The organism is Streptomyces roseolilacinus (assembly GCF_014649335.1).
GTDB lineage: Bacteria > Actinomycetota > Actinomycetes > Streptomycetales > Streptomycetaceae > Streptomyces > Streptomyces roseolilacinus.
This window is the reverse complement of the sequence record NZ_BMSV01000015.1, coordinates 1-98,943: the sequence shown is the minus strand read 5'-3', so window position 1 is coordinate 98,943 and position 98,943 is coordinate 1. Positions and strand designations below refer to the sequence as shown.

Below are 98,943 nucleotides of genomic sequence, written 5' to 3'. Positions count from 1 at the left end.
GCCGACCCCTTCTCGTCGTACTTGCCGCGCACCACGTCGACGGCGAGCTTGAACTTGCGGACCTGGACGAGCCCGAACCAGGCCGAGAAGACCAGGCCGGCCACGACGAGCCAGGCGACGATGAGCGGGAGCTCCGTCCCCGCGACGGGGACGGAGTAGAAGACGACCTCACCGAGCCAGGCCGCTATGGGCTCGAAGAACCCACTGACGGCTTCGTCGATCGATGTGGTGATGGAATCCAGGGACATTCTGACTACCTCAGGATGCAGGGGACCTGCTGGGCGGCACGGCACAGCAGCAGAGGGGCACGAGGTCGAGCGGGCGCCGCCGTCCGGTCCGGCGGCCTACCACCCCGTCGGCCGCGGACCCTGACGACAGGGGTCGCACATGTCGTACGTGAGTGGCTGGATCGGTCCACCTCCCGCGGTCAACGGAGTGGGCCACCACGGGAGTTGCGAAGTTCTACCATGTGCTTGTCCGACTGGCGCGTGACCCGGGTCACACACTGGCGGCCCGAACCGGACAGGGGAAGAGAAGCGCAGGACCGTTGACGCGATCGTTATGTGGAAGCCCGCGTTCGACGACCGGACGGCGGCCCCGGCCGGAAACACCCGGCGGGAGACGGCCGTGGCCTGCGGTCCTCACCGCGCGTCAGAGCGACCCGGGGCCGGATCGCCACCGTGCCGGCGGTCCCTAGGCCATCAGCGTCTCGACGAGCGTCTCCTGGAGGGCGCCCAGCCACAGGTAGGCCATCACCATCGGCTTGCGCGGATCGGAGTCCGGCAGCCGGTACAGGTCGGCGTTCTCGTCCTCGTCGGTGACCTCCAGGCGGGCCCCGATGGTGAGGCGGAGGTCGTTGAGCGCGCCGAGCCAGCGGCGGCACTCCTCGGGCGAGAGCTCCAGGCGGCCGCCGCCGGACCCGTCGCCGGCGGAGGCCAGGGCGTCGAGGCTGCGGACGACGGCGAGGGCGTCCTCGCGCTTGCGGGTGCGCAGGTCGTTCTCGGTGAACCGGCGGAACTCGGCGGACGCCTCGCGCAGCCGCTCGTCGCCGTCCCCGTACGCGTCGGGGAAGAGGCGGGCCAGGGCCGGGTCGGACGGCTTCTCGCTGGGGCCCTCCTGGAAGAGCGCGGCGAGCGGGTCCTCGCCCTGGGCGGGCTCGTCACCGGGGCCGATCAGTTCCAGCATCTGGACGGCGAGCGAGCGCAGGATGGAGACCTCGACCTCGTCCAGCGGCACGGCCGCGCCGCCGTCGGGCAGCGCCTCGAAGTGGCCGCTCATCAGCCGCGGTCCTGGGAGAGGGTGGCCCACAGCCCGTACCCGTGCATCGCCTGCACGTCGCGCTCCATCTCCTCGCGGGTGCCGCTGGAGACCACGGCCCGGCCCTTGTGGTGCACGTCGAGCATCAGCTTGTGCGCCTTGTCCTTGGAGTAGCCGAAGTACGTCTGGAAGACGTACGTCACGTAGCTCATGAGGTTGACCGGGTCGTTGTGGACGATCGTCACCCACGGCACGTCGGGTTCGGTGACGGCGTGGCCCTCTTCCGCCGGGGCCGTGCGTTCGATCTCTACGGGAGCAACACTCACTCGGCCAATGCTGCCACTGCCCGTGCGCCACCGCACAAACGGACTCCTGCCTTCCGTTACGACGCCCGGTCCGGCCGCCGCCCGCGGGCCCCGGAAGGACCCCGGAGGGGCCCCCGGAACGTCCTCGAACGAGAAATCGTCACTCTGACGAGTATTCGGGGTACGATCCTGGCATGAACGCTGCGGACCTAGGGCTTCCGGTGGCTGTGCCGTCCACCGCGCTCTTCACCGACCAGTACGAGCTGACCATGCTCCAGGCGGCCCTGCGGGGCGGCACCGCCGACCGGCGCTCGGTCTTCGAGGTCTTCACCCGGCGCCTCCCCGAAGGCCGCCGGTACGGCGTCGTGGCCGGCACCGGCCGCGTCCTGGACGCCGTGGAGAACTTCCGCTTCGACGACGCCATGCTCGCCTTCCTGCGCGAACGGGGCATCGTCGACGAGCCGACGCTCGCCTGGCTCGCGGAGTACCGCTTCGGCGGCGACGTCTGGGGCTACCCCGAGGGCGAGGTGTACTTCCCCGGCTCGCCGATCCTCCGCGTCGAGGGCTCCTTCGCCGAATGCGTGCTGCTGGAGACGGTGATCCTCTCCATCCTCAACCACGACTCCGCCATCGCCGCCGCCGCGTCCCGGATGTCCGCCGCCGCCGGCGGGCGCGCACTGATCGAGATGGGCGCCCGGCGCACCCACGAACTGGCCGCGGTCGCCGCGTCGCGCGCCGCGTACGTGGGCGGCTTCGGCTCCACCTCCGACCTGGCCGCCGGATTCCGGTACGGCATCCCGACCGTCGGCACCTCCGCGCACGCCTTCACCCTGCTGCACGACACCGAGCGCGACGCGTTCCGGGTGCAGGTGGAGGCGCTGGGGCGGGGCACGACGCTGCTCGTCGACACGTACGACGTCGGCGAGGCCGTGCGCACCGCCGTGGAAGTGGCCGGACCGGGCCTCGGCGCCGTACGCATCGACTCCGGCGACCTGCTGCTGGTGGCGCACCGGGTGCGCCACCAGCTGGACGAGCTGGGAGCCCGCGACACGCGGATCGTCGTCACCTCCGACCTCGACGAGTACGCCATCGCCTCGCTGGCCGCCGCACCCGTGGACGCGTACGGCGTCGGCACCCAGCTGGTCACCGGCAGCGGACACCCGACCTGCTCGATGGTCTACAAACTGGTCGCCCGCGCCGACTCCGCGGACCCCGCCGCCCCCCTGCGGCCCGTCGCGAAGCGCTCCCTGGGCGGCAAGACGTCGCTGGGCGGCCGCAAGTGGGCGGCCCGGCGGCTGGACACCGAGGGGGTCGCCGAGGCGGAGGTCGTCGGCACCGGCCCGGTACCCGGGGAACTGGCCGGGCGGCAGCTCCAGCGCCTGCTGGTCAAGGCCGGGGAGGTCGTCGCCCGGGAGCCGCTGGAGGCGGCACGGGAACGGCACATCGCCGCCCGCGCGGGGCTGCCGCTGTCGGCCGTCCAGCTGTCACGCGGCGAGCCGGTGCTGCCCACCGAGTACGTGGAGGGGTGATCGCAGGGGGTGGGCGTGCAGGGGTCGGAGGCGGGCGAGCCGTCGGTTTGCCCGCCGGGCGTCCCGTCTCGGGGGCCGGGGTGTCCGGCCGTGGTAGACGTGTTCCCCCGCCCCGCGCCGGACGGCCCCCGTCCACCCCCTCCCCTCGGGGAGGGGAAGTCTCTAGGCTCGAATCATCCCCTCGCAGCGACCACCGACCGCCCCCCACCGTAAGGACACCCGCCATGCACCGCGCATTGATCGTCGTCGACGTTCAGAACGACTTCTGCGAGGGCGGCAGCCTCGCGGTGGCGGGGGGCGCGGACGTCGCCGCCGCCATCACGGACCTCGTCGGCCAGACCGCGGGGGTCGGCTACCGGCACGTCGTCGCGACCCGCGACCACCACGTCGACCCGGGCGACCACTTCGCCGAGCGCCCCGACTTCGTCCGCTCCTGGCCGGCGCACTGCGTGGCGGGCACCGAGGGCGTCGGGTTCCACCCGAACTTCGCGCCCGCCGTCGCCTCCGGCGCGATCGAGGCCGTGTTCGACAAGGGCGCGTACGCGGCCGCGTACAGCGGCTTCGAGGGCAGCGACGAGAACGGCGTCTCCCTCGCCGACTGGCTGCGGGCCCACGACGTGACGGAGGTCGACGTCGTGGGCATCGCGACCGACCACTGCGTGCGGGCCACCGCCCTGGACGCGGTCGCGGAGGGCTTCCGCACGCACGTGCTGCTCGACCTCACCGCGGGCGTCGCCGAGGGGACCACGCGCAGGGCCCTGGAGGAGCTCCGCGCGGCCGGGGTGGAGCTGAGCGGCAAGCCGGTCGTCTGACACGGCCGGGACCGCCGGACGGCTCGGGAGGCCGGGAGGCGCGTAGGGGTGTGGAGGGTTCTCCGGGGGGCCGGGAAGGCGCTCTAGGCGCGCTCGGGGGCGCTCAGGGGCCTCAGCAGGGCGCGTATCGGGCGCCACAGCTCCTGCTCGCGGCTCGGCGTCGTCCGCCACAGCAGCCCGTCCGGGTGGTGCAGCACGGCCGTGATCTCGTCGGGCGTCGGCGGGTGGGTGTTCCCCCGCAGGTAGGCGCGCAGGCCGAGGTTGCGCAGGCGGGTCAGCGCGCGCGGCCGGTTCACCGCGTGGACCAGGATGCGCACCTCGCCCTCGCCGCCCGGATTGGGCAGGCTCAGCGCGACCACCATCCTGCCGCCGGGCAACTTGCAGAAACCACCACCGGGCATGCCGAACGCTCCCCCGCCGAAAGGTGTGTCAATAGGAAATCGGTCAGCTGCACCTAAACACGATCGGCCGCCGCCCGCTAGGGGGCGACGGCCGATCACGCTGTGACCTGCGGTTCCTTAGATCACTTGGTCGACGGACCCACCTGGACGGTGATCGTCTGGCCGCTGCGCGGCTGGTCGACGATCGCGATCCGGGTGTTGGTGTCAGTTACCTTGACGCCGGCCCGCGGGTTGCTCTCGAACCAGTAGACGCCCTTGCGGTCGTCGAAGACCGGGTTGCCGGACAGGCCGCCGATCCCCTGCGGGACGTCCGCCTTGTGCAGCGTGATGCGGTCGGTGCGGAAGCGGCTGAACGGCGCGTCGTGGGACTGGACGCGGTTGCGCATCAGCGTGCCGTCGGCCCAGGTCAGCGGCTTGGCGTGGGCGTCGATGGGGAGGACGAGGCCCTCACCGGGGTGGACGGCCGTGTTGTTGTCCGCCTGCGAGGTGTCCCACTTCCAGACCAGCAGACCGGTCTGGTACGGGTAGTGCTCGACCCAGCTGGCCTTGTCGCCGCCGAACCCGAAGTTGTACGGGCCGACCTTCAGCGTCGCGTCGTAGGAGACGTACTGGCGGTTCTCCGCGATGTAGTACTGCGCGTACTCGTCGGTGATCGCCTCGCCGATGCGGGAGAAGCCCTTCGACGTCCAGCCGGCGGCCTCGGTCTCGGCGTCGTCCGCGAAGAGCGGGGCGCCGTCGGCCGTGACGACGATGTTGTCCGCCGCGAAGCCCTTCTGGGCCACGCCGCCGTCCGTCTGGTAGCGGAAGCGGACGTCGATCTTCTTGCCGGCGTACGCGTCGAGCGGGTACACGAGCTTCTTGAACGACTCGGAGACACCGGTCAGGCCGGTGGCGCCGCTGGCGTCCTTGGTGAGCGGCGTGCCGTTCGCGGTGCCGTCGAGGGCGGTCCACTGCGCGCCGCCGTCAGTGGAGACCTCGGCGTACAGGTAGTCGTACTCGGCCTCGATGTCCCACCAGCCGTCGAGCGACAGCTGGGCCGTGGACTTGCCCGTCAGGTCGACGGAGCGGGTGAGGGTGTTCTTGAGGTCGTCACCCATGTTGCTCCACCACTGGGTGGCGCCCTGGACCGGCTTGACGATCGGGTTGGTGACCTTCTTCTTCGGCAGCTCGACGATGAGCGCCTGCGGGTTCTTGGTGTTGTACTCCGCGACACCCAGCTTGTGCTTGGACTTCGTGGCGGCCTTGGCCTTCTCGTAGTCCAGCCAACCCAGCTGCAGCTTGTCCCAGGCCGTCATGTCGCCCGGCATGTCGCCGATGGAGTCCTTGCCGGTGCCCAGCCAGGAACCGGAGGACATCAGCGACCAGAAGCCCGTGGAGTTCTCGGCGCCCGCGCGGCCGGAGGTGTCGTACAGGTCCGGCAGGCCGAGGTCGTGGCCGTACTCGTGGGCGAAGACGCCGAGGCCGCCGTTCTCCGGCTGCATCGTGTAGTCGCCGACCCAGATGCCGGTGTCGCCGATCTGCGTGCCGCCGGCCTTGTTGCCGGCCGGGCCGGTCTTGCCGGCGTCGGTGCCGTACGCGTACCAGCGGTGGGCCCACAGGGCGTCGGTGCCCTCCGCACCGCCGCCCGCCGACTCGTCCTCGCCCGCGTGCACGAGCTGGAAGTGGTCGATGTAGCCGTCGGTCTCGTTGAAGTTGCCGTCGCCGTCGAAGTCGTAGCGGTCCCACTGGTCGTACTCGGCCAGCATCGCCTTGATCTCGGCGTCGGTCTTGCCCTTGGCCTTCTGGTCCGCGGTCCACGCGGTGACACCGTCGCGGACGGCGTCCCAGACGTTGGAGCAGTTGGTCTGGCCGCAGTAGTTGGAGCCGTAGCGGGCCTCGTTGTACTCGACCTTGACCCAGTCCGAGACCGTGCCGTCGACCGAGTAGCGGCCGGACGAGGTGCGCTCGTAGTAGGTCTTCAGCGAGTGCTTCTGCTTGCCCTGCTCGTCCTTGCCGGTACCGAAGTACAGGTCCTGGAAGTGCTCCCGGTCGTAGTCGGCCTGCCAGGCGGTCGAGTTGTCCTTCGACCGGTCCGGCTCGGCTATCCGGTTGTGCAGGGGGCCGGGCTTGCCGCCGAACTTGGGCTTCAGCTCGTCGGTGTCGTCGTCCTTGCGGTCGACGAGCGTCTCGTTGTCGACCTTGTCACCGAACTCGACGAGGATGGTGAAGATCTTGTCGGTCTTCTCCCGGCCGAGCTCGACGTACTTCTTGGCGTCGAGCTTGACGACCTGGGAGGCGCCGCGGCGCTCCACCTTGGACTCGCCGGCGAGGACCTGCTCCAGCGCCGCCTCGCGCTGCTTCTCCTGCTGCTCGGTGAACGGGCCCTCGAGGTCGTGGTCGACCCCTGCGGCCTTGTCGTGGGCGTGGCCGTGGTGGCCCGCGCCCGGCGCCGGATCGTGGCGCTCGATGCCCGTCTCCGGGCGGTTGTCGGCGTGGGCCGTGGTGAGGGCCCCGGCGGTCGCGGCGGTCGCGGCCAGGGCCACGAACACCGCGGACGTGCGGAACGCCCGTCGTCTGCTGGTCACTTGTATGTTTCCTCCCCTGCGAACCGCCAACGCGGATGGGGGGTCACGTGAATATCCGCGTGCGGTGTCGCGCCACAAGTGACGACATTCGACCGGACTTACGCGAAAAAAGACAGTCTTGACTTGCACAGGCCAAGTGCCCTATGTGAACACCCCGATCCGTATAACGGACGGGCAAATCCCTCCCCGCAGGGTGTGCGTGACCCCGTGCGCCCTTGACGCACCGGCACTGCGCGTGAGGCGGCGCTTACCGCCGGCTCCCTCCGGGCATCCAGCGTCGTAGGGTCGTCAGTCCGTACGACCGCGTCGCGAGAGACCCACCACGAGGACGGAAACCGTCATGCCGCGTCCGACCGCCGCACAGCTCGCCCTGGGCTCGGCCACCGTCGTCTGCTCGACCGTCGCCCTGCTCCTGCTGTCCGGCGCGACCACCGACGCCGGTATCGCGCTGGCCGCACTGGTCTCCCTGGTGCTCGGCCTCGGCGTGACGCTGGCCGCGGCGCGCGGCACCGGCGCGCACGCGGGCGCTCGGGGGAACACACCGTCGGACCACTCGCCGGGCCGGACCGCCCCGGGGGACGAGGAGGCCCCGATGAGCCGCTCGCGGAACTGAAGGGGCGCGCGACTGTCGGGGAGGGGGACGGTGCGCTCCTGTAGCGCTCGTGGAGCCGAAGGGGCACGCGGACGCGGATGTCGGGCCGATGGGGGCATGCTTCGTGCGGGGCCGCACCCGTGCCAGGGAGGGGGAGGGCGTCCCCCTGTACCGCTCGTGGAGCCGAAGGGGCGCGCGGACGTGGGTGTCGGGCCGACGGGGGCATGCTTCGTGCGGGGCCGCACCCGTGCCAGGGAGGGGGAGGGCGTCCCCCTGTACCGCTCGTGGAGCCGAAGGGGCGCGCGGGTGTCGAGGCGGTGATCGCGCGCAGCGCCCCGAGGTACGAGGGGCCGAGCACGTTCACCGCCTCGACACCCGCTCACAGCGCCCCGGAGGCGGAACGAGCCCAAAAAAGGAGAGCATCACGCCGCTGACACCACGACGGTTCTCGCCGCCTTGTCGTGGAGGCCCTGCCGGTACGGTTTGTCCACCAGGATCAGCACGAGCAGCAGCAGCGGCCACAGGCAGGCGCAGCAGATCAGCGTGGGCACCCACAGAACGAGTGCCCGCGTCAGTGCGGCGCTCGTCGGCGGGGTGCTCCCGTCGTTGAGCATCGCGACCCGCAGGCCGGTCATCCGTTTGCCGAGCGTCTGGCCGTTCCTCTTCGTCGTCATGAGGGTGTCGTAGACGACGTACGCCGCGATCGAGACGAGCTGGAACACCCACTGGCCGCCGCCGCCACCCGACGTCCACACGTCGCCGAGGTCGCCGGTCTCGTCGTTCACGCGGGAGTAGACGCCGAAGGGGATGCCGAGGAGCCCCAGGGGCACGGCGATGACGAGCCAGTCGACGACGCGCGCGAGGACCCGCTTGCCGGTGTCGGCGAGCGGCGGCATCCCGCCGAGCGGGTCGGTCCCGCCGTACGGGCCGCCCCCGTAGGGACCGCCACCGTACGGGCCGCCGCCGTAGGGCCCCCCGCCGTACGGGCCGCCGCCGGGAGGCCCCCCGCCGGGGGGTCCGCCGTAGGGGCCGCCGCCGTAGGGGCCCTCCCCGCCGGGCGGCGGAGGGGGCGGGGCGCCGCCCTCCGGGGGCTGGGGCGGCTCCTGCGGGCGCTTGCGGAACGGATCGTCCTCGGGAGGCGGGCCGGGCGTCGGCGGTTCGTTGCTCATGGGGGCAGTGCATCCCGCCCCGCCGACGCCCGCATCCGGTCATGTGCCGTTCGGGGGACGGCGTCAGCGGCCCGCCACGAACGTGCCGGCCGCCTTGTCCTGCCAGCACTGCCGCCACGGCCGGTCGAACAGGCACCACAGCACGTTGAGCACGCCGATCCCGGTCAGGCCCAGCACCCCGTACACCAGCCAGCGGCGCAGTGCCTGCCCGAACGTCGGCGGCTCGTGCGACTCGATGCCCCGGACCTCCGTCCCGCACAGCTTCTTGCCGAGCGTCCGGCCCCACTTGGCGGTCGGCAGCGCCTCGTACAGCACGCCGAGCACCAGCAGGATGCCGAGCGCGATCCCGAACTGGACGGAGGTGGTGCCGTCCACGAGCCACACGGTGACCGTCTCGCCGGACCGTTCCGCCTGTTCGATCTTGCCGCGGATGTGGTCGACGGCGTTCAGCACGAACGGCGTGCCCGCCGCCCCGGCGAGCGCGCCGAGCACGAGGCTGTCGACGAGGCGGGCGGCGAACCTCCGGCCGAGCCCGGCCGGCCGCGCGGCGGCCCGCTCCTGGGCGGCCCGCAGGAACGGGTCGCTGACCGGCAGCTTCCACGGGACGACGGGTTGCTGGGCGGCGTCCGCCCCCGGCAGGGCGGGGCCGGGCTGCGCCTGCGGCGGCACGGGGGCGGGCTGCGGCTGGGCCAGTTGGTGGACCTGCTGCGCCCAGGAGGCGGCGGCGCCTCCCGGGCCGGTGGTGACGGGGGCCGCGGGGGCGGCCGCCTGCGGGGGGACCTGGTACGCGGGGGACGGCTGCGGCTGGACGGGCGCGTGCGGTTGCGGCTGGGCGGCCGGGGCCGGGGCGTGCACCTGGGGGCCCTGGCCCTGTGTCTGCGGGCCCTGGGAGTGGGCGCCCTGGGAGTGCGGGTCCTGTGTCTGCGGGCCCTGGGGCTGGGACTGCGGGCCGTGCGGGGCCGGGACGTCCGGTGTGCGGGGCGCTTCCCGCCGGGGTGCCCGCATGGTCATCGTGCCCTCGGGGTTGGGCCGCGCCTCCGGTTCGGGCTCCACCCGCCGTGCCCCGGGCAGCGCGCCGCCCGCCGGGTCGGCGGCGGCCGGCACCCGGGGGTCCGGCCGGCCGGCCGCGCCCCACGCGACGTCCCGCCCGCCGTCGAGGCCGTGCTGGCGGGAGAGGTCGGCCTGCCACGCGGACGCCGGCTCGGGACCCGCCTCCCGCTCCGGCTCGGGGCCGGGGCCGGACTCGGACGCCATGCCGGGGTCCTCGTCCAGGAAGACCGGTCCGGTCTCCTCGACGGCCGGGACCACCGCGGGCGCCGACGCCTGGGCCGGGACCCGGGAGGGCGCGCCGGAGGCGGGCGGCGCCGGGACGGCCTCGCCCTCCCCGGGCGCCGGGCGGCTCGTACCGGGCACCCAGGCGGCACCGTTCCAGTACCGGATGTAGCCGGGAATGGAGGGGTCCGGGTAGTACCCGGCTTCGGGGCTGCCGTCGCCGGTTGCCGGGGTTGGGGCGCTCATCACCGTGGTCCCGTATCTCCTCGAGGGCCTCAATTCAAGGCACCACATCTATCAGACCGCCGGACGCCCCCGGGCCGCTCCGCGGGAGAGGACCCCCATCCGGTCACTGCAACGTCACGCAAAGTAACAGAAATTCGTCGGCGGAAGTCGCGTAATGACGACACGGGAACCGGCTCTCTCCTTCCGGACGGGCCCGCGGTGGGCCCGCGCGGACCGGCGAGAGAGAGGAAGCGGCCATGGAGCAGTCCACGGTGGAGCGGGAGTTGGAGATGAAGCTGGTGCTGTCCTCGGACCACAGCGTGCCCGTACCGGCCCGGATGACGTACCGGACGAGCGACCCGTACGCCGTCCACGTCGCCTTCCACATCGGCTCCGAGAACCCGGTGCACTGGACGTTCGCCCGCGAGCTGCTGGTGGAGGGCGTGTTCCGGCCGTGCGGCCGCGGGGACGTGCGGATCCGGCCGTCGAAGGCGGACGGGCGCGGCGTCGTGCTGATGGCGCTGTCGTCCCCGAACGGCGACGCGCTGCTGGAGGCGCCGTCGGCGCAGGTGTCGGCGTGGCTGGAGCGCACGCTGCGGGTGGTCGCGCCGGGGACGGAGGCGGAGCGGCTCGGCATCGACGACGGGCTGGCCGCGCTGCTCTCGGCGGAGGCGTGAGGAGGGCGTGCGGGGGGCGTGCGGGGCCGCGGCGGGGACGGGCCCGCCCCGGCGGGGTGGGCGGTCAGAAGAGCTTGCCGGGGTTGAGGATGCCCAGCGGGTCGAAGGTCCGCTTGATGCCGCGTTGCAGTTCGAGCCCCACGGGGCCGAGTTCGCGGGCGAGCCACTCCTTCTTGAGTACGCCGACGCCGTGTTCGCCGGTGATGGTGCCGCCCAGCTCCAGGCCGAGGGCCATGATGGCGTCGAACGACGCGCGGGCGCGCCGGGACTCGTCCGGGTCGGTGTGGTCGAAGCACACGACGGGGTGGGTGTTGCCGTCGCCGGCGTGCGCGCAGACGCCGATGGTCAGGTCGTGCGCGTCGGCGATGGCGGCCGTGCCGTCGAGCATCTCGGCGAGCCGGGAGCGGGGCACGCACACGTCGTCGATCATGGTGGCGGTGGAGACGGCCTCCAGGGCGGGCAGGGACATCCTGCGGGCCTGGAGGAGCAGTTCGGACTCGGCGGGGTCGTCGGCGGGGACGACCCCGGTGGCCCCGGCGGCGGTGCACAGCTCCCCCACGGCGGCCAGGTCGGCCGCGGGGTCCGGGGTGTCGAACGCGGCCAGCAGCAGCGCGGCGGTGGTGTCGGGCAGGCCCATGCGGCCGAGCCGGTTGACCGCCCGGACGGTGGTGCTGTCCATCAGTTCGAGCAGGGACGGCGTGTGGCCCCGCTCCATGATCGCGCAGACGGCGGCGCACGCGTCCGCGGTGGACGCGAACTCGGCGGCCAGCGCGAGTTGCGCGGGCGGCTTCGGCCGCAGGGCGAGCACGGCGCGGACGACGATGCCGAGGCTGCCCTCGGAGCCGACGAACAGCCGGGTCAGGTCGTACCCGGCGACGCCCTTGGCGGTGCGGCGGCCGGTGGACAGCAGCCGCCCGTCGGCGAGGACGACGTCCAGGCCGAGGACGTACTCGGCGGTGACCCCGTACTTGACGCAGCACAGGCCCCCGGACGCGGTCCCGATGTTGCCGCCGATGGTGCAGGTCTCCCAGCTGGAGGGGTCGGGCGGGTAGGACAGGCCGTGCTCGGCGACGGCCCGGGACAGCACGGCGTTGACGACGCCCGGCTCGACGACGGCGATCCGGTCGACCGGGTCGATGTCCAGGATCCGGTCCATCCTGACCAGGGACAGCACGACGCAGCCGTCGGTGGCGTTGGCGGCGCCCGACAGGCCGGTGCGGGCGCCCTGCGGGACGACGGGGACGCGCAGCGCGGTGGCCGTGCGCATCACGTGCTGGACCTGCTCCACGGTCCGGGGCAGCACGACGACGGCGGGGGTGCCGGCGGGGCAGAAGCCCGCCATGTCGCGGGCGTAGGAGGGGGTCACGTCCGGGTCGGTGATCAGGGCCTCGGCGGGGAGTCCGGCGCGCAGCCGGCGCAGCAGATCGTCCATGATCCCAGCGTGGCACCCGGGGCCATCGGTGTGAACCGGGCGTGTACCGGCCGTGGGCGCCCCGGCCGGTCCGGTGGCCGCGCGCACAGTGGGCGGCATGAGGACGGAACGGGTCTCCCAGGTGGTGCTGCTCGCCTGGGCGGGGGTGGTGCTGGTGGGCGCGCTCGCGCTGTTCGCGGCGGAGGTCCTGGTGGGCCCCGGTGGCGTACGGGGTGATGGGGCGCGGCCCGCTCCGGGGGCGGTGGCGCGGGCCGGGGCGTCGGTGGAGGCGGGCGCCGGGGCGTCGGTGCCGGACCTGGAGGCGCTGATCGGCGACCGGGAGGCGTGGCTGCGCCGGTATCCGGGGGACGACGCGTCGTGGGCGGTGCTGGGCGCGGCGTACGCGGAGCGCGGCGTGCGGGCCGGTGACCCGGCGGCGTACCCGAGGGCGGAGCGGGCGCTGCGGCGCTCCCTGGCGATCCGCCCGGCCGCGCGGGGCAACGCGGACGCGGCGGTCGGCATGGGCGTCCTGGCGCAGGCGCGGGGCGACTTCGCGGCGGCGCGGCGCTGGGCGGAGGAGGCGCGCCGGCGGCAGCCGCGGGCGTGGCGGGCCGAGGCGCTGCTGGTCGACGCGTACCGGGGCCTGGGGGACGACGCGGCGGCCGGGAAGGCCCTGGAGCGGCTGCGGAAGCTGCGCCCGGCGGACGCGGCGGCGCTGTCGCGGGCGGTGGGGCTGTACCGGGACCGGGGCTGGCGGGAGGACGCGGAGGCCCTCGCGCACGACGCGGTGGCGCGGGCCCGGACGCCCGTCGAGCGGGCGGCGTGCCTGGCGCGGCTGGGCGACCTGCTGTGGGAGCGGGGCCTTCCCCGTGAGGCGCTCGCCCGGTACGCGGCCGCGCTGCGGGCGGTACCCGGTGACGCGCCGTCGCTGGCGGGCCGGGCGCGGGCGCTGGCGGCGCTGGGGCGTACGGACGAGGCGGTGGGGGCGTACGGGGCGGCGTGGGCGGCGCGCCCGCTGCCGGAGTACGCGCTGGAGGCCGGCGACCTGTACGCCGCGCTGGGCCGGGACGCGGAGGCGCGGGAGCGGTACGAGGCGGCGCTGGAGCGGGCGGCGGAGGCGGCCGGGCACGGCGTGGACCGGTCCCTCGTGCGCGCCCGGTACGAGGCGGAGCACGGCGAGCCGGACCGGGCGGTGGCGCGGCTGCGCGCGAGGTGGCGGCTGGGGCACCGGTCGGCCGACGTGGCGGACGCCCTGGGGTGGGCGCTGCTGCGGGCCGGCAGGGCGCGCGAGGCGCTGCCGTACGCGCGCGCGGCGACCGACCGGGGGGTGCGCAGCGCGCTGTTCGCGTACCACCGGGGCGAGGTGGAGCGGGCCCTGGGCAGGACCGGGCCGGCGCGGCGGCAGCTGGAGGAGGCGCTGCGGATCAACCCGTACTTCTCGCCGCTGCACGCCCCCGGGGCACGGCGCGCGCTGGCGGCGCTGGGCGAGCCGTCGGGCCCGCCGCCGGAACGCTAGGGTCTGTCTTTTGGACCGTCCCGGCGCCGGGGGGAGACGGCCTGTGGCCCCGCGGGTCAGGGTCCGCGGGGCCACAAGTACCGGGGGCGGCGGCCCTACAGGTTGCCGCGCTTGGCCTGCTCGCGCTCGATGGCCTCGAACAGGGCCTTGAAGTTGCCCTTGCCGAAGCCCATCGAACCGTGTCGTTCGATGAGTTCGAAGAAGACCGTCGGGCGGTCCTGGACGGGCTTGGTGAAGATCTGGAGCAGGTAGCCGTCCTCGTCGCGGTCGGCGAGGATCTTCAGCTCGCGCAGCGTCTCGATCGGGACGCGCGTGTCGCCGACCCACTCGCCGAGCGTGTCGTAGTACGAGTCGGGGGTGTCGAGGAACTGCACGCCGGCCGCGCGCATGGTGCGCACGGTGGCGACGATGTCGTTCGTGGCGAGCGCGATGTGCTGGACGCCGGCGCCGCCGTAGAACTCCAGGTACTCGTCGATCTGCGACTTCTTCTTCGCGATCGCCGGCTCGTTGATCGGGAACTTCACCTTGAGGGTGCCGTCCGCGACGACCTTCGACATGAGGGCGGAGTACTCGGTGGCGATGTCGTCGCCGACGAACTCCTTCATGTTGGTGAAGCCCATGACCTTGTTGTAGAAGGCCACCCACTCGTTCATTCGGCCGAGCTCGACGTTGCCGACGCAGTGGTCGATGGCCTGGAAGGTGCGCTTGGCCGGCGGCTCGACGATCGGGTTGGCGGCGACGAAGCCGGGCAGGTACGGGCCGGTGTAGCCGGAGCGGTCGACCAGGGTGTGGCGGGTCTTGCCGTACGTGGCGATCGCGGCGAGGACGACGGTGCCGTGCTCGTCCTTGATCTCGTACGGCTCCTCGACGCCGGTGGCGCCGTGCTCGATCGCGTACGCGTACGCCTTGCGGGCGTCGGGGACCTCGATGGCGAGGTCGATGACGCCGTCGCCGTGCTCCGCGACGTGCTCGGCCAGGAAGCGGCCACGGTCGGTGGACGGCTTGATGACGGAGGTCAGCACGAAGCGGGCGGCGCCGTTCGTCAGCACGTAACTGGCGGTCTCGCGGCTGCCGTTCTCCGGCCCGGAGTAGGCGACGAGCTTCATGCCGAAGGCCGTGGAGTAGTAGTGCGCGGCCTGCTTGGCGTTGCCGACGGCGAAGACGACCGCGTCCATTCCCTTCACCGGGAAGGGGTCGGCCTGCCGGGCGGTGCCGGGGGTGTCATGCAGGGTCTCAGTCATGGCGGCAGGTTCCCTCCGTTCCACAAGCTGCGCAATACTTTGCGTTTCCTCTGGTCAATGTGCACAGCGAGACACCACGATGATGGGGCGTTCTGTACAGGATGACCACTGGAAGGCGGCCATGGCGATCGATCATCTGGACGGCAGGCTCATCGCCCTGCTCGCGCGGGAGCCGAGGATCGGGGTGCTGGAGGCGTCGCGGCGGCTGGGGGTGGCGCGCGGCACGGTCCAGGCGCGCCTGGACCGGTTGCAGGCGAACGGCGTGATCCGGGGGTTCGGTCCGGAGGTGGATCCGGCGGCGCTGGGGTACCCGGTGACGGCGTTCGCGACGCTGGAGATCAAGCAGGGGCAGGGCGCGGACGTCCGGGAGCACCTGGCGGGCGTGCCGGAGGTGCTGGAGCTGCACACGACGACGGGCCACGGCGACATGCTGTGCCGCCTGGTGGCCCGTTCCAACGCGGACCTCCAGCGGGTGATCGACCGGGTGGTGGGCTTCGACGGGATCGTCCGCGCGTCGACGGCGATCGTGATGGAGAACCCGGTGCCGCTGCGGATCATCCCGCTGGTCGAGCAGGCCGCGACGGACGCCTACCTGCCGCCGGCCCGGCGCGGCTGACGCCATTGACAGCCGGCGCGGCTGACGGCCGGCGCGGGTGGGTGGCGCGGCGTGGGCCGGGCGGCCGGGCGGTCGACGCGGCTGACGGCTGACGGCCGGCAGCCGGCACGGTGGCGCCGCGCGGGCGGGGCCGGTCAGCGGGGTGCGGGCGCGTCCCCGGTGTCCGACAGTGCCGCGTCCACGGCCGCCCGGGCGTGGAGCCACGCGGTGGGGAAGACGGGGACGGGGCTGTCCTGCGGGCCGACGAGGAGTTCGATCTCCGTGCACCCCAGGATGACGCCCTCCGCGCCGGCGGCGACGAGGCCCCCGATGACCTCCCGGTACGCGGCGCGCGACTCCTCCCGTACGACGCCGAGGCAGAGCTCCTCGTAGATCACCCGGTGGACGACCGCGCGCGCGGCGGCGTCCGGGACGCGGACGTCGAGCCCGCCCGCTTCGAGGCGGTCGCGGAAGAAGTCCTGCTCCATGGTGAACGCCGTGCCCAGCAGCCCGACCCGGCGCAGGCCCGCCGCCCGTACGGCGTCCGCGGTGACGTCGGCCAGGTGCAACAGGGGCACGGACACCGCCGCCTCGACGGCGTCGGCGACCTTGTGCATGGTGTTCGTGCACAGGAGCACCATGTCGGCGCCGGCCGCCTCCAGGGACCGGGCGGCCCCGGCCAGGACCTCGCCCGCCTCCGCCCAGTGCCCCCGGACCTGCAGGGGCTCGATCTCCGCGAAGTCCACCGAGTGGAGCACGCACCGGGCCGAGTGCAGTCCGCCCAGCCGGTCGCGCGTGAACTCGTTCACCAGGCGGTAGTACTCCGCCGTCGACTCCCAGCTCATCCCGCCGATCAGCCCGATGGTCCTCATCGCCCCGCCCCTTCCCCTCGACTCCGGTCCGGGAGGCGTTCCCGCCCCCCGGCCAGTCTTCCATAAGCCGGATAAGCGACATGACGCGGTTTCATAAGGAAACCTTGGGGTGAGACACTGGAGACGGGCATCGCGCCCCGGCGAAGGGACCGCCCGGCCGTCACCGGCGGGGGTCCGCGGCGACCGGTGGCCGGGGTCGGCCGGCGGGTCAGCAGGAGGGGACGCGGGCACCGTCGTCGAGGGCCTTGAGGGACGCGACGGCGTCCTTCAGCGTCGCCACCGGGACCAGCCGCAGCCCGTCCGGCCGGGTCGCCAGGGCGTCGCCGCACTCGGCCCTCGGCACGAGGAACACCGTCGCCCCGTCCCGCGCGGCGGCCTGTGTCTTGAGCGACACGCCGCCGACCGCGCCGACCGTCCCGTCGGGGTCGATCGTCCCCGTGCCCGCGACGACCTCGCCACCGGTGAGGTCGCCGCCCTCGCCGTCGCCGACCAGCTTGTCGACGATGCCGAGGGAGAACAGCAGCCCGGCGCTGGGCCCGCCGACGTCGGCGAGGTGCAGCTTCACCTCGACGCCCTTCCCGCTCCTGCCGAGGTGGTTCAGCGCGGCGGCGACGGCGCTGTCCTGGGACATCCGCATCTGGCCGAGGTTGCGCTTCTCGATCTCCCGGTCGGACTTGCCCGCCGGGTAGACGGAGTCGTGCGGCAGCACGGCCCGGTCGCTGCGGAACCAGGCGTCGACGACGTCCCCGAGACCGACGTCGGAGCGCGGCGCGGTGGCCACGATCGTGGTCATCCGCAGCTGCCCACTGGTCTTCCGCACGGGCGCCCCGGAGATGGTGATCACGGGCCGCCCCTTGTCCACCCCGAGCACGTCCGCCGTCGACCCGGGCAGCGCGATCGTGAACGGCAGCGGCGCGAACGCGGTCACCGCGAACAGCGCGAGCACGGGCAGGGCGCACAGGAGCAGGGCACGGGGGCGCGAGAGACGGGAGAGCACGGATCCAATCTATCGGCCCGCCGCCCGCCCCGACCCGGCCCCGCCCTCCGGCGGCGGCCCGGCGTCCGGCGGCGGTGCGGCGGTCGGCCCCGGTCGCGGACGGCACGGGCGGGCGGCATGGGCGGGCGGCATGGGCGGGCGGTATGAGAGGGCGACACCGGCAGGCGGTACGGCCTGACGGACGGCACCGGCAGACGGCACGGGAGGACGACCGGACGGGCCCCACCGGACGGCACCGCCGCACCGCTCCCCCGGCCCCCGGCCGGACCGGCTCGGGACCCGGACCGGCTCGGGACCGGGACCGGGACCGGGACCGGGGGCGGGGGCTCAGCGCAGGGCGTCCGCCACCTCGCGGGCCGCGTCGACCACGCGGGGGCCGACCCGTTCCGGTACGGCGTCCGTCAGCATCACGACGCCGACGCTGCCCTCGATGCCCGTCACGCCCAGCAGCGGGGCCGCGGCGCCGCTCGCGCCCGCCTCCAGCTCACCGTGCGTGAGGGTGTAGCCGGGCTCGGGGGCGCCGCCGGCCTGGCGGGCGTGCAGGATCGCGCGCCCGGCGGCGCCCCGGTCGAGCGGGTGGCGGAACCCGGCCCGGTACGCCACGTGGTAGTCCGTCCAGGTCGGCTCGACGACGGCGACGGCCAGCGCCTCGGCGCCGTCGACGAGGGTGAGGTGCGCGGTGGCCCCGATGTCCTCGGCGAGCGAGCGCAGCGCGGGCAGCGCGGCCTCGCGCACGAGTGGGTGGACCTGGCGGCTCAGCCGCAGCACGCCGAGCCCGACCCGGGCCCGGCCGCCGAGGTCGCGGCGTACGAGCGCGTGCTGTTCGAGCGTGGCGAGCAGTCGGTAGACGACGGTGCGGTTGACGCCGAGCCGCTGGGACAGCTCGGTGACGGTCAGCCCGTGGTCGGTGTCGGCGAGCAGCTTGAGGACGCGCAGTCCCCGGTCGAGCGTCTGGGAGGTTTCCGCGGTCACGACGCCCCCTCCTTCGGAGTGAGTGACGGCGGACACTCTCAACGCGGAGGCGACACCCGTCCCGTGGGCATCGCACCGAGAGGCCGCCGGCAGGCCATGGCACACCGGCTGCGCTCCGCGGCGGCGCTGCCACGGGGCGTTTGCATGTGCCCGGACAGTAACCAGCGGATCCGCTCAGCGGAAGACCTCGTCCAGAATCCGGGCGCGGATGGGGAGTTGATCCCGGAATGCTCTCTTCCCCGCGACGGCGCCCCGAAGCGGTACCCGAAACCGGGCCGCCCGGGGCGCGCGTCGTGGGAGGAAAGGGGGCTCAGCGCATCCGCGTGGCCCACTCCTGGACCTTCTTGATCCGCTCCCGGATCTGCCCGGCCGTCGCCTCGGCGCTCGCCGGGCCGCCGCACACCCGGCGCAGCTCGGTGTGGATGACGCCGTGCGGCTTGCCGCTCTGGTGGACGTACGCGCCGACCATCGTGTTCAGCTGCTTGCGCAGCTCCATCAGCTCCTTGTGGGAGACCACCGGCCGCCGCTCGGCGGGAAGCTCGACGAGGTCGGCCTCCTCCGCGGGCTTCTGCCGGCTGTGCGCGATCTGCCGGGCCTGCCGCTTCTGCAGCAGCAGCTGCACCTGGTCGGGCTCCAGCAGGCCGGGGATGCCGAGGTAGTCCTGCTCCTCCTGGCTGCCGGGGTGGGCCTGCATGCCGAACTCGGCGCCGTTGTACATCACCCGGTCGAAGACGGCGTCGGACTCCAGCGCCTCGAAGGGCAGCATGTCCTGTTCGCCGGTGTCCTCGTCCTGCTGCTGGTTCGCCTCGTCCAGTTCCTTCTCGGACTCGGCGTACGGGTCCTCCTCGCCCTCCTTCTTCGGCCGGTCGAGGACGTGGTCGCGCTCGACCTCCATCTCGTTGGCGAAGCCGAGGAGCATCGGGATGGTCGGCAGGAACACGGACGCGGTCTCGCCGCGCCGCCGGGAACGGACGAAACGCCCCACGGCCTGCGCGAAGAACAGCGGCGTGGAGATCGTCGTCGCGTACACCCCGACCGCGAGGCGCGGCACGTCGACGCCTTCGGACACCATGCGGACGGCGACCATCCACCGGTCGTCGCCGTCGCTGAACTCGTCGATCCGCTTCGAGGCGCCCACGTCGTCGGAGAGGACGAGGGTCGGCCCGTGCCCGGTTATCTCCCGGATGAGCTTGGCGTAGGCGCGCGCGGACTCCTGGTCGGAGGCGATGACCAGGGCGCCGGCGTCGGGGATGGCCTTGCGGACCTCGGTGAGCCGCTGGTCGGCGGCGCGCAGCACGTTCGGCATCCAGTCGCCGCGCGGGTCGAGGGCGGTGCGCCAGGCCTGCGAGATCGCGTCCTTGGTCATCGGCTCGCCCAGCCGGGCGGCGACCTCGTCGCCGGCCTTGGTGCGCCAGCGCATGTTGCCGCTGTAGCTCAGGAAGATCACGGGGCGGACGACGCCGTCGGCGAGGGCGTTGCCGTAGCCGTACGTGTAGTCGGCGGAGGACCTCCTGATCCCGTCGTTGCCCTCCTCGTACGTGACGAAGGGGATGGGGTTGGTGTCGGAGCGGAAGGGCGTACCGGTCAGCGCGAGCCGCCGCGTCGCCGGCTCGAACGCCTCCAGGCACGCCTCGCCCCAGGACTTGGAGTCGCCGGCGTGGTGGATCTCGTCGAGGATGACGAGGGTCTTGCGCTGCTCGCAGCGGTTGCGGTGCAGCATCGGCCGCACGCCGACACCGGCGTACGTGACGGCGACGCCGTGGTACTCCTTGCTGAGCGGGCCCGCGCTGTACTCCGGGTCCAGCTTGATCCCTATCCGCGCCGCGGCGGCGGCCCACTGCTTCTTCAGGTGCTCGGTCGGGGCGACCACGGTGACCTGCTGCACGACGTGGTGGTGCAGCAGCCAGGACGCGAGGGTCAGCGCGAAGGTCGTCTTGCCGGCGCCGGGCGTGGCGACGGCGAGGAAGTCACGGGGCTGCTCCTGGACGTACTTCTCCATCGCGGCCTGCTGCCAGGCGCGCAGCTTGCTGGCCGTGCCCCAGGGGGCACGGCCGGGGAAGGCGGGAGAGAGGTGATGGGAGGCGGTAGTAGTCACGGTCTCCGATTCGGTGCTCTCGGACGCATGGGGGGTGCGCACGGCTGACGTACGACAACCGGGCCACCTTACCGGTGCCCCGTCCGGCCCCCGGCCGGGACGACGCCGCGACCTCGCGGAGTGCGAGCGGCGTCACACGACGAGCGCGCCGAGCCTCCCGGCGATGCCCTTCACCTCGATCCTCCCGGCCGGTGGCGACGTCGATGACCAGGCGTCCTCGGCGCCGAGGCGGACGCGGGTCCACGGCCGTACCGAGAGGTCCCGGCGTCACGGGGGCGTCGCACCGCCGCCTACCGGGTGCCCCGCCGCCTACCGGCCCGGCTCCCCGCCCCGCACCCGCGTCGCCACCCACGCGCCCACCAGCGCCACCGCCGCCATCGGCAGGAACACCGCCGCGAAGGCCACCGGGTGGGAGCCGGCCGCCCCGGCGCCGGCCACGGAGTGGCCCGTCACGGAGCCGCCGCCCAGCGCGGCGAACGCCGCGCCGCCCGCCGCGAGCAGCAGGACGTTCGCCAGGCCGTCGGAGATCTGGAGCGCCGCCGAGTTCGTCCCGGCCTCCTCCGGCGCGGACAGCTTCAGCAGCAGCACGCTCGTCGAGGCGATGACCATGCCCATGCCGAGGCAGCCGAAGCCCCAGGCGACGCCGACGATCCACACCGGCACCGCCGGGAACAGCACGGACGGCACGGCCGCGATCGCCGCGGCGACCAGCAGCATCCCCAGCACCATCAGCCGCTCCCGGTACGGCTCCACTCGCGGCCGGGACTGGACGAACGACCCCAGCGCCCACGTCGCCCCGCCCACCGCCAGCGACAGCCCGGCGAGCGTCGGGCTCAGACCCCGCTCGGTGACCAGCATCAGCGGCACGAACGACTCCGCGGAGATGAACGCGCCCGCCGCGACACCGCGCAGCAGCACCACGGACGGCAGCCCGCGCGCCGCCCGGTACGTGCCGCGCGGCAGCAGCCCGAGCACGGCCGGCACGAGCAGCGCGGCACCGGCCGCGGCGGGCACCACGGACAGCCAGCGCAGCTCCTGCCCCGCGTACTGGAGGAGCCCCGCGCCCACGGAGATGCCGAGCGCCAGCCGCAGCCGCCGCGCGTCGAACGCCGCGACCGGCGCCCCCGGATCGGCGGGCCCGGCGGCCCGGCGCCGTATCGCCGGCAGGGCCAGCACCAGCGGGAACACCACGAGCGCCGGGATCCCCAGGAACACCCACCGCCATCCGAGCCGCTCCGTGACGGTGCCGGCCGCCAGGGGGCCCACGATCGACGGGATGACCCAGCTCGCCGCGAACGCCGCCATGATCGCGGGCCGCAGCCTCTCCTCGTACGCCCGGCTGACCACCACGTACAGCGCGACGATCACCAGCCCGCCGCCGAAGCCCTGCACGGCCCGCCCGAGGACGAAGGGCCACATCGCCCCCGCCGTCCCGGACACGACCAGGCCCGCCCCGAAGGCGCCGATCCCGGCCGCGAGCGCGCCGAGCGGCCCGCTCCGGTCGGCCCACTGACCGGCCAGCACCATGCCGAAGAGGCTGGTGGTGAAGTACGCCGAGAACGCGAACGCGTACAGCGGCACGCCGTCCAGCTCCCGCGCCGCGACCGGCATCGCCGTGCCGACGGCGGTCGCCTCGAACGCGATCAGCAGGACGACGGAGACGATGCCGATGCTGAGCGCCCGGTGCTCCCGGTCGAGCACACCACCGCCGCCCTGCTCCTGGGGGGTGGGGGCGGCGGTCGTGTCGGCCGTGTCGGCCGTCCCGGTCGGATCAAGGGCGCTCATGCCCCCAGGGTAAGAGGCATCGGCATGGTTGACGCCTGTCGCGAGTCGGGGAGCGGCTCGGCCGTGGGTCGTACGACCCACGGCCCACGGCGGCGGGCCTCACCCCCCGTAGGCGTCCCGCAGCCCCTGGATGTCGATCTTCTTCATGCCCATCATGGCCTTGGCGGCGCGCCCGGCCTTCTCGGGGTCCGGGTCGGCCATCATCTCCATCAGGACGCGCGGGGTGATCTGCCACGACAGCCCGTACCTGTCCTTGAGCCATCCGCAGGGCCCCTCCTCGCCGCCCTCGCCGAGCCGGGACCAGAAGTAGTCGACCTCCTCCTGGTCCTCGCACTCCACGGACAGGGAGACGGCCTCGTTGAAGGTGAACTCGGGCCCGCCGTTCATCGCCACGTACCGCTGCCCGGCGAGCTCGAACTCGACGGTCATGACCGTGCCCGCCGGCATCGGGGTCCCCTCGGGGTAGCGGTCGACCCTCACGATCCGCGAGTCCTGGAAGATCGCGGTGTAGTGCCGGGCCGCCTCCTCCGCCTGGGTGTCGAACCACAGGAACGGCGTGATCTTCTGCTGCATGACGGGCTCCTTCCCTCCGTGTGCTCTCACACGGGTAGACCGGCCGGAGCCCCGGAACTCATCCCCCGGTACGCCGCGGGTGTGCGCCGGTCACCCTTCGGAGGAACCGGGCAGTTCCTCGACCACGAACGAGCCCCTCGCCCGCACGGTCACGACCAGCTTCCGCTCGCGCAGGATGTCGAGGGCCCGACGCACCGTGTTGGAGCCCACGCCGTACTCCTGGGACAGGAGCATCTCTCCGGGAAGCCGGGAGCCGAGGGCGAACGCTCCGCTCCTGATCTTGCGCTCCAGGATGTTCGCGAGCTGCTCGTAGTGGTAGGCGGCCGCACCGGGGTTGATCTTCTCCGTCACGGAAGCGAACGTAAACGTCCAGCAACGGCCGTGCATCACCAACAACTGTCAACCACTGTCTACCGCTGCCGACAACTTTCGACATCGGCTACGTTGGCGCACAGAAGACCCCGGCGAGTCGGCCAGGACTCCCGGGGCATGGCCAACGCTGTTCTAGGAGCGTCGACAGTGAGCATTATCCCCACCCTGGTGCGCCTGCTGCTGGGCTTACTCGCCCCCGGTTCCGGCCGAAGGCGGGCGGGCGCCGGCCGGCCCACCCCCACCCCCGGCATCACCGACACCCCCACCCGGCGGGAAGCCCCCCGCGCGGGCCTCCCACGACTCCGCTCCCCGTACGGGTCGGCCGAACCGCTCGACGGCCACGCCTCACCCCTCGTCCGCCCCTACCTCTTGGCGCACGAACGCCGGGAGAACCAGGCCAGGCGAAGGCTCACCCTCCTCCTCGCGGCGGACTTCGGCATCGACCTGGACACGCGGATCCTGCACGGGGCGGGGGTCCCGCGGTGAGCCCGTCGGCACGGAAGCCGGTCCGGATGTGCGTGCGGTGCGACCGGATCACGGACGAGCCCGTCGTGGTGTCCGAGGTCCACTCCGCCAGCGGACCCGGCTTCAACGTCTACGCGTGCCCCGCCTGCGCGCCACTGTTCCCACCGGTCCCCGACGTGCTCGACCTCCTGGACGGCGAGCGATGAGGCCCGGACGCACCAAGGGGCAGATCGCCGCCGGCGCCAGACAGTCCGGCCGCACGCAGGAGTGCGAGTCGGGCGAGCACGAGCCCTGCACCCCCATGGAGGTGTACGAGTCCGACTCCCCCGGCCCCGACGAGCACCCGTTCTTCTCCATCACCTGCACCTGCGCCTGCCACACCGACTGAACCGAGGCGGGGCCTCCCTCCCATCGCAGGAGGAAGGCCCCGTCCGGGGGCGCGTCGTCGCCCCCGCTCACCCCTTGACGGGCTTCACCACGGGGTCGCCCTGGAGGGGCTTGTTCTCACACGCCAGCGCGGCTGTCACCCGCTGTGTCATGAGGTACAGAAACGCCAGATGCTGCTTCATCGCCTCCTCGCTGCCCTTCTGCTCGGAGTTCGAAGTGTTCGACGCGCGGGCACGCAGAAGTACACGTTCGGAGGGCGGCCCAAGGTCGCCGGGCAGGTCGCACCGCAAATAGAGCTTCGAGTAATTGCCGCCGCTCTCCCCGAGCGTCCCGCTGACGTCGAACCGTCGGCTTGGGGAAGGCGACTTCTCCTTCTCATACGGATCGTCACGAGACACCCAAGAAAAGCCGAGCCGTATTTCACCGTCGTCCAGACGTGAATCCTGCGCGAAAGAGCACCCGTATACGTAAGGAGTCGCCTTGGCACCACCCGAACCGAGCAGGTTCTTCCTCAGTCGCGCTCCCACGTCCATCGGGGTGTTGTAGACGATGGTCTCGACTGATCCGCCACCCAGGAGCGCCCGGAGCAACCGCTCCTCGTTCGAGGAGTCCGCGACTCGGCACGGATTCTCGTCATCTGCCTGAGGGTTTTCAGCGCCACCGCCGGTACACGAAGTAACTGCGAGCGCGGCACACAGGACAAGCCCGACGAACCGCCGCACGGATCTACGACCCCCCTTGCCGTAGGTGTGCCGTGGCTGCGAGGCGTCCGGAGGTGAAACCCTCCCGCAGCTTGTCCTGGGCCTCGTCAAAGGCATTAAGGTGATCGACCTTTCGTTGTTCGCCCCACGCGCCGACCAGCGCGTTCGCTCCGTCCATGCCACTGGCGTAGTTGCCGCTGGAATCCTTCTTACCCTGCTGCTCGGCTGACTCCTTGACATCCTCGGCCCAGTCGAACGCGGTGACGTCAATCAACGCACCGGCGACAGACCCCACGATGGGGATCTCACCGACGAGCCCGTTGGCTCCGGCAGCCGAATAGGTGGATACCTGATCGGCCCACTGTTCCTTGTCGGCCTGCTTGTCCACGTAGACATCGGCTCCGATGCCGTTGAGGGCACCGAGGGCCGCTCCTATGTCCGAAGCGCGGGTGTTCCATTGCGCACTCTCCCCATGTAGTGGGTCACCCTGGAAAGATCGGGTGGTGGCCAATTCATGAGCCGCGAAAGCCCGTTCGGCTTCACAGACGAGCGCAAAGGCCGGCGCATCATCGGCAATCCCTCGCATCACCCGGACCAGACTCGCTTGGCCAACGGCCAAATGGGCTTTGTCCCCGTCCACATGGATGGACTCGCTGCCACCGACGCCCCCAAGATGGGATTCCTGTCCGCCCAGGATCTGATGCGTGTCCGCCACGTAGTCCACAAGCGCCCTGGCCATCGGCTGGCGGAGGTTCTCCAGGTGCTTGGGGAACTCGTCGCCGCCCGTGTCCTTGTCCAGCAGGCGGATCGCTTCGTGCATCACGCGGGCCTGGCCCTCGGTGTGGGGGCCGGGAGGGCCGAGCTTCTCGCCGGGCTCGTGGCCCGTCGCGGCGGCCTGGATGGCGGCGCCGAGGCCCGACGCCCGGTCCGGGTCCTCGAGCTCCTTCGGCGCCCCGTACAGCGGCGCCGTGTACGAGGTGCTCCACTCGCGTTCGGTGAGCAGGTACTTGAGGTGGTCGTTCTTGTTCCCCTCCGCGGCCGGGTCGAGGAAGTACTCGGCCGCGGCCGGGTCCTTGCCCATGACCTTCAGCAGGCCGTCCAGGGGGTCGGTCACGAGGTTGGGGCGCTCGACGTCGTAGGCGTGGTCCCAGATATGGGGGTTGGCCTTCTCCGTCGCGATGATTCCGTCGCCCACCTCGTTGAGGAACTGCTTGCCGTAGCCCTCACCGTGCGACATCAGGGTCGCGAGCGCCTGGTACCCGTGCAGGGGGGTGGTCCCGCCCCACGTGTCGTCACCGAAGGCCTTGAGGCCGTCGACGAACGGCCGGTACGCGTAGCTGTTCGGGTCCTTCGTTCCGGAGGCCACCGTCGAGGCGAGGCCCGCGTTGATGGACTCGTAGAGCTTCCGGTCGCTCGCGGACGCCCCGCGCTCGTGCGCCGCCAGGTTCATCTGGTCGGACAGCAGCACCGTCTCCTTGGCGCCCAGCGCATGCAGGAACGCCTCGCTGAAGTGCCTGTCACCGGAGTTCTGGCGGACGAGGTTCCTGAACTCCTGAAGCTCCGCGGGCGTCGCCTTCCCCGAACGGATCTTCTCGGCGAGGCCGGTGGCGGCCGCGGCTTCGATGTCACCGACCGGCCTGGCGTTGAACCCGAAGGGCGAGGTGCCGTCCGACGCGGTCTCGCTGATCAGGGCGCGCTTCACGTACTCGTCGAAGTCGTTGACCGCCTTCACCGCGTTCGTGATGTTCCTGGTGTAGGACTGCTCGACCTCGCGGAGGTCCGGCTGGTGGCGGACGCTGTTCGCCGTGGCGGCGTCGACCTTGCTGAAGTCGTACGACGCGACGCCGCCCTCCGAGACCTTCATGCCGGCGGCGACGGCGTCGGCCACGGCCGACTTGAGCTGGGCCTTCAGCCGCACGAACGTGCCGTGGGCGTCGCGGAGGAGGGACTCCATGGCGCGGGCTTCCCTCTGCGCCGCGGCGTACTCCTGGCTCGTCACGCCCAGCGGCTGGAGGGAGGCGTTGGCGCTCTCCCCGCGCCAGTCGGTCCCGACGGAGAGGCTGCGCACCCCCTCGTCGAAGACGTCCGCGAGCGACTTGTACTTGGCCGCGGTGCTCTTCCAGCCGTCCGCGGCGCTGGTGAGGACGGAGAAGTCCATCTCCAGGATCTGCTGGTAAGTCGGCACGCCTCTCCCTACAGACCCGAGATGTTCGACTGCGGCCGCCGCAGGCTGTGGCCGACGTCGATGTCGGTGTTCCCCAGCTGTGTGGCCGCGTTGCGCAGTTGGGTCTTGTTCGTCACCAGACGTCCCACGAGGCGGTTGACCTGGTCCTCCCACTTCTCGTGGGACTTCTTCAGGCCGACGGCCGTGTCCCAGCCGGCGAAGGCCCGCGCGGCGGCGCCCATCGACTCGTCCACGGTGTCCCCCGCCTGACGCGTGGGCTTCTCCAGCTGGGTCTCGATCGTGTTGGCGAACTTCCGCTTCCGCACCGGCGCGGACTTCAGGTCCGCCGTGCCGCCGCCGCCTCCCGCTTCGGGCGCGAGCTGGTTGAGCCTCATACCGGTCTGGCGCTGTGCCGCCGCCTGCTTGAGGTCGTTCCACTCTTCCTCGAACGACATCCGCCCCCCTTGATCATCTGGAGGTATCCACCCTAGGAGCCCTCACGGGCGGGGCCCGCAGGGTTCCCCGCCCACCGGCGTGGTGTCGCGGCACGGTTGACCGGAACCGCGCGGGCACCGGCCGGATCCGTGCGCGGGCCGGGCCGGCGGGTGGTCACCCGAACGGGTCCGGCCGCGCGCCGGGACGGTCACGGGGTGGGGTGGACCACCGCGGACTGGGGGCGGATGGGGAGGCGGTTGACGGGGCGGCCCGTCGCGGCGCGGACCGCCGAGGCGATGGCCGCCGGGGAGGTGACCACCGGGACGGCGCTCGCGGCCTTCGCGCCGAAGGGGGCTACCACGTCGCGTTCCTCGACCAGCTTCACGACGCGGATGTCCGGCGTGTCCAGTGCCGTCGGCAGCGCGTAGCCCGTCAGGTCCGGGTGGCGGACCAGGCCGCGCGGGGTGCGGAGGTTCTCGGTGAGGGCCGCGCCCAGGCCCTGGGTGACGCCGGCCTCGATGCGGGTGAGCAGCTGGGCCGGGTTCAGGACGCGGCCCACGTCCTGCGCGACGGCCAGTTCGACGACCCGTACGGAGCCCAGCTCCACGTCCACGTCCACGACCGCGCGGATCGCGCAGAACGCCAGGCCCACGAACGCGTCGCCCTGCCCGGCCTCGTCCAGCGGCTCCGTCGGGTGGGGGCGGCACTGCGCCGTCGCCCACAGCTCCTTGCCCTCCAGCGCCTCCGCCACCGTGGTGGACAGGACGCCGTCGTACGACGTGATCTTGCCGTCCGTGATCTGGAGCAGCTCCGTCGACATGCCGAACTTGTGCGCCAGCGGCTGGAGCAGCTGCGTGCGCACCATCTTCGCCGCGCGTTCCACCGCGCCGCCCGACACCCACGTGTGGCGGCCGTGCGCCGCCGGGCCCGCCGGCGGCTGGTCCGTGTCCACGGGCGCGACCTGCACGTCCTCCACGCCCAGGACCTCCTGGACGACCTGGCGGGCCAGCGTCGAGAAGCCCTGGCCGGTCTCCACGGCGGCGCACAGCACCGTCGCCACGCCGTCCTGGACCTTCACCGTCGCGGTCGACACCTCGTCCCGGCCCTCGGCGCCCAGCATGTGCACCATGCCCAGCGCGTAGCCGACGCCCCGCCGCACCGCGCCCGGCTCCCCCGCGCCCTCCGGGCCGCCCGGCAGCAGCCAGTCCTCCTCCGAGGCGTCCACCGGCAGCGGCGGCAGGGGGTACTCCCGTACGGCCTGCAGGAGTTCGGCGACCGGCGCCGGGCACGTCACCGTCTGGCCCGTCGGCAGGAGGTCACCGGTCGCGAGGACGTTGCGCATGCGCAGCTCGGCCGGGTCCAGGCCCAGCTTCGCCGCCAGCTTGTCCATCTGGCCCTCGTACGCCGCGCACACCTGCATCGCGCCCTCGCCGCGCACGTGCCCGGCGGGCGGGTTGTTCGTACGGACGACCCAGCCCTCGACGAAGGCGTGCGGGACGACGTACGGGCCGCAGGCGAAGGAGACGGCCGCCGCGAGGGAGTCGGACGAGGCGTCCGCGTACGCGCCGCCGTCGAGGAGGATCTGCGCCTCCACCTTCACCAGGCGGCCCTCCGCGTCCGCGTGGTGGCGGTAGCGCAGGAGCGTCGGGTGGCGGTGGCCGTGCCCGAGGAACGACTCCTCGCGGGTCGCGGCGAGCTTCACCGGCGCGCCCGTGCGCAGGGCCAGCAGGCCGAGCGGGATCTGGAAGCCGGGGTCCTCCCGGTCGCCCATCGCGCCCGGCACGCCCGTCACGACGACCTTCACCTGCTCCGGCGGCAGGCCGAAGCAGGCGGCGGCCAGGTCGCGGTCGGTGTGCGGGTCGGTGGACGCCGTGTAGATCTCGACGCCGCCGTCCGGGCGGGGCACCGCGAGGCCGGCCTCCGCGCCGATGGGCGCCGGGTCCTGGCGGCCGATGCGGTACAGGCCCTCGACGATCACCTCGCCGAGGGCGTCCGGGTCGCCGAAGCGGAGCGGGATGTGGCGGATCAGGTTGCCGTCCGGGTGCAGCGGCGGGGCGGAGAACGCCTGCTCCGGGTCGGTGACCGGCTCCAGCAGCTCGTAGTCGACGATGATCGCCGCCGCCGCGAGCCGGGCCGTGTCGGGGTGGTCCGCGGCCACCGCGGCGATCGCCTCGCCGTGGTGGCGGACCACGTCGGCGGCGAAGACGGGGCGGTCGGCGACGGACCGGCCGTACGCCGAGTCCCCCGGGACGTCCGCGTGCGTCACCACGGCCCGTACGCCGGGCATCGCGGCCGCGGCGGACGTGTCGATGGACCGGATGCGGGCGTGCGCGTGCGGGGAGCGCAGGATCGCCGCCCACAGGAGGCCCTCGGCCCACAGGTCGGCGGCGTACGGGAAGGTGCCCTCCGCCTTGGCGCGGGCGTCGGCCGACGGCAGCGACGCGCCGAGCCCGCGGACGGGCTGCTCCTGCTCCTGCTCCTGTCGGGGAGCGTCGACCGCCGGGATGGCGGTGGCCGCGTCGTTGCTCACGCCGTGCCTCCGTCGTGCGGGTGGGGGACCTGGTGCGGGATGCGGACCTCGGGGTCGCGCTGGTCGGCCGCGCCGGCGCCGGCCGCTCCCGGCTTCCCGGCGGTGCGTTCCGCGACGACCTCGCGTACGGCTCTGAGGGCGCCCTGGTAGCCGGTGCAGCGGCACAGGTTGCCGGACAGGGCCTGGCGGGCCTCCACGTCGCTGGGGGCGTGGTTGCCCTCCAGCAGGTCGTGCACGGTCATCGCCATGCCGGGGATGCAGAAGCCGCACTGGACGGCGCCGCAGCGGGTGAGGGCGCGCTGCACGTCGGACGGCTCGCCGTCGGCGGCCAGCCCCTCGACGGTACGGACCTCGCTGCCCGCGGCGGTCGCGGCGGGCACCAGGCAGGAGGCGACGAGGCGGCCGTCGACCTGGACGTTGCACGCGCCGCACTCGCCCTGCGAGCAGCCGTCCTTCGCGCCGGCCAGGCCGAGGCGCTCGCGCAGCACGTACAGCAGGGACTCGCCGATCCACGCGTCGGTGACGGGGCGGTCGGCGCCGTTGACGCGCAGGACGTACGAGATGTGCGGGTGTTCGTCGTTCCCCGCCGGGTCGGGGGCGGGCTCGGCCGCCTCGGCCGCGGGGTCGGCGGCTGCGGGGTCGCCGGCCGCGGGGTCGGTGACCGTCGTCGGGTCGGTGGCTGCCTGGTCGGGAGTCGGCTGGTCGGGCGTCGCCTGGTCCGCCGGTGCCGGGGCGGGGGCGTCCTGGGCGGGCGCCTCCTGGACGGGGGCGTCGGCGGGCGGGGCGTGGTCGGCGGCGGGGGCCGCTTCCGGCTCGGGGGCCGGCTCGGCGGCGGGGGCGGGGGCGCCGGGGCCGTCACCGGCCGCGCCGTCCGTCGCGTCGGCCGTGGGGACGCCGTCCGCCGCGGGGACGTCGTCCGCCTGGTCGGGAGCCGGCTCGGCGGGGGCGTCGGCCCGGTCCTCCGGCGCGGCGGAGGGCGCGTACGGGGCCTCCGCCTGGTGCTGCGGCGGGGTGACCGCCCAGGGCGCCGGGGCGCCGCCCGGCAACGTCGCGGGGGCGCTGCCGTCCGCCCAGGCCGGCACGCCGAGGGGGGCGGGCCCCGGCGCGGGCGCGGGGGCTTCCGGGGCCTGCGGGTGGACCGGTGGGTGGGCGGCCGGCGCCGAAGCGGCCGCCTCGTGCGCGGGCGCGTGGTCGGGCGCGGGCGCGTGGTCGGGCGCGTGCGCGGGGGCCTCGGGGGCGTGGCCCGGCCCGTAGGCGGGCGTGCCGTGCGCGGGCGCGCCGTGGACCGGCGTGCCGTACGGGGGGGTCCCGTGGATCGGCGTGCCGTGGGCGGGCGTTCCAGGGATCGGCGTGCCGTGGGCGGGCGTGCCGTGCGCGGGCGTCTGCTCCGGCGCATACTCCGGCTGCGGTCCGCCGTACTCCGGGGCGTACCCCGGCGTGGTGCCGAACTGCCGGGTGTCCATCCGGTATTCGCCCGACTCCTCGGGCAACTCCCCCTGCGCGACCGGGATCGTCCACTGGCCCGTCAGGTGGGCGGGGCCCGGGGCGGGCGGGTGCTCGGCGTCCGGGGCGGGCTGGAAGTTCCACTGGGCGGTGGCGTGCGGGTCCGCGATGTGCGGCGGCACGTAGCCGTGGCCCGGCGCCTCCAGCGGGATGCCGTCCAGGCCGACGTCGGGCGGGAGGTGGACGAACGCCGTGGCCTCGCCGTCGTACTCCCCCTGCGGCGTCGGCTGCCATCCGCCGCCCCGTGCCCGTTCCTCGTTGCCGGTCTCGTCGGTGGTCACGACAGAGCCCTCCCCAGTGCTCGTCGGGCCAGCACGGACACCGTGCGGCGCAGTTGCAGTACGGCGGGCGGCAGCGGGGGCGGTTCCTCGCCCTCGGCGGCCGGCGGCTGGTCCGGGATGCAGGCCGCCGCGACGTACTCGCCGAACGCCACCAGGGCCTCCGGCGCCAGCCCCCGCTCGCCGTCCCAGTCGACGAGCGAGGCGATCCAGTGCTCGGCCTCCAGCGGGCGCAGCGGCATCGGCGCGATCGCCCCGACCGCGCAGCGCACCGCGCGCCGCGCCGGGTCCAGGACGACGGCGACGGAGGCGAGGGCGCGTCCCGGGCCGGTCCGCCCGGTGGCCTTGAGGAACACCTGCGGGGCGTGCAGCAGCGGCACCCGGACGAAGGCGACCAGTTCGCCCGGTTCGAGCATCGCGCGGCCGGCGAGCAGGTGCGAGACGGGGACCTCGCGGCCGCCGGCCGGGCCGGCGAGGACGAGGTCGGCCTCCAGGGCGGCCAGGACGGGCAGCGAGTCGCCGGTCGGCGCCGCGGTGACGATGTTGCCGCCGAGGGTGCCCGCGTTGCGGATCTGCGGCGGTCCCGCGGCGCGCGCGGCGGCGGCCAGGGCGGGGATGAGGGCGGCGAAGTCGGGGCGGCCCATGCGGGCGTGGGTGAGGCCGGCGCCGAGGAGGGCGTGGCCGTCCTGGTACTGCCAGCCGCGCAGTTCGTTGATGCGGCCGAGGCCGACCAGGCCGGCGGGGCGCAACCGGCCCTTGTTGACCGCGGCCATGAGGTCCGTGCCACCGGCGACGGGCACGGCGGCGGGCATGGCGGTGAGTGCCGCCACGGCCTCGTCGAGCGAGGTCGGCAGCGTGACGGAGTGCGCCGTCCTCGGTGCGTGCGTGGTCAACCCAGCTGCCCCTTCCCGGTGTCCCGGCTGTCCCGGCCGTCCCGCCTGTGTTGCCGTACCGTACGTGCTCACAGCCCGGACGTGGAAACTGTGGCACATCTTCGGGGACGGGCGACGCGAGGGTCCGCGAAGGACTGATCCGCCCGCGACCTCCCGTGACCTCCCAGGACTGGGCGGATGGTCCGCTTTGCGAACCTTTGCCGGTACGGGTGCGTCGGGGCGCGCCGGGGCGCCCGGCGCGGTGGAGTCACACGTTCGGGGGCGGGCCCTCGATCGGGCGTCCGACGACTCCGGGGCGCCGCTGCCACGGCGAGGGGCCCGTGGGCGGCCGGTAGTCGACCCCCAGTGCGTCAAGGCGCCGGTAGTGCGCGCCCATTCGCCGGGCGAAGCCGTCGAAGTCGCGTTCCGCGGGGGCGGGCAGGGTGGTGGACCAGGCGACCTCGGCGAAGGCGGCCAGGCGCGGGAAGGTCTGGTAGTCGACGCGGGAGCGGCTGTCGAGGACCTCGGTCCAGACGTTGGCCTGGGTGCCGATGACGTGCGCGGCCGCCTCGGCGGAGAGGCCGGGCGGCACGGGCTCGAAGCGGTACACGTCCTCCAGGGTGCGGACGTACCCGATGGGCACGGGCTCGTCGGGGCCGCCGTCCTGGCGGTGGTCCAGGTAGACGTGCTGCTCGGGGCACATGACGACGTCGTGGCCGGCCTCGGCGGCGGCGATCCCGCCGGCGTACCCGCGCCAGGAGGAGACGGCCGCGCCGGGGGCGAGGCCGCCCTCCAGGATCTCGTCCCAGCCGATGAGGCGGCGGCCGCGGTCGGCGAGCCAGCGGTCGAAGTGCCGGACGAACCACGCCTGCAGGCCGTCCTCGTCGCCGACCCCCAGCTCCCGGATGCGGGCCTGGGCGGTGGCCGAGGCGCGCCACTGCCCCTTGGGGCACTCGTCGCCGCCGATGTGGACGAACGGCGAGGTGGCGGCCGGGAACAGGTCGAGGACCTCGTCGAGGACGTCCTCGTAGAAGCGGAGGACGGCCTCGGTGGGGGCGAGGACGTTCGGGTTGACGCCCCAGGTGTCCCAGACGCCGAGGGCGGCCGTGTCGACGACGTCGGTGTTGCCGAGTTCCGGGTACGCGGCGATGGCGGCCTGCGAGTGGCCGGGGATGTCGATCTCGGGGACGATCCGGATGTGCCGCTCGGCGGCGTACGCGACGATCTCGCGGACGTCGTCCTGCGTGTAGTGGCCGCCGTGGGGGGTGTCGTCCCACAGCGGGGAGGCGCGGTGGCCGCGCTTGGTGCGGGCCCGCCAGGCGCCGACCCCGGTGAGGCGCGGGTGGCGGCGGATCTCCAGGCGCCAGCCCTGGTCGTCGGTCAGGTGCAGGTGGAGGACGTTCAGCTTGTGCGCGGCGAGCAGGTCGATCTGGCGCAGCACGTCGTCCTTGGGCAGGAAGTGCCGCGCCACGTCGAGGAGCAGTCCGCGCCAGGCGAACCGGGGGCGGTCCGCGATCCGCACGGCGGCCAGGGCGAGGGGCGCGCCGGGGCGGACGGGGGCGCGGCGGTGGGCGTCGGGGCCCAGGAGCTGGCGGAGGGTCTGGGCGCCCCAGAAGACCCCGGCCGGATCGCCGCCGGTGATGTCCACGGTCCCGTCGGCGACGGTGAGCCGGTACGCCTCCGGGCCGAGCGCGCCGTCGAGGCGGAGGCGGACGACGGCGCCGCGCGGGGGCGGCGGGGTGGCGGGCGACGGGGTGGCGGGCGGCGCGTCGGCGGGGGGCGCGGGGTGGAGGGGCAGGGCGAAGGCGGCGCCGAGCGTGGCGCGCAGCCAGCGCTCGGCCGTCTGCGTGCCGGGCGCGGCGCGGAGGACCGTACGGGTGTCGAGGACGGCGCCGGGGCGGCCCGGGTCCGGGGTGTGGGACGCGGGCGCCGGAATGAGGTCCATCACGTCAGCAGCCCTCCGGTCGTTGCATCCTGCGCAACGGGCGTTTCGCATACGGCAACCGGAAGGAGCCTAGGGTCCGCCCCGCACCCCGGGCAAGGGTCGGAAGCCGGCCACCGGAGCGGGGCGCGGACACGGCGAAGGCCCCCGGCACGGCCGGCGCGTCGCCGCGCGGCTCGCGTGCACGGGGCACGGCGGGCACGCGGCGCGCTCGACGACCGCGCCGGGGGCCTGTCGCGGGAAGGACCGCGGGCCCGGGGGCCTACTTCTTGTCCTTGCCGCCCTTGTCCTTGTCGCCGCCCGCGCCCATGGACTCGTAGATCTCCTTGCACATCGGGCAGACCGGATACTTCTTGGGGTCGCGGCCAGGGACCCAGACCTTGCCGCACAGGGCGACGACGGGAGTGCCGTCGAGGGCACTCGCCATGATCTTGTCCTTCTGGACGTAGTGGGCGTAGCGCTCGTGGTCTCCGTCGCCGTGCGACACCTGCGGCGTCGGCTCTACGAGGGTCCCCGTACCTGCCCCGCGCTCGGGCTCGAGAGTGCTCATAACCGCCAAGGGTACTCACCCGGCACCGCTTCAGTTCAGGCTCGGGTCGTCCGGGTACGTCGCGATCATGGCGAGTTCGCTGCGCTGCCGCCTCAGGACGGCCCGCCACAGGTTCTCGGGCTGCGGGGACGACACGTCGCCGGGCTCGGACTCGACGACGAACCAGGCACCCTCGCCCAACTCGTCCTCCAGCTGGCCGGGCCCCCAGCCCGCGTACCCGGCGAAGATCCGCAGCGAGCCGAGGGCGGGACCGAGCAGCTCGGGCGGGGTCTCCAGGTCGACGAGGCCGATCGCGCCGTGCACCCGGCGCCAGCCGAGGGGGCCCTCGTCGCCGGGGATCACGGCGAGGCCGAGCGCCGCGTCGAGGGAGACGGGACCGCCCTGGAAGACCACGCCGGGCTCGCCGGCGAGCGGCGCCCAGGGCTCCAGGATGTCGCCCACGTCGACCGGCGTGGGGCGGTTGAGGACCACGCCGAGGGAACCCTCGTCGTCGTGGTCGAGCAGCAGCACCACCGCGCGGTCGAAGTTCGGGTCGGCCAGCGCGGGGGTGGCGACGAGCAGCCGGCCCGCGAGCGAGGACACCTCCGTCATGGACACATGATCCCGCATCTTCGGCCCGCACGGGGGGTGCGGGGAGCGGTCCGGCCGAACCCCCCGGCGCGTGGCGGGTTCCGTACGCTCCGGACACGCCCCGTACGCGCCCCGGCACGGAAACGGACGGTGACCCTCCGCGAGGGCCGGGGAACTCAGGGTGCCGCGCCGGCTCCCCCGCGCGCCCCGCGCCCCCGCCGCCTTACGGGGCAGGGGCGAACGCCCTTTACGCTTTTCCCTGGCCCCTGCCCGACCACATCCGGAACGCGAGATACATGACCGGCACAGACGATGTACTGCTTGTCCACGGCGGCACCCCGCTGGAGGGCGAGATCCGCGTCCGCGGCGCGAAGAACCTCGTGCCCAAGGCGATGGTCGCCGCACTGCTCGGCAGCGAGCCCAGCCGGCTGGGCAACGTTCCGGACATCCGTGACGTGCGGGTGGTCCGCGGCCTGCTCCAGCTGCACGGCGTGACCGTCCGCCCCGGCGACGAGCCGGGCGAGCTGGTCATGGACCCGACGCACGTCGAGTCCGCGAACGTCGCCGACATCGACGCCCACGCGGGTTCCTCGCGCATCCCGATCCTGTTCTGCGGCCCGCTGCTGCACCGGCTCGGGCACGCGTTCATCCCCGGTCTGGGCGGCTGCGACATCGGCGGACGGCCGATCGACTTCCACTTCGAGGTGCTGCGGCAGTTCGGCGCGCGGATCGAGAAGCGCGACGACGGCCAGTACCTGGAGGCGCCGCGGCGGCTGCGCGGCACGAAGATCCGGCTGCCGTACCCGTCGGTGGGCGCCACCGAGCAGGTACTGCTGACGGCCGTGCTGGCGGAGGGTGTGACGGAACTCTCCAACGCGGCCGTCGAGCCCGAGATCGAGGACCTCATCTGCGTCCTGCAGAAGATGGGCGCCATCATCGCGATGGACACCGACCGGACGATCCGGATCACCGGTGTCGACAAGCTGGGCGGCTACGCCCACCGCGCACTCCCGGACCGCCTGGAGGCGGCGTCCTGGGCGTCGGCGGCGCTGGCGACCGAGGGCAACATCTACGTGCGCGGCGCGCAGCAGCGCTCGATGATGACCTTCCTCAACACGTACCGGAAGGTGGGTGGCGCCTTCGAGATCGACGACGAGGGCATCCGCTTCTGGCACCCGGGCGGCTCGCTGAACGCGATAGCCCTGGAGACGGACGTGCACCCGGGCTTCCAGACCGACTGGCAGCAGCCGCTGGTGGTCGCCCTGACGCAGGCCGCGGGCCTGTCGATCGTCCACGAGACGGTGTACGAGTCGCGGCTCGGCTTCACGTCGGCGCTGAACCAGATGGGCGCGCACATCCAGCTCTACCGGGAGTGCCTGGGCGGCTCCGACTGCCGCTTCGGGCAGCGGAACTTCCTGCACTCCGCGGTCGTGTCGGGCCCGACGAAGCTCCAGGGCGCCGACCTGGTCATCCCGGACCTGCGCGGCGGCTTCTCGTACCTGATCGCCGCCCTGGCCGCCCAGGGCACCTCGCGCGTCCACGGCATCGACCTGATCAACCGCGGCTACGAGAACTTCATGCAGAAGCTGGTGGTGCTGGGCGCGAAGGTCGAGCTGCCGGGCGCACAGACCGTCTGACGGCCACCCCGAGCGGCCCCCGGCCGGGGGTCCGGGGGTCGCCCCCGGGACAGCACGGCATGCAGAAGCTGGTGGTGCTGGGCGCGAAGGTCGAGCTGCCGGGCGCACAGACCGTCTGACGGCCACCCCGAGCGGCCCCCGGCCGACGGCCACGTCCCCGGGCGTGACGGCTTTCTGACGGAGCGTCACCTTGCGTTCGTGACGACGACGGCCCCCCGTGGTGAACGGGGGGCCGTCGTCGTGCATATGCCGCGTGAAGGCCCTGGGAGGGGCCGTACGCGGGCGAAGAGAAGGGCGGCCACCCCGTGGGGGTGGCCGCCCTCTTCACACGCCTGTGGGGGCTTACTTGCCCTTGGCGGCTTCCTTGAGCTTCGAGCCCGCGGAGACCTTCACGCTGTAACCGGCCGGGATGTTGATCGGCTCGCCGGTCTGCGGGTTACGAGCGGTGCGAGCGGCACGGTGGGTGCGCTCGAAGGTCAGGAAGCCGGGGATGGTGACCTTCTCGTCACCCTTGGCGACGACCTCACCGATGGTCTCGGCGAGCGCGGCCAGCACGGCGTCGGCGTCCTTGCGGGTCACCTCGGCGCGGTCGGCCAGGGCGGCCACCAGCTCACTGCGGTTCATGTTGTTACTCCCGTGTTCTTCTTGCCTGTGAGGCGTGAGATCGAAGCCGATGCTGCCAGGGCCCTAGGACAGTGCTCGGACCCGGGTCTGCCGTCAGACCCTCGCGCCCGAATACGCATCCTGCCCCCACCAGCGGCGGGAAAGCCAATCCGGCGCCCTCCGGAGTCACACGAAAAGCGCCACAGCCCCGTCCTGATGACGTCCGGTCGGCTGCGCGGCGGCCCGCGCGGAGGCGTCCCGGAGACGAACCGCAACCCTACGGGTGGACGCGGAAGGGCACGGTCCGCGACGCGCCGGGCGCCGCGTGACCGTGCGTACCGTCACACCCCGTGAGCGGCCTCAGAGCGGCTTCGCGTCCGCCGCGGCGGCCTTCGCCGCGTTGCGTACGGCACCGGCCACGGCACCCGCGACCTTGTCGTTGAAGACCGACGGGATGATGTAGTTCGGGTTCAGTTCCTCGTCGGTGACGACGTCCGCCAGGGCGGTCGCCGCCGCGAGCATCATGTCGGTGTTGACCGTACGCGACTGGGCGTCGAGCAGGCCGCGGAACACGCCCGGGAACACCAGCACGTTGTTGATCTGGTTCGGGAAGTCCGACCGGCCGGTGGCCACCACGGCGGCCGTCTGGCGGGCGACGGCCGGGTCGACCTCGGGGTCCGGGTTCGCGAGCGCGAACACGATGGCGTCGTCGGCCATGGCGGCCACGTCGTCGCCGTCGAGGACGTTCGGGGCGGAGACGCCGATGAAGACGTCGGCGCCGCGCACGGCCTCCTTCAGCGTGCCGGTGACGCCCTCGGGGTTGGTGTTGTCGGCGATCCAGCGCAGCGGGGACTCCGGTGCGGCGTCCACCAGGTCCTCGCGGCCGGCGTGGACGACGCCGTGGATGTCGGCGACGACCGCGTGCTTGACGCCCGCCGCGATGAGCAGCTTCAGGATGGCCGTACCGGCGGCGCCGGCGCCGGACATGACGACGCGGACGTCCCCGACGGCCTTGCCGACGACGCGCAGGGCGTTGGTGAGGGCGGCGAGGACGACGATCGCGGTGCCGTGCTGGTCGTCGTGGAAGACCGGGATGTCGAGGGCCTCCCGCAGCCGCGCCTCGATCTCGAAGCAGCGGGGCGCGGAGATGTCCTCCAGGTTGATGCCGGCGAACCCGGGCGCGATGGCCTTGACGATCTCGACGATGGCGTCGGAGTCCTGCGTGTCCAGGCAGATCGGCCAGGCGTCGATCCCGGCGAACCGCTTGAACAGCGCCGCCTTGCCCTCCATGACCGGCAGCGCGGCCTTCGGGCCGATGTTGCCGAGGCCGAGCACGGCGGAGCCGTCCGTGACGACGGCGACGGAGTTGCGCTTGATGGTGAGGCGGCGGGCGTCCTCGGGGTTCTCGGCGATGGCCATGCACACGCGGGCGACGCCCGGCGTGTAGATCATGGACAGGTCGTCGCGGTTGCGGATGGGGTGCTTCGACGCCATCTCGATCTTGCCGCCGAGGTGCATGAGGAACGTACGGTCCGAGACCTTGCCGAGGGTGACGCCCTCGATGCCGCGCAGCTTGCCGACGATCTCGTCGGCGTGCGCGGTCGAGGTGGCCGCGATGGTCACGTCGATCCGCAGCTTCTCGTGGCCGGACGCGGTCACGTCGAGGCCGGTGACGGAGCCGCCGGAGGACTCCACGGCCGTGGTGAGCTGGGAGACCGCTGTTCCGCTCGCGGGCACCTCCAGCCGGACCGTCATCGAGTACGAGACGCTGGGCGCCGTTGCCATGGCCGACTTCCTCTGCTTTCCCTAGCTTCGCTGCCGCCCCGGCACGGCACGGGCCGTGCGGGGCCTTCCGATCGTCGCACCTACCTGCCGGTAGGAGGTAATACGGTCGTTTTGTTTTCGGAAATTCTTTTCCACCATACGAGAGACGTGAGGCAAAAAGGAAGCGGGTCCGCGCCATCACCTCGGATGGCGCGGACCCGCTTCGCGTTCAGTGACACCGACCCGCCATGCTCGCCTCGCGGCAAGTGGTCGCTCGCAGCGACGAAGGTTGGGCCCGGGGGCTTGGATCGAGCCGGTGTCACCACCAGGCTAACAAACCCTCCGGGATTCAGTCGCGCAGCAGATCCGGAACCCCCGCCTCGTCGGGTTCGTCGCGCCGCCCGGCGACGACCGTCAGCTGCTGCGTGGCGCGGGTCAGCGCCACGTACAGCACCCGGAGGCCGGCCGGGGACTCGTCGGCGATCTCGGCCGGCGAGACGACCACGGTCGCGTCGTACTCCAGGCCCTTGGCCTCCAGGCTGCCCAGCACCACGACCCTCCCCCGGCCCCCCTCGCCCAGGGGGGCGTCGGAGTCCAGGCCGGCCAGCCAGCCCGCCACCTGCTCCCGCCGGTTCATGGCGACCACGACGCCCACGGTGCCGTCCACGCGCTCCAGCAGGCGGCGCGCCTCCTCCCGGACGACCTCGGCGGGGTCCCGGTCGCCCACGGCCGTGAAACGGGGCTCCACGCCCGTGGAGCGCACCGCGCGCGGCGACTGGGCGCCGGGCATCGCCAGGGCCAGGACCCTCGCGGCCAGCTCGGCGATCTCGGCGGGGTTGCGGTAGTTCACCGTGAGGGTGAAGCGGCGGCGCGGGCGGGTGCCCAGGGCCTCGTCGCGCGCCTCCGCGGCCTCGTCCGGGACCGACCAGGACGACTGCGCCGGGTCCCCGACGACCGTCCACGTGGCGTGCCGGCCGCGGCGGCCGACCATGCGCCACTGCATGGGCGTGAGGTCCTGCGCCTCGTCGACGATGACGTGCGCGTACTCGGTGCGCTCCTGCGCCAGCCGCTCGGCCCGTTCGCGCTGCGACTCCTCCCGTACCGGCATCAGCTCCTCCAGGCCGGTCAGCTGGTCCAGCGGGTCCAGCTCCCGTCTGCGGCGCGGTCGGGCGGGGGCGCCGAGCAGCGTCTGCAGCTCGTCGAGGAGGGCCACGTCGTGCACGGAGTACGCGTCGCGGCGCAGCGAGCGGGCCAGGCGGCGCACCTCGCCGGGGTTGAGGACGCGGCGCGCCCAGCGGCCCAGGCGCTTCTCGTCGGCCATCGCGGCCAGCACGCCGCGCGGGGTCAGCTCGGGCCACCAGGCGTCCAGGAACGCGGTGAAGGAGTCCTCCGAGGTGACGTCCTCGTCGAAGGAGGAGCGCAGCTCGGCGGCGAGCTCCGGGTCGGTCTGGCGGGCGGCGCCGCCCGACTTCGCGTACAGGGCGTCCAGGACGAGGCGCCGGGCGCGCGGGCGGAGCAGGTTGACGGGCGCGGTGCCGCCGAGGGCCGCGTGGCGGATGCGCCGCAGTTCCTCGGCCTCCAGCTCGATACGCCGGCCGAAGGCGACGACGCGCAGCCGGTCGGGGGCCTCGCCCCGCTCCAGGGCGCCGCGGGCGGCCTTGCGCAGCACCTTCAGCATCCGGGAGGAGCCCTTGACGCGGGCGACGGCCGGGTCGTCGTACGCGGTGGCCTCGACGCCGTCGACGAGGCTGCCGACGGCGCGGATGGCGACCTGGCCCTCCTCGCCGAGCGACGGCAGGACGCCCTCGGTGTAGGCGACGAGCAGCGGCGTCGGCGAGACGATGAGGATGCCCCCGGCGTACCGGCGGCGGTCCTGGTAGAGCAGGTACGCGGCGCGGTGCAGGGCGACGGCGGTCTTGCCGGTGCCGGGGCCGCCTTCGACGTACGTGACGGACGCGGCGGGCGCGCGGATGACGAGGTCCTGCTCGGCCTGGATGGACGACACGATGTCGCGCATCGTGTGGCTGCGGGCCTGGCCCAGCGCGGCCATCAGGGCGCCGTCGCCGATGACGGGCAGCTCGGCGCCGTCGAGCGTCGCGATCAGCTCCGGGCGCATCAGGTCGTCCTCGACGCCGAGGACGCGGCGGCCCTTGGAGCGGATGACGCGGCGGCGCACCACGCGGCCCGGGTCGACGGGCGTGGCCCGGTAGAACGGCGCCGCGGCGGGGGCGCGCCAGTCGATGACGAGCGGGCTGTAGTCGGCGTCGAGCACGCCGATGCGGCCGATGTGGAGGGTCTCGGCGATCTCGGCGGTGCCGTCGGGCCGCACGGCGTCGTCGGCGGGCTCGACGGAGGTGTACGCGCCGTCGGGGCCCTTCTTGCCGTCCTTGCCCCTCAGGAGGTCGATGCGGCCGAAGAGGAAGTCCTCGAACTCGCTGTTCAGGCGGTTGAGGTGGACGCCGGCGCGGAACACCTGCGCGTCCCGCTCGGCGAGCGCGCCGGGCGTCCCGACCTGGCCGCGCTGGGCGGCGTCGTGCATGAGGAACTCCGCCTCGTGGATCTTCTCCTCGAGACGGCGGTACACCTGGTCCAGGTGGTCCTGCTCCACCGCGACCTCACGGTCCCGTACCGAGTCGACGGCTTCCTGCGCGGCCACCGTGGCCCCCTTCTGACGTGCACTGGGCAGCCGTCGAGGGTACGCCACGTTCGCCCCGCTGTCAGTCGGGCCCTCCCGGCGGGGCCGCCGCGGACGTGCCGGGCGGCACCGGTGGCCGCCCTCCCCGGCCGGCTCGCCCCTCCGCGGGGCGCGGGCCGGAGCCGAACCCCTCAACGCGGCGTGGAGGTCTCCCCGGAGGCGTCGCGCCCGCGTCCCGTACGCGCGCGGTGGCGGGCGACGCGCTCGCGGTTGCCGCAGGTCTCGCTGGAGCACCAACGGCGGCGCGCGCCGCGGGAGGTGTCGAGGTAGACGCGGTGGCAGTGGTCGCCCTCGCACTGGCGCAGCCGCGCCCGCGCCCAGGGGTCGGTGAGCAGGTCGACGGCGTCGCGGGCGAGGACGGCGAGCAGGGCGCCGCAGCCGGGCGGGGCGTCGAGGACCCGCACGAGCCGCCCGTCGGCGCCGGGCACCGCACGCGGGGCGGGGGGCGCGGCGGCGGCCGCGAGGCCGTTGAGCCGCTCCAGGGCAGCCGGGACGGGTGGGACGGGCAGGACGGCCAGGACAGGCGGGGCGGCCGAGGCAGGCGGGGCGGGTGGGGCGGGTGGGGCGGCCGGGGCGCGGCCGGCGAGCTCGGCGCGGACCAGGACGTCGATGTGGCCGCGCAGCTCGGCGAAACGTTCCACCCAGGTGTCGTCCACGGCCGTCAGCGGCGTGCCCCCGGGCACGAGGCCGCACCCGACGAGCCACCGCGCGAGCCCCTCGGGGCCGGCGACCGGCTCGTCCAGCAACTCCAGGCACCACCGCCCGGCGTCGAACCTCCGCCCACCCTCCACGCCCCGTCGCCCCCTCGGGTCACCGCCCACCGCTCCGCCCCCCAGCCTGCCCCGACCACCCCCTCGCCGGAACCCCGCGGGCAGGCCGCGCTGAACGGCGTGGGCAGGCCGCGCCGAACGGCGCAGGTCACGCGTGCACGAGGGTGGGCGCGACGGACGGCGCCCCGCGCCCGGGACTCCCGGGAGGCCGCTGCCGCCGGCGGGCACCACGGCGGGACGCCCCGCGTCCGGGGCGGGGCGTGGGCGCGGGCCCCTACTCGCCGGCCTGGAGCGTCGTCTCGGCGGCGGGGTCCAGGGCCAGGCGGTAGCCGCGCTTGACGACCGTCTGGATCAGTTTCGGGGCGCCCAGGGCCGCGCGGAGGCGGGCCATGGCGGTCTCCACGGCGTGCTCGTCGCGGCCCGCGCCGGGCAGGGCGCGCAGCAGCTCGGCGCGGGGGACGACCCAGCCGGGGCGGCGGGCCAGGGCGTGGAGCAGGGACATCCCGGCCGGCGGCACGGGCCGCAACTCCCCGTCGACCAGCACCGCGTGGCCGCGGATCTCGATGCGGCGGCCCGCGACGGGCAGGGTGCGGGCCCTGGCCGGCAGCTCCTGGCACAGGACCTGCACCAGCGGGCCGAGCCGGAAGCGGGCCGGCTGGACGGTGTCCACGGCGTGGCTCTGCAGCGGTACGGCGGTGACCGGGCCGACGCAGGCGGCGAGGACGTCGTGGCGCAGGGCGTCCAGCAGACCGGGGAGGAGCCCGCGGTGTTCGGCACGGGCCAGGAGGGACGCGGCGGCGGGAGCGCTGGTGAACGTCACCGCGTCCAGGGCGCGGGCGACGGTCGCGTCGAGGAGCCGGTCCAGGGGGCCCAGGTCCTCGGGCGGCATCCACCGGTAGACGGGGACGACGACGACCTCCGCGCCGGCGTCCCGCAGCGCCTCCACGAAGCCGGGCAGCGGCTCGCCGTGCAGTTGGAGGGCGACGCGGTGGCCGGAGACGCCCTGTTCGAGGAGCCGGTCGAGGACCTCGGCCATCGAGTCCATGGCGGGCGACCACTCCTCGGTCAGCCCGGCCGCCCGTACGGCGCCCTTCACCTTGGGGCCCCGGGCGAGGACCCGCGCCCGCCCCAGACAGGCGAGCAGTTCCTCCCCGTACCCCCAGCCGTCGGCGGCCTCCAGCCAGCCGCGGAAGCCGATCGCCGTCGTGGCCACGACGACGTCCGGGGCGCGGCCGACGAGTTCCCTGGTCGCCTCGAGGAGTTCCGCGTCGTCGGCGAGCGGCACGATCCGCAGTGCCGGGGCGTGCAGGACCGCCGCGCCCCGGCGCTGAAGCAGCGCGCCCAACTCGTCCGCGCGGCGGGCCGCGGTGACGCCGACCGTGAAGCCCGCGAGGGGGCCGTTCTCCTGCTGCTGCTCGTGCATGACGTCCGAGCCTGGCAAGGATGCGTGACAGGCCGGGTTCGCTGACGTTTCCCCGCCGTTACGGACCATGTGCGATCACACCTCGGAGTAGCTGAGCTGTCGCTGTGCCGGTACCTCCGCGACGGTCGCGGCCGTCCTGCGAAGGTATACCGCCCACGTCACGGCGATGCACACCGCGTAGAAGACGAGGAAGGCGACGAAGGCCGACGTACCGGATCCCGCGGTCTGGAAGGACTGGCGGAAGGCGAGGTTGATGCCGAGGCCCCCGACCGCGCCGACCGCGCCGATCAGGCCCATGGCGGCGCCGGAGAGGCGGCGGCCGTACGCGTCGGCCTCCTCGCCGCCGAGCCCGGAGGCGTACGCCTTCGCCCTGAAGATCGCCGGGATCATCTTGAACGTGGAGCCGTTGCCGAGGCCGCTGAGGACGAACAGGGCGGTGAACCCGACGAGGAAGACCGCCAGCGACTCCGCGAGCGCGGCGTAGACGACGACGCCGGTCGCGACGGCCATCGCGGCGAAGGTGCCCAGCGTGATGCGGGCGCCGCCGTACCGGTCGGCGAGGGAGCCGCCGACGGGCCGGATCAGCGAGCCGAGGAGCGGGCCGAGGAAGGTCAGCGACGCGGCCTGGAGCGGGGTCCGCCCGAACTGGGTCTGCAGGACGAGCCCGAAGGCGAAGCTGTAGCCGATGAACGACCCGAAGGTGCCGATGTACAGGAACGCCATGATCCACGTGTGGGCGTCGCGCACGGCCTCCTTGACGGCGCCGGTGTCGTTCCTGACCGGCGCGAGGTTGTCCATGAACAGCGCGGAGCACACGGCGGCGACGACGATCAGCGGGATGTAGACGCCGAGGACGATCCGGGGGTGGGCGGCGCCGGCGGTGCCGATGACGGCGAGGCCGGCCAACTGGACCACGGGCACGCCGATGTTGCCGCCCCCGGCGTTCAGGCCGAGGGCCCAGCCCTTGCGGTGGAGGGGGAAGAAGGCGTTGATGTTCGTCATCGACGAGGCGAAGTTGCCGCCGCCGACGCCGGTGAGCGCGGCGACGAGCAGGAACGTCGTGTACGACGTGCCCGGCTCCATCACCGCGAAGGCGGCGCCGGTCGGCAGCAGGAGCAGCAGGGCGCTGAAGACGGTCCAGTTGCGGCCGCCGAAACGGGCCACGGCGAAGGTGTACGGCACGCGGATGACGGCGCCGACCAGCGTGGCGACCGCGATCAGGGAGAACTTCCCGGCCGGGTCGATGCCGTACTCGGGGCCCATGAACAGCACCATCACGGACCACAGCGTCCAGATGGAGAAACCGATGTGCTCGGAGATCACGGAGAAGAGGAGGTTGCGGTTGGCGACGCGCTCGCCCTTGTCCCTCCAGAAGGTCTCGTCCTCGGGATCCCACTCCTGGATCCATCGTCCGCCCATCGCGCACCTCCACCGTGTCGATCCCTGAACCCGTCGGGACCGACGCTAGGGAGGCCGCGTTTCAGCCCGGTCATCTGAGGTGACCGGACGGAAACCTTGCTCTCACCCGGCGGTCGGGCACGGTGTGAGCGCCCCGGCGCGGACACGGGGGCGCCCCGGCGAGGGCGTGAGGGCGCGGGGCGCCCGGCGCGGGCGTGAGGGCGCCTGGTGAGGGCACGGAGGCGCCCGGGCGCGGGCCTCGCCACCGGAGTGCGTACCGGGGGGCGGGCGTCAGGCGCCGCGCATCAGGGCGGCGTCGAGCTCCGGCAGCCACGCCCCGTCCGGTACGGCCAGCCAGTCCTCCTCGGCGGCGAGCCGGGCGGCGGCGGTGCGCAGCGCGTCGAGGCCCGGGTGCCTCAGTCCCCTGCGCCACACCAGCGCCACCGGCGACAGGGGTACGGGGCCGGTGAGCGGGCGCAGCACGGTCTCGGGCATGGCCGGGAAGCCGACGACGGCGAGGACCGGGGTGCGGCTCTTGGCCATGACGCGGCGGAACTCCTCGGCGCCGACCGCGAGCGGCGCGGGCGGGGCGAGGCGGACGCCGTGCTCGGCGAAGAGCAGCGCGGCCAGGTCGGTCCACTCGCGGGTGCGGGGGTTGCCCGCCCCGGCGTACAGGGCCTGCCCGGCGAGCGCGGACAGCTCGACCTCGTCGCGGCCGGCGAGCGGGTGGTCCTCGGGCAGGACCACGGCCATCGGCTCGTAGCGCACGGGCTGCCAGGCGAGCCGGGCGCGGACCGCCGGGTCGAGGCCGGCGACCCGGCCGAAGGACGCGTCGAGGCGGCCGGCGAGGATCTCGGCGGCGGCGCCGGTCAGCCCGCTCTCGAAGCGGGCCATCAGCTCGCAGTCGGGCGCCAGTTCGCGGGCGCGGGCGAGGACGCGGCCGCCGCTCATGTCGGGCGAGTTGAGGTCGACGAGGAGGGGGCGGGGGCCGGTGCCGGAGAAGGCGGTGGCCAGGTCGTCGTAGGCGGCGAGGACCGTCTGCGCGTACGGGCGGAGCCGCTCGCCGTCCGCGGTGAGGGCGACCTGCCGGGTGGTGCGGACGAACAGCTCGGTGCCGAGCTGCCGCTCCAGGCGCCGGATGTCGCGGCTGAGGGCCTGCTGGGCGACGTACAGGCGGGCGGCGGCGCGGGTGAAGTGCAGTTCCTCGGCGACGGCGGCGAAGGCCCGCAGGAGCCGGGGTTCGATGTCGGGGACCACCCGCGGAATTTACAACACGGGCGCGTCAATGCGGGTCGAACAGGTGTTGGACCGGTCGGGGGCAGGGCGGTGAGGGTGGTGGGCATGCCCCCGCACCCGACGAAGCCGGCGCCCGAGCCGGCCGCGCCCCGCTCCCCCGCCCCGGCCCCCACCTCGGCCTCCGCTTCCGTCGCGCCCGTACCGGCGCCCGCGCCCGCGTCCCGCCCCGGTGGCCCCGCCGGGCCGCCCCGCGCCCGCAACCCGTACCTCCGGCTCTTCGCCGTGCCCGGTACGCGCGCCTTCACCGCCGGCAACCTGGTCGCCCGCGTCCCCATGGGCATGTTCACCGTCAGCGCGGTCATCATGATCGCCGGGTCGCGCGGCTCGTACGCCCTCGCCGGCGCCGTCACCGCGACCGGTCTAGCCGCGACGGCGGTGGTGGCGCCGTTCACCGCGCGGCTGATCGACCGGTACGGGCAGGCGCGGGTCGCCGTCCCGGCCACGGTGCTCGCCGTCCTCGGGTCGCTGGCCCTGCTGCTGTGCGTCCGCCACGGCGCTCCGGACTGGACCCTGTTCGCCGCCTACGCCGCGACCGCGACGACCCCGAACATCGGCGGCATGTCCCGCGCCCGCTGGGCCCACCTGTACCGCGGCGACCCGCGCGCGGTGCACACCGCGAACGCCTTCGAACAGGCCGTGGACGAGCTGTGCTTCATGGCCGGCCCGGTGCTCGCCGCGTTCCTGTGCGCGGCGCTGTTCCCGGAGGCGGGCACCCTGGTCGGCGCGGTCCTGCTGCTCGCCGGGATGCTGCTGTTCACGGCGCAGCGCGCGACGGAGCCGCCGGTCGCGCCCCGCGCGGCGCGGCGGCGGGCGCGCTCCCCGCTCCGCACGCCGGGGATGCCCGCGCTGCTGGCGGTGTTCCTGGCGACGGGTGCGATCTTCGGGTCGATGGAGATCGTGACGCTGGCGTTCGTGGACGGCCCGGAGGCCGGGCCGGTCATGGCGCTGCAGGCGTTCGGCTCGTTCCTGGCGGGCCTCGCGTACGGCTCGGTGCGCCCCGCGGCGAACGCGCGGCGGCGGCTGCTGGTGTGCCTGGCGGCGATGACGGCCCTGATGTCGCTGCCGCTGCCCGCGTCCGGCACGGGTTCTCTGCCGGTCCTGGCGGGGGCGCTGCTGCTGGCGGGGATGGCGACGGCCCCGACGATGGTGACCGGCATGTCGCTGGTGCAGCGGCTGACCCCGCCGGACCGGCTGAACGAGGGCATGACGCTGGCGGTGACGGCCCTGCTGGGCGGGATCTCGACGGGCGCGGCGGCGGGCGGCTGGCTCGTGGAGCGGGCCGGCGCGGGCACCGCGTACGCCCTGCCGGCGGTGGCGGGGGCCCTGGCGCTGGGCCTGGCGGCGGCGGGCGTCCGGGTGCGGGACCTCCCGTAGGCTCCGTGTCATGCTGACGGTGGAGCGACTGCGGGCTGACCACGCGCCCGCGCTGCTGGCGTTCGAGCGGGAGAACCGGGCCTACTTCGCCCGGTCGATCCCCGACCGGGGCGAGGCGTACTTCGCGGAGTTCACCGAGCGGCACCGCGTGCTGCTGGCCGACCAGGAGGCGGGGCTGCTCCACTTCCACGTCGTCCTGGACGAGGAGGGCGACCTGATCGGCCGGGTCAACCTGGTCTGCGACCGGCCGGACGGCCCGGAGCTGGGCTACCGGATCGCCCGGCGGGCGGCGGGGCGGGGCGTCGCGACGGCGGCGGTCGCGGAGGTGTGCCGGCTGGCCGCCGAGGCGTACGGCCTGACGGAGCTGCGGGCGGTCACGACCGTCGACAACCTCGCCTCGCGCACGGTCCTGGAGCGCAACGGCTTCGTGCGCGTGGGCGAGCTGACGCTGACCGGCCGCCCGGGCCTGCGCTACCACCGCGCGCTGCCCTGACCGCCCCGCGGGGCACCGGGCGCGGCGGGCCCGCGCGGGCACGACGAAGGCCCGGCCGCCTTGGGGGCTGCCGGGCCTTCGCCTACATGGGAAAGTGGAGATGGCGGGAATCGAACCCGCGTCCAACGGTGCGGAACCAGGGCTTCTCCGTGTGCAGTCCGCTTCGCTTTTCTCGGCCCCGGAGATCACGCGGACAAGTCTCCGACGGGCTCAGTCACTGTGTGGTTTCCCTCTACGCCCCGTGACCGGGCCTAGAGGTTTAGTTCCCTAGCTGATGCCAGGATCCGGGTCGGGAACAGCCCCGGGCTGACACTTCGCGAGTCGCTACTTAGGCAGCGAGGGCGAAGGAATCGCGCTTGGTGTTGGCGATTATTGGTTTCGGCCTGTGGTTTACGAGATCATGGCCGCTTCCTCGACACGCTTCCCCTGCTTCGACAGCCGCTGTCGAAACCGATCATCCCCATGTTGATTTTTCAAGCCCCCTGGGGGGCGCGCCCCCGCGAGGGGGGCAGATGCCATCGTACGGGATCAACGCGGGACGGTGCCAGCACATTTCCCCGTACGTGTGACCTGCGCCACTCGCGCTAGGCGCGCTGGCGCCGGCGGACCGCCGACATGGTGCGCTCGGCCTCGCGCCGGTCCTGCTTCTCGCGGAGGGTCTGCCGCTTGTCGTACTCCTTCTTGCCCCGTGCGAGCGCGATCTCGACCTTGGCCCGGCCGTCCTTGAAGTACAGCGAGAGCGGCACGATCGTGTGCCCCGTCTCCTGCGACTTCGACTCCAGCTTGTCGATCTCGGCGCGGTGCAGGAGCAGCTTCCGCTTGCGCCGTGCGCTGTGGTTGGTCCAGGTGCCCTGGCTGTACTCCGGTACGTGGACGTTGTGCAGCCACGCCTCGTGCCCGTCGATCTGCACGAAGCCGTCCACCAGCGAGGCCCGCCCCTGGCGCAGCGACTTCACCTCGGTGCCGGTCAGGACCAGACCGCACTCGTAGGTGTCCATGATGTGGTAGTCGTGCCGCGCCTTCTTGTTCTGCGCGATCAGCTTGCGCCCTGTTTCCTTAGCCATAGTGCGGCCATTTTCGCACTACGTGCCCGTCCCGAGGCCACTCAATACCGTGCGGGCCCGCTCCTCGGCCCCGGTGGGCGCCGGGACGTCCGGGGCGATGCCGCGCCCGTCGACCCGCGCGCCGGCCGGGGTGCGGTAGTGGCCGACGGTCAGCTCGGCGACCGAGCCGTCGGGGAGGCTGCTGGGCATCTGCACCGAGCCCTTGCCGAAGGTGCGCGCGCCCACGGTGACGGCCCGCCCCCGGTCCTTGAGCGCCCCGGTCAGCAGCTCGGCGGCGCTCATGGTGCCGCCGTCGATCAGCGCGACGACGGGCCTGGCGGTGTCGCCGCCCGGCTCGGCGTACAGGGCCTTCTCCTCGCCGTGCACGTCGTACGTGGCGACGAGCCCGCCGTCGAGGAACGCGGACGCGGCGGTGACCGCCTCGGTGACCAGCCCGCCGCCGTTGCCCCGCAGGTCCAGCAGCACCCCGGCGCCGTCGGGGGCCCGGTCCACGGCCCTGCGCACCAGTGCGCCGCTGCCCCGGGTGAACGCGCTGACCCGGATCAGCACCGCGTCGCCGACCCGCCGCACGGTGACCGCCTCGGCGGCGAGCCGGGCGCGGCGCAGCGTCAGCGTCCACGCGCGGGGACCCCGCTGGACGCCGAGGACGACCGCGGAACCGGCCTTCGCGCGCGCGGCGTCCCCCTCCGTGCCGTCGCCGCGCAGCAGGGCGACCACCTCGGCGGCGGTGCGCCCGCGCACGGAGCGGCCGTCGACCGCGCGGAGCCGGTCGCCGGGCCGCAGCCCCGCCCGCTCCGCGGGGCCGCCGCGCTGCACGCGGGCCACCTCGACGTGCCCGTCGGCGGTGCGGCGCGCCCACAGGCCGACGCCCGTGTACGACCCGTCGAGGGCGCGCCGGAAGTCCTCGTACTCGCTCCTGTCGTAGACGGCGCCCCACCGGTCGCCGCTGCGGCTGACGACCTCCTCGGCGGCCTGCGCGACGGGCTTGCCGTCCGCGGCGGCCTCGGCCGCGGCGCGGACCACCTCGTCGCGCACCGCGCCGTCGCCCGGCCGGGGGACGGGGCCGGCGGCGGGGCCGTTGCGGGCCGCCCTCGGCGGGGCGCCGTCGTCGTACGGCAGGGACCCGGTGGCGGCGGCCGCCACCAGGACGGTCGCGAAGAGCACGGTCAGGGCGGCCCCGCGTCCGATGCGGCGGGGCCGGAGCGAGGACTCGGGACCCGGCAGCGACATGCCGCCCACTCTAGGACAAGCGGAAGGCGCCGCACGGGCGTTGCCCGCACGGCGCCAGGGGCGCTTGTCACACCTTCAGATACTTGCGCAGCGCGACGGCCGCCGCCAGCGACGGCATCAGCAGGCCGATCACGAGGACCAGCGGCAGGACCGAGAGCACCGCGTCCCAGCCGATGAACTGGACCAGCGGCATCTGCTCCGCCAGCGACAGGCCCGCGTCGATCAGGAAGTACCGCCCCACCAGCAGCAGTACGCAGGCGACCACGCCGCCCAGCAGGCCGGCGAACGCGGCCTCCATGATGAACGGCATCTGGATGTAGAAGCTGGACGCGCCGACGAGCCGCATGATGCCGGTCTCACGGCGGCGGCTGAACGCCGAGACGCGCACCGTGTTGACGATCAGCATCAGCGCGATCAGCAGCATCAGGCCCATGACGACGAGGGCGGCGACGTTCATGCCGCGCATCATGTTGAACAGGTTCTCCAGGATGCCGCGTTGGTCCTGCACCGAGTGGACGCCGGACCGGCCCGAGAAGGCGGTGGCGACCACCTCGTACTTCTCCGGGTCCTTCAGCTTGACCCGGAAGGACTCCTGCATCTGGTCCGGCGTGATGACGCTGGCGATGGCGGTGTCGCCGTACTGCTCCCGGTAGTGCTTGTACGCCTCCTCCGCCGTCTCGTGGTGGACGGTCTCCACGATGTCGAGCTTCTTGAGGTCCGTCTCGATCTGCTCCTTCTGCTGGGCGGTCACGGCGCCCTTGGAGCAGGTCTCGGCCGTCTCCGCGTCGTTCTTGTTGCAGAGGTAGATGGTGACGTTGACCTTGTCGTACCAGAAGTCCTTCATCGCGTTGACCTGCTGGCCCATCAGCACCGCGCCGCCGAACAGGGCCAGCGACAGGGCCACGGAGACGATGACGGCGAAGGTCATCGTGAGATTGCGACGGAGGCCGACACCGATCTCCGAGAGTACGAACTGGGCGCGCATCGCGTGCGTAGAGCCTTTCCTTGCCGTGCGTGAAGCCTGCTGCTGCTACTGCCCGCTGGTCGGTCAGTGCTGGTAGCCGTAGACGCCGCGGGCCTGGTCGCGGACGAGACGGCCCTTCTCCAGCTCGATGACGCGCTTGCGCATCTGGTCGACGATGTTCTGGTCGTGCGTCGCCATGACGACGGTGGTGCCCGTGCGGTTGATCTTGTCGAGCAGCTTCATGATGCCCACCGACGTCTGCGGGTCGAGGTTGCCGGTCGGCTCGTCGGCGATCAGCAGCATCGGCCGGTTGACGAACGCGCGCGCGATGGCCACGCGCTGCTGCTCACCGCCGGACAGCTCGCCCGGCATCCGGTCCTCCTTGCCCGCGAGGCCGACCAGGCCCAGGACCTGGGGGACGGACTTGCGGATCTCGCCGCGGGACTTGCCGATGACCTCCTGCGCGAAGGCCACGTTCTGCGCGACGGTCTTGTTCGGCAGCAGCCGGAAGTCCTGGAACACCGTGCCCAGTTGGCGGCGCATGTGCGGCACCTTCCAGTTGGACAGCCGGGCGAGGTCCTTGCCGAGGACGTGCACCGTTCCCGTGCTGGCGCGCTCCTCGCGCAGGAGCAGCCGCAGGAAGGTGGACTTCCCGGAGCCGGAGGACCCCACCAGGAAGACGAACTCGCCCTTCTCGATCTCCAGGGAGACGTCCCTGAGCGCGGGCTGGTTCTGCTTCGGGTAGGACTTGGAGACGTTGTCGAATCGGATCACGGGTGCACCCACGGTCGGCCGGGAGGAGTAGGTGAGCGTGACCATACGCGAACCGGGATGCCCCGTGCAGGCGCCGTACGGGCTTGCCCGATTTGTCCGTACTGGGGGGCTGTGGTAGGAGGTCCTGACCGGCCGGAACCCGGCGGGGCGCGCCTAAACTCGTGGGACCTGGCACAGTGGGGAGGGGAACGGACGCGTTTCCCTGAGCGTTGTGTGGAGAGAACTCGGTGGACGGCCCGCAGTCGAGCGGCTCCGCCGCGCGGGAGGAGGAGAGCGCATGACCTATGACCGATTGGTGTGCGCCAACTGCGCCGCGCCCGTGAGCGAGGGCCGCTGCCCCGTCTGCCGGGCGAATCGTGAGCGCATGCAGCAGAGCCCCTGGGGCGCCCTGAGCCCGTCGGCGCTGGTAGCGCTGTTCCTGCTCCTGGTGGCGACGGCGGCGGCGCTGGTCGTGGCGCACCAGCCAGCCTAGGGAGTGTCTTCAAAGTAGCGTCGTCCGGCAGACGGGACTTTGAAGACACGACCTAGCGGCCGGCCGCGCACGCGGGAGCCTGAGCACGGCGAGGGCCCGGACACCGTTCCCACGGTGTCCGGGCCCTCGTCGTGTGCCCGGTCTCCCGGGCCCGGGTGCGCTCGGGTGCCCGGTCGTCCGGGCCCGGTGCGCCTAGGCGACGGTGCGGCCGCCGACCAGGCGCGGCAGCAGGCGGAAGCCGACGCCGCCGGCGATCATCGTCGCGGCACCGATGAGGAGGAACGAGGTCTCGGCGGCGCCGGTCTCCGCCAGCTCCTCCTTGGCCTCGCCCTGCTGCACCGGCTGCGAGCCGACGTTGTTGGTGCCGGGGTTGTTGTCGGAGCACTCGGCGCCGTCGGCGGTCACGGCGCAGGTGCCGGCGTCGCCGCCGGTCGAGCCGGAACCGCCGGTGGCCGCGGCGCCACCGGTGGACGCGGCGTCGTCACCGCCGGTGGTGGTGCCACCGTTGATGCCGGTGGTGCCGGTGGAACCCGTGGTGCCGGTGGTGCCGGTCGACCCCGTGGTGCCGGTGGTCCCGGTGGAACCCGTGGTGCCGGTCGAGCCGGTGGAACCCGTGGTGCCGGTGGAGCCCGTCGAGCCGGTGGAACCGCCGTTGGAGGACGCACCGCCGTCGGAGGACGCGCCACCGTTCGTGGACGCACCACCGTTCGTGGACGCGCCACCGTTGGACGACGCACCACCATCGGAGGACGCGCCACCGTTCGTGGACGCACCACCGTTGGACGACGCACCACCATCGGAGGACGCGCCACCGTTCGTGGACGCACCACCGTTGGACGACGCACCACCATCGGACGACGCGCCACCGTTCGTGGACGCCGCACCGCCGTCGGAGGACGCGCCACCGTCGGAGGACACGCCGCCGCTGATGGACACGCCGCCGTCGGTCGAGGTGCCGCCGTCGGTCGAGGTGCCGCCGCCGATGGACACGCCGCCGCTGACGGACACGCCGCCGTCGGCCGTCGTGCCGCCGTCACCGCCCAGGTCGGTGTTGTCGTCACAGGTGGAGTCGATCGGGGAGCATCCGGCGGAGAGGCCGAGCTCGAAGCCGGCCGCCTGCGCGGCCCCGGCCGCGGTCAGGGACGCGCCCGCGGCGATCACCGCACCGGCGGCTATCCGCGCGACCCTGACCCGCATCTTCTTGGTCATAAAGTTGCTACCCCCAGTAGCCGTTCTGTCAGTGGAGCAGCGCACCGCACCAGGGCCAGGACAGGGGGGCCGTGACGTTGCCGGACCAGCCCCCGTTCACACGCGCCCCGGATCCGCGCATGCCGCGGCCCAGACTTTCGGCTTTTCGAGGGGGCGTCAAGGACGTTGCGTCGCGTAAGAGTTGGAAGATCACGGTTTGCCTGCTATGCGGGCATGCATCTGTGACGTAAACGCGAAAAGCCGTGCTGACGTGGGCGATTGCCTTGTCGACAAAGCGATGGCCCCGGAGCCCGGCGCCGACCGCCCGCGCCACCGCCCCGCCGCCCGCGCCCGGTCCCGCACGGCGGAGTACGACGACGGCGCCGGCCCCGGGAGGGGGCGGCGCCGGTCGTACGGGGGTGGGTCTACTTCTCCTGGTCCTGCTGCTTGCGCCAGCGGATGCCCGCCTCCAGGAAGGCGTCGATCTCACCGTCGAGGACGGCCTGCGGGTTGCCGACCTCGTGCTCCGTGCGCAGGTCCTTGACCATCTGGTACGGGTGCAGGACGTAGGAGCGCATCTGGTTGCCCCAGGAGCTGCCGCCGTCGCCCTTGAGGGCGTCCATCCTGGCGCGCTCCTCCTGGCGCTGGCGCTCCAGGAGGCGGGCCTGCAGGACGCGCATCGCGGACGCCTTGTTCTGGATCTGCGACTTCTCGTTCTGGCAGGACACGACCACACCGGTGGGGATGTGGGTGATGCGGACCGCGGAGTCCGTGGTGTTGACGGACTGGCCGCCGGGGCCGGAGGACCGGTACACGTCGATGCGGAGCTCGTTCTCCGGGATCTCGATGTGGTCGGTCTGCTCGACGACCGGCAGCACCTCGACGCCCGCGAAGGACGTCTGGCGGCGGCCCTGGTTGTCGAACGGCGAGATGCGGACCAGGCGGTGCGTGCCCTGCTCGACGGAGAGCGTGCCGTACGCGTACGGGGCGTGGACGACGAAGGTGGTCGACTTGATGCCGGCCTCCTCCGCGTACGACGTCTCGTAGATCTCGGTCTTGTAGTCGTGCCGCTCGGCCCAGCGGAGGTACATGCGCTGCAGGCGCTCCGCGAAGTCGGAGGCGTCGACGCCGCCGGCCTCGGCGCGGATGGTGACGAGGGCCTCGCGCTCGTCGTACTCGCCGGACAGGAGGGTGCGGACCTCCATCTCGTCGAGGGCCTTGCGGACCTCGGTGAGCTCCGCCTCGGCCTCGGCGAGGGTGTCCTGGTCGTCCTCGGCCTCGGCGAGCTCGAACAGCACCGCGAGGTCGTCGATCCGGCCGCGCAGGGTCTCCGCCTTGCGCACCTCGGCCTGGAGGTGCGACAGCTTGCTGGTGATCTTCTGCGCCGCCTCGGGGTCGTCCCACAGGGACGGCGCGGCCGCCTGCTCCTCGAGCACGGCGATGTCTGCCCTCATCTTGTCGAGGTCGAGGACCGCCTCGATGGACCCCATGGTCGAGGTGAGGGACTTCAGCTCTTCGGATACGTCGACGACTGCCACGGGTCCAGCGTAACGGCTGGCCGCGACAGTCCCCTCCCCCGAGGGCGGGCGGGCCGCTCCCCGGGGGGCCGCGCGTGCGGTCAGGGCCGGGCGGGAGCGGTGTCCGGGACGGGCTCGGGGGCGGACTGCCGGGAGTCCTGGGGCGGTGCCTCGGTGTCGTCGCCGCTCGCCGCGAGCCAGCCGCCCACGCCCACCGCGGCGACCAGGGCGGCACCCGCGACGGAGAGCGCGAGGCGGCGCCTGCGGGCGGCGGAGGGCTTGTTGCGGGCCGAGCCGGGGCGGCGCTGGCCGGGGGCGCGCGGGGCGCGGGCGGTGCCCAGGGGGCCGCCGGACAGCTCGTCCGGGCCGGGGACGCGCATCGACGTGTGGGTGTCGCGGCTGGAGTCCGCGGAGGAGCCCGGGACCAGCGGGACGGCGGAGCGGCGCGGGCCGCTCGGGAGCGTCGGGTACGGGTCGTCCTCGTACGGCTCCGAGGACGGCTCGGCGCCCGGTTCGTCCACGTCCAGGGGCGGCATGTGCGCGACGAGCGGCGCCAGGTCGTGGAGGCGGGCGGCGAGCTCGGAGGCGCGCAGCCGGGACGCGGGCGCCTTGGCCAGGCACTGCACGATCAGCTGCCACAGCTCGTCCGGGATGCCGGGCAGCGGGACGACCGTCTCGGTGACGTGGCGGCGCAGGACGGCGCCCGGGTGTCCGCCGCCGAACGGGGTGAAGCCCGCCAGCAGCTCGTACAGGACGGTCGCGAGCGCGTAGATGTCGACGGCGGCGCGCGGCGGCAGGCCCTCGACGATCTCGGGGGCGAGGTAGTCGGGGGTGCCGATGATGCGGTTGGTGCGGGTGCGGCGCGGGGTGTCAATCAGCTTGGCGACACCGAAGTCGGTGAGCAGGGCGGGGTGGGCGCCGCCCGGGCCGAGCGGGCCCTCCATGTCGAGCAGGATGTTCTCCGGCTTGACGTCCCGGTGGACGACCCCGGCGGCGTGCGCGGCGGCGAGGCCCTCGGCGACGTCCGCGACGATGGCGACGGCCGCGGCGGGCGCGAGGCGGCGCTCGCGGTCGAGGCGGCTGCGCAGGTCGGTGCCGCGGACGAGGTCCATGACCAGGGCCAGGTCGTTGCCGTCGACGACCAGGTCGCGCACGGCCACCACACGCGGGTGTTCGAGCCCGAGCAGGGCGGTGCGCTCCTGGACGAAGCGTCCGACGAGTTCCTGGTCCGAGGCGAGGTCCTCGCGCAGCAGCTTGATGGCGACGGGGCCCTCCGGGCCCTCTCCGAGCCACACCGTGCCGGCGCTGCCCCGCCCCAGGATCTGGTGAGCCGTGTACCGGCTGCCGATTTTCCGTGCCAAGACTGCTCCCTCAGCGGCTGGCGTTCCCGACCAAGTTACGCGGGTGCGGGCACCGGTATTCACGCGGGAGCGGAAATCACCCCTCCGAAGTCGACAAAGCGACGACGCCGGTGCGCGCCGGGGCGGGCGGGGCCGCCGCGTGCGCCGGGGTGGAGGGGGCCGCCCCGGCGCGGGGGCTCACTGCTGCGGCGGGGCGGTCGGGGTCTCCGTGCCGCTGCCCAGCTGGGAGATCCAGTCGCTGACGGAGGAGATGGCGTCGCCGATGGCCTGCCAGTAGCCCTTGCCCTGGGCGATCCAGTCCTGGAGCGGGGTCAGCTCCCAGATGAGCCAGCCGGCCACGACGAACAGCACGATCGTGAACAGGCAGCCCTTGAGGCAGCCCAGGCCGGGGATCCGCATCGGGTTGGCGCCGCGCTGACGCGGGGCGCGGGGCGCGGGCTGCGGCGGCTGGGGCTGCTGGGGCTGCTGGGGCGCCTGGGGCTGGGGGGCGTACTGCTGCCGGGGCTGCGGCGCCGGGGCGTGCTGCCGGCGCGGCTGCTGCTGCGGCTGGGGCGGCTGCGGGGCGTACTGCTGCGGCGGCGGCTGCTGGCCGTACTGCTGCTGCCCGTGCTGCTGCGGGGGCTGCTGCCCGTACTGCTGGTGCTGCGGGCGGTACTGGGGCGGCTGCTGCTGGGGCCGGGGCGGCTGCTGGGGCCGGCGCGGGGGGCGGCGGCGCAGCGGGTCGTCGGCGGGGTCGAGGTACTGGACCTGGGTCTGCTCGTTGCGGTCCCGGGCGGCGCGCAGCTGCGTCTGCCAGGGGTGCGGGTCCTCCGGGCCCGGCACGGGCGGCATGACCGCGGTCGGGTCGGCGGTGTCGCCCGGTCCGCCGGGGCCGGGGCCGGTCTGCGGGAGGACGCTGGTGGCGGCCGACGGGTCGTACGAGGGCGCGGCCCGGCCGGTGCTCGGGAGGACCTGGGTGGCGTCGGAGGCGCCCGGGACGTCCGGCGCGGGCGTGTCGGGGACCGGCGCGGGCGACGGGTCGGGGGCGAGCAGCGCGCCGACGCCCTCGGCCGCCTCGATCTCCGCGACGGTCGCGTGCACGCCGATGCCGGCGGCGACCGTGCGCAGCGCGCGGGCCAGGTTCTCCGCGCCGGGGCGGCGGCCGGGGTCCTTGCTGAGGCAGCGCTCGATGACCGTCCACAGCGGGGCGGGCACCGTGGACGGGCGGCGGGGCTCCTCGCTGAGGTGCCGGTGCAGGACCTCCAGCGCCGTGCCGCCGCCGAACGGGGGACGGCCGGTGACCAGCTCGTACAGCATGATGCCGGCGCCGTAGACGTCCACGGCGGAGGTCTGCGGGCGGCCCTCGGCGGACTCCGGCGCGACGTACGCGGGCGTGCCGACGAACTCGTGGGTGCGGGTCAGGCCCGGGGAGTCGGCGAGGCGGGCGATGCCGAAGTCGGTGAGCATCGGGTGCATCCGCCCGTCCCGCTCGGCGAGCAGGACGTTCGCCGGCTTGAGGTCGCGGTGCACGACGCCGTCGGCGTGGCTGGCGGCGAGCGCGTCCGCGATCTGGGCGGTGAGGAGCGCGGCGGCGACCGGGGTCAGGGGGCCGTTCTCGCGGAGGTAGCGGTGCAGGTCCGGGCCGTCGACGAGGTCCATGACGAGGGCGAGGAGGTCGCCCTCGACCACCAGGTCGCGGGTGCGGACGATGTTGGGATGGGTGAGGCGGAGGAGGACGGAGCGCTCCCGCAGGAAGCGCATCACGATGTCCGCGTCGTTGGCGAGCTCCTCCTTGAGGACCTTGATCGCGACGGTCTCGCCGGGCTGGCCCGGCACGGCCGCCTCGGCGCCCGCCGTCTCCCTCTGGCGGGCACGCCAGACGGTGCCCGTGGCGCCGCGTCCGAGCGGCTGCTCGAGCAGGTACTTACTGCCGACTGGCCGCACGGTCATGCGCTCCCTGCGATCGTGGTCCGAAGCTTGCGTCCGACCCACTCTAGTGCCGTTCCGCTTCCTTCGATTTTCCTTCGAACGTCTTGTCACCGGGTGGGACGTGAGGGAAGACGTACGGCCGGGGCGCCCGGTTGCGCGGGGGCGCAGATGCGATCAGGGCGGGCGCAAACCGGCGTTTCCCCCGGCGGGCCGGAAATTTCAAGATCGTTTTTTGCCGGTGGGCGGGCGCCGTGTCGGCGGCAGGTGGGAGGATTGCACCTGCACGGCGCATCGCGGGGTCGGGAGCCCCCGGGACGGGCCGTGCCGACCTGTACCGGACGACGTGTCCGCGCACGGGCGGGGGGACGTCGAGGGCCTGTCCCCCCGCTGCCGGCGCGTCGCGCAGAAGGGACCGCTGACGGCGATGCAGATCCGGCTGACCGTCCTCGCGGCGCCGCCCGGCGGGCAGACCGCGCGGCGCGCCTGCGACGTGCTCGTCACCGCCCCCGCCGGCACCGCACTGGCCGCCGTGGCCTCCGGCGTCGCCGCCGCCGCGGCGGGACCCGACGGCGCGGCGGGCACGGGCCCCGTCGTGCTGTACGCCGGGCGTGAACGGCTCGACCTCCAGCGCTGCGCCCTGGGCGAGCCACCCCTGGTCGACGGGGCGGTGCTGGCGCTCCAGGTGCCCGCGGACGACGTGGCCGCCCCCGACGGCGCGGTCGCGCGGCTGCACGTGGTGGCGGGACCGGACGCGGGCGGCGTGCACCTGCTGCACCCCGGGCACGTCCGCGTCGGCCGCTCCGCCGACGCCGACGTGCCGCTGGACGACCCCGACGTGTCGCGGCTCCACTGCGAGGTCACGGTCGGCGAGGACGGCCGCGTGACGGTCGCGGACCTGGGCTCGACCAACGGCACGGCGCTGGACGGCCGCCCGGTCGGCTCCCGGCCCGTCCGCCTGCCCGCGGGGGCGCTGCTGCGGGTCGGCGAGTCGGCCCTGTGCCTGTCGGCGGGCGCGGACGCCGCCGCCCCCCTGCCCACGGCCCCCGACGGCGAGGGCCACGTACGCGTCGTCCTCCCCGCCGTCCCGGGCCGGGACGGCGGGGAGGACGGCGGCCACGCGCGCCCCGGCGGCCCCGCCGGGGGCCCGGACGGCACCCGCACGGCCCCGGGCGGCACCCCGGCCCCGGGCGGCGCGGGCCTCCCGGCCGGGGCGGGGCACGGCTCCGCGCCCGGCGCCGGCTTCGCGGACGGCGGGACCCACCCCCGGCCCGGCACGGCACCGGCCGGCGCCGCCGCGCACGAGCGGGCACGGGACGCCCACGACGGCTTCGCGGACGGCGGGTCCGGCACCACCGGGCCCGGCGCCTACGAGGGGATGGCACGCGACCAGAGCGGCGCCGGGGGCACCCCGGCCCGGGGCACCCGCATGCCGGAGCCCCCTGCCCGGCGGCGCGGGATAGGAGCCTGGGCCCGGCGGCTCGCCGGGGCGCGCGGGGACCAGGCGGACCGGGGCGCCGGCGGCGCGGACACCGGGACCGGTGCGCCCGACGTGCCGCGCGGACCCGGCACCGAGGCGTGGCCCGACCCGGCCGCCGTGCTGCTGACCGCCCTCGGGCCCGGCGCGCGGCTCTGGGGGCGGGCGCCGGGGCACCCCGAGGCGCTCGCGGTGCGGCTCGGCACGACGGACCGGGCCGACCTCGCGGCCGTGCCCGTCACGGTCGGGCTGCGCGAGGCCGGGTCGCTGGGCCTGGCCGGGCCGCGCGCCCGGCTCCTGGGTCTGGCCCGCTCGGTCGTCGCCCAGCTGGCCGCCCTGCACGCCCCGGCGGATCTGGAGATCGTGCTGATCAGCGCCGACCGGTCGCGCCCCGTGGAGGAGCGCCGCCGCGACTGGGCGTGGCTCGGCTGGCTGCCGCACACCCGCCCCGCGCACGGCCAGGACTGCCGGCTCCTCCTCGCCTACGACCAGGACCAGGCCGCCGCGCGGATGGCGGAGCTGACCCGGCGGCTGGACGACGGGCCGCTCGGCTCCGGCCGGGCGGAGGCCGACCTCCCCCGGACCTCCCGGGCGGAGGGGTTCCGCCGGCCGGACCCGGCGGGAGCCGTCCCGGGGCCGTACACGGTGGTGGTCGTCGACGGCGACCCGGGCACCGCGGCGCTGCGCGGGACGGCCGCGCGGCTCGCGGAGACGGGCGCGGCGGCCGGCGTCCACCTGGTGTGCCTGGCGGAGACGGCGCCCGCGACGGCGGTGTTCCCGGCCGCGGCGGCGTACGAGGCGGCGTGCGCGGCGGCGCCGGCGTTCCGGGAGTGCGGCGCGGCGGGCCTGCTGACGGGTGACGTGGCGACGGCGCTGCGGGTGCTGCGGACGGCGGGCGGCCACCCGGCGGGCCACGGCACGGTCGCGACGGTCGACGCGGTGTCGCCGGCGTGGGCGGAGCGGTTCGCCCGGGCGCTGGCGCCGCTGCGCGCGGAGGGCCCCGAACCGCACGGGCGGGCCGCGGCGGTGGCGCTGCCCCGGTCCTCGCGCCTGCTCGACGAGCTGGGGCTGGCGCGGGCCACGCCCGCGTCGCTGATGGCCCGCTGGGCGTCCGCCCCGGACGGCACGGCGGTGCTGGGCGCGGGCCCGCACGGCCCGGTCGGCGTGGACCTGACGGGCGCCGACGGCCCGCACCTGCTGGTCGAGGGGCCGGCGGGAAGCGGCCGTACGGAGCTGCTGCGCTCCGTCGCGGCGTCGCTCGCCGCCGCGTCGCGGCCCGACCGGCTCGGACTGCTGCTGGTGGACGGCGCGGGCGGCGAGCGGGGCGACGGCCTCGGCCCGTGCACCGACCTGCCGCACGTCACCGAGCACCTCGTCGCGTCCGACCCGGTGCGGATGCGGGCCTTCGCGCAGGCGCTGGGCGCCGAGCTGAAGCGGCGCGCGGAGCTGCTGGGCCACGAGGGGTTCGCCGACTGGTCCGCGCGCGGCGACGGTGGCCGCCCGGACGGCCCGCCCGCCGACCGGACCGTCCCCGAGCAGCGCGGCGTCCGCGAGAGCTTCCCGGAGCAGCGCGGCGGCGACTCGGACCCCGCGTCCGACCGCACGCTGCGCCTGCGGCCCGCCGCGGGCGGTGGCCGGGCCAGGGGCGAGGCGCCGCCGCCGCTGCCCCGCCTCGTCGTGCTGGTCGACGACCTGGACGCGCTGGTCGCGCCCGCGCTCGGCAGTCCGGGCCGCCCGGCGGCCGGTTCGGTCGTGCGGGCGCTGGAGGCCGTCGCCCGGGACGGGGAGCGGCTGGGCGTCCACCTGGTCGCGGCGACGGCGCACCCGGACCGCACGGCCGGCTCGGAACCGGACCGCCGGGCGCGGGTACGGGTCGTGCTGGACGCGCCGCCGGTGCCGCCGGGTCCGGACGACCCGGCGCCGGGCCGGGGCCGGGTGCGCCGTGCCGACGGGCGGGTGACGCCGTTCCAGGCGGGCCGCGTGACCGGGCGGATCCCGCGCACGGCGACGCTGCGCCCCACCGTCGTCCCGCTGGAGTGGGAGCGCATGGGCGACCCGCCGGCCCGCCGGCCCGTACGGGAGCTGGGCAACGGGCCGACGGACCTGGCGCTGCTGGCCAGCGCCCTGGACCGGGCGGCCCGTTCGGTCGGCGCGGCGCCCGTGCCGCCGCTCGTACCCGTGTCCGACACCGCCGGCCCCGTGCGGTGACGGCACGTCACGAGCCCATCACGATCGGGGAGTAGGGACGGAAGGCGGTATTGCGGCCCCCCGGTACCCGGCGTAGACCAGAGCGAAAGGGACGACAGGGACGACGCACACGGGAGAAACGGGGCAGTGATGCGTACAACTGCGCGCAAACGCCGGACCGTCGTGGCCCTCGCGGCCGCCGGGGCCCTGGCGCTCGCCGTCGCCGGCTGCGGCGGCGACGGCGGTGACGAGGGCGGCTCCGGCGGGGACGCGGGCGGCGAGGGCACCACGCAGACCGTCCGGTTACCGAAGCTGGACGGGCAGCGCCTCCAGGTGGTGGCCGTGTGGACGGGGCCGGAGCAGGAGGCGTTCACCAAGGTCCTGAAGGAGTTCGAGAAGCGCACCGGTGCGCGCGTCTCGTACGTGCCGACGCAGGACGCGATGCTCAACTACATCGGCACGAAGATCGCCGGCGGTTCGCCGCCCGACGTGGCGATGCTCCAGCAGGTCGGCGCGCTCCGGCAGGCCGTCGAGCGGAAGTGGGCGAAGCCGGCGGGCGCCGAGACGAAGGCGCAGCTGGCCAAGAACTACTCCCGGGGCTGGCAGGACCTCGGCGCCGTGGACGGCACGCAGTACGGCGTGTACTTCAAGACCGCCAACAAGTCGCTGATCTGGTACAACACGGCGGTCTTCGACAACGCCGGCGCGTCCGAGCCGAAGACGTGGAAGGAACTGCTGACCACCGCCGAGACGATCTCCGCGTCCGGGGTCACGCCCCTGTCGGTCGGCGGCGCGGACGGCTGGACGCTGACGGACTGGTTCGAGAACGTCTACCTGTCGCAGGCCGGCCCGGAGAAGTACGACCGGCTGGCGAAGCACGAGATCAAGTGGACCGACCCGTCGGTGACCCGGGCCCTCACCACGCTCGCCGGCCTGTTCGGCAAGCCGGACACGATCGCGGGCGGCGCGGCCGGGGCGCTCCAGACGGAGTTCCCGACGTCGGTGACGCAGACGTTCACGGGCGGGGACCGGCCGAAGGCGGCGATGGTCTTCGAGGGCGACTTCGTGTCGATCAACATCGCCCAGACCGAGGCGAAGCTCGGCACGGACGCGAAGGTGTTCCCGTTCCCGGCCGTGGACGGCGGGGAGCCGCCCGTGGTGACGGGCGGGGACGTGGCGGTGGCGCTGACGGAGAAGCCGGCGGCGCAGGCGCTGCTGACCTTCCTCGCGTCGCCGGACGCGGCGGCGGTCTGGGCGGCGCAGGGCGGGTTCCTCTCGCCCAACAAGTCGCTGGACCCGGCCGCGTACCCGAACGACGTGCAGCGCGGCATCGCGAAGGCGCTGATCGCCGCCGGCGACGACTTCCGCTTCGACATGTCGGACCAGATGCCGCAGTCGTTCGGCGGCACGCCCGGCAAGGGCGAGTGGAAGGCGCTCCAGGACTTCCTGAAGAACCCGAAGGACATCGCGGGGACGCAGGCGCGCCTGGAGGCGGACGCGGCCAAGGCGTACGCGAACGGGGGCTGAGCCGTGGCAGCCGCTCCCCCTCTCCCGGCAGAGCAGCGGCGCCGCCGGCCCGCCCGCAGGGGCGTGACGGGCACCCGCGGGCTGGTCGCCGCCGTGTTCCTGCTGCCCGCGCTGGTGCTGCTGGGCGCACTCGTCGTGTACCCGATCGGGTACTCCGTCCAGCGGTCGTTCTTCGACCGGGCCGGCACGGGCTTCGCCGGCCTGGACAACTACGTGGAGATCTTCACCGACGACACGATCCTGACGGCGGTGAGGAACAACGCGGTCTGGGTCGTCGTCGCCCCGACCCTGGCCACCGCCCTCGGCCTGGTCTTCGCCGTGCTGACCGAACGGGTCCGCTGGGGCACGGCGTTCAAGCTGGTCGTCTTCATGCCGATGGCGATCTCCATGCTGGCCGCCGGGATCATCTTCCGGCTGGTGTACGAGCAGGACCCCGACCGGGGCGTCGCGAACGCGGTGTGGGTCGGCGTGCACGACACGTTCGCCGAGTCGTCCGGCTACCCGAGGGCCCGCCCCCTGCCGGTGCACCCGCTGGAGGAGGCGGGCGGCGGCGCGTACGTGACGAAGGAGCCGGTACGGGCGGGGACGCCCGCGCGGCTGCCGCTCGTCGGCGTGGCGCCCGCGGACGTGCCCGACGACGCGCGGCCGGCGCGTGAGCCGCGGCCGGCGCCCGGCGCGGTCACGGGCACGGCGTGGCTGGACTTCACCAAGGGCGGCGGGGGCACCCCCAACGCCGTCGACGCGCGGGAGGTGGGCCTGAAGGGGCTGCGGATCGAGGCGGTGCGGGACGGTCGGGTCGTCGCCACCGCGACGGCGGCGGCGGACGGTTCGTTCACCCTGCCCGCGGCGGCGGACGGCGCGCTGCTGTGGCTGCCCGAGGCGAACTTCCGGGAGCCGTACAACGGCGTGGACTGGCTGGGCCCGACGCTGGTGACGCCCGCCGTGATCGGCAGCTACGTCTGGATGTGGGCGGGCTTCGCGATGGTCCTCATCGCGGCGGGGCTCGCCGGTCTGCCGCGCGAACTGCTGGAGGCGGCGCGCGTGGACGGCGCCAACGAGTGGCAGGTGTTCCGCCGGGTGACGGTGCCGCTGCTCGCGCCGGTGCTGGCGGTGGTGCTGGTGACGCTGATGATCAACGTACTGAAGATCTTCGACCTGGTGTTCATCATCGCGCCGGGCTCGGTCCAGGACGACGCGAACGTGCTGGCGCTCCAGCTGTACCGCTCGTCCTTCGGCACGGACGCCCACCTGGGCGTCGGCAGCGCCATCTCGGTGCTGTTGCTGCTGCTGGTGATCCCGGTGATGTTCTTCAACATCCGGCGCATCAGGAAGGCGGGGCGGTGATGGGGTCTCGTACCGCACCGGCGTCACCGGCGTCGCGGCTCGCCTCCCGGCTGGCCGGCGGCGTCACGCAGGTGTTCCTCGTGGTGGTGGCGCTGTTCTGGCTGATGCCCACGGTCGGGCTGCTGCTGTCCTCGCTGCGCTCGCCGTCCGACATCAGCGGGAGCGGCTGGTGGGAGGCGCTCACCGCGCCGGCGCAGCTGACGGCCGACAACTACGCGGCGATCCTGCGCAACGACACGATCACCGACTCGCTGCTCTCCACGGTGATGATCACCGTTCCGGCGACGGTGCTCGTCGTCGTGATCGGCTCGCTCGCCGGGTACGCGTTCGCGTGGATGGAGTTCCCGGGCCGGGACTGGTGGTTCCTGGCCGTGGTGGGGCTGCTGGTGGTGCCGGTGCAGGTGGCGCTCGTACCGGTGTCGAAGCTGTTCGGGCAGGTCGGCGTCTTCGAGACGACCCTGGGCGTGGTGCTGTTCCACACGGCCTTCGGGCTGCCGTTCGCGATCTTCCTGCTGCGCAACTTCTTCGCGGAGATCCCGCGGGAGCTGCTGGAGGCCGCCCGGCTCGACGGGGCGGGCGAGATCCGGCTCTTCGCGCGCGTGGTGCTGCCGCTGGGCGGTCCGGCGATCGCGTCGCTCGGCATCTTCCAGTTCCTGTGGGTGTGGAACGACATGCTGGTCGCGCTGATCTTCGCCGACTCCGACGCCCCGCCGATCACGGTGGCGCTCCAGCAGCAGGTCCGCCAGTTCGGCAACAACATCGACGTGCTGGCGCCGGGCGCGTTCGTGTCGATGGTGGTGCCGCTGGCGGTGTTCTTCGCGTTCCAGCGGCAGTTCGTGTCGGGGGTGATGGCGGGCGCCGTGAAGTAGCGGCCCTCCCGCGGCCGGTGAGCCGGGGCGGGCATACCGGGCGGGCGTACCGGGCGGCGGTGCCGCGCGGTCCGCCCCTCGGCCGGTACGGCGCCGGTCGGCACCCCGGTCGGTACGGCTCCGGGGCGCGGGGAACGGCCGTCCGTCAGGCGCGCAGGGCCGCCACCGCGGCGGCGGCGAGGTCGTCGAGGTACCCCTCCGGCAGCCGCGCGTCCCGGACGACCACCAGGCGCCAGTACAGCGGGCCCACGATCAGGTCGAGCGCCCGGTCCGCGTCGGCGCCCTCCGCCAGCTCCCCCCGCGCGACCGCCTCGCGGACCACCTGCGCGACGACGCCGCGCTGGCCGTCGAGCAGCGTCGTCCGGACCGCCTGCGCGATCTCCGGGTGCCGCGCCGCCTCCACCAGCAGGTCCGGGATGACCTGGGAGGCCACCGGGTGGCGCAGCGCGTGGGCGGCGACCTCCAGCAGGGCGCGCACGTCGCCGTACAGGGAACCGGTCGCGGGGGCGGGCAGCCCCTCGACGGCGAACGCGGTCAGCAGGTCGAGCACCAGTGACAGCTTGGACTTCCAGCGCCGGTAGACGGCCGTCTTGCCGACACCGGCCCGCCGGGCGATGCCCTCGATCGACATCCGTGCGAAGCCGACCGCGGCCAGTTCCTCGAAGACGGCGGCGCGGATCGCTTCGGTCACGTCCTCCCGGAGCACGGCGGCTCCCGCGGGGGCGCGACGGGGGGTTCCGGGCGGCGGTGGCGTCATGCCGGGGATCATAGCGCGGCACCCTCGTCACGACGGAACGGTTGCGTTCCGACGTATGGGCGTCCTAACCTCGGCGTAGCGACGATACGGATACGTCCCGACGAAAGGGGAGCGCCGCGGTGAGCCCTGTGAGCACGATCGCGCCACCGGCCGCCGCCCGGCGGCCCGACCCCGGCCCGGACGGCCCCGGCCCCGGCCCCGGCGGCCCCGACCCGCTCCCCGCGTACGCGGTCCCCGAGGAGGACCTGCGCGCCCTCGCCCTACGGCACGGGCTGACCGTCAGCGGCGCCCGCCCCCCGCTCCCCCGGTACGCGCGGCAGCTGTGGTCGCGACGCCACTTCATCACCGCGTTCGCGACCGCCCGCCTCACCGCGCAGTACAGCCAGGCGCGGCTGGGGCAGCTGTGGCAGGTGATGACGCCGCTGCTCAACGCGGCGGTGTACTACTTCGTCTTCGGCGTCCTGATGGACACCCGGAAGCAGGTCGACGACTTCGCGGCGTTCCTGGTGACGGGCGTCTTCATCTGGACGTTCACCTCCAGCTCGGTCATGGCCGGGACCCGCGCCGTCAGCGGCAACCTCGGGCTGGTGCGCGCCCTGCACTTCCCCCGGGCGAGCCTGCCCCTGGCGCTGGCCCTCCAGCAGCTCCAGCAGCTGGCGTTCTCGCTGGCCGCCCTGCTCGCCATCCTGGTGGGCTTCGGGGCGCGGCCCGGCGCGTCGTGGCTGCTCGCCGTCCCCGCGCTGGTCCTGCAGACGCTGTTCAACGCGGGCGTGTCGCTCGCCCTGGCGCGGGTCGCGGCCCGGACGCCGGACGTGGCGCAGGTGATGCCGTTCGTGCTGCGGACCTGGATGTACGCGTCGGGCGTGATGTGGAGCATCCAGCACGTCCTGGCCGGCCGGGAGCTGCCCGGGGCGGTGGCGCTGGCCCTCCAGTACAACCCCGCCGCCCTCTACATCGACCTGGTCCGCTTCGCGCTCATCGACAGCTTCACCGCCGCGCAGCTGCCGCCCCACGTGTGGGCGGCGGCCGGCGGCTGGGCACTGGCCGCCTTCGTCGGCGGGTTCACCTACTTCTGGCAGGCAGAGGAGACGTACGGCCGTGGCTGAACGCGTTCCGACCGTCGTCGTCGACGGCGTCCACGTGACCTACACCGTCCAGGGCGCGGGGTCCGCCGGCGCCGGGAGGGCCCGGGGCTCCGCGCTCGGCAGGCTCCTCGCCCGCGGGAGGACCGCCCCGGCCACCCGCACGGTGCACGCCGTCAAGGGCGTGAGCTTCGCCGCGTACAAGGGCGAGGCCATCGGGCTCATCGGCAGCAACGGCTCGGGGAAGTCCACGCTCCTGAAGGCGGTCGCCGGACTGCTGCCGCCCAGCCGCGGCCACGTCTACACCCAGGGCCAGCCCAGCCTCCTCGGCGTCAACGCCGCGCTGATGGGCGACCTGACGGGCGAGCGGAACATCGTGCTCGGCGGGCTCGCGATGGGCATGACGCGTGCCGAGGTCAAGGAGCGGTACCAGCGGATCGTCGACTTCTCCGGGATCAACGACAAGGGCGACTTCGTGTCCCTGCCGATGCGCACCTACTCGTCCGGCATGGGCGCCCGGCTGCGCTTCTCCATCGCCGCCGCCCGGTCGCACGACGTGCTCCTCATCGACGAGGCGTTGGCCACCGGCGACGCCGCGTTCCGGCAGCGCAGCCAGGAGCGCATCAACGAGCTGCGCGCCGAGGCCGGCACGGTCTTCCTGGTCAGCCACAGCAACTCCACGATCCGGGAGACCTGCGACCGGGCGATCTGGCTGGAGTCCGGCCGGGTGCTGATGGACGGGCCGTCGGACGAGGTCGTCACCGCGTACGAGCGGAGCACGCGCTAGCGGGCCGGCGCCGCCCGCCCGCAGCCCGCGGCCCACCCACACGTCCGGCCGCCGCCCGGCCCGTCACCCGACCGGACGGCCGTCCGCCCGGCCGTCACCCCGAAGCACCTGATAAGGGGCATATCGCACCAGAACTCACTAGTGTTCGCGGGGATGACGACGCACCGGCTCAGCGCCCCCCGGACCTTCGGCCGGCACCAGCTCCGCTTCCGGGAGCGGCGCCGGCCCGACCTCCTGCCCCTCCTCACCGTCTGGGTGCTCAGCCGCGCCGCGATGCTGTGGCTGCTGACGCACGACGCGCTCGGCATCGGCGACGTCGGCGAGGAGGTCCACGTCCTCTACCGGCACTGGTACGAGCGGATCGCGGGCGGCGACCTCCCCGCCGACGAGACCACCTGGCAGTACCCGCCCGGCGCCGCCCTGGTGCTCCTCCTGCCGGGGGCGGTCCCGGGGCTGACGTACTTTCAGGGGTTCGTCGCGCTGGCCCTGCTCGCCGACGCCGTCGTCGTCCTCGCCCTGGTCCGGGCCGGCGGGGACGGCGCCTGGTACTGGACCGGCGGCCTGCCCCTGCTGCTGCACACCCCGCTCGCCCGGTACGACCTGCCGGTCACCGCGCTGGCCGTGGCCGCCCTCCTCGCGGTGCACGCCGGCCGGGCCCGGCTGGGCGGCGTGCTGGCTGGGCTCGGCGTGCTGGCGAAGGGCTGGCCGCTGCTCGTCCTGACCGGCACGGCGCCCGGGCCCGCCACGGGGCGGTCCTGGAGGCCCGCGCTGGCCACCGCGCTGGGCGGGGCGGCGATGCTGGCCGCGGCGTTCCCGCACACCCTGGACTTCCTGCGGCACCAGGGCGGCCGGGGCGTGCAGGTCGAGTCGGTCGGCGGGACGCTGCTGTCGCTGGCGCGCCTGGCGGGGTGGCAGGGCCGGGTCGTCTACCGGTACGGGGCGTTCGAGTTCACCGGGTCGTACGTGGGGGCGGTCGCGGTCGTGTCGCTGCTGTGCACCGGGGCGGCCCTGCTGGGGCTGGTGGTGTGGCGGGTGCGGTCGCTGCACTGGTCGGACGCCACGCCCCTGGACGCGGCGCTGACCGCCGTCCTGCTGGTCACCGTCACCAGCCGGGTGATCAGTCCCCAGTACCTGGTGTGGCTGCTGGGACTGGCGGCGGTGTGCCTGACGTCGCGGAACACCACGCAGCGCCCGGTCGCGCTGCTCCTGCTGCCGGCCGCCGCGCTGACCGCGTTCGCCTACCCGCTGCTGTACGGGGAGGTGCTGGCGGTCACGCCGCTGGGCTGCCTGCTGATGCTGGTCCGCAACGGGCTGCTGGTCGCGGCGGCGCTGCTGTCGTGCCGGCTGCTGTGGGAGGAGTCGGCCCCGGACGTGCTGCGCGTGCCGTGGAACGCGGCGCGGGCGAACAGGATGCGGGCGGGTCAGGAGCCGTAGGGGGCGCGTCCTCCCGGCGGGCACGGACCGGAGAGCGCGCGCCCGGCGGACCCGCGGGCGCGCCGAGGAAGGCGAGCTGAGGAAGGTGAGCGGGGGGACGCGCGAGGGGCGCCCGCCGCGCGGTCGCGGTGGGCGCCCCTCCGGGCGGTGCCGGCGGATCAGCTGTGGGTGCGCAGCAGCGTCCTCATCGTCCGCATCGCCACCGACAGGTTCGCCAGGTCGAACGCGTCGGAGCCCTGGATCTCCTCCAGCGTCGTCCGCGCCCGCGACAGCAGGGAGGCGTTCTTCTCCTCCCAGGCCGCGAACCGCTCCTCCGGCGTCGACGAGCCGTTCCCGGCCGACAGCACGTCGGAGGTGAGGGCGGCGTGCGCCGCGTACAGGTCCTCGCGGATCGCGGCGCGCGCCATCGACTGCCAGCGGTCGGCGCGCGGCAGCTCGATGATGCGGTCCATCAGCTGCGTGATCCGCAGCCGGTCGGCGAGGTCGTAGTACACCTCGGCGACGGCCAGCGGCTCCTTGCCGGTGCGGTCCGCGATGGCGACGATGTCCAGCGTCGGGAACGCCGAGGAGAACCCGGCGACCCGCGCGGCCAGCTCGGCCGGGACGCCCTCTCCGGTCAGCTCGGCGACCAGCCCCTCGTACCACTCCAGGTCGGCGCCGCGCAGCATCTTCGGCAGCTCGGCCCACACCTGCTCGACGCGGGCACCGAAGAACTCGATCGTCTCGGCGAGCTGGAGCGGCTGCGGCCGGTTGTTGAGCAGCCAGCGCGCGCCGCGCTCGACGAGGCGGCGCGAGTGCAGCCGGATCCGGGTCTGCGTCTCGGCCGGGACCCGGTTGTCGAGCCCCTCGACCGCGTCCCAGACGGCGCCCAGGCCGAAGATGGCGCGGGCGGCGGTCTGCGCGCGGACGATCTCCGCGATCGACGCGCCGGTCTCCTCGCGCAGCCGGTGCAGGAACGTCGAGCCGCCGCTGTTGACGGTGTCGTTCACCAGGATCGTGGTGATGATCTCGCGGCGCAGGGCGTGCGCGTCGATCTGCTCGGGGAACTGCTCGCGCAGGGTCGTCGGGAAGTACGTGTGGAGCAGGGTCCGCAGGTACGGGTCGTCCGGCAGGTCGGTGGCGATCAGCTCCTCCGCCACCGTGATCTTCGTGTACGCCATGAGGACGGCCAGCTCGGGCTGGCTGAGGCCCTTGCCGGCGGCGAGCAGTTCGCGGATCTGCCGGTCGGTGGGGAGGAACTCCAGCGCCCGGTCGAGGTGCCCGTCGCTCTCCAGGCGGCGCAGGAACCGCTGGTGGGCGTGGAGCAGGGAGTGCGACTGGTGGACGGCGAGGGCGAGCGCCACGTTCTGCGCGTAGTTGTTGCGCAGCACCAGGGAGCCGACCTCGTCGGTCATCTCCGCGAGGATCCTGTTGCGCTGCTTGACGGTCATGTCGCCGTCCGTGACGAGCCCGTTCAGCAGGATCTTGATGTTCACCTCGTGGTCGGAGGTGTCGACGCCGGCGCTGTTGTCGATGGCGTCGGTGTTGACCTTGCCGCCGGTGCCCTCGGGGCCGCCGGAGCGGGCGAACTCGATGCGGCCGAGCTGGGTGAGGCCCAGGTTGCCGCCCTCGCCGACGACCTTGACGCGCAGGTCCTCGCCGTTGACGCGGATCGCGTCGTTGGCCTTGTCGCCGACGTCGGCGTGCGACTCGGTGGACGCCTTGACGTACGTGCCGATGCCGCCGTTCCACAGCAGGTCCACCGGCGCCTTGAGGACGGCCTTCATCAGCTCGGCCGGGGTCAGCTTGGTGATGCCCTCGTCGATGCCGAGCGCCGCCCGCATGTGCGCGTTGACCGGGATGGACTTGGCCTGCCGCGAGTGGATGCCGCCGCCCGGCGAGAGCAGCGCGGGGTCGTAGTCGGCCCAGGAGCTGCGGGGCAGTTCGAACAGGCGGCGCCGCTCGGCGTAGGAGACGGCCGCGTCCGGGTTCGGGTCGATGAAGATGTGCCGGTGGTCGAAGGCCGCGACGAGGCGGATGTGCTCCGACAGCAGCATGCCGTTGCCGAACACGTCGCCGGACATGTCGCCGACGCCGACGACGGTGAAGTCCTGCGTCTGCGTGTCGTGGCCCAGCTCCTGAAAGTGCCGCTTCACGGACTCCCAGGCGCCGCGCGCGGTGATGCCCATGCCCTTGTGGTCGTACCCGGCGGAGCCGCCGGACGCGAAGGCGTCGCCGAGCCAGAAGCCGTAGGCGACGGCGACCTCGTTGGCGATGTCGGAGAAGGTCGCGGTGCCCTTGTCGGCGGCGACGACCAGGTACGTGTCGTCCTCGTCGTGGCGGACCACGCCGGCGGGCGGCACGACCTCGCCGCCGACCAGGTTGTCGGTGATGTCGAGCAGCGCCGAGATGAACGTCCGGTACGAGGCGACGCCCTCCGCCAGCCACGCGTCGCGGTCGACGGACGGGTCGGGCAGCTGCTTGGCGACGAAGCCGCCCTTCGCGCCGACCGGGACGATGACGGTGTTCTTCACCATCTGCGCCTTGACCAGGCCGAGGATCTCCGTGCGGAAGTCCTCGCGCCGGTCGGACCAGCGCAGGCCACCGCGCGCGACCTTGCCGAAGCGCAGGTGGACGCCCTCGACGCGCGGCGAGTACACCCAGATCTCGAACGCGGGGCGCGGCGCCGGCAGGTCGGGGATGGCCTGCGGGTCGAACTTCATCGACACGTACGCGTGCGGCCGGCCCTCGGCGTCCCGCTGGAAGAAGTTCGTCCGCAGGGTCGCCTTGATGACGGTGAGGAAGGAGCGCAGGATGCGGTCCTCGTCGAGCGAGGCGACCTGGTCCAGGGCGCCGTCGAGCTCCTCCAGGATGCCGTCCGTCAGCTCCGTGCCGGCCCGCTGCCGCTCCGGCGACATCCGCGCCTCGAACAACGAGACGAGCAGCCGCGTGGTGTGGACGTTGTCGCGGAGGGTGTCCTCCATGTAGTCCTGGCTGAACGTCGACCCGGCCTGCCGCAGGTACTTGGCGTAGGCGCGCAGCACCATCGCCTGGCGCCAGGACAGCCCGGCGCTCAGGACGAGGGCGTTGAAGCCGTCGTTCTCGGCCTGCCCGGTCCAGGTCGCGGCGAACGCCTCCTGGAACCGCTCGCGGGCGTCGTCGCCGAGGTAGTCCCCGCCGTTGCCCGCGGGAGCGGGGATGCGCAGCCCGAAGTCGTAGATCCAGGCATGGGTGCGGTCGGCGCAGCGCAGCTCGTAGGGGCGCTCGTCGACGACCTCGACGCCGAGCCGGTTGAGGACCGGCAGCACGGCGGAGAGGGAGACCTGCGCGCCCGTCTTGTAGATCTTGAAGCGGCGCTCGCCGGGGGCGGCGCCGACCGGCTCGTACAGGGACAGCGCGAAGTCCTTGTCGCCCTGGGTGAGCTGCTCCATCTGGAGCACGTCCGCGACGGCGGAGCGCGGCGGGTGGTCGGCCTTGTAGCCCTCCGGGAAGGCGTTGCCGTAGCGGCGCAGCAGCTCGGCGGCGCGCTCCTCGCCGATCTCGGCGTCGAGCGCCTCGCTGAAGCCGTCGGCCCAGGAGCGGGCGGCCTCGGCGAGCCGGTTCTCGAGGCGGTCGGCGTCGGCGCCGGTGAGCGGGGTGAGCGTGGTGCCCTGCGGGACGCGGACGACGAAGTGGAGGCGGGAGAGGACCGACTCGGTGTTCCAGGCGGTGAAGTCGACGCTGGTGCCGCCGAGCTCCTCCTTCAGGATGTCGGTGAGCCGCTCGCGGACCGTGGTGTTGAAGCGGTCGCGCGGCAGGTAGACGAGGGCGGAGTAGTAGCGGCCGTACTCGTCCTGACGCAGGTACAGGCGCAGCCGGCGGCGCTCCTGGAGGTACAGGACGCTGGTGACGATGGACAGCAGCTGGTCGACGGGCGTCTGGAACAGCTCGTCGCGCGGGTACGTCTCCAGGATCTGCAGCAGGTCGCGGCCGTCGTGGCTGGCGGGCGAGAAGCCGGCCGCGTCGAGGACCTCGGAGACCTTGCGGCGGATGACGGGCACGCGCCGCACGGACTCGGTGTAGGCGGCCGACGAGAACAGGCCGAGGAAGCGGCGCTCCCCGACGACGTTGCCCTGCGCGTCGAACTTCTTGACGCCGATGTAGTCCAGGTACGACGGGCGGTGGACGGTGGCGCGGCTGTTGGCCTTGGTGAGGATGAGCAGCTTGTGCTCGCGGGCCTTGGCGCGGGCGTCGGCGGGCAGCCGGTTGAACGACGGGGACACCGGGTGGCCGTGGGCGTCGTCGCCGCTGTGGTGCGGGTCGGAGCGCAGGATGCCGAGGCCGGTGCCGGGCACGGCGGCGAGGGCGTCGCCGTCGACGAGGTTGTACTCGCGGTAGCCGAGGAACGTGAAGTGGTCGTCGGCCAGCCAGCGCAGCAGCTCGCGGGCCTCCTCGACCTCGCTGGGCCGCAGGTCGCCGGCGGTCGGCTCGTCCGCGAGTCCCTCGGCGAGGCGGAGCGCGGCGTCGCGCATCTTCTCCCAGTCCTCGACGGCCTCGCGGACGTCGGACAGGACGCGCAGCAGGTCGGCGGTGATCTGCTTGAGGTCGGCGCGGTCGGTCTCGCGGTCGATCTCCACGTGGATCCACGACTCGACGAGCGCGTCGTGCGGCCTGGCGTGGCCGCCGATCTCGGAGCCGGGGCCGGAGGAGACGACCTCGATGAGCCTGCCGGTCACGTCGCGGCGGACGACGACCTGCGGGTGCACGACGAGGTGGATGCCGCGGTTCTGCCGGGACAGCTCGTTGGTGACGGAGTCGACGAGGAACGGCATGTCGTCGGTGACGACCTCGACGACGGAGTGGCTGCACGTCCAGCCGTTCTCCTCGACGGTCGGCGTGTGGACGCGGACGCTCGCCGTGCCCTGGGGGCGGTTCTCGGCCAGCCGGTAGTGGGAGAGCGCCGCGCCGAACACGTCGACCGGGTCGCGGTCGGTGAGGTCCTCGGGAGCGGTGTGCAGGTAGTAACGCTGGAGGTACTCGAGCACGGTGCCCGGGTCGGGCCTGTCCCCGGTCTCGTTCTCAGCTACCCGGGCGGCCCGTTCGAGCAGCTCGGCCTTGGCTTCGTCCAGCTTGGTCTGCATGTCCTCTGGCTCCTGTCGCGCGCCGTTGCGTGACGTAGGGGAAGGGTGTGGCATCACGTTCACGCTTCAACGCGGGGTATCCGCTCGACGGGCACGTTATGCCGGAATGGGGAAAGCCCGGACGGTTATCGGCCATTCTCGGCGGGAAAGCCTTGGACGGCGGGGGAGCCGGGCAGAAAGGATCAGCACCCGCCCGGGCACGGTGGCTCACCGGGCGCCGGCCGGGGGCTTCGCTGCCCCCACGGCGTATAGCGCTGATCACGGGTCCAGGCTATCGCTCCTCACCCCGGAGCCGTCATGAGCCGTATGTGTACAAAAGACGACCCCGAAGTTTGACAGTGTGGACAGCGACAGGCCCGCGAAGGAGCGGGCAAGCCGCCCAGGAGGGTACGAATCAAGCCACACCGGACCGCCGGGAAACGTCCGGGTGTCCGAGCGGTACCCGCCGGGTCAGCCGATCAGGTCCTCGGCGACGGCGACGGCCTCCGCCAGCGTGTCGACGACGGGGACGCCCGCGGTCTCCAGGCTGGCACGGCTGTGCGACCCGCCCGTGTACAGCACGGCCCGCGCGCCGACGTGGGCGGCGGCGACCGCGTCGTCCGCGGCGTCCCCGATGACCACGACCCGCTCGGGCGGGACGCCGTCGAGGGCGCGCAGGTGCCGCACCATGTGCTCGGCCTTGCCGGACGCGGAGTGGCCGGTGCGCCCGTCGACGCGCACGAACCACTCCTCGATGCCGTGCCGCCGCACCAGCGGCACCAGGCGCTCGTGCGGCGCCAGCGACAGCAGCGACTGCGTCCGCCCGAACTCGCGGGCGGCCGCCAGCAGCTCGGTCGCGCCGGCGGTGAGGCCGCAGGCGTCGGCGCGCGTCCAGTAGTGCCGGTGGAACGTGCCGTCCATGACGGCCCACTCGTCCTCGGTGGGGAGCCGGCCGAGCAGCCGCTCGTAGAAGAGGGGGATGGGCACGCAGTACAGCTCGCGGTACCGCTCAAGCGTGATCGGCGGCAGGCCTATCTCCTCGAAGGCGGCGTTGGTCGCCTCGATGACGGTGCCGATGTCGTCGAGCAGTGTCCCGTTCCAGTCCCAGACCAGGTGCGCGCGGTGCTTCCCCATGCCGAAGACGGTACCGGCAGGGACCGACAGCGGACCCGGGCCGTCAGCCGACGAGGTGGGGGATCTCCTGCACGCCGTACCAGAGCAGTTCGTGGTCCTCGGCGCCGTCGACGGTGAACCGGGCGTCGTCGTCGCCCATGTCGGCCGCGCCGAGCGCGTCGGCGGCGGCGGTCACGTCGGCCTCGGCGTCGGCGGAGTCGGCGTGGACCGCGGCGGCCTTCGCCAGCGGCACGGGGCCGGCGACCCGCACCTCGCCGATCGACGCGGGGTCGAGGCCGCGGTCGGGGTCGGCGGTCGCGGCGCCGTCGGGGACGTCCACGGCGACGACGATCCGGCGGCGCGCGGCGTCCGGGTCCGCCGCGAGGAGGCGCAGGGAGGCGGCGGCGGCGCGGCTGAGCGCCGCGTACTCCAGCTCCTCGATGTCGTCGGAGACGTACCACTCGCGCAGTCCGGGCGTGACGGCGTACGCCGTGAGCGCGCCGGTGCCCAGGGTGCCCGTCCTGTGCGCCTGTGCGAGACCGGGGAGGGTCAGGGGAACGTACACGCGCATGACAGGCCGCTTTCGTAGTCGGAGGACGTCCCCAGGATACGTGTGGCGGCACCCCTTCGGGGGCTGGTATCGACCCCCTCCGGCGTCCACCGCGTGATGCGCCGACCCCGTGCCGGCCCAGGCGCGCCACGGGCCCTGTCACTCGGATAGGTGATTTCGGGGGGTCGTGTCACCGGCTTGACGGGGCGTTGCGGGGCGGGCGGCGCCCCCCGTAGAAGTGGGCCACCGCGAAGTTACTCCCCGGTAATCCGGGCTGACGGAAGGGACCCGCCGATGCCGCCCACCCCGACCCCCACCCCCGAAGCACGGACCCCCCGTGTCCCGGCGGCACGGGGCCCGGCCGACGCGCGCAGCGCCCCCGCCCCGTGGAAGGCCCCGGAGGGGCTCGGCGCGGGCGCGGCCCGGGTGCGCAACGCCCCGGCGGCGGTCGCGGCCGGCAGCCCGCACCGGCTCCGCGCGACCCCGTGCGGCCACGCGCCCCGGACCGGCCCGCAGCCGGCCGCCGACCGCCCGGGGGGTGCGGCGGAGCCGGCCGCCGACCGCCCCGGGAGCGCGGCGGAGCCGGCCGCGGCGCCGGGCGGCCCCCACGAGGCCGGGCGGGCGGTCGGGGCGCGGCGGCCCGCGCCGGAGGCCGGGCGGGCGGCACGCGCGGCGGGGCGGCCCGGCGGACGGCGGGACGTACGGCGTCCCGGCGGCGGCGCGCGGCCCGGCGGCACCCGCCCCGGCGAGACCCGCCCGGGCGTCCTGCGCCCGCGTCCGCCCGGCCCGTCCGCCGGGCCGGCGGTCGGCGCCCGCCCCCGTGTGCTGCCCCCGCACGTGGTGTTCGCCGAGCGGCTGCTGGCGGTGCTGACCGGGGAGCGGCCCGTGCACTGGATGCTGGGCCAGACGATCGGCGAGGCGTACGAGCAGCTGATCCGCCTGGCCCCGGACAACCCCCTGCGGCCCGCCGGCGCACCCCGCCGGACCCGCCCGGTCCTGCGCCGCTGCGGCGCCGCCCCGCTCCGGCCGGGCGTGATCGAGGCGTACGCCAGCGTGGTGGCGGGCGCGCGGGTCCGGGCGATGGCCTTCCGCCTGGAGCAGGGCCCGGACCGCAGGTGGCGCTGCGCGGCGGTGGACCTGGGCCCCGCCCGGCCCTGACGGCGGCCGGGGCCGGTCCCGCGCCGGGCACCCCGGGACCACCTCGGCGCCGGAGCACCGGGCACCGGTGGCCTCGGGGCGGGGCGCGCCGCGCGTCCTCCCGGCGGCCCCGGAACGCGTCCGCGCGGCCCGCCTGACCCAACCGGGTCCGGGCACCCGCGGACGGCCCTCCCCGGCCCGCACAGGGCCCACGGGAGCCCCCCTCCGTCAAGAGCCCGGCCCGGCGCGGCCCCGTACACGCGCGAAGGCGGGGCCGGAGCACGCGGACCCGCGTGTCCCGGCCCCGCCCTCGGGCAGGGGTGCCGCCGTCACTTCTTGCGGCGGCGGCCGCCCTTCTGTGCCTTGCGGCGCTCCGCGCGCGTCATGCCGTCCGCCTCGGACCGCGCGCCGCCGTTGTCGAAGTCGCCCTCGACGACGCCGCCCTCACCGTCGACGGTCGGCGCGGAGAAGTGCAGCCGGTCCGGCCGCTGCGGGGCGTCCAGGCCCTTGGCGCGGATCTCGGGGCGGCCGGCGCCCGCGGGGACGGCCTCCTCCTTCTCCAGCGACGGCCGCTCCCCGGCCGCCTCCACCGGGACCTCCTCGACCTGCTGCTCGACCTGGACCTCCAGGTTGAACAGGTAGCCGACGGACTCCTCCTTGATGCCGTCCATCATCGCGATGAACATGTCGAAGCCCTCGCGCTGGTACTCGACCAGCGGGTCCTTCTGCGCCATCGCGCGCAGGCCGATGCCCTCCTGGAGGTAGTCCATCTCGTAGAGGTGCTCGCGCCACTTGCGGTCCAGCACGGACAGCACGACCCGCCGCTCCAGCTCACGCATGATCTCGGAGCCGAGCTGCTTCTCCCGCGCCTCGTACTGCTCGTGGATGTCGTCCTTGACGGACTCCGCGATGAACTCCGCCGTGATACCGGCCCGGTCCCCGGCGGCCTCCTCCAGCTCCTCGATGGTGACCTTGCACGGGTAGAGCTGCTTGAACGCGCTCCACAGCCGCTCCAGGTCCCACTCCTCCGCGAAGCCCTCGACGGTCTCCGCCTGGATGTACGCGTCGATCGTGTCGTCCATGAAGTGGCGGATCTGCTCGTGCAGGTCCTCGCCCTCCAGGACGCGGCGGCGCTCGCCGTAGATGACCTCGCGCTGCCGGTTGAGGACCTCGTCGTACTTCAGGACGTTCTTGCGCGTCTCGAAGTTCTGCTGCTCGACCTGCGACTGGGCGGACGCGATCGCGCGCGTCACCATCTTGTTCTCGATCGGCACGTCGTCCGGCACGTTCGCCATCGCCATGACGCGCTCGACCATCTGCGCCTTGAACAGCCGCATCAGGTCGTCGCCCAGCGACAGGTAGAAGCGGGACTCCCCCGGGTCGCCCTGACGGCCGGAACGGCCGCGCAGCTGGTTGTCGATACGCCGCGACTCGTGCCGCTCCGTGCCCAGCACGTACAGGCCGCCGAGCTGCTTGACCTCCTCCGACTCGGCCTTCACGGCCAGTTCGGCCTTCTCCAGCGCGCCCGGCAGGGCGGCGACCCACTCCTCCGGGTGCTCGACCGGGTCGAGGCCGCGCTGCCGCAGCTCCGCCTCGGCGAGGTCGTCGGGGTTGCCGCCGAGCTTGATGTCGGTACCGCGGCCGGCCATGTTCGTCGCGACCGTGACGGCGCCCTTGCGGCCGGCCTGGGCGACGATCGACGCCTCGCGCTCGTGGTTCTTCGCGTTCAGCACCTCGTGCGGGATGCCCCGCTTCGACAGCTGCTGCGACAGGTACTCGGACTTCTCGACCGACGTCGTGCCGACGAGGATCGGCTGGCCCTTCTTGTGCTTCTCCGCGATGTCGTCGACGACCGCCGCGAACTTGGCGACCTCGGTGCGGTAGATCAGGTCGGACTGGTCCTTGCGGACCATCGGCCGGTTCGTCGGGATCGGCACGACGCCCAGCTTGTAGATCTGGTGGAACTCGGCGGCCTCGGTCATCGCCGTACCGGTCATGCCGGACAGCTTGTCGTAGAGGCGGAAGAAGTTCTGCAGGGTGATCGTGGCGAGCGTCTGGTTCTCGTCCTTGATCTGGACGCCTTCCTTCGCCTCGATCGCCTGGTGCATGCCCTCGTTGTACCGGCGGCCCGCGAGGATACGGCCCGTGTGCTCGTCGACGATCATGACCTCGCCGTCGATGACGACGTAGTCCTTGTCCTTCTTGAACAGTTCCTTCGCCTTGATGGCGTTGTTCAGGTAGCCGACGAGCGGCGTGTTCACCGACTCGTAGAGGTTGTCGATGCCCAGCCAGTCCTCGACCTTGGCGACACCGGCCTCGTGGATGGCGACGGTGCGCTTCTTCTCGTCGACCTCGTAGTCACCGGTCTCCTCGACGCCCTTCAGCGGGTTGCCCGGCTCGCCGCGCTTCAGCCGCTGCACCAGCTTGGCGAAGTCCCCGTACCACTTCGTCGCCTGGTCCGCCGGACCGGAGATGATCAGCGGCGTACGGGCCTCGTCGACGAGGATCGAGTCGACCTCGTCGACACAGGCGAAGTTGTGCCCGCGCTGCACCAGCTCGTCCTTCGACCACGCCATGTTGTCGCGCAGGTAGTCGAAGCCGAACTCGTTGTTCGTGCCGTACGTGATGTCGCAGTTGTACTGCTCGCGGCGCTGCGCCGGCGACATGTTCGCCAGGATGCAGCCGACCTTCAGGCCCAGGAACTGGTGCACCCGGCCCATCAGCTCGGAGTCGCGCTCCGCGAGGTAGTCGTTGACCGTGATCAGGTGCACGCCCTTGCCGGACAGCGCGTTCAGGTACGCCGGGAGCGTGCCGACGAGGGTCTTGCCCTCACCGGTCTTCATCTCCGCCACGTACCCGAGGTGCAGCGCGGCGCCGCCCATCAGCTGCACGTCGTAGTGGCGCTGGCCGAGCACGCGCTTGGCCGCCTCGCGGACGGTCGCGAAGGCCTCCGGGAGCAGGTCGTCGAGGCTCTCACCGTCCTGGTACCGCTGCTTGTACTCGTCGGTGAGGGCCCGCAACTCGGCGTCGGAGAGGTTGACGAAGTCCTCTTCGATGGAGTTGACCTGGTCCGCGATGCGGTGCAGTTTGCGCAGGATCTTGCCTTCGCCTGCACGCATGAGCTTGTTGAAGACGGACACTGAGGCTGGTCTCCTTGCCGGTCGGGCCTGGCACTGGGTCTTGTCATGGACACTGGCACGGGCGCGGCAGGCGGACCCCACCGCAACGGTCATCGTAAGCGAGGACACCGCCACGCCGGGAGGTCCACGCCTCCGAGGAACGATCGCCGGGCCTCCGCCGCCCCCAAGGAGAACGCGCGGGACGCGCCGAAGGTGCCGCCCGCCGCCGAAACTGTTCGCCCCCCGCGCCCCGCCGCCGCCAGAATCCCGCCATGGAACCCGTCACCCTCACCTCCGAGCGCCTGCTGCTGCGCCCCTTCGCCCCCGACGACGCCGAGGACGTCCGCGCCGCCGTCCAGGACCCGGAGATCAAGCGCTGGATACCCCTGCCCGACCCGTACGGGATCGCCGACGCCGAGGACTTCGTCGGCCGCCACACCCCCGACGGCTGGCGCGACGACACCGAGTACACGTTCTCCGTACGCCCCCGCGGCCGGGAGCACGGCCCCCTGCTGGCCTCCGTCAGCCTCCACCACCCGCGCGCCGGCACCTGGGAGGTCGGCTTCTACACGGTCCGGGAGCACCGCGGCAACGGCTACGCCGCCGAGGCCACCCGCACCCTCGCCCACTGGGCGTTCACCGCCCTCGGCTGCACCCGCCTGGAGTGGCGCGCCGAGGTCGGCAACACCGCCTCCCGCCGCGTCGCCGAGAGGGCCGGCTTCACCCCGGAGGGCACCCTCCGCGCCGCCTTCCCCCACCGCGGCACCCACCGCGACTGCCTGCTCGCCTCCCTGCTCCCCTCGGACCTGGGCCTGCCGCCGGCCGTCCCGTACCTGCCGTCCCCGCGCGCCTGACCCGCGCACCGCCCCGGCGTCGGCGTCGGCGTCGGCGTCGGCGTCGGCGTCGGCGTCGGCGTCGGCGTCGGCGTCGGCGAAAACGCGCCGGGGTGTCAGTGGCGGGCCCTATCGTGCGGGGCATGACCACCATGCCGCGACCCCTGACAGAGCTCTCGGCCGACGAGGCCCGCCGCGCGGCCCTGCACGCGCAGGGCTTCCTGGGTGCCCCCGACCGGCGCGCCGGTGTGCGCGGCGTCCTGCGGCACCTCGGCGCGGTGCAGCTGGACACGATCTCCGTCCTGGCCCGCTCGCACGAGCTGGTGCCGTACGCCCGGCTCGGCGCCGTCGGCCGCCGGACCGTCGAGGCGGCGTACTGGACGGGCCGGCACGCGTTCGAGTACTGGTCCCACGCGGCGTGCGTCCTGCCGATCGAGGAGTGGCCGCACTTCGCGTTCCGCCGCCGCGCCTACCGCCGGCACCCGCAGTGGCACCAGGACCTGCCGGACGGCGCGTACGACGCGGTGATCGAACAGCTGCGCGCACAGGGCCCCCTGACGGCGACGGAGCTGGGCGGCGCGAAGAACGGCGGCGAGTGGTGGGACTGGTCCGCCTCCAAGATCGCCGTCGAGCGGGCGCTGATGTACGGCGAGGTGGTGTGCGTCGAGCGGCGCGGCTGGAAGCGGGTGTACGACCTGGCGGAGCGCGCCGTTCCCGCCGACCTGCTGCACGACGAGCTGGACGACGCGGAGTGCCTGCGGCGCCTCGTCCGGCTGGCCGGTCAGGCGCTGGGCGTGGGCACGCGCGCGGACATCGCCGACTACCACCGCATCAAGGGCGAGCAGTTCGACGCGGTCGTCGCGGACTCGGGGCTCGTCCCGGTGCGGGTGCAGGGCTGGGACAAGCCGGCGTGGGCGGACCCGGCGGTCCTGGAGGGCGAGCCGCGCGGGCGGCACCGCACGACGCTGCTGTCCCCGTTCGACTCGCTGATCTGGGAACGGGCCCGCACGGAGCGGATCTTCGGCTTCACGCACCGGCTGGAGGCGTACGTGCCGAAGCAGAAGCGGATCCACGGCTACTTCGCGATGCCGCTGCTGGCGGGCGGCCGGCTGGTGGGGCGCGTCGATCCGGCCCGCGAGGGCACCACGCTGGTGGCCCGGCAGCTCTCCCTGGCGGGGCCCAGGGCGATAGCCCCGATGGCCAAGGCGCTGCGGGAGGCGGCGGAGTGGGTGGGGTGCGACTCCGTACGCATCGAGCGGACGAACCGCCCGGACCTCACCCCGGCCCTCACCACGGCACTGGCCTGACGGGGGCGGCGGTCGGGCGGCGGTCGGCGGCCCGCGTCCACCCCGTGACGGCCGTCGGTCCGGTGGCGGGCGGCGGCCCGGTGGCGGGCCGGCGGCGGCTCGGGCCGGCAGCGGTCCCGGGGCGGTGGCCCGCAGGCCGTCCGGGCCCCGGCGCCTACCGGATCTCCAGGATCTTCTCCCGCATCGCGTAGACGACCGCCTCCATCCGGGAGTGCAGCTGCAGCTTCTCCAGGATGTTGCGGACGTGGTTCTTCACCGTGTTCTCGGAGATGAACAGCTCCTTGGCGATGTCCCGGTTGTTCATCCCCGTCGCCACCAGCTTCAGCACCTCCAGCTCCCGGTCGGTGAGCCGGGGCGCCGGGACGAGCCGGCGGTCGTCGGTGCGCTGGATCATCGACTTGAACTCGGTGAGCAGCTTGGACGCCATGGACGGGCTGATCTGCGACTGCCCGTCGGCGACGGCCCGGATGGCCGTGGCGACCTCGTCGGTGGAGATCTCCTTGAGCAGGTACCCGGTGGCACCCGCCTTGATCGCGTCGTAGAGGTCCGCCTCCTCGTCGCTGATCGTCAACATGATGATCTTCGCGCTGGGGGCCACCTCCTTGATGGAGGTGCACGCCTCGATACCGCCCCGCTTCGGCATGCGGACGTCCATCAGGACGATGTCGGGAAGCAGGTCGGCGGCCTTGTCGACGGCTTCGGCACCGTCGCCCGCCTCCCCCACGACCTGGATGTCCTCCTCCTGCGCGAGGACGATCTCGAGTCCGCGGCGGAAGAGGGCGTGATCGTCCACGACGAGGACCCGGATGGGTTCCTTCCTGGGAGCGCCCTCTCCGGAGTCGCCGTGCGAGGCGGCCCCGCAGTCCGGGGCGTCGGAGCCGCCCGGATGATGCACCGGGCCGAAGCTGTCCGCCATCGTTCCTCCCCCTGCAGGCCGGGGCCCTGAAGTTCACGGTCGGCGCACCAACGCCGGTCCGGCACGGACCGGTTGGTACGCGTCGCCATGATTTCATGCCCCGGTGACCGCGCGGTGATCCTTCGGTGGCACGGGGGTGCCCCTGGGGGCGCACGGGGCGCTTCCAGGGGCACCACAGCGGTCGGGGGAACCGTCAGCCGCCGAGCGCACCACCCGCGCCGCTGCCCTCGCTCCCCGCGAGGGGGTCGTTCTCGAGGTGGATGACGCCGTAGTCGTAGGCGTGGCGCCGGTACACGACGCTGGGCTGCTTGGTCTCCGCGTCGACGAACAGATAGAAGTCGTGCCCGACCAGCTCCATCTCGTACAGCGCCTGGTCGAGAGACATGGGGGCGGCCCGGTGCGTCTTCTCACGCACGATGAGCGGGCCTTCGCCCTGCACCTCGAGCGAGCCGATCCGCGTGGTCGGAACGGTCTCCTCCGACTCCTCGAGTACGGCGACCCCGGTTCCGTTGAGCCGGGCGACGCCCGGCACCGCGTCGGGCACCTCGGCGGCCGTCATACGGCCGCTGCCGCGGCGGGTGTGCCGCTTGTCATGCTGCTTGCGCAGCCGCGCCTCAAGCTTGGCAGTCGCGAGGTCGAGCGCTGCGTACGGGTCGGCGGCGGCCGCTTCGGCCCGGATCACCGGGCCTCGGGAGTGGAGGGTGATCTCCACGCGGTCGGACCGGTCGGCCTGCCGCGGGTTGTGCTCCTTGGACACCTCGACGTCGAGGCTGATCACCTTGCCGTCGAGCTTCTGGATCTTCTCCAGCTTCAGCTTCTCGGCCACGTGCTTGCGGAACCGCTCGGGCACCTCGGTCTTGCGGCCCTTGACGACGATGTCCACGCAGAACTCCGTTCCCGGATCGCTCCAACCAGCTCAGCTGCTGGCGAGCATCTCCCTTTTGCACCAGACCCCGGTGAGTACCGGAGTCTCGGACTTGGCGACTTAGACCTCCTCCTACCCCGGTCGACAAGATCCCCACCCCACAACATCGATGTGCTGACCGGCTCCGGATTCCGTACGGACGCGTGGCCGCGCATTCGGTGGAGGGCGGCATTCGCCATTCCTGTACCACCGAACATAGCTCGCCCGGACGGATGTCGGCACCCGCTACCAGCACAAACCTCCGATCAGGCGCCTTTATCCCCTCACCACCTGCAACGTTCGAAGTTCTTTGTCAGTTCCGGTTTATTCCGAACGCTTTGGGAGAGGCACTTACCACGGCTGCACCGACCAGCACCGGTCCGTGAGTGCGTCGCACCAATACGTCGCGCCCGCGGCCGGAACTGTGTGTCCGCGGTCCGAAAGGCTCGCGTTTCCGCCCGGGTCCCCCGAGGGAATCCCCGTCATTCCGGCGCCCCGGCACCACCCGGTCGGCCGCCCTGCCGGCCCCTGTGCCGGACCCCGCGCCGTCGGGTCCCGCGGCGGAGAGGCCCCTCACGCCGCCGGCGACGGGGACCGCGCCCGCGTCGTACAGCGCCCGCGCTGCCTCGGCGAGGGAGGCACCCGTCGTCATGAGGTCGTCCACCAGCACCACCCGGGCGCCCTCCAGCAACCGGGCCCCGCCCGGAACCACCTCCAACGCGCCCGACAGGTTCGCCCGCCGCTGCCGCGCGTCCAGTCCGGCCTGGTCGGCGACCGCCCGGCGCTGCCGCAGCACCGGCGTGACCCGGGCCGCCGCCCCGGTACGCCGCAGCTCCCGCGTGGCAGCGGCCGCCACGCGCCGTACCGCGTCATGGCCGCGCGCACGCACGGCCCGGCGCGCGGACGGAACCGGTACCAGCACCAGGGGGAGGGCCCCCACCCCCGCCCCTCCCCCACCCGCCTCCTCCGCCGCCCCCGTCCCCCGTGGCCGTCCTTCGGCCCCGGCACGTCCCGCGCACCGCCCGTACCCCGCAGGCTCCGCACGCCCCGCGCCTACCGCGCGCCCCTCCGCGGCCGCCCGTACCGCGTCCGCCAGGGCCGCGCCCAGGGGTGCGGCCAGGGCGAGCGCGCCGCGCTCCTTGTGGGCGAGCAGGGCCGCGCGCACGGCGTCGGCGTACGGCGCGGCCGCCCACACGCCGGGGAGCCCTTCGGGCTCCGGTTCGGGTCGTACGCGTACCGCCGGCCGTCCGTGGAGCGACCGGGTGCAGGCGTCGCACAGGACCGTACGGGGACGGCCGCAGCCGGCGCAGGCCACCGGCAGTACGAGCCCGGTGATCTCCTGCCACCATCCCCGCATGACGTCTACTGTGGCGTGCCTCGACGCGGCCCGCCACCCCTGTGGAAAACCGGGCCGTGAAGGATGTCCGCGCAGGTCAGCCCGGGTATACGGGTGAGGTTCCCTTGTCGACCATGGACTGCCAGTTGACCCCGGACTGGAGGCGGACGACGCCGTCGTCGGCGGCGGCGACGAGGGGGGCGCGTTCGTCGTTGGCGGCGGCGACGGCCTTGACCTGGTTGAGGCCGGGGATGAGGGCGGCGGACGCGGAGCCGTCGGTCTGGAGGTAGCGGACCTGCTGGACGCCGCCCGCCTGCTTGCCGAGGACGACGAGGCGGCTGGGTCCGGCCCAGGACACGGACGTCACGGACTCCATGCGGGGCGCGACGGCCTGGAGGTCGACGACGGAGACCTTCTGCCGCTCGCCGACGGCCTGCCGTTCGACGCGGCCGATCTGGAGGGTGGTCCTGCCGTTCTCGGTGAGGCGCATGGCGATGCGGACGCCGTCCTCGGAGAGGCGCAGTTCCTCGATGCGTACGTCCTCGTCGAGCCAGGGCGCGGTGACGGTGAGGGGTTTGCCGGTGCCGCCGTGGAGGAGGAGCAGCCTGGGGTCGGCCGGGTTGCGGTCGGCGACCCACAGGTCGTTGCGTCCGTCCCAGCTGGGTGCGGAGAGCCGGTCGGCCGGTCGGGCGCCTCGGCTGGTGACGAGGGGTTCGGGGAGGTCGGTGTCGGACTGGATGGAGGCGACGCGGAGGGAGCGGCCGTTCTCGGACACGGCGGCGGCGTGCCTCTCGTCGCGGGCGACGGCGACGGTCTCGACTTTCGCCGCTCCGTCGCCGAAGGGGCCGTAGACGTGCCGGGGCTCCACGGTCTCCTTGGCGCCGGGGAGGAGCTGGGCGAGTCTGCCGTTGGCGTCGACGAAGTAGGGGGTCTCGCGGAGGCCGGGGGTGGGGTCGGCCATGAAGTCGGACTTCTGGTCCTCGCGGAGGACGCACAGGGGGCGGCCGTCGGCGTGCTGGAGTTCCACCTGCTCGACCCGGGTGGACGCCAGGTCGCCCACGGTGAAGAGGACCTGGGCGGCCATTTTGCGGCACTGCTCGCGGTCGACGTTGTTCGCCTTGTCGTTGAGCGGGACCTTGAGGGTGTTCTGGTCGTCGGTGACGAGGGCGGTGGTGTCCTTCTTCAGTTCCGTCCCGCTGGGGAAGCGGGTGTCCACGGCCGGCTTGAGCCAGTTCGTCGGCCCTTCGAGGAGGGCCTTCACCGTCTGCGTCAGGGAGTCCATGTGGGTCACGGGGTCCTGGCGTTTCCGGATGTACACCGGGTCGGCGACGACCCAGCTCTTGCCGGAGGCGAAGTAGTACTTGTTGACGGAGCGGTAGTTGCGCTGGAAGTCGGACTCGCTGAGGAGCAGGCCCTGCGGGAGGGCGTCGATCCGCCATTCCTTCTGCTTGCCGTCCGCGGAGCGCTGCTGCACGAGCTGGATGGACTCGCTGTACGTGACGGAGCCGAGGGGCTGGTAGGCGTGCCGGTCGTCGACGGTGGCCACCTTCTGGCCGGAGAGGCGGTAGAGGAGCGTCTCGGGGTCGTCGGGAGCGCCGCGCCCGCGGCGTGCGGGGCCGTCCTGCTGGGGGACGGGGGCGGAGCTGAGGACGGTGGTGCGCTCTTCGGGCTTCCAGGTGCGGGCGGCCTGCTTGGTGAGGTACTTGTGGGCGGTGGCGAAGTCGGGGTCGTCGCCGGTCATCGCTTCGAGGAAGCCCTCGACGATCTCGTCGGGCTCGGCGTTCTCGCGGGGTGGTACGGGGTAGACACGCACCTGCGAGTCGCCCTGCCGGGACGCTTTGACGCCGCTGACGTCTCCGCTGTCGGGCATGGAGGCGCAGCCGGCGAGGAGGGCGGCGGAGCCGAGGAGCGCGGCGCCGCGTGCCGTTCGCCGGTGGGTGTGGCGGCGGCGGTCAGCGCCCACGGGTGGTGTCCTTCCACGTCGTCTGGTCCTGGTCCTGCGGTGTGCCGTTGCCGGTGGGTTCGGCGGTCTGCCCGCGGGCGACGACGCGGGTGCCGTTGCCGGGGAGGGCGGTGGGGTCGGCGGTGGCGGTGGTCTGGCGGGGTGGTACGGCGGATCGGGGCGGTCCGGGCTGTGTGTGGCCGGTGGTTCCGCCGCTGCCGGTCTGGGTCCGGCCGGGTATGCCGCCGCCGTCCTGTCCGCCGTCCGCGCGTGCGTGTTCGGTGGCGGCGTGTTGCCGGTGGCGGCGGGAGTCCTCGGGTTCGAGGGGGATGGGGGAGCCCCGGAGGGGTTCGTCGGCGGTGCGGGGCAGGGTGAGGCGGAACTGGGAGCCGCCTCCGGGTTCGCCCCAGGCCTGGAGCCAGCCGCCGTGGAGGCGGGCGTCCTCGACGGCGATGGACAGGCCGAGGCCGGTGCCGCCGGTGGTGCGGGCGCGTGCGGGGTCGGCGCGCCAGAAGCGGTTGAAGACGCGGGTGGCTTCGCCGGGCTTGAGGCCGACGCCGTAGTCGCGTACGGCGACGGCGACGGCGCCGCCGGCGGAGGCGAGGCGGACGACGACGTCGCGGCCTTCTCCGTGCTCGACGGCGTTGACGACGAGGTTGCGCAGGACGCGTTCGACGCGGCGGGCGTCGGCTTCGGCGATGACGGGTTGTTCGTCGCCGACGACGCGGATGTGGCCGCCCTTGTGTTCGGCGAGGGGGCGGGTGCCGTCGATGACGCGGCGGACGACGTCGCGCAGGTCTATGGGTTCGGCTTCGAGGGCGGCGGCGCCGGCGTCGAAGCGGCTGATCTCGAGGAGGTCGGCGAGGAGGGACTCGAACCGGTCGAGCTGGTCGCCGAGGAGTTCGGCGGAGCGCGCGGTGACGGGGTCGAAGTCGCCGCGTGCCTCGTGGATGACGTCGGCGGCCATGCGGACGGTGGTGAGGGGGGTGCGCAGTTCGTGGGAGACGTCGGAGACGAAGCGGCGCTGCATCCGGGACAGGTCCTCCAGCTGCTGGATCTTGTGCTGGAGGTTCTGGGCCATCTTGTTGAAGGCTTCGCCGAGGCGGGCGATGTCGTCTTCTCCGGTGACCTTCATGCGTTCCTGGAGGCGTCCGGCGGAGAGGCGTTCGGCGACGCCGGCGGCCATGCGGACGGGGGTGACGACCTGGCGGACGACGAGCCAGGCGATGGCGCCGAAGAGAACGGTGACGAAGAGCCCGGCGGTGGTGATGGTCGTTTTGACGAGGGTGAGGGAGGCCTCTTCCTGGGTGAGGGGGAAGAGGTAGTACAGCTCGTAGGTGTTGCCCTCGACGTCGTTGAGGCGCTTGCCGATGACGAGTCCGGCTTCGGAGTGCTGGCCGTCGGCGTAGTGGATGCGGGTGTACGTCTGGAAGGTGCCGGTGCCCTGGGCGACTGCTTCGCGGAGGGCGACGGGGATGCTTCCGACTTCGACGCCGCCGGAGGCGCGGGTGCCGCGGCTGGGTGCGGTGCCGGCGGAGTCGGGGCTGAGGGCGACGACGTCGAAGGCGCCGGCGCCGCCGCTGGCGAGTTGGACGACGAGGTCGGAGCGCCAGTTGAGGAGGGAGCGCGAGGGGGTGCCGGGGGTGTCCGCGTCGGCGGGGGCGGAGCCGGTGGCGGCGGCGGCTTCGTCCTGGGCGGCGGAGAAGCCTCCCGCGGCCTGGCTCTGGGCGGCTCGTTCCTTGGCGTCGAGGAGGCCGTTGCGGACCTGGCCGATGACGACGAAGCCGAGCAGCAGGACCACGCCGAGTGACATGAGGAGGGTGGCGACGACGACGCGGAGCTGGATGTTGCGTCGCCACAGCCGTACGGCGGGCAGGAGGGGGCGGCGGATCCAGCGTGCCAGGAGGCGGAGCACCGGGCCTCCCGGTGCTCCGTCCTGGAGGATGCGTCCGCCGTGGAGGAGGCGGCTCAGGCGGGTGGGTCCGTGCCCCGGTCCGGCAGGCCGCCCCGTGCGGTCTCCCGGCTTCCCGGGCTTCGGAGCAGCGCTGCCTCGGGTCATGTCAGTTCGGTCCCGCCTTGTAGCCGACACCGCGGACGGTGACGACGATCTCGGGTCGCTCGGGGTCCTTCTCGACCTTGGAGCGGAGTCGCTGGACGTGGACGTTCACCAGGCGCGTGTCGGCGGCGTGGCGGTAGCCCCAGACCTGTTCGAGGAGGACTTCCCGGGTGAAGACCTGCCACGGCTTGCGGGCGAGTGCGACGAGGAGGTCGAACTCGAGGGGGGTAAGGGCGATGGACTGCCCGTCCCGCTTCACGGAGTGCCCGGCGACGTCGATGACGAGGTCGCCGATGGTGAGCTGCTCCGGGGCGGGCTCCTCGGACCTGCGGAGGCGTGCCCGGATGCGGGCGACGAGCTCCTTCGGTTTGAACGGTTTGACGATGTAGTCGTCGGCGCCGGACTCGAGGCCGACGACGACGTCCACGGTGTCGCTCTTGGCGGTGAGCATGACGATCGGCACGCCGGACTCGGCTCGGATGAGCCGGCACACCTCGATGCCGTCCCGCCCGGGCAGCATGAGGTCGAGGAGGACCAGGTCGGGCTTGGTCTCCCGGAATGCGGCGAGTGCCTTGTCGCCGTCCGCTACGAACGACGGCTCGAACCCTTCACCACGCAGCACGATCCCGAGCATCTCGGCCAGTGCGGTGTCGTCGTCGACGACAAGGACGCGTCCCTTCATAATCGACATCATCCCATTAGCTAATCGTTACCTGGCGTGACCTGGCACACAGCTCTGCGATTCCTCCTGCGGTCACCGGTGACACCACTCCCGCCTCGGTGACGATCGCGGTCACCAGTTCGGGCGGCGTGACGTCAAACGCCGGGTTGTAGGCCTGGGTTCCCAGGGGTGCGACGAGCGTTCCGCTCCCCGGGCCCGTCGCGGCGGCCCCGGCGGGGGCCGGCGCTGTGAGCTGCGTCACTTCACTTCCCGGTCGTTGTTCGATCTCGATGGACGCCCCGTCGGGCGTGCCGGGGTCGATCGTGGTCACGGGTGCGACGACGACGAACGGTACGTGGTGGTACTTGGCGAGGACGGCGAGGGGGTACGTGCCGACCTTGTTGGCGACGGAGCCGTCGGCGGCGATCCGGTCGGCGCCGACGAGGACGGCGTCGACCTCGCCGGCCGCGAACAGGGATCCGGCGGCGTTGTCGGTGAGCAGGGTGGAGGCGAGGCCGTTGCGGGCGGCCTCGTACGCGGTGAGGCGGGCGCCCTGGAGGAGGGGCCGTGTCTCGTCGATCCACAGCCGCCGCAGCCTTCCGGCGCGGTGGGCGGCGAGGGCGACGGCGAACGCGGTTCCTTCGCCGCCGGACACGAGGGCACCGGTGTTGCAGTGGGTGAGGACGCGGTGGCTGCCGCCGGGCAGCAACTCGTCGAGGAGGGCGAGTCCGCGGGCGGCCACGGCTCTGCTGGCTTCCGCGTCCTCCTGGTGGAGCCGCCGGGCTTCGGCCAGGGTGGCCGCGGCGGCTTCTTCCGGGGTGGCTCCGTTCGCTGCGGCGGCCTGGTGGGCGGCGAGGGCCCGCCGTACGCCGTATCCGAGGTTGACGGCGGTGGGGCGCGCCCCGGCGAGCTGGGCTGCGGCCTCCTCGACGTCGAAGCGGCGGACGGCGGCGAGCGCCACTCCGTAGGCGCCGGCGATGCCGAGGAGGGGCGCGCCGCGTACGGCGAGTGTCTGGATGGCCCGGACGAGGGCGGGCACGTCGGTGCAGACCAGTTCGACTTCCTCGGTGGGCAGTCGGGTCTGGTCGAGGAGCACCACGACGGGGCCTTCGGGGGGTTCCGCCCAGCGGAGGGCGGGGGGCACGGGCGGCTGTCCGCCGAGGTCCGTTCCTGCGTACTGATCAGCCATTCGCCCAGTCTGCCCGCTGGGCCGGTGACAATGAAGGTGTAGTGGCGGGCGGTGGAGTCGTCAGGGCCCTGGCCTCGGGGCGGGTGGCCCGTGGCACGATGGCTGCCGACCTGCCGCTCCGCAGGCGGCAGGGTGCTGTGACCGAGCCGGCTCGACGAGCGGGCCCCGCGACCAAGCCATGAGGTGGACGACCGTGAACGACTCTCCGGGCTGGGCCTCGCCCGGATCTCCTTCCCCGTCCGACGACCAGGGCGCCGGTGCGTCCCGCCCGTCCGGCGAGCAGGGCGGTCCTGCTCCGCAGTGGTCGGAGAACCAGCCGCCTCCCGGCCGGTGGTCGCCGCCGGCTGCGCAGCCGGGCGGCCCGGTGCCGCCCGCGCCCGGCTGGGGTGGCGGCGGCCCGTACGGCGGTTGGGCGCAGCCCCCGGCTCCGAAGCCGGGCGTGATCCCGCTGCGTCCGCTGGGTGTGGGCGAGATCCTGGACGGCGCGGTGTCGACGCTGCGCGCGCACTGGCGGACCGTCCTGGGGATCACGCTCACCGTGTCGGTGGTGGTGCAGCTGGTGCAGATCCTCCTGCAGCGGTACGTCCTGCCGCAGGCACCGGCGCTCGACCCGAACGCGAGCCCGTCGGAGGTGCTGGAGCAGGCCGGCGAGTCGCTGCGGGTGAGCATGATCTCCGCGGCTCCGTCGATGCTGTTGGGGCTGACGGCCACGTTCGTGACGACGGCGCTGCTGACGTTCGTGGTGAGCCGCTCGGTGCTGGGCCGCCCGGTGACGTTCGGCGACGTGTGGCGCGATGCCCGACCGCGGCTCGTGCCGCTGTTGGGTCTGACGCTCCTCCTTCCGCTGATCGTCCTCGGCATCACGGCGGTGGGTGTCGGTCCCGGGCTGCTGATCGGTTCCGTGGCGGGTGCGGTGCTGGTGTTCCTCGGCGGCCTGGCCGCGGTGCTCGTGGTGGTCTGGCTGACGGTGCGGTTCAGCCTGTCGTACTCGGTGGTGATGCTGGAGGGCCAGGGTGTGGGGGCGTCGCTGCGGCGCTCCGCGAAGCTGGTGCGCGGTTCGTGGTGGCGGATCTTCGGCATCCTGCTCCTGACGGCGCTGCTGACGGCCCTGATCGCGATGATCGTGGCGATTCCGTTCACCATGCTGGCGCTGGCGGCGGACGGTGAGGCCATGGACAGCGTGTTCTCCGGTGGCGCCCCCCAGTACAGCTGGACCTTCCTGATCGTCTCGGGTATCGGCGCCGTCATCACATCCGCGATCATGTATCCGATCTCGGCCGGAGTGACGGTCCTCCTGTACGTGGACCAGCGCATCCGCCGTGAGGCCCTCGACCTCGAACTCGCCCGTGCGGCGGGTGTGCCCGGCTACGGCTCCGCCTCGCCGGGCGACACGACTCCCAGGAGCTGATGCGGTGCCGGTCACGGGGGGAGCGACGGCGGCGGTGGGCCTGGCCGCCGCGGACGGCGACGGGCCGCCGCTGGACGTGCCGCGGGTGCCCGCCCGCGAGGCGGCGGAACGGGAGCTGTCCAAACCGATGTACGGCGAGGACGAGCGCAACCTCCTGCTGCGCGCCATGGACGCCTTCTTCGAGTGGATCGGCAAGCTGTTCGACACGGCGTCCGGTGCCGCCCCGGGCGGCTGGCTGGGCATCGTGGTGATCACCGTCGTCGTGGTGGGCCTGGTGGGCGCCCTGTGGTGGCGGCTCGGCACGCCGCGCCGGGTGTCGACGGCGGCGGACTCGCTGTTCGACGAGGGGCCTCGGACCGCGGCCGACCACCGTGCGGCCGCCGACCGGAACGCTGCGGCGGGCCGCTGGAACCAGGCCGTGCAGGAGCGGATGCGGGCCGTGGTCCGCTCCCTCGAGGAGCGCACGCTCCTCGACCCGCGCCCTGGCCGTACCGCGGACGAGGCGGCCGCCGAGGCGGGCCGGGCACTGCCCGCCCTCGCCGACGGGTTGCGGGCCGCCGCCCGCGAGTTCGACGACGTCACGTACGGCGGCCGCACCGCCGACCGGCGCGCGTACCAGCGCCTCAAGGACCTCGACGCCGCGGTGGAGCGGGCCAGGCCCCAGTGGAGCGGCGCCTCCCGGGGAGCCGCCCAGTGACCTCCGCCGGCACCTCCCTCTCCCGTGGTCCCGCGCACGTGTGGTCGCGGGTGCGGGGCGTCCTGCTCGCCCTGGCCCTGCTGATCATCGCGGGGGTCGTCCTCGCCCTGATGCGCAGCGGGGAACAGCACGGCCGGCTCGATCCCCGCTCCGCGGACCCCAACGGCAGCCGTGCGATCGCCGAGCTGCTGAAGGAACGCGGGGTGTCGGTCCGGGTCGCCACGACCCTCGACGAGGTCACCACCGCGGCCGGACCCGACTCCACCGTGCTGGTCACGGCACCCGATCTGCTGAGCGACGACCAGCAGACGGTGTTGCGCGGCACGATCGACATGTCGGGCGGCCGGACCGTCCTCCTCGCCGCCGACGCGGCGTCCCTCGACGCCCTGGCGCCCGGCGTGACGGCGGACTTCCCCGCCACGGTCCGGGCCCTGCAGCCCGGCTGCGCCCTGCCGGAGGCCCGCCGCGCGGGCGCGGTGAGCCTGGGCGGCGAACGGTACGTGATCGCCGGCTCCGCCTCCGCCGACGCCTGCTACTTCCGTGACGGCCTTCCCACACTGGTCCGCCTGAAGAACTCCGCCGGTGGCGACACCGTCCTCCTCGGGGCGGCGGACCTGCTCTTCAACGCGCGTCTCGCCGACGAGGGCAACGCGTCGCTCGCCCTGCAGCTCCTCGGTTCCCGTGGCCATCTCGTCTGGTACCTCCCTTCGCTCACTGATCCTTCCGCCGCCGACGGCGACGGCTCCGACGGCGGGGACCGGGCCGAGGAGGAAGCGGACTTCCTCAGCCTGATCCCCTCGGGCTGGTTGTGGGGCACCCTGCAGCTCGCCGTGGCGGCGGTCCTGGCCGCGATCTGGCGCGCCCGCCGCCTGGGCCCGCTCGTCACGGAGCGCCTCCCGGTCGCGATCCGCGCGTCCGAGGCGACGGAGGGCCGCGCCCGCCTCTACTTCCGCGCCGACGCCCGCGACCGTGCCGCCGCCGTGCTCCGCTCGGCGACCCGCGCCCGCCTCGCGCCTCTCGTGGGCGTCCCGTCGAGGGAGGCCCACTCCCCCGACGTCCTGCTCCCCGCCCTGTCGGCCCGTCTCACCGGTGACGCCGGCGGCTTGCGGGACCTGTTGTTCGGCCCGGCTCCCTCCCGTGACGCCGCGCTCGTCCTCCTGGCAGACCAACTCGACGCCCTCGAAAGAGAGGTACGTACCTCATGAGTGCCCCGACCCCCGAGACCGCTGAGAACTCGGACCGCGCACGCGCCTCCCTGGAAGCCCTGCGCACCGAGATCGCCAAGGCCGTGGTCGGGCAGGACCCCGCTGTCACCGGACTCGTCGTCGCCCTGCTCTGCCGGGGCCACGTCCTGCTGGAGGGCGTGCCCGGCGTCGCCAAGACGCTGCTCGTACGCGCGCTCGCCGCGTCGCTGGAACTCGACACCAAGCGTGTCCAGTTCACCCCCGACCTGATGCCGAGTGACGTGACGGGTTCACTCGTCTACGACACGCGGAGCGCCGAGTTCTCCTTCCAGCCGGGCCCGGTGTTCACGAACCTGCTGCTCGCCGACGAGATCAACCGGACCCCGCCGAAGACCCAGGCGTCGCTTCTGGAGGCGATGGAGGAGCGGCAGGTGACGGTCGACGGCACACCGCGTCCACTGCCCGAGCCGTTCCTGGTGGCGGCCACGCAGAACCCCGTCGAGTACGAGGGGACCTACCCGCTTCCCGAGGCCCAACTGGACCGGTTCCTCCTGAAGCTGACGGTGCCTCTGCCGTCCCGCGAGGACGAGGTCAACGTGCTGACCCGCCACGCGGGGGGCTTCGACCCCCGCGACCTGAAGGCCGCGGGCGTACGCCCGGTCGCCGACGCCGCGGACCTGGAGGCCGCCCGCCGTGCGGTCGCCCGGACCTCGGTGTCCGCCGAGATCGCCGGCTATGTCGTCGATATCTGCCGTGCCACGCGTGAATCCCCCTCGCTCACTCTCGGCGTCTCCCCCCGAGGCGCCACCGCCCTGCTCTCCACCGCCCGCGCCTGGGCCTGGCTCACCGGCCGGGACTACGTCATCCCCGACGATGTGAAGGCCCTCGCCCTGCCGACCCTGCGTCACCGCGTCCAGCTGCGCCCCGAGGCGGAGATGGAAGGTGTGACGGCCGACTCCGTCATCGACTCGATCCTCGCCCACGTCCCCGCACCGTCGCTGAGGCAGTGACCCATGGCCCTCACCGGACGTACCGCGCTCCTGGCCGCGATCGGCTCGCTGCCGGTCGGGATCCTGGCCCCCAGCTGGACGGGGATGCTGGCGGTCAACGCCCCCCTGTCCCTCGCAATTCTGTGCGACTACGCCCTGGCTGCGCCAGTGCGAACGCTGCGGTTCACTCGAAGTGGTGACACGTCTGTTCGACTCGGGGAGAGCGCGCAGGTGCACCTGCTCGTGGAGAACCCTTCGCGTCGCCGCCTGCGCGCGGACGTCCGGGACGCGTGGCCGCCCAGCAGCTGGCCGGCCGGTACCGATCAGGAGGCCTCCCGGCACAGGGTGACGGTGCCGGCGGGCGAGCGCCGCAGGTTGATGACGCTCCTGCGGCCCACGCGCCGCGGCGACCGGCAGGCGGAGCGGATCACCGTCCGCTCGTACGGGCCTCTCGGCCTGGCGGCCCGCCAGGGCGGCCACCGGGTGCCGTGGACGGTTCGCGTGCTGCCTCCGTTCACCAGCCGCAAGCACCTGCCGTCGAAGCTCGCGCGGCTGCGGGAGCTGGACGGCCGGACGAGTGTCCTGATCCGGGGTGAGGGCACGGAGTTCGACAGCCTCCGCGAGTACGTCCCGGGGGACGACACCCGTTCCATCGACTGGCGGGCCACGGCGCGGCAGACGAGCGTCGCGGTCCGTACGTGGCGTCCGGAACGGGATCGGCACATCCTGCTCGTCCTGGACACGGGACGCACGTCGGCGGGCCGTGTCGGGGACGTTCCCCGTCTGGACGCGGCGATGGACGCGGCTCTGTTGCTGACGGCACTGGCTTCGCGTGCCGGTGACCGGGTGGACCTGCTGGCGTACGACCGGCGCGTCCGGTCCCGTGTGCAGGGCAGGGCGGCCGGTGACGTACTGCCGGCCATGGTGGACGCCATGGCGACGCTGGAGCCGGAGCTGGTGGAGACGGACGCCCGCGGCCTGAGCGCTGCGGCTTTGGCCGGTGCGCCGCGTCGTTCGCTGGTGGTGCTGTTGACGAGCTTGGACGCGGCGCCGATCGAGGAGGGCCTCCTCCCGGTCCTGCCGCAGCTCACGCAGCGGCACACGGTCGTGGTCGCCTCTGTCTCGGATCCGCACGTGGACGAGATGACGAAGTCCCGGGGTACGGCCGAGGCGGTGTACGAGGCTGCCGCCGGCGCGCAGGCACGGGCCCAGCGACAGCACACGGCGCAGCAGCTCCAGCGTCACGGTGTCACGGTGGTGGACGCCAAGCCCGAGGACCTCGCGCCGGCCCTCGCCGACGCGTACCTCGCGCTGAAGGCCGCAGGTCGCCTCTGAGAAGGAATGATCGGTTGGCTGGGAGCCCTCCTTCCAGGGAGGGCTCCACTAACTGCTCCGGAAATGCGGAAAGCCCCGCACCATGAGGTGCGGGGCTTCCCGGAACGATGTGTTCGGCGGCGTCCTACTCTCCCACAGGGTCCCCCCTGCAGTACCATCGGCGCTGAA

General features: G+C 73.7%; 78 protein-coding genes, 1 other RNA gene and 1 pseudogene. 28 read left to right on the top strand and 52 right to left on the bottom strand.

Annotated elements, in window-relative coordinates:
* The 3 genes and pseudogenes from IE106_RS28020 to clpS all read right to left on the bottom strand — a co-directional run.
* A pseudogene (locus IE106_RS28020) lies at positions 1 to 248 on the bottom strand (D-alanine glycine permease); the annotation flags it as partial.
* A gap of 445 nt (positions 249 to 693) precedes the next feature.
* Entirely contained in the window at positions 694 to 1,278 is a 585-nt protein-coding gene (locus IE106_RS28015; protein WP_189538025.1) for a DUF2017 domain-containing protein, read from the bottom strand.
* Entirely contained in the window at positions 1,278 to 1,583 is a 306-nt protein-coding gene (clpS, locus tag IE106_RS28010; protein WP_373295998.1) for an ATP-dependent Clp protease adapter ClpS, read from the bottom strand. The genes IE106_RS28015 and clpS overlap by 1 nt, the downstream gene beginning before the upstream one ends.
* Before the next feature lie 173 nt (positions 1,584 to 1,756).
* Here clpS and IE106_RS28005 point away from each other — a divergent pair, with 173 nt between their 5' ends.
* Both IE106_RS28005 and IE106_RS28000 read left to right on the top strand, forming a co-directional pair.
* On the top strand, positions 1,757 to 3,091 hold the full coding sequence (locus tag IE106_RS28005) for a nicotinate phosphoribosyltransferase (RefSeq protein WP_189538024.1): 1,335 nt from the start codon (positions 1,757 to 1,759) through the stop codon (positions 3,089 to 3,091).
* A gap of 224 nt (positions 3,092 to 3,315) precedes the next feature.
* Positions 3,316 to 3,903 (top strand): isochorismatase family protein, encoded by a 588-nt coding sequence (locus IE106_RS28000; protein WP_189538023.1) that lies wholly within the window; start codon positions 3,316 to 3,318, stop codon positions 3,901 to 3,903.
* An 83-nt stretch (positions 3,904 to 3,986) separates the two neighbouring features.
* Here IE106_RS28000 and IE106_RS27995 read toward each other — a convergent pair whose 3' ends face one another.
* Both IE106_RS27995 and IE106_RS27990 read right to left on the bottom strand, forming a co-directional pair.
* Positions 3,987 to 4,304, bottom strand: a complete 318-nt coding sequence (locus IE106_RS27995) for a hypothetical protein (RefSeq protein WP_189538022.1) — start codon at positions 4,302 to 4,304, stop codon at positions 3,987 to 3,989.
* Positions 4,305 to 4,426: 122 nt separating this feature from the next.
* Positions 4,427 to 6,868, bottom strand: a complete 2,442-nt coding sequence (locus tag IE106_RS27990; protein ID WP_189538021.1) for an immune inhibitor A domain-containing protein — start codon at positions 6,866 to 6,868, stop codon at positions 4,427 to 4,429.
* 340 nt (positions 6,869 to 7,208) lie between these two features.
* Between IE106_RS27990 and IE106_RS27985 the strand changes: the two genes are divergently transcribed.
* Complete coding sequence (locus IE106_RS27985; RefSeq protein WP_189538020.1) at positions 7,209 to 7,481, top strand: hypothetical protein; 273 nt, start codon at positions 7,209 to 7,211, stop codon at positions 7,479 to 7,481.
* Between the two features lie 401 nt (positions 7,482 to 7,882).
* On the opposite strand, the gene IE106_RS27980 is transcribed toward IE106_RS27985, so the two are convergent.
* Both IE106_RS27980 and IE106_RS27975 read right to left on the bottom strand, forming a co-directional pair.
* A complete protein-coding gene (locus IE106_RS27980; RefSeq protein ID WP_189538019.1) occupies positions 7,883 to 8,629 on the bottom strand; it encodes an RDD family protein in 747 nt (248 codons plus the stop codon).
* Positions 8,630 to 8,692: 63 nt separating this feature from the next.
* The gene (locus IE106_RS27975; protein ID WP_189538018.1) at positions 8,693 to 10,147 is read right to left on the bottom strand and encodes an RDD family protein; all 1,455 of its coding nucleotides are present in this window, start codon (positions 10,145 to 10,147) and stop codon (positions 8,693 to 8,695) included.
* Positions 10,148 to 10,383: 236 nt separating this feature from the next.
* Here IE106_RS27975 and IE106_RS27970 point away from each other — a divergent pair, with 236 nt between their 5' ends.
* The gene (locus tag IE106_RS27970) at positions 10,384 to 10,803 is read left to right on the top strand and encodes an SsgA family sporulation/cell division regulator (RefSeq protein WP_189538017.1); all 420 of its coding nucleotides are present in this window, start codon (positions 10,384 to 10,386) and stop codon (positions 10,801 to 10,803) included.
* A gap of 64 nt (positions 10,804 to 10,867) precedes the next feature.
* On the opposite strand, the gene IE106_RS27965 is transcribed toward IE106_RS27970, so the two are convergent.
* The gene (locus IE106_RS27965) at positions 10,868 to 12,235 is read right to left on the bottom strand and encodes an FAD-binding oxidoreductase (protein ID WP_189538016.1); all 1,368 of its coding nucleotides are present in this window, start codon (positions 12,233 to 12,235) and stop codon (positions 10,868 to 10,870) included.
* A gap of 97 nt (positions 12,236 to 12,332) precedes the next feature.
* On the opposite strand from IE106_RS27965, the gene IE106_RS27960 reads away from it, so the two are divergent.
* A complete protein-coding gene (locus IE106_RS27960) occupies positions 12,333 to 13,730 on the top strand; it encodes a tetratricopeptide repeat protein (RefSeq protein ID WP_189538015.1) in 1,398 nt (465 codons plus the stop codon).
* Between the two features lie 95 nt (positions 13,731 to 13,825).
* On the opposite strand, the gene hppD is transcribed toward IE106_RS27960, so the two are convergent.
* The gene (hppD, locus tag IE106_RS27955; RefSeq protein ID WP_189538014.1) at positions 13,826 to 14,971 is read right to left on the bottom strand and encodes a 4-hydroxyphenylpyruvate dioxygenase; all 1,146 of its coding nucleotides are present in this window, start codon (positions 14,969 to 14,971) and stop codon (positions 13,826 to 13,828) included.
* A 121-nt stretch (positions 14,972 to 15,092) separates the two neighbouring features.
* Here hppD and IE106_RS27950 point away from each other — a divergent pair, with 121 nt between their 5' ends.
* Positions 15,093 to 15,587, top strand: coding sequence for an Lrp/AsnC family transcriptional regulator (locus IE106_RS27950; protein ID WP_189538013.1), 495 nt, complete (start codon positions 15,093 to 15,095; stop codon positions 15,585 to 15,587).
* Between the two features lie 134 nt (positions 15,588 to 15,721).
* Here IE106_RS27950 and IE106_RS27945 read toward each other — a convergent pair whose 3' ends face one another.
* The 7 genes from IE106_RS27945 to IE106_RS27915 all read right to left on the bottom strand — a co-directional run bounded on the left by IE106_RS27945 (position 15,722) and on the right by IE106_RS27915 (position 23,211).
* A complete protein-coding gene (locus IE106_RS27945) occupies positions 15,722 to 16,438 on the bottom strand; it encodes an aspartate/glutamate racemase family protein (RefSeq protein ID WP_189538012.1) in 717 nt (238 codons plus the stop codon).
* Positions 16,439 to 16,646: 208 nt separating this feature from the next.
* Positions 16,647 to 17,435: a hypothetical protein gene (locus IE106_RS27940; protein WP_189538011.1), complete on the bottom strand. Its 789-nt coding sequence runs from the start codon at positions 17,433 to 17,435 to the stop codon at positions 16,647 to 16,649.
* Between the two features lie 327 nt (positions 17,436 to 17,762).
* Positions 17,763 to 18,407, bottom strand: coding sequence for an IclR family transcriptional regulator (locus tag IE106_RS27935; RefSeq protein WP_189538010.1), 645 nt, complete (start codon positions 18,405 to 18,407; stop codon positions 17,763 to 17,765).
* A 310-nt stretch (positions 18,408 to 18,717) separates the two neighbouring features.
* The gene (locus tag IE106_RS27930; protein WP_189538009.1) at positions 18,718 to 20,502 is read right to left on the bottom strand and encodes a DEAD/DEAH box helicase; all 1,785 of its coding nucleotides are present in this window, start codon (positions 20,500 to 20,502) and stop codon (positions 18,718 to 18,720) included.
* Between the two features lie 309 nt (positions 20,503 to 20,811).
* Entirely contained in the window at positions 20,812 to 22,287 is a 1,476-nt protein-coding gene (locus IE106_RS27925; protein ID WP_189538008.1) for an MFS transporter, read from the bottom strand.
* A 99-nt stretch (positions 22,288 to 22,386) separates the two neighbouring features.
* Entirely contained in the window at positions 22,387 to 22,860 is a 474-nt protein-coding gene (locus IE106_RS27920) for a VOC family protein (protein WP_189538007.1), read from the bottom strand.
* A 90-nt stretch (positions 22,861 to 22,950) separates the two neighbouring features.
* A complete protein-coding gene (locus IE106_RS27915; RefSeq protein ID WP_229840860.1) occupies positions 22,951 to 23,211 on the bottom strand; it encodes a GntR family transcriptional regulator in 261 nt (86 codons plus the stop codon).
* A 168-nt stretch (positions 23,212 to 23,379) separates the two neighbouring features.
* On the opposite strand from IE106_RS27915, the gene IE106_RS27910 reads away from it, so the two are divergent.
* Genes IE106_RS27910 through IE106_RS27900 form a run of 3 tightly spaced genes read left to right on the top strand, consistent with a single transcriptional unit; the run spans position 23,380 to position 24,085 of the window.
* Positions 23,380 to 23,718 (top strand): hypothetical protein, encoded by a 339-nt coding sequence (locus tag IE106_RS27910; protein WP_229840858.1) that lies wholly within the window; start codon positions 23,380 to 23,382, stop codon positions 23,716 to 23,718.
* A complete protein-coding gene (locus IE106_RS27905) occupies positions 23,715 to 23,903 on the top strand; it encodes a hypothetical protein (RefSeq protein ID WP_189538033.1) in 189 nt (62 codons plus the stop codon). The genes IE106_RS27910 and IE106_RS27905 overlap by 4 nt, the downstream gene beginning before the upstream one ends.
* The gene (locus tag IE106_RS27900; protein ID WP_189538004.1) at positions 23,900 to 24,085 is read left to right on the top strand and encodes a hypothetical protein; all 186 of its coding nucleotides are present in this window, start codon (positions 23,900 to 23,902) and stop codon (positions 24,083 to 24,085) included. Before IE106_RS27905 ends, IE106_RS27900 begins: the two co-directional genes overlap by 4 nt.
* 67 nt (positions 24,086 to 24,152) lie before the next feature.
* Here the strand turns inward: IE106_RS27900 and IE106_RS27895 are convergent, their stop codons facing one another.
* The 9 genes from IE106_RS27895 to IE106_RS27855 all read right to left on the bottom strand — a co-directional run bounded on the left by IE106_RS27895 (position 24,153) and on the right by IE106_RS27855 (position 35,650).
* Positions 24,153 to 24,806 (bottom strand): hypothetical protein, encoded by a 654-nt coding sequence (locus IE106_RS27895; RefSeq protein WP_189538003.1) that lies wholly within the window; start codon positions 24,804 to 24,806, stop codon positions 24,153 to 24,155.
* A gap of 4 nt (positions 24,807 to 24,810) precedes the next feature.
* The gene (locus IE106_RS27890) at positions 24,811 to 26,970 is read right to left on the bottom strand and encodes a DUF6571 family protein (protein ID WP_189538002.1); all 2,160 of its coding nucleotides are present in this window, start codon (positions 26,968 to 26,970) and stop codon (positions 24,811 to 24,813) included.
* Between the two features lie 8 nt (positions 26,971 to 26,978).
* Positions 26,979 to 27,404 (bottom strand): hypothetical protein, encoded by a 426-nt coding sequence (locus tag IE106_RS27885; RefSeq protein ID WP_189538001.1) that lies wholly within the window; start codon positions 27,402 to 27,404, stop codon positions 26,979 to 26,981.
* A 188-nt stretch (positions 27,405 to 27,592) separates the two neighbouring features.
* A complete protein-coding gene (locus tag IE106_RS27880) occupies positions 27,593 to 29,914 on the bottom strand; it encodes a xanthine dehydrogenase family protein molybdopterin-binding subunit (RefSeq protein WP_189538000.1) in 2,322 nt (773 codons plus the stop codon).
* On the bottom strand, positions 29,911 to 31,698 hold the full coding sequence (locus IE106_RS27875; RefSeq protein WP_189537999.1) for a 2Fe-2S iron-sulfur cluster-binding protein: 1,788 nt from the start codon (positions 31,696 to 31,698) through the stop codon (positions 29,911 to 29,913). Before IE106_RS27875 ends, IE106_RS27880 begins: the two co-directional genes overlap by 4 nt.
* A complete protein-coding gene (locus IE106_RS27870) occupies positions 31,695 to 32,588 on the bottom strand; it encodes an FAD binding domain-containing protein (protein ID WP_189537998.1) in 894 nt (297 codons plus the stop codon). The genes IE106_RS27875 and IE106_RS27870 overlap by 4 nt, the downstream gene beginning before the upstream one ends.
* A 247-nt stretch (positions 32,589 to 32,835) precedes the next feature.
* On the bottom strand, positions 32,836 to 34,512 hold the full coding sequence (locus IE106_RS27865) for a beta-N-acetylhexosaminidase (protein ID WP_189537997.1): 1,677 nt from the start codon (positions 34,510 to 34,512) through the stop codon (positions 32,836 to 32,838).
* Between the two features lie 259 nt (positions 34,513 to 34,771).
* Positions 34,772 to 35,059: a DUF3039 domain-containing protein gene (locus tag IE106_RS27860; protein ID WP_023588437.1), complete on the bottom strand. Its 288-nt coding sequence runs from the start codon at positions 35,057 to 35,059 to the stop codon at positions 34,772 to 34,774.
* A gap of 30 nt (positions 35,060 to 35,089) precedes the next feature.
* On the bottom strand, positions 35,090 to 35,650 hold the full coding sequence (locus tag IE106_RS27855; RefSeq protein ID WP_189537996.1) for a YqgE/AlgH family protein: 561 nt from the start codon (positions 35,648 to 35,650) through the stop codon (positions 35,090 to 35,092).
* A gap of 275 nt (positions 35,651 to 35,925) precedes the next feature.
* On the opposite strand from IE106_RS27855, the gene murA reads away from it, so the two are divergent.
* Positions 35,926 to 37,266, top strand: a complete 1,341-nt coding sequence (murA, locus tag IE106_RS27850) for a UDP-N-acetylglucosamine 1-carboxyvinyltransferase (RefSeq protein WP_189537995.1) — start codon at positions 35,926 to 35,928, stop codon at positions 37,264 to 37,266.
* A gap of 342 nt (positions 37,267 to 37,608) precedes the next feature.
* On the opposite strand, the gene IE106_RS27845 is transcribed toward murA, so the two are convergent.
* The 7 genes from IE106_RS27845 to IE106_RS27815 all read right to left on the bottom strand — a co-directional run bounded on the left by IE106_RS27845 (position 37,609) and on the right by IE106_RS27815 (position 47,176).
* Positions 37,609 to 37,890: an HU family DNA-binding protein gene (locus IE106_RS27845; protein ID WP_023588435.1), complete on the bottom strand. Its 282-nt coding sequence runs from the start codon at positions 37,888 to 37,890 to the stop codon at positions 37,609 to 37,611.
* Positions 37,891 to 38,229: 339 nt separating this feature from the next.
* Entirely contained in the window at positions 38,230 to 39,654 is a 1,425-nt protein-coding gene (locus IE106_RS27840) for an NAD-dependent malic enzyme (RefSeq protein ID WP_189537994.1), read from the bottom strand.
* Between the two features lie 328 nt (positions 39,655 to 39,982).
* On the bottom strand, positions 39,983 to 42,289 hold the full coding sequence (locus IE106_RS27835) for a HelD family protein (RefSeq protein WP_189537993.1): 2,307 nt from the start codon (positions 42,287 to 42,289) through the stop codon (positions 39,983 to 39,985).
* Positions 42,290 to 42,459: 170 nt separating this feature from the next.
* Entirely contained in the window at positions 42,460 to 43,119 is a 660-nt protein-coding gene (locus tag IE106_RS27830; protein ID WP_189537992.1) for a CGNR zinc finger domain-containing protein, read from the bottom strand.
* A gap of 253 nt (positions 43,120 to 43,372) precedes the next feature.
* The gene (locus IE106_RS27825; RefSeq protein WP_189537991.1) at positions 43,373 to 44,521 is read right to left on the bottom strand and encodes a uroporphyrinogen-III synthase; all 1,149 of its coding nucleotides are present in this window, start codon (positions 44,519 to 44,521) and stop codon (positions 43,373 to 43,375) included.
* Between the two features lie 75 nt (positions 44,522 to 44,596).
* Positions 44,597 to 45,940, bottom strand: a complete 1,344-nt coding sequence (locus tag IE106_RS27820; RefSeq protein ID WP_189537990.1) for a nitrate/nitrite transporter — start codon at positions 45,938 to 45,940, stop codon at positions 44,597 to 44,599.
* Between the two features lie 270 nt (positions 45,941 to 46,210).
* Positions 46,211 to 47,176, bottom strand: coding sequence for a LysR family transcriptional regulator (locus IE106_RS27815; protein ID WP_189537989.1), 966 nt, complete (start codon positions 47,174 to 47,176; stop codon positions 46,211 to 46,213).
* Between the two features lie 84 nt (positions 47,177 to 47,260).
* Here IE106_RS27815 and IE106_RS27810 point away from each other — a divergent pair, with 84 nt between their 5' ends.
* Both IE106_RS27810 and IE106_RS27805 read left to right on the top strand, forming a co-directional pair.
* Positions 47,261 to 48,589, top strand: a complete 1,329-nt coding sequence (locus tag IE106_RS27810; RefSeq protein WP_189537988.1) for an MFS transporter — start codon at positions 47,261 to 47,263, stop codon at positions 48,587 to 48,589.
* Between the two features lie 10 nt (positions 48,590 to 48,599).
* On the top strand, positions 48,600 to 49,082 hold the full coding sequence (locus tag IE106_RS27805; protein ID WP_189537987.1) for a GNAT family N-acetyltransferase: 483 nt from the start codon (positions 48,600 to 48,602) through the stop codon (positions 49,080 to 49,082).
* 92 nt (positions 49,083 to 49,174) lie between these two features.
* Here the strand turns inward: IE106_RS27805 and ssrA are convergent.
* The 5 genes from ssrA to ftsE all read right to left on the bottom strand — a co-directional run bounded on the left by ssrA (position 49,175) and on the right by ftsE (position 53,114).
* Positions 49,175 to 49,544, bottom strand: a transfer-messenger RNA (tmRNA) gene (gene ssrA / locus IE106_RS27800).
* A 122-nt stretch (positions 49,545 to 49,666) separates the two neighbouring features.
* On the bottom strand, positions 49,667 to 50,146 hold the full coding sequence (smpB, locus tag IE106_RS27795; RefSeq protein WP_189537986.1) for an SsrA-binding protein SmpB: 480 nt from the start codon (positions 50,144 to 50,146) through the stop codon (positions 49,667 to 49,669).
* An 18-nt stretch (positions 50,147 to 50,164) separates the two neighbouring features.
* The gene (locus IE106_RS27790) at positions 50,165 to 51,376 is read right to left on the bottom strand and encodes a S41 family peptidase (protein ID WP_189537985.1); all 1,212 of its coding nucleotides are present in this window, start codon (positions 51,374 to 51,376) and stop codon (positions 50,165 to 50,167) included.
* 67 nt (positions 51,377 to 51,443) lie between these two features.
* Positions 51,444 to 52,361, bottom strand: coding sequence for a permease-like cell division protein FtsX (ftsX, locus tag IE106_RS27785; protein WP_189537984.1), 918 nt, complete (start codon positions 52,359 to 52,361; stop codon positions 51,444 to 51,446).
* Positions 52,362 to 52,424: 63 nt separating this feature from the next.
* Positions 52,425 to 53,114, bottom strand: coding sequence for a cell division ATP-binding protein FtsE (ftsE, locus tag IE106_RS27780; RefSeq protein WP_028964199.1), 690 nt, complete (start codon positions 53,112 to 53,114; stop codon positions 52,425 to 52,427).
* Positions 53,115 to 53,391: 277 nt separating this feature from the next.
* Here ftsE and IE106_RS27775 point away from each other — a divergent pair, with 277 nt between their 5' ends.
* Positions 53,392 to 53,586: a hypothetical protein gene (locus tag IE106_RS27775; RefSeq protein ID WP_189537983.1), complete on the top strand. Its 195-nt coding sequence runs from the start codon at positions 53,392 to 53,394 to the stop codon at positions 53,584 to 53,586.
* Between the two features lie 192 nt (positions 53,587 to 53,778).
* Here IE106_RS27775 and IE106_RS30555 read toward each other — a convergent pair whose 3' ends face one another.
* The 4 genes from IE106_RS30555 to IE106_RS27755 form a co-directional block, all read right to left on the bottom strand.
* Positions 53,779 to 54,795 carry a hypothetical protein gene (locus tag IE106_RS30555; RefSeq protein WP_229840857.1) on the bottom strand — a complete coding sequence of 339 codons (1,017 nt, stop codon included), beginning with the start codon at positions 54,793 to 54,795 and terminating at the stop codon, positions 53,779 to 53,781.
* Positions 54,796 to 55,199: 404 nt separating this feature from the next.
* Positions 55,200 to 56,312, bottom strand: coding sequence for a peptide chain release factor 2 (gene prfB / locus IE106_RS27765; RefSeq protein WP_189537982.1), 1,113 nt, complete (start codon positions 56,310 to 56,312; stop codon positions 55,200 to 55,202).
* Positions 56,313 to 56,392: 80 nt separating this feature from the next.
* Complete coding sequence (locus tag IE106_RS27760; RefSeq protein WP_189537981.1) at positions 56,393 to 57,652, bottom strand: serine/threonine-protein kinase; 1,260 nt, start codon at positions 57,650 to 57,652, stop codon at positions 56,393 to 56,395.
* A 177-nt stretch (positions 57,653 to 57,829) separates the two neighbouring features.
* Positions 57,830 to 59,575: a serine/threonine-protein kinase gene (locus IE106_RS27755; RefSeq protein WP_189538030.1), complete on the bottom strand. Its 1,746-nt coding sequence runs from the start codon at positions 59,573 to 59,575 to the stop codon at positions 57,830 to 57,832.
* A 409-nt stretch (positions 59,576 to 59,984) separates the two neighbouring features.
* Here IE106_RS27755 and IE106_RS27750 point away from each other — a divergent pair, with 409 nt between their 5' ends.
* The 4 genes from IE106_RS27750 (at position 59,985) to IE106_RS27735 (ending at position 66,961) form a co-directional block, all read left to right on the top strand.
* On the top strand, positions 59,985 to 63,242 hold the full coding sequence (locus tag IE106_RS27750; RefSeq protein WP_189538029.1) for an FtsK/SpoIIIE domain-containing protein: 3,258 nt from the start codon (positions 59,985 to 59,987) through the stop codon (positions 63,240 to 63,242).
* Between the two features lie 129 nt (positions 63,243 to 63,371).
* Positions 63,372 to 64,748 carry an ABC transporter substrate-binding protein gene (locus IE106_RS27745; RefSeq protein WP_189537980.1) on the top strand — a complete coding sequence of 459 codons (1,377 nt, stop codon included), beginning with the start codon at positions 63,372 to 63,374 and terminating at the stop codon, positions 64,746 to 64,748.
* Between the two features lie 3 nt (positions 64,749 to 64,751).
* Positions 64,752 to 66,092 carry a carbohydrate ABC transporter permease gene (locus tag IE106_RS27740; protein WP_373295997.1) on the top strand — a complete coding sequence of 447 codons (1,341 nt, stop codon included), beginning with the start codon at positions 64,752 to 64,754 and terminating at the stop codon, positions 66,090 to 66,092.
* Complete coding sequence (locus IE106_RS27735; protein WP_189537978.1) at positions 66,092 to 66,961, top strand: carbohydrate ABC transporter permease; 870 nt, start codon at positions 66,092 to 66,094, stop codon at positions 66,959 to 66,961. Before IE106_RS27740 ends, IE106_RS27735 begins: the two co-directional genes overlap by 1 nt.
* 145 nt (positions 66,962 to 67,106) lie before the next feature.
* On the opposite strand, the gene IE106_RS27730 is transcribed toward IE106_RS27735, so the two are convergent.
* Positions 67,107 to 67,730 carry a TetR/AcrR family transcriptional regulator gene (locus tag IE106_RS27730; protein WP_189537977.1) on the bottom strand — a complete coding sequence of 208 codons (624 nt, stop codon included), beginning with the start codon at positions 67,728 to 67,730 and terminating at the stop codon, positions 67,107 to 67,109.
* 107 nt (positions 67,731 to 67,837) lie between these two features.
* Between IE106_RS27730 and IE106_RS27725 the strand changes: the two genes are divergently transcribed.
* The 3 genes from IE106_RS27725 (at position 67,838) to IE106_RS27715 (ending at position 71,021) form a co-directional block, all read left to right on the top strand.
* Positions 67,838 to 68,824, top strand: a complete 987-nt coding sequence (locus tag IE106_RS27725) for an ABC transporter permease (RefSeq protein WP_373295996.1) — start codon at positions 67,838 to 67,840, stop codon at positions 68,822 to 68,824.
* On the top strand, positions 68,817 to 69,587 hold the full coding sequence (locus tag IE106_RS27720; protein ID WP_189537976.1) for an ABC transporter ATP-binding protein: 771 nt from the start codon (positions 68,817 to 68,819) through the stop codon (positions 69,585 to 69,587). The genes IE106_RS27725 and IE106_RS27720 overlap by 8 nt, the downstream gene beginning before the upstream one ends.
* A gap of 153 nt (positions 69,588 to 69,740) precedes the next feature.
* A complete protein-coding gene (locus tag IE106_RS27715) occupies positions 69,741 to 71,021 on the top strand; it encodes a glycosyltransferase 87 family protein (RefSeq protein ID WP_229840856.1) in 1,281 nt (426 codons plus the stop codon).
* Positions 71,022 to 71,179: 158 nt separating this feature from the next.
* Here the strand turns inward: IE106_RS27715 and IE106_RS27710 are convergent, their stop codons facing one another.
* From IE106_RS27710 to IE106_RS27700, 3 genes are all read right to left on the bottom strand, one after another.
* On the bottom strand, positions 71,180 to 76,120 hold the full coding sequence (locus IE106_RS27710; protein ID WP_189537975.1) for an NAD-glutamate dehydrogenase: 4,941 nt from the start codon (positions 76,118 to 76,120) through the stop codon (positions 71,180 to 71,182).
* A 450-nt stretch (positions 76,121 to 76,570) separates the two neighbouring features.
* Positions 76,571 to 77,233, bottom strand: coding sequence for an HAD family hydrolase (locus tag IE106_RS27705; RefSeq protein ID WP_189537974.1), 663 nt, complete (start codon positions 77,231 to 77,233; stop codon positions 76,571 to 76,573).
* Positions 77,234 to 77,276: 43 nt separating this feature from the next.
* Positions 77,277 to 77,783, bottom strand: a complete 507-nt coding sequence (locus IE106_RS27700; RefSeq protein WP_189537973.1) for a DUF6912 family protein — start codon at positions 77,781 to 77,783, stop codon at positions 77,277 to 77,279.
* A gap of 273 nt (positions 77,784 to 78,056) precedes the next feature.
* On the opposite strand from IE106_RS27700, the gene IE106_RS30765 reads away from it, so the two are divergent.
* A complete protein-coding gene (locus tag IE106_RS30765) occupies positions 78,057 to 78,920 on the top strand; it encodes an Rv3235 family protein (protein WP_268255337.1) in 864 nt (287 codons plus the stop codon).
* Between the two features lie 308 nt (positions 78,921 to 79,228).
* On the opposite strand, the gene secA is transcribed toward IE106_RS30765, so the two are convergent.
* Positions 79,229 to 82,039 (bottom strand): preprotein translocase subunit SecA, encoded by a 2,811-nt coding sequence (secA, locus tag IE106_RS27690; protein ID WP_189537972.1) that lies wholly within the window; start codon positions 82,037 to 82,039, stop codon positions 79,229 to 79,231.
* Between the two features lie 251 nt (positions 82,040 to 82,290).
* Between secA and IE106_RS27685 the strand changes: the two genes are divergently transcribed.
* Entirely contained in the window at positions 82,291 to 82,872 is a 582-nt protein-coding gene (locus IE106_RS27685; RefSeq protein WP_189537971.1) for a GNAT family N-acetyltransferase, read from the top strand.
* A 122-nt stretch (positions 82,873 to 82,994) separates the two neighbouring features.
* Entirely contained in the window at positions 82,995 to 84,158 is a 1,164-nt protein-coding gene (locus IE106_RS27680) for a winged helix-turn-helix domain-containing protein (protein ID WP_189537970.1), read from the top strand.
* Between the two features lie 154 nt (positions 84,159 to 84,312).
* On the opposite strand, the gene IE106_RS27675 is transcribed toward IE106_RS27680, so the two are convergent.
* From IE106_RS27675 to mtnA, 6 genes are all read right to left on the bottom strand, one after another.
* Positions 84,313 to 85,074: a response regulator gene (locus tag IE106_RS27675; protein ID WP_189537969.1), complete on the bottom strand. Its 762-nt coding sequence runs from the start codon at positions 85,072 to 85,074 to the stop codon at positions 84,313 to 84,315.
* Positions 85,075 to 85,267: 193 nt separating this feature from the next.
* Positions 85,268 to 85,957, bottom strand: a complete 690-nt coding sequence (gene hpf / locus IE106_RS27670) for a ribosome hibernation-promoting factor, HPF/YfiA family (protein ID WP_189537968.1) — start codon at positions 85,955 to 85,957, stop codon at positions 85,268 to 85,270.
* Between the two features lie 1,454 nt (positions 85,958 to 87,411).
* Positions 87,412 to 89,277 (bottom strand): LpqB family beta-propeller domain-containing protein, encoded by a 1,866-nt coding sequence (locus IE106_RS27665; protein ID WP_189537967.1) that lies wholly within the window; start codon positions 89,275 to 89,277, stop codon positions 87,412 to 87,414.
* Positions 89,267 to 91,315: an MtrAB system histidine kinase MtrB gene (mtrB, locus tag IE106_RS27660; RefSeq protein ID WP_189537966.1), complete on the bottom strand. Its 2,049-nt coding sequence runs from the start codon at positions 91,313 to 91,315 to the stop codon at positions 89,267 to 89,269. Before mtrB ends, IE106_RS27665 begins: the two co-directional genes overlap by 11 nt.
* A 1-nt stretch (position 91,316) precedes the next feature.
* Positions 91,317 to 92,006 carry a two-component system response regulator MtrA gene (gene mtrA / locus IE106_RS27655; protein WP_187703247.1) on the bottom strand — a complete coding sequence of 230 codons (690 nt, stop codon included), beginning with the start codon at positions 92,004 to 92,006 and terminating at the stop codon, positions 91,317 to 91,319.
* A gap of 4 nt (positions 92,007 to 92,010) precedes the next feature.
* Positions 92,011 to 93,162 carry an S-methyl-5-thioribose-1-phosphate isomerase gene (mtnA, locus tag IE106_RS27650; RefSeq protein WP_189537965.1) on the bottom strand — a complete coding sequence of 384 codons (1,152 nt, stop codon included), beginning with the start codon at positions 93,160 to 93,162 and terminating at the stop codon, positions 92,011 to 92,013.
* 193 nt (positions 93,163 to 93,355) lie between these two features.
* On the opposite strand from mtnA, the gene IE106_RS27645 reads away from it, so the two are divergent.
* The 5 genes from IE106_RS27645 to IE106_RS27625 are packed head-to-tail and all read left to right on the top strand — an operon-like array spanning position 93,356 to position 98,775.
* Positions 93,356 to 94,570, top strand: a complete 1,215-nt coding sequence (locus IE106_RS27645; RefSeq protein WP_189537964.1) for a DUF7847 domain-containing protein — start codon at positions 93,356 to 93,358, stop codon at positions 94,568 to 94,570.
* A gap of 4 nt (positions 94,571 to 94,574) precedes the next feature.
* On the top strand, positions 94,575 to 95,267 hold the full coding sequence (locus IE106_RS27640) for a DUF4129 domain-containing protein (RefSeq protein ID WP_189537963.1): 693 nt from the start codon (positions 94,575 to 94,577) through the stop codon (positions 95,265 to 95,267).
* Positions 95,264 to 96,472: a DUF4350 domain-containing protein gene (locus IE106_RS27635; RefSeq protein WP_189537962.1), complete on the top strand. Its 1,209-nt coding sequence runs from the start codon at positions 95,264 to 95,266 to the stop codon at positions 96,470 to 96,472. The genes IE106_RS27640 and IE106_RS27635 overlap by 4 nt, the downstream gene beginning before the upstream one ends.
* Positions 96,469 to 97,461 carry an AAA family ATPase gene (locus IE106_RS27630; protein ID WP_189537961.1) on the top strand — a complete coding sequence of 331 codons (993 nt, stop codon included), beginning with the start codon at positions 96,469 to 96,471 and terminating at the stop codon, positions 97,459 to 97,461. Before IE106_RS27635 ends, IE106_RS27630 begins: the two co-directional genes overlap by 4 nt.
* Positions 97,462 to 97,464: 3 nt before the next feature.
* A complete protein-coding gene (locus tag IE106_RS27625) occupies positions 97,465 to 98,775 on the top strand; it encodes a DUF58 domain-containing protein (RefSeq protein WP_189537960.1) in 1,311 nt (436 codons plus the stop codon).
* Positions 98,776 to 98,943 lie beyond the last annotated feature (168 nt).

Bases quoted from the DNA above. Each gene is read 5' to 3' on its own strand.
- IE106_RS27730 (WP_189537977.1), bottom strand. From the start codon at position 67,730: ATGATCCCCGGCATGACGCCACCGCCGCCCGGAACCCCCCGTCGCGCC.
- IE106_RS27980 (WP_189538019.1), bottom strand. From the start codon at position 8,629: ATGAGCAACGAACCGCCGACGCCCGGCCCGCCTCCCGAGGACGATCCG.
- IE106_RS27945 (WP_189538012.1), bottom strand. From the start codon at position 16,438: ATGAGGACCATCGGGCTGATCGGCGGGATGAGCTGGGAGTCGACGGCG.
- IE106_RS27675 (WP_189537969.1), bottom strand. From the start codon at position 85,074: ATGGCGGACAGCTTCGGCCCGGTGCATCATCCGGGCGGCTCCGACGCC.
- IE106_RS27685 (WP_189537971.1), top strand. From the start codon at position 82,291: ATGGAACCCGTCACCCTCACCTCCGAGCGCCTGCTGCTGCGCCCCTTC.
- IE106_RS27865 (WP_189537997.1), bottom strand. From the start codon at position 34,512: ATGGACCTCATTCCGGCGCCCGCGTCCCACACCCCGGACCCGGGCCGC.
- IE106_RS27775 (WP_189537983.1), top strand. From the start codon at position 53,392: ATGACCTATGACCGATTGGTGTGCGCCAACTGCGCCGCGCCCGTGAGC.
- mtrA (WP_187703247.1), bottom strand. From the start codon at position 92,006: ATGATGTCGATTATGAAGGGACGCGTCCTTGTCGTCGACGACGACACC.
- IE106_RS27715 (WP_229840856.1), top strand. From the start codon at position 69,741: ATGACGACGCACCGGCTCAGCGCCCCCCGGACCTTCGGCCGGCACCAG.
- IE106_RS27950 (WP_189538013.1), top strand. From the start codon at position 15,093: ATGGCGATCGATCATCTGGACGGCAGGCTCATCGCCCTGCTCGCGCGG.
- IE106_RS27920 (WP_189538007.1), bottom strand. From the start codon at position 22,860: ATGCAGCAGAAGATCACGCCGTTCCTGTGGTTCGACACCCAGGCGGAG.
- IE106_RS27700 (WP_189537973.1), bottom strand. From the start codon at position 77,783: ATGCGCGTGTACGTTCCCCTGACCCTCCCCGGTCTCGCACAGGCGCAC.
- IE106_RS27995 (WP_189538022.1), bottom strand. From the start codon at position 4,304: ATGCCCGGTGGTGGTTTCTGCAAGTTGCCCGGCGGCAGGATGGTGGTC.
- smpB (WP_189537986.1), bottom strand. From the start codon at position 50,146: ATGGCTAAGGAAACAGGGCGCAAGCTGATCGCGCAGAACAAGAAGGCG.
- IE106_RS27710 (WP_189537975.1), bottom strand. From the start codon at position 76,120: ATGCAGACCAAGCTGGACGAAGCCAAGGCCGAGCTGCTCGAACGGGCC.
- IE106_RS27855 (WP_189537996.1), bottom strand. From the start codon at position 35,650: ATGACGGAGGTGTCCTCGCTCGCGGGCCGGCTGCTCGTCGCCACCCCC.
- IE106_RS27745 (WP_189537980.1), top strand. From the start codon at position 63,372: ATGCGTACAACTGCGCGCAAACGCCGGACCGTCGTGGCCCTCGCGGCC.
- IE106_RS27820 (WP_189537990.1), bottom strand. From the start codon at position 45,940: ATGGGCGGACGATGGATCCAGGAGTGGGATCCCGAGGACGAGACCTTC.
- IE106_RS30555 (WP_229840857.1), bottom strand. From the start codon at position 54,795: ATGACCAAGAAGATGCGGGTCAGGGTCGCGCGGATAGCCGCCGGTGCG.
- IE106_RS27840 (WP_189537994.1), bottom strand. From the start codon at position 39,654: ATGGCAACGGCGCCCAGCGTCTCGTACTCGATGACGGTCCGGCTGGAG.
- IE106_RS27680 (WP_189537970.1), top strand. From the start codon at position 82,995: ATGACCACCATGCCGCGACCCCTGACAGAGCTCTCGGCCGACGAGGCC.
- IE106_RS27825 (WP_189537991.1), bottom strand. From the start codon at position 44,521: ATGCACGAGCAGCAGCAGGAGAACGGCCCCCTCGCGGGCTTCACGGTC.
- IE106_RS28005 (WP_189538024.1), top strand. From the start codon at position 1,757: ATGAACGCTGCGGACCTAGGGCTTCCGGTGGCTGTGCCGTCCACCGCG.
- IE106_RS27735 (WP_189537978.1), top strand. From the start codon at position 66,092: ATGGGGTCTCGTACCGCACCGGCGTCACCGGCGTCGCGGCTCGCCTCC.
- IE106_RS27805 (WP_189537987.1), top strand. From the start codon at position 48,600: ATGCTGACGGTGGAGCGACTGCGGGCTGACCACGCGCCCGCGCTGCTG.
- IE106_RS27810 (WP_189537988.1), top strand. From the start codon at position 47,261: ATGCCCCCGCACCCGACGAAGCCGGCGCCCGAGCCGGCCGCGCCCCGC.
- murA (WP_189537995.1), top strand. From the start codon at position 35,926: ATGACCGGCACAGACGATGTACTGCTTGTCCACGGCGGCACCCCGCTG.
- mtrB (WP_189537966.1), bottom strand. From the start codon at position 91,315: ATGACCCGAGGCAGCGCTGCTCCGAAGCCCGGGAAGCCGGGAGACCGC.
- IE106_RS27985 (WP_189538020.1), top strand. From the start codon at position 7,209: ATGCCGCGTCCGACCGCCGCACAGCTCGCCCTGGGCTCGGCCACCGTC.
- IE106_RS27960 (WP_189538015.1), top strand. From the start codon at position 12,333: ATGAGGACGGAACGGGTCTCCCAGGTGGTGCTGCTCGCCTGGGCGGGG.
- IE106_RS30765 (WP_268255337.1), top strand. From the start codon at position 78,057: ATGCCGCCCACCCCGACCCCCACCCCCGAAGCACGGACCCCCCGTGTC.
- IE106_RS28015 (WP_189538025.1), bottom strand. From the start codon at position 1,278: ATGAGCGGCCACTTCGAGGCGCTGCCCGACGGCGGCGCGGCCGTGCCG.
- IE106_RS27975 (WP_189538018.1), bottom strand. From the start codon at position 10,147: ATGAGCGCCCCAACCCCGGCAACCGGCGACGGCAGCCCCGAAGCCGGG.
- IE106_RS27925 (WP_189538008.1), bottom strand. From the start codon at position 22,287: ATGAGCGCCCTTGATCCGACCGGGACGGCCGACACGGCCGACACGACC.
- IE106_RS27705 (WP_189537974.1), bottom strand. From the start codon at position 77,233: ATGGGGAAGCACCGCGCGCACCTGGTCTGGGACTGGAACGGGACACTG.
- mtnA (WP_189537965.1), bottom strand. From the start codon at position 93,162: ATGGCTGATCAGTACGCAGGAACGGACCTCGGCGGACAGCCGCCCGTG.
- IE106_RS27885 (WP_189538001.1), bottom strand. From the start codon at position 27,404: ATGTCGTTCGAGGAAGAGTGGAACGACCTCAAGCAGGCGGCGGCACAG.
- IE106_RS27900 (WP_189538004.1), top strand. From the start codon at position 23,900: ATGAGGCCCGGACGCACCAAGGGGCAGATCGCCGCCGGCGCCAGACAG.
- IE106_RS27845 (WP_023588435.1), bottom strand. From the start codon at position 37,890: ATGAACCGCAGTGAGCTGGTGGCCGCCCTGGCCGACCGCGCCGAGGTG.
- IE106_RS27630 (WP_189537961.1), top strand. From the start codon at position 96,469: ATGAGTGCCCCGACCCCCGAGACCGCTGAGAACTCGGACCGCGCACGC.
- IE106_RS27790 (WP_189537985.1), bottom strand. From the start codon at position 51,376: ATGTCGCTGCCGGGTCCCGAGTCCTCGCTCCGGCCCCGCCGCATCGGA.
- IE106_RS27750 (WP_189538029.1), top strand. From the start codon at position 59,985: ATGCAGATCCGGCTGACCGTCCTCGCGGCGCCGCCCGGCGGGCAGACC.
- IE106_RS27970 (WP_189538017.1), top strand. From the start codon at position 10,384: ATGGAGCAGTCCACGGTGGAGCGGGAGTTGGAGATGAAGCTGGTGCTG.
- IE106_RS27965 (WP_189538016.1), bottom strand. From the start codon at position 12,235: ATGGACGATCTGCTGCGCCGGCTGCGCGCCGGACTCCCCGCCGAGGCC.
- IE106_RS27625 (WP_189537960.1), top strand. From the start codon at position 97,465: ATGGCCCTCACCGGACGTACCGCGCTCCTGGCCGCGATCGGCTCGCTG.
- IE106_RS27860 (WP_023588437.1), bottom strand. From the start codon at position 35,059: ATGAGCACTCTCGAGCCCGAGCGCGGGGCAGGTACGGGGACCCTCGTA.
- hppD (WP_189538014.1), bottom strand. From the start codon at position 14,971: ATGACTGAGACCCTGCATGACACCCCCGGCACCGCCCGGCAGGCCGAC.
- ftsX (WP_189537984.1), bottom strand. From the start codon at position 52,361: ATGCGCGCCCAGTTCGTACTCTCGGAGATCGGTGTCGGCCTCCGTCGC.
- IE106_RS28000 (WP_189538023.1), top strand. From the start codon at position 3,316: ATGCACCGCGCATTGATCGTCGTCGACGTTCAGAACGACTTCTGCGAG.